The 115,343-nt window shown below is 33.3% G+C and carries 90 protein-coding genes, 15 pseudogenes and 1 riboswitch (1 of these 106 running past the window's edge); of the genes and pseudogenes, 78 read left to right on the top strand and 27 right to left on the bottom strand.

Annotated features, from left to right (window positions below; translation table 11 throughout):
* Positions 1-519 precede the first annotated feature (519 nt).
* Positions 520-2,314, bottom strand: a pseudogene (locus ABH957_RS11025) (response regulator).
* 341 nt (positions 2,315-2,655) lie between these two features.
* On the opposite strand from ABH957_RS11025, the pseudogene ABH957_RS11030 reads away from it, so the two are divergent.
* Positions 2,656-3,888: pseudogene (locus tag ABH957_RS11030) on the top strand (serine hydrolase domain-containing protein); the annotation flags it as partial.
* A 275-nt stretch (positions 3,889-4,163) separates the two neighbouring features.
* On the opposite strand, the pseudogene ABH957_RS11035 reads toward ABH957_RS11030, so the two are convergent.
* Positions 4,164-4,466 (bottom strand): annotated as a pseudogene (locus ABH957_RS11035) (hypothetical protein); the annotation flags it as partial.
* A gap of 675 nt (positions 4,467-5,141) precedes the next feature.
* Between ABH957_RS11035 and ABH957_RS11040 the strand changes: the two are divergent.
* From ABH957_RS11040 to ABH957_RS11065, 6 genes and pseudogenes are all read left to right on the top strand, one after another.
* Positions 5,142-7,178 (top strand): alpha-helical endospore appendage domain-containing protein, encoded by a 2,037-nt coding sequence (locus ABH957_RS11040; protein WP_404453893.1) that lies wholly within the window; start codon positions 5,142-5,144, stop codon positions 7,176-7,178.
* A gap of 63 nt (positions 7,179-7,241) precedes the next feature.
* Positions 7,242-8,906: an alpha-helical endospore appendage domain-containing protein gene (locus ABH957_RS11045; protein ID WP_002068932.1), complete on the top strand. Its 1,665-nt coding sequence runs from the start codon at positions 7,242-7,244 to the stop codon at positions 8,904-8,906.
* A 44-nt stretch (positions 8,907-8,950) separates the two neighbouring features.
* Positions 8,951-9,676 carry a DUF11 domain-containing protein gene (locus ABH957_RS11050; protein WP_404511202.1) on the top strand — a complete coding sequence of 242 codons (726 nt, stop codon included), beginning with the start codon at positions 8,951-8,953 and terminating at the stop codon, positions 9,674-9,676.
* A gap of 103 nt (positions 9,677-9,779) precedes the next feature.
* The gene (locus ABH957_RS11055; protein ID WP_404490956.1) at positions 9,780-10,433 is read left to right on the top strand and encodes a DUF11 domain-containing protein; all 654 of its coding nucleotides are present in this window, start codon (positions 9,780-9,782) and stop codon (positions 10,431-10,433) included.
* 36 nt (positions 10,434-10,469) lie between these two features.
* Entirely contained in the window at positions 10,470-12,950 is a 2,481-nt protein-coding gene (locus ABH957_RS11060) for an RICIN domain-containing protein (protein WP_404511204.1), read from the top strand.
* A gap of 158 nt (positions 12,951-13,108) precedes the next feature.
* Positions 13,109-13,249: pseudogene (locus ABH957_RS11065) on the top strand (ABC transporter ATP-binding protein); the annotation flags it as partial.
* Positions 13,250-13,836: 587 nt separating this feature from the next.
* Here ABH957_RS11065 and glsA read toward each other — a convergent pair.
* Both glsA and brnQ read right to left on the bottom strand, forming a co-directional pair.
* Positions 13,837-14,766: a glutaminase A gene (gene glsA, locus ABH957_RS11070; RefSeq protein WP_078214540.1), complete on the bottom strand. Its 930-nt coding sequence runs from the start codon at positions 14,764-14,766 to the stop codon at positions 13,837-13,839.
* Between the two features lie 550 nt (positions 14,767-15,316).
* Positions 15,317-16,642, bottom strand: a complete 1,326-nt coding sequence (gene brnQ / locus ABH957_RS11075) for a branched-chain amino acid transport system II carrier protein (RefSeq protein WP_404511206.1) — start codon at positions 16,640-16,642, stop codon at positions 15,317-15,319.
* Positions 16,643-17,533: 891 nt separating this feature from the next.
* On the opposite strand from brnQ, the gene ABH957_RS11080 reads away from it, so the two are divergent.
* The 5 genes and pseudogenes from ABH957_RS11080 (at position 17,534) to mgtA (ending at position 26,404) form a co-directional block, all read left to right on the top strand.
* A complete protein-coding gene (locus ABH957_RS11080) occupies positions 17,534-19,438 on the top strand; it encodes an S-layer homology domain-containing protein (protein WP_404453885.1) in 1,905 nt (634 codons plus the stop codon).
* A 563-nt stretch (positions 19,439-20,001) separates the two neighbouring features.
* A riboswitch (M-box (ykoK) riboswitch) is annotated at positions 20,002-20,178 on the top strand.
* 211 nt (positions 20,179-20,389) lie between these two features.
* Positions 20,390-21,718: a magnesium transporter gene (gene mgtE, locus ABH957_RS11085; protein ID WP_002185814.1), complete on the top strand. Its 1,329-nt coding sequence runs from the start codon at positions 20,390-20,392 to the stop codon at positions 21,716-21,718.
* Between the two features lie 89 nt (positions 21,719-21,807).
* A pseudogene (locus ABH957_RS11090) lies at positions 21,808-22,920 on the top strand (FtsW/RodA/SpoVE family cell cycle protein).
* Positions 22,921-22,942: 22 nt separating this feature from the next.
* The gene (locus tag ABH957_RS11095; protein WP_033729449.1) at positions 22,943-23,482 is read left to right on the top strand and encodes an undecaprenyl-diphosphatase; all 540 of its coding nucleotides are present in this window, start codon (positions 22,943-22,945) and stop codon (positions 23,480-23,482) included.
* Between the two features lie 228 nt (positions 23,483-23,710).
* Positions 23,711-26,404 (top strand): magnesium-translocating P-type ATPase, encoded by a 2,694-nt coding sequence (gene mgtA, locus ABH957_RS11100; protein WP_404511208.1) that lies wholly within the window; start codon positions 23,711-23,713, stop codon positions 26,402-26,404.
* Positions 26,405-27,040: 636 nt separating this feature from the next.
* On the opposite strand, the gene ABH957_RS11105 is transcribed toward mgtA, so the two are convergent.
* The 5 genes from ABH957_RS11105 to ABH957_RS11125 form a co-directional block, all read right to left on the bottom strand.
* Positions 27,041-28,168, bottom strand: a complete 1,128-nt coding sequence (locus ABH957_RS11105; RefSeq protein ID WP_002185803.1) for a Ger(x)C family spore germination protein — start codon at positions 28,166-28,168, stop codon at positions 27,041-27,043.
* Positions 28,165-29,268: a GerAB/ArcD/ProY family transporter gene (locus ABH957_RS11110; protein ID WP_033729443.1), complete on the bottom strand. Its 1,104-nt coding sequence runs from the start codon at positions 29,266-29,268 to the stop codon at positions 28,165-28,167. Before ABH957_RS11110 ends, ABH957_RS11105 begins: the two co-directional genes overlap by 4 nt.
* A complete protein-coding gene (locus ABH957_RS11115; protein ID WP_404511210.1) occupies positions 29,255-30,763 on the bottom strand; it encodes a spore germination protein in 1,509 nt (502 codons plus the stop codon). Before ABH957_RS11115 ends, ABH957_RS11110 begins: the two co-directional genes overlap by 14 nt.
* A gap of 850 nt (positions 30,764-31,613) precedes the next feature.
* On the bottom strand, positions 31,614-32,657 hold the full coding sequence (locus ABH957_RS11120) for a Fic family protein (protein WP_016091364.1): 1,044 nt from the start codon (positions 32,655-32,657) through the stop codon (positions 31,614-31,616).
* A gap of 1,689 nt (positions 32,658-34,346) precedes the next feature.
* A complete protein-coding gene (locus ABH957_RS11125) occupies positions 34,347-34,670 on the bottom strand; it encodes a hypothetical protein (RefSeq protein ID WP_404511362.1) in 324 nt (107 codons plus the stop codon).
* Between the two features lie 471 nt (positions 34,671-35,141).
* Here ABH957_RS11125 and ABH957_RS11130 point away from each other — a divergent pair.
* Positions 35,142-35,633: pseudogene (locus ABH957_RS11130) on the top strand (fibronectin type III domain-containing protein); the annotation flags it as partial.
* Positions 35,634-35,786: 153 nt separating this feature from the next.
* On the opposite strand, the gene ABH957_RS11135 reads toward ABH957_RS11130, so the two are convergent.
* Together ABH957_RS11135 and ABH957_RS11140 are read right to left on the bottom strand one after the other, a co-directional pair.
* Positions 35,787-37,202, bottom strand: coding sequence for a phosphatidylinositol-specific phospholipase C (locus ABH957_RS11135; RefSeq protein ID WP_404511212.1), 1,416 nt, complete (start codon positions 37,200-37,202; stop codon positions 35,787-35,789).
* A gap of 421 nt (positions 37,203-37,623) precedes the next feature.
* On the bottom strand, positions 37,624-38,193 hold the full coding sequence (locus ABH957_RS11140; protein ID WP_404448910.1) for a methyltransferase: 570 nt from the start codon (positions 38,191-38,193) through the stop codon (positions 37,624-37,626).
* A gap of 599 nt (positions 38,194-38,792) precedes the next feature.
* Between ABH957_RS11140 and ABH957_RS11145 the strand changes: the two genes are divergently transcribed.
* The 13 genes from ABH957_RS11145 (at position 38,793) to ABH957_RS11205 (ending at position 51,897) form a co-directional block, all read left to right on the top strand.
* Entirely contained in the window at positions 38,793-39,635 is an 843-nt protein-coding gene (locus tag ABH957_RS11145; protein ID WP_404448912.1) for a metallophosphoesterase, read from the top strand.
* Between the two features lie 216 nt (positions 39,636-39,851).
* Positions 39,852-40,103, top strand: coding sequence for a hypothetical protein (locus ABH957_RS11150; RefSeq protein ID WP_002017002.1), 252 nt, complete (start codon positions 39,852-39,854; stop codon positions 40,101-40,103).
* A 184-nt stretch (positions 40,104-40,287) separates the two neighbouring features.
* Positions 40,288-41,013 (top strand): ABC transporter ATP-binding protein, encoded by a 726-nt coding sequence (locus ABH957_RS11155; protein ID WP_404511214.1) that lies wholly within the window; start codon positions 40,288-40,290, stop codon positions 41,011-41,013.
* Entirely contained in the window at positions 41,010-42,029 is a 1,020-nt protein-coding gene (locus ABH957_RS11160) for an ABC transporter permease (RefSeq protein ID WP_113936472.1), read from the top strand. The genes ABH957_RS11155 and ABH957_RS11160 overlap by 4 nt, the downstream gene beginning before the upstream one ends.
* Positions 42,030-42,053: 24 nt before the next feature.
* Positions 42,054-42,707: a TetR/AcrR family transcriptional regulator gene (locus ABH957_RS11165; RefSeq protein ID WP_404448918.1), complete on the top strand. Its 654-nt coding sequence runs from the start codon at positions 42,054-42,056 to the stop codon at positions 42,705-42,707.
* Positions 42,708-42,711: 4 nt separating this feature from the next.
* Positions 42,712-43,680, top strand: a complete 969-nt coding sequence (locus ABH957_RS11170) for a YbgA family protein (RefSeq protein ID WP_404448920.1) — start codon at positions 42,712-42,714, stop codon at positions 43,678-43,680.
* Positions 43,681-43,896: 216 nt separating this feature from the next.
* A complete protein-coding gene (locus ABH957_RS11175) occupies positions 43,897-45,042 on the top strand; it encodes an acyl-CoA dehydrogenase (RefSeq protein WP_002032227.1) in 1,146 nt (381 codons plus the stop codon).
* 15 nt (positions 45,043-45,057) lie between these two features.
* The gene (locus ABH957_RS11180; protein WP_404448922.1) at positions 45,058-46,395 is read left to right on the top strand and encodes an acetyl-CoA carboxylase biotin carboxylase subunit; all 1,338 of its coding nucleotides are present in this window, start codon (positions 45,058-45,060) and stop codon (positions 46,393-46,395) included.
* Positions 46,396-46,421: 26 nt separating this feature from the next.
* Entirely contained in the window at positions 46,422-46,637 is a 216-nt protein-coding gene (locus tag ABH957_RS11185) for an acetyl-CoA carboxylase biotin carboxyl carrier protein subunit (protein ID WP_001985297.1), read from the top strand.
* 21 nt (positions 46,638-46,658) lie between these two features.
* Positions 46,659-47,570 (top strand): hydroxymethylglutaryl-CoA lyase, encoded by a 912-nt coding sequence (mvaB, locus tag ABH957_RS11190; protein ID WP_002017011.1) that lies wholly within the window; start codon positions 46,659-46,661, stop codon positions 47,568-47,570.
* Between the two features lie 4 nt (positions 47,571-47,574).
* Entirely contained in the window at positions 47,575-48,363 is a 789-nt protein-coding gene (locus tag ABH957_RS11195; RefSeq protein ID WP_113936467.1) for an enoyl-CoA hydratase, read from the top strand.
* 2 nt (positions 48,364-48,365) lie between these two features.
* Positions 48,366-49,907, top strand: coding sequence for an acyl-CoA carboxylase subunit beta (locus ABH957_RS11200; RefSeq protein ID WP_404453868.1), 1,542 nt, complete (start codon positions 48,366-48,368; stop codon positions 49,905-49,907).
* 49 nt (positions 49,908-49,956) lie between these two features.
* The gene (locus ABH957_RS11205) at positions 49,957-51,897 is read left to right on the top strand and encodes an AMP-binding protein (protein WP_404453865.1); all 1,941 of its coding nucleotides are present in this window, start codon (positions 49,957-49,959) and stop codon (positions 51,895-51,897) included.
* 441 nt (positions 51,898-52,338) lie between these two features.
* Here the strand turns inward: ABH957_RS11205 and ABH957_RS11210 are convergent, their stop codons facing one another.
* On the bottom strand, positions 52,339-52,536 hold the full coding sequence (locus ABH957_RS11210; RefSeq protein ID WP_061690213.1) for a hypothetical protein: 198 nt from the start codon (positions 52,534-52,536) through the stop codon (positions 52,339-52,341).
* Between the two features lie 431 nt (positions 52,537-52,967).
* On the opposite strand from ABH957_RS11210, the gene ABH957_RS11215 reads away from it, so the two are divergent.
* Positions 52,968-53,183 (top strand): hypothetical protein, encoded by a 216-nt coding sequence (locus ABH957_RS11215; RefSeq protein ID WP_000237377.1) that lies wholly within the window; start codon positions 52,968-52,970, stop codon positions 53,181-53,183.
* A gap of 45 nt (positions 53,184-53,228) precedes the next feature.
* Positions 53,229-53,477, top strand: a complete 249-nt coding sequence (locus ABH957_RS11220) for a hypothetical protein (protein WP_404511364.1) — start codon at positions 53,229-53,231, stop codon at positions 53,475-53,477.
* 17 nt (positions 53,478-53,494) lie between these two features.
* On the opposite strand, the pseudogene ABH957_RS11225 reads toward ABH957_RS11220, so the two are convergent.
* Positions 53,495-53,551, bottom strand: a pseudogene (locus tag ABH957_RS11225) (exosporium leader peptide-containing protein); the annotation flags it as partial.
* Between the two features lie 197 nt (positions 53,552-53,748).
* The gene (locus tag ABH957_RS11230) at positions 53,749-54,117 is read right to left on the bottom strand and encodes an FtsB family cell division protein (RefSeq protein ID WP_404453859.1); all 369 of its coding nucleotides are present in this window, start codon (positions 54,115-54,117) and stop codon (positions 53,749-53,751) included.
* Positions 54,118-54,446: 329 nt separating this feature from the next.
* Here ABH957_RS11230 and ABH957_RS11235 point away from each other — a divergent pair, with 329 nt between their 5' ends.
* From ABH957_RS11235 to ABH957_RS11260, 7 genes and pseudogenes are all read left to right on the top strand, one after another.
* Entirely contained in the window at positions 54,447-54,617 is a 171-nt protein-coding gene (locus ABH957_RS11235; RefSeq protein ID WP_016101959.1) for a hypothetical protein, read from the top strand.
* Positions 54,618-55,189: 572 nt separating this feature from the next.
* The gene (locus ABH957_RS11240; RefSeq protein ID WP_088009004.1) at positions 55,190-55,546 is read left to right on the top strand and encodes a hypothetical protein; all 357 of its coding nucleotides are present in this window, start codon (positions 55,190-55,192) and stop codon (positions 55,544-55,546) included.
* Positions 55,547-55,650: 104 nt separating this feature from the next.
* Positions 55,651-56,184 carry a GNAT family N-acetyltransferase gene (locus tag ABH957_RS11245; RefSeq protein WP_404511216.1) on the top strand — a complete coding sequence of 178 codons (534 nt, stop codon included), beginning with the start codon at positions 55,651-55,653 and terminating at the stop codon, positions 56,182-56,184.
* Positions 56,185-56,217: 33 nt separating this feature from the next.
* Positions 56,218-56,316 (top strand): annotated as a pseudogene (locus ABH957_RS29455) (replication-relaxation family protein); the annotation flags it as partial.
* A 465-nt stretch (positions 56,317-56,781) separates the two neighbouring features.
* Positions 56,782-57,099 carry a heterocycloanthracin/sonorensin family bacteriocin gene (locus ABH957_RS11250; protein ID WP_404511218.1) on the top strand — a complete coding sequence of 106 codons (318 nt, stop codon included), beginning with the start codon at positions 56,782-56,784 and terminating at the stop codon, positions 57,097-57,099.
* Between the two features lie 214 nt (positions 57,100-57,313).
* Positions 57,314-57,514: pseudogene (locus ABH957_RS11255) on the top strand (nucleoside/nucleotide kinase family protein); the annotation flags it as partial.
* 12 nt (positions 57,515-57,526) lie between these two features.
* Positions 57,527-57,945 (top strand): annotated as a pseudogene (locus ABH957_RS11260) (DinB family protein); the annotation flags it as partial.
* 58 nt (positions 57,946-58,003) lie between these two features.
* On the opposite strand, the gene ABH957_RS11265 reads toward ABH957_RS11260, so the two are convergent.
* From ABH957_RS11265 to ABH957_RS11275, 3 genes are all read right to left on the bottom strand, one after another.
* The gene (locus tag ABH957_RS11265; protein ID WP_404453852.1) at positions 58,004-59,020 is read right to left on the bottom strand and encodes a D-alanyl-D-alanine carboxypeptidase family protein; all 1,017 of its coding nucleotides are present in this window, start codon (positions 59,018-59,020) and stop codon (positions 58,004-58,006) included.
* 181 nt (positions 59,021-59,201) lie between these two features.
* Positions 59,202-60,359 (bottom strand): sensor histidine kinase, encoded by a 1,158-nt coding sequence (locus ABH957_RS11270; protein ID WP_201031041.1) that lies wholly within the window; start codon positions 60,357-60,359, stop codon positions 59,202-59,204.
* Complete coding sequence (locus ABH957_RS11275) at positions 60,349-61,044, bottom strand: response regulator transcription factor (protein WP_033713793.1); 696 nt, start codon at positions 61,042-61,044, stop codon at positions 60,349-60,351. The genes ABH957_RS11270 and ABH957_RS11275 overlap by 11 nt, the downstream gene beginning before the upstream one ends.
* A gap of 193 nt (positions 61,045-61,237) precedes the next feature.
* On the opposite strand from ABH957_RS11275, the gene yqeK reads away from it, so the two are divergent.
* From yqeK to ABH957_RS11340, 13 genes and pseudogenes are all read left to right on the top strand, one after another.
* Positions 61,238-61,846 carry a bis(5'-nucleosyl)-tetraphosphatase (symmetrical) YqeK gene (gene yqeK, locus ABH957_RS11280; protein WP_193653887.1) on the top strand — a complete coding sequence of 203 codons (609 nt, stop codon included), beginning with the start codon at positions 61,238-61,240 and terminating at the stop codon, positions 61,844-61,846.
* 13 nt (positions 61,847-61,859) lie between these two features.
* Positions 61,860-62,534 (top strand): DUF3885 domain-containing protein, encoded by a 675-nt coding sequence (locus tag ABH957_RS11285; RefSeq protein WP_404453849.1) that lies wholly within the window; start codon positions 61,860-61,862, stop codon positions 62,532-62,534.
* A gap of 24 nt (positions 62,535-62,558) precedes the next feature.
* The gene (gene mtnN / locus ABH957_RS11290) at positions 62,559-63,269 is read left to right on the top strand and encodes a 5'-methylthioadenosine/S-adenosylhomocysteine nucleosidase (RefSeq protein ID WP_404490947.1); all 711 of its coding nucleotides are present in this window, start codon (positions 62,559-62,561) and stop codon (positions 63,267-63,269) included.
* Positions 63,270-63,285: 16 nt separating this feature from the next.
* Entirely contained in the window at positions 63,286-63,921 is a 636-nt protein-coding gene (locus ABH957_RS11295; RefSeq protein ID WP_002085427.1) for an SDR family oxidoreductase, read from the top strand.
* Between the two features lie 14 nt (positions 63,922-63,935).
* Positions 63,936-64,676, top strand: coding sequence for a class I SAM-dependent methyltransferase (locus ABH957_RS11300; RefSeq protein WP_404449827.1), 741 nt, complete (start codon positions 63,936-63,938; stop codon positions 64,674-64,676).
* Between the two features lie 27 nt (positions 64,677-64,703).
* Complete coding sequence (locus ABH957_RS11305; protein ID WP_404453844.1) at positions 64,704-65,552, top strand: GNAT family N-acetyltransferase; 849 nt, start codon at positions 64,704-64,706, stop codon at positions 65,550-65,552.
* Positions 65,553-65,744: 192 nt separating this feature from the next.
* Positions 65,745-66,308, top strand: a complete 564-nt coding sequence (locus ABH957_RS11310) for a class I SAM-dependent methyltransferase (RefSeq protein ID WP_033728073.1) — start codon at positions 65,745-65,747, stop codon at positions 66,306-66,308.
* 441 nt (positions 66,309-66,749) lie between these two features.
* Entirely contained in the window at positions 66,750-67,229 is a 480-nt protein-coding gene (locus tag ABH957_RS11315) for an SRPBCC family protein (RefSeq protein ID WP_404511220.1), read from the top strand.
* A 79-nt stretch (positions 67,230-67,308) separates the two neighbouring features.
* Positions 67,309-70,479, top strand: coding sequence for an ATP-binding cassette domain-containing protein (locus ABH957_RS11320; RefSeq protein WP_404511222.1), 3,171 nt, complete (start codon positions 67,309-67,311; stop codon positions 70,477-70,479).
* 454 nt (positions 70,480-70,933) lie between these two features.
* Positions 70,934-71,275: a PadR family transcriptional regulator gene (locus ABH957_RS11325; RefSeq protein ID WP_002085418.1), complete on the top strand. Its 342-nt coding sequence runs from the start codon at positions 70,934-70,936 to the stop codon at positions 71,273-71,275.
* Positions 71,272-71,787: a DUF1129 domain-containing protein gene (locus tag ABH957_RS11330; RefSeq protein ID WP_404511224.1), complete on the top strand. Its 516-nt coding sequence runs from the start codon at positions 71,272-71,274 to the stop codon at positions 71,785-71,787. The genes ABH957_RS11325 and ABH957_RS11330 overlap by 4 nt, the downstream gene beginning before the upstream one ends.
* Position 71,788: 1 nt before the next feature.
* Positions 71,789-73,249, top strand: a pseudogene (locus ABH957_RS11335) (serine hydrolase domain-containing protein).
* A gap of 125 nt (positions 73,250-73,374) precedes the next feature.
* Positions 73,375-74,187: a MerR family transcriptional regulator gene (locus ABH957_RS11340; RefSeq protein WP_404511226.1), complete on the top strand. Its 813-nt coding sequence runs from the start codon at positions 73,375-73,377 to the stop codon at positions 74,185-74,187.
* A 139-nt stretch (positions 74,188-74,326) separates the two neighbouring features.
* On the opposite strand, the gene ABH957_RS11345 is transcribed toward ABH957_RS11340, so the two are convergent.
* Positions 74,327-75,043, bottom strand: a complete 717-nt coding sequence (locus ABH957_RS11345; RefSeq protein WP_404453824.1) for an SDR family oxidoreductase — start codon at positions 75,041-75,043, stop codon at positions 74,327-74,329.
* A gap of 190 nt (positions 75,044-75,233) precedes the next feature.
* Here ABH957_RS11345 and ABH957_RS11350 point away from each other — a divergent pair, with 190 nt between their 5' ends.
* The 9 genes and pseudogenes from ABH957_RS11350 to ABH957_RS11390 all read left to right on the top strand — a co-directional run bounded on the left by ABH957_RS11350 (position 75,234) and on the right by ABH957_RS11390 (position 82,443).
* Positions 75,234-75,572 carry a winged helix-turn-helix transcriptional regulator gene (locus tag ABH957_RS11350; RefSeq protein ID WP_001047225.1) on the top strand — a complete coding sequence of 113 codons (339 nt, stop codon included), beginning with the start codon at positions 75,234-75,236 and terminating at the stop codon, positions 75,570-75,572.
* Positions 75,573-75,809: 237 nt separating this feature from the next.
* Positions 75,810-76,673 (top strand): serine/threonine protein kinase, encoded by an 864-nt coding sequence (locus ABH957_RS11355; RefSeq protein WP_404449841.1) that lies wholly within the window; start codon positions 75,810-75,812, stop codon positions 76,671-76,673.
* Between the two features lie 69 nt (positions 76,674-76,742).
* A complete protein-coding gene (locus ABH957_RS11360; RefSeq protein ID WP_404453821.1) occupies positions 76,743-77,495 on the top strand; it encodes a class I SAM-dependent methyltransferase in 753 nt (250 codons plus the stop codon).
* A 69-nt stretch (positions 77,496-77,564) separates the two neighbouring features.
* Positions 77,565-77,666 (top strand): annotated as a pseudogene (locus ABH957_RS11365) (alpha/beta hydrolase); the annotation flags it as partial.
* Between the two features lie 117 nt (positions 77,667-77,783).
* Positions 77,784-78,578, top strand: a complete 795-nt coding sequence (locus tag ABH957_RS11370) for a VOC family protein (protein WP_404449843.1) — start codon at positions 77,784-77,786, stop codon at positions 78,576-78,578.
* A gap of 116 nt (positions 78,579-78,694) precedes the next feature.
* Positions 78,695-79,402, top strand: a complete 708-nt coding sequence (locus ABH957_RS11375) for a phosphotransferase family protein (RefSeq protein WP_404453815.1) — start codon at positions 78,695-78,697, stop codon at positions 79,400-79,402.
* Positions 79,403-79,560: 158 nt separating this feature from the next.
* Positions 79,561-80,157, top strand: a complete 597-nt coding sequence (locus ABH957_RS11380) for a TetR/AcrR family transcriptional regulator (protein WP_016091395.1) — start codon at positions 79,561-79,563, stop codon at positions 80,155-80,157.
* 204 nt (positions 80,158-80,361) lie between these two features.
* Positions 80,362-81,741, top strand: a complete 1,380-nt coding sequence (gene lpdA, locus ABH957_RS11385) for a dihydrolipoyl dehydrogenase (RefSeq protein ID WP_404511228.1) — start codon at positions 80,362-80,364, stop codon at positions 81,739-81,741.
* 246 nt (positions 81,742-81,987) lie between these two features.
* A complete protein-coding gene (locus tag ABH957_RS11390; protein ID WP_404511230.1) occupies positions 81,988-82,443 on the top strand; it encodes a cupin domain-containing protein in 456 nt (151 codons plus the stop codon).
* Between the two features lie 114 nt (positions 82,444-82,557).
* On the opposite strand, the gene ABH957_RS11395 is transcribed toward ABH957_RS11390, so the two are convergent.
* A complete protein-coding gene (locus tag ABH957_RS11395; RefSeq protein WP_404511232.1) occupies positions 82,558-83,535 on the bottom strand; it encodes a phosphotransferase enzyme family protein in 978 nt (325 codons plus the stop codon).
* 330 nt (positions 83,536-83,865) lie between these two features.
* Here ABH957_RS11395 and ABH957_RS11400 point away from each other — a divergent pair, with 330 nt between their 5' ends.
* A complete protein-coding gene (locus ABH957_RS11400) occupies positions 83,866-84,942 on the top strand; it encodes a helix-turn-helix domain-containing protein (protein WP_404449852.1) in 1,077 nt (358 codons plus the stop codon).
* A 70-nt stretch (positions 84,943-85,012) separates the two neighbouring features.
* Here the strand turns inward: ABH957_RS11400 and ABH957_RS11405 are convergent, their stop codons facing one another.
* Entirely contained in the window at positions 85,013-86,704 is a 1,692-nt protein-coding gene (locus tag ABH957_RS11405) for a M3 family oligoendopeptidase (RefSeq protein ID WP_404511234.1), read from the bottom strand.
* Positions 86,705-86,721: 17 nt separating this feature from the next.
* Positions 86,722-87,660, bottom strand: coding sequence for a DMT family transporter (locus ABH957_RS11410; RefSeq protein ID WP_404447855.1), 939 nt, complete (start codon positions 87,658-87,660; stop codon positions 86,722-86,724).
* 124 nt (positions 87,661-87,784) lie between these two features.
* Between ABH957_RS11410 and ABH957_RS11415 the strand changes: the two genes are divergently transcribed.
* Positions 87,785-89,155, top strand: a complete 1,371-nt coding sequence (locus ABH957_RS11415; RefSeq protein WP_159146702.1) for an aminotransferase-like domain-containing protein — start codon at positions 87,785-87,787, stop codon at positions 89,153-89,155.
* 345 nt (positions 89,156-89,500) lie between these two features.
* Positions 89,501-90,379 carry an SDR family oxidoreductase gene (locus ABH957_RS11420; protein WP_404447851.1) on the top strand — a complete coding sequence of 293 codons (879 nt, stop codon included), beginning with the start codon at positions 89,501-89,503 and terminating at the stop codon, positions 90,377-90,379.
* 82 nt (positions 90,380-90,461) lie between these two features.
* Here the strand turns inward: ABH957_RS11420 and ABH957_RS11425 are convergent, their stop codons facing one another.
* Positions 90,462-91,115 carry a CPBP family intramembrane glutamic endopeptidase gene (locus tag ABH957_RS11425; protein ID WP_033729412.1) on the bottom strand — a complete coding sequence of 218 codons (654 nt, stop codon included), beginning with the start codon at positions 91,113-91,115 and terminating at the stop codon, positions 90,462-90,464.
* Positions 91,116-91,513: 398 nt separating this feature from the next.
* Between ABH957_RS11425 and ABH957_RS11430 the strand changes: the two genes are divergently transcribed.
* Positions 91,514-91,717, top strand: coding sequence for a hypothetical protein (locus ABH957_RS11430; protein ID WP_000290880.1), 204 nt, complete (start codon positions 91,514-91,516; stop codon positions 91,715-91,717).
* Positions 91,718-91,752: 35 nt separating this feature from the next.
* Here the strand turns inward: ABH957_RS11430 and ABH957_RS11435 are convergent.
* A pseudogene (locus ABH957_RS11435) lies at positions 91,753-91,994 on the bottom strand (hypothetical protein).
* A gap of 127 nt (positions 91,995-92,121) precedes the next feature.
* Between ABH957_RS11435 and ABH957_RS11440 the strand changes: the two are divergent.
* The 4 genes and pseudogenes from ABH957_RS11440 to ABH957_RS11455 all read left to right on the top strand — a co-directional run bounded on the left by ABH957_RS11440 (position 92,122) and on the right by ABH957_RS11455 (position 94,232).
* Positions 92,122-92,394, top strand: a pseudogene (locus ABH957_RS11440) (hypothetical protein).
* Positions 92,378-92,875 (top strand): DUF421 domain-containing protein, encoded by a 498-nt coding sequence (locus ABH957_RS11445; RefSeq protein WP_002189697.1) that lies wholly within the window; start codon positions 92,378-92,380, stop codon positions 92,873-92,875. The pseudogene ABH957_RS11440 and the gene ABH957_RS11445 overlap by 17 nt, the downstream one beginning before the upstream one ends.
* Before the next feature lie 242 nt (positions 92,876-93,117).
* Entirely contained in the window at positions 93,118-93,651 is a 534-nt protein-coding gene (locus tag ABH957_RS11450) for a TetR/AcrR family transcriptional regulator (protein WP_404447844.1), read from the top strand.
* A gap of 158 nt (positions 93,652-93,809) precedes the next feature.
* Entirely contained in the window at positions 93,810-94,232 is a 423-nt protein-coding gene (locus ABH957_RS11455; RefSeq protein ID WP_404511236.1) for a DUF3995 domain-containing protein, read from the top strand.
* A 340-nt stretch (positions 94,233-94,572) separates the two neighbouring features.
* Here the strand turns inward: ABH957_RS11455 and pdxR are convergent, their stop codons facing one another.
* On the bottom strand, positions 94,573-96,012 hold the full coding sequence (pdxR, locus tag ABH957_RS11460) for a MocR-like pyridoxine biosynthesis transcription factor PdxR (protein ID WP_404453802.1): 1,440 nt from the start codon (positions 96,010-96,012) through the stop codon (positions 94,573-94,575).
* A gap of 148 nt (positions 96,013-96,160) precedes the next feature.
* Here pdxR and ABH957_RS11465 point away from each other — a divergent pair, with 148 nt between their 5' ends.
* From ABH957_RS11465 to ABH957_RS11480, 4 genes are all read left to right on the top strand, one after another.
* The gene (locus ABH957_RS11465) at positions 96,161-97,078 is read left to right on the top strand and encodes a DMT family transporter (protein ID WP_404511238.1); all 918 of its coding nucleotides are present in this window, start codon (positions 96,161-96,163) and stop codon (positions 97,076-97,078) included.
* Between the two features lie 217 nt (positions 97,079-97,295).
* Positions 97,296-98,459, top strand: a complete 1,164-nt coding sequence (locus tag ABH957_RS11470; protein ID WP_404511240.1) for an FAD-dependent oxidoreductase — start codon at positions 97,296-97,298, stop codon at positions 98,457-98,459.
* Between the two features lie 24 nt (positions 98,460-98,483).
* The gene (locus tag ABH957_RS11475) at positions 98,484-99,149 is read left to right on the top strand and encodes a TetR/AcrR family transcriptional regulator (RefSeq protein ID WP_003189440.1); all 666 of its coding nucleotides are present in this window, start codon (positions 98,484-98,486) and stop codon (positions 99,147-99,149) included.
* Between the two features lie 162 nt (positions 99,150-99,311).
* A complete protein-coding gene (locus ABH957_RS11480; RefSeq protein ID WP_404511242.1) occupies positions 99,312-99,542 on the top strand; it encodes a hypothetical protein in 231 nt (76 codons plus the stop codon).
* A 97-nt stretch (positions 99,543-99,639) separates the two neighbouring features.
* On the opposite strand, the gene secY is transcribed toward ABH957_RS11480, so the two are convergent.
* Positions 99,640-100,944 (bottom strand): preprotein translocase subunit SecY, encoded by a 1,305-nt coding sequence (gene secY, locus ABH957_RS11485; protein WP_002069884.1) that lies wholly within the window; start codon positions 100,942-100,944, stop codon positions 99,640-99,642.
* A gap of 299 nt (positions 100,945-101,243) precedes the next feature.
* On the opposite strand from secY, the gene ABH957_RS11490 reads away from it, so the two are divergent.
* The 8 genes and pseudogenes from ABH957_RS11490 to ABH957_RS11525 all read left to right on the top strand — a co-directional run.
* Positions 101,244-101,396, top strand: coding sequence for a hypothetical protein (locus ABH957_RS11490; RefSeq protein WP_181777901.1), 153 nt, complete (start codon positions 101,244-101,246; stop codon positions 101,394-101,396).
* 84 nt (positions 101,397-101,480) lie between these two features.
* Positions 101,481-101,996, top strand: a complete 516-nt coding sequence (locus ABH957_RS11495) for a DinB family protein (protein WP_001091627.1) — start codon at positions 101,481-101,483, stop codon at positions 101,994-101,996.
* Positions 101,997-102,552: 556 nt separating this feature from the next.
* Entirely contained in the window at positions 102,553-104,499 is a 1,947-nt protein-coding gene (locus tag ABH957_RS11500) for a bifunctional metallophosphatase/5'-nucleotidase (RefSeq protein WP_404511244.1), read from the top strand.
* Between the two features lie 685 nt (positions 104,500-105,184).
* Positions 105,185-106,888: a M4 family metallopeptidase gene (locus ABH957_RS11505; RefSeq protein ID WP_404490939.1), complete on the top strand. Its 1,704-nt coding sequence runs from the start codon at positions 105,185-105,187 to the stop codon at positions 106,886-106,888.
* Between the two features lie 487 nt (positions 106,889-107,375).
* Positions 107,376-109,946: a type I pullulanase gene (pulA, locus tag ABH957_RS11510; protein ID WP_404511246.1), complete on the top strand. Its 2,571-nt coding sequence runs from the start codon at positions 107,376-107,378 to the stop codon at positions 109,944-109,946.
* Positions 109,947-110,164: 218 nt separating this feature from the next.
* Positions 110,165-110,332, top strand: a complete 168-nt coding sequence (locus ABH957_RS11515) for a type 2 periplasmic-binding domain-containing protein (RefSeq protein WP_002013299.1) — start codon at positions 110,165-110,167, stop codon at positions 110,330-110,332.
* A 207-nt stretch (positions 110,333-110,539) separates the two neighbouring features.
* Entirely contained in the window at positions 110,540-111,139 is a 600-nt protein-coding gene (locus tag ABH957_RS11520) for an undecaprenyl-diphosphatase (protein WP_016104947.1), read from the top strand.
* Positions 111,097-111,630 (top strand): annotated as a pseudogene (locus tag ABH957_RS11525) (MBL fold metallo-hydrolase); the annotation flags it as partial. The gene ABH957_RS11520 and the pseudogene ABH957_RS11525, both read left to right, overlap by 43 nt.
* Before the next feature lie 208 nt (positions 111,631-111,838).
* On the opposite strand, the gene ABH957_RS11530 reads toward ABH957_RS11525, so the two are convergent.
* Together ABH957_RS11530 and ABH957_RS11535 are read right to left on the bottom strand one after the other, a co-directional pair.
* Positions 111,839-112,840, bottom strand: coding sequence for an alpha/beta hydrolase (locus ABH957_RS11530; protein WP_404511248.1), 1,002 nt, complete (start codon positions 112,838-112,840; stop codon positions 111,839-111,841).
* 394 nt (positions 112,841-113,234) lie between these two features.
* On the bottom strand, positions 113,235-113,696 hold the full coding sequence (locus tag ABH957_RS11535; protein ID WP_404511250.1) for a GNAT family N-acetyltransferase: 462 nt from the start codon (positions 113,694-113,696) through the stop codon (positions 113,235-113,237).
* Positions 113,697-114,209: 513 nt separating this feature from the next.
* Here ABH957_RS11535 and ABH957_RS11540 point away from each other — a divergent pair.
* Positions 114,210-115,343, top strand: partial view of an ABC transporter permease gene (locus ABH957_RS11540; RefSeq protein WP_002085363.1) — the 5' portion only. Its footprint extends 297 nt past the window's final position; only the first 1,134 of its 1,431 coding nucleotides appear in the window; the start codon lies at positions 114,210-114,212; its stop codon lies off the right edge, out of view.

Consider the following 115,343-nt stretch of genomic DNA (forward strand, 5'->3'; position numbering starts at 1 on the left):
CAAATCTTTAAAGCACCTACATATAGACTTTCGAAAAAAAGAAACAATCTCGCTTATCATTGACGTTACATGAGCTTAGCTTGATAGCGATGGGGTACCGCCACATGCCCATCAACTTAAGAATTTTATAACGCCCCAAAAACAAAAAAATTGTACATTTTCACCTAAAGATGCCAATTTTCTCGTTTTAGAGTATTTGTTTTTTTGGGGGTTGATGGGCATGGGGGATAACAACGATTCGTTCTTTTTCGGACCACTTGTAAAAAACTTTGAAAGGTATGATAAAACAATGACTTTAAGGTAATTAAATTTGAAGTTTTCAAGAAGATTTTCTTTAAATGTATTCCGTCCACTTATTTTCCAGCAATATTTACAGGTGTTCTGTAAACAAATTTTGTTAAATTCATTCCAAAAGTTAACGGAACTCTAATTCTGTTACTTAAAATAATGAGTGGCCCAAAAAATAGTAATCGTTGCCGTGCCCCGAATACGGAAAAATGATTATATCTTGAGTACCATCTACACAATATTTTCCTTTCGGGCCCTTTTTATTGCTTCTTCGCGGTTGTTGACGCTGAGCTTCGAGTAGAGAGTCGAGCAATAATTGCGGATCGTTCCCTCCGATAAAAATAATTTGGCGGCGATTGACTTATAACGCAGTCCACCTGACAGATGTTCCAGAATCTCCATTTCACGTTTCGTAAGCCCGTACGGGAAGTTTTCCTGACTTGAACCGATCTTCTCCAATTGCTCGCGTTGACTTTTCATCTCTTCGAAAATTCGCGTAGCGACCGATTGATCGATCCAGATTCCTCCGTTATAAATTAGTTTCAAGGCTTCCTTCATCTCTCGCGGATGAATCGACTTCAGCATGTAGCCCTCCGCCCCGTGCTCCAATGCAGTTGCTGCCTGCAAGGAATCCTCAAACGTTGTCATGAACACAACCTTCATATCAGGCCATCGTTGTTTCATCTCAAGTAAAGTTTCAATCCCGCTCATTCCCTGCATACTAATATCCATTAGCACGATATCCGGTTGGGACCGCTCACAATGTTCTAATGCTTCGCCACCGTCCCTGGCTGTACCAACTACGTTAAAATCAGTATGCTGATCCAAAATTTGCTTCAAACTGTCGGTAATGATCACCTGGTCGTTAACGAGCAGCAGGCGGATTGTATCATGTGCAGGCTCTGTCTGCAACGGAATATTACATATGACGAAAGTTCCTTGTTCTGGCTCGGAATGCACGGACACCGTGCCGTGAAATAGCTTAAGTCGTTCCTTCATCCCATTAAGTTCAAATCCAAATTGGATTTCTTCCATTCCGATGCCGTTATCTTCGATCTGTAACCTGAGCTGCTGACTCTCGAAATACAACTGAACGGATATCAAGCTCGCCGAACCGTGCCGAACCGCGTTGTTCAGAGACTCTTGAAGGCAACGATATAGACAAAAGTTTATTTTTTGCATAACGAGAGTCTCGCTGCCGATCACACGGAATTTGACCATTATACCTGTTGACTTCATAAAATCTTCGGTAAATTGCCGTAGAGATTCACTTAACGAATGGTTCAATGGAGTATGAGAGAGCTGATACAGATGTTTTCGGATATCAACCAGACTGTGTTGGGCGATTCCGACAAGCGAATCGATCCTCTCTATCTGTGAATTCGGTACGGACGATCGCAGCGATTCGACGCCGACGATGAGTGAGGTAAGCGTATGGCCAATCGTGTCATGCAGCTCATGTGACAGCCGGCTGCGCTCCTCCATCAGCGTAAGTTCCTCAATCCGCTCAATATGCTGCTCCAGCAATAGCTTTTGCTCATGAATAATTAGGGCTTGCTTATGGGACTGAATTAATATATTAAACGTGAAGCCGATGGCGAATCCAAAACCGTTGCTAACGATAAATTCATACGGGAGACGACCAGCGATCCAACCGTTCAATGCCGGCAATATGATTCCACAGAGGATACCTGTCCATACATAGGTTCTTCGATTGCTGGCCAAGCCGATATTCATCACAAGTAAAACGAAAGACCAAAGTAACTCCGGTGCTGTATAGGCTAAATAAAGATGAAACCCCCCCCGCTGCCATGACGTCGACTGCAAGATACCAATCTGCATTTCTACACCAGGCGATTAATGGAACGAGATAAACGACGAAAGCAAAAGAAAATAAGACCCAAAAAGACGCATCGATTAATGACGGTTTGATAAAACTAGCGCTTATGATAATGACCATCCAAAGCGTTCGTATGGCCACAAATATCCAATCATACCAGAACCATTTTTTCATTATAGAGAACACGGATTATGCACACCTACTTGTATTTTTGAAAGTTAATTCTGAATAAATCAAATCTATCATGCACCATAAACTTCTGATCCGTCAAGCGGAAGAGAGGGTAAACAGTTAGAATTTACTGTAACAAGCACGTCACATGAGATATTTGACAGTTTGTCATATGGTATATGTGACAAGTCCAATTCCGAGTGTCAACAAAAGTTTGGCGGTTTCATCACTATCCGATTTAACAATTTTGGGGATAAGGTGAGGATGTAAAGCAACACAACATTCCAAAATAATAGGAGCGATACGTCATGAAATTACTCAAGATTCAAAAAGGAGCTGTACTTGCATTAACAGCTATATCGGCGAGTACACTGGTATTTTCTGCTTATGGGTCTGTAAACCCGGTACAGACTGAAGGCGCGGTACAAGTGAAGACAGAGAAGGAAAAGAAAAGCAAGCATCGGGATGAAGTCAAACGCGTCATTGATGAGGTGGTAACCATCAAAGGAGTCCCAAGTGTCATAGCTGGCGGGTTACAGAACGGGAAACGCTGGTCTTACGCTACAGGTACAGCCAGTTATGAAGTACCACACCCGGTGGAGTCCAATTTTTCATTCCGTATTGGAAGTATTTCAAAGACTTTCACAGCGTCCGTTGTATTACAGTTGGCTGACGAGAAAAAATTGAATCTGGATGATTCGGTTGAAAAATGGCTGCCAGGTGTCATAAAAGGTGAAGGGTATGATGGCAACAAAATTACGATCCGTCAGTTATTGAATCTGGATGATTCGGTTGAAAAATAGCTGCCAGGTGTCATAAAAGGTGAAGGGTATGATGGCAACAAAATTACGATCCGTCAGTTATTGAATCATACAAGTGGGCTTGCTAGCTATACAGATTTGGATTTCCGAGATATTACTTTGCCTCAAAATCCATACCGTTACTATTCCGTCGATGAGCTTATCGACCTTGGACTTTCAAAGCCACCTGTATTTGCACCAGGGAAGGGCTGGAATTATTCCAATATGAATACTGTACTAGCCGGTCAAATTATTCAAAAGGTAACAGGAGAAACGTATGCGGAGCAGATCAGGAAACGGTTTATCATACCGCTTGGAATGAAAGGGACATTTGTGATGGGAAATAGTCACGAAATTCCGGGTAAGCATGCCACAGGATATAATATGGATAGATCGGGTCATTTGTATGATTTAACAGAAATGAATCAATCATGGGTAAATGCGGCGGGAGATATAGTCTCAACAGTTAATGATTTGACTACCTTCTTCAGTGCGTTGTTGGGCGGGAAGCTTCTGACTCAAGAGATGATGGACCAGATGCACACAACAGTAGATGGACCTTTTGGTAAAGTCGGACTAGGGATTTATGAATTTAAAACAGCGGATGGGCAATCTTACTGGGGGCATGCCGGAGGTACTTTCGGATATGAATCGAGAGCCGTCGGATCTCTAGACGGGAAGCATATTCTGGTAACGTGTATCAACTCGGTAGGTCCACAAGTAGCGCCAGCTCACGATAAAATAATCAATAAGGAATTTAGCCATTACGCAAGTCTAAACAGACAGTGAATTATATATGTTTGACCTGCTTGGAAAACGAAAACATACCGATCTATACATGGTTACGGGTGCCGGATCATATCTATCACTCCTCATGGGATTTATACACAAAAGGACCGTCAAGATGTTTTCCTAGCGGTTTTTCTTATGAGATGGATGTATATTGTATTCATAGAAGTTAACATAAAGTCCTATTATGGGTAGAAAGAAAACGGTGGATCCCTACTTTCACAAGGGAACCTCCTTTTTTTGTTCTACGGATCTATGCATTTTTTTATACATTCCTATCCTGGCGCGGTTTTAGGGTTCTTGTTTGTTACTGGATTAGCCGAAAAACTGTATAAAACCTTGCATGCTCTTAGCATGGTTTTTTTCCGAAATGCTGGCGGTAGCCAAGCGCTAAATAATCTGCGAATCAGCACAATTTCTCCTAAATGGTAGGAGTTGTGAGATGCAATATTGCGTAGCACACCGCCCGGGGTTTCACCAGGCCATTCCTCCAATGTTTTGTCCAATTGAACAGTTTGGGCAATCGTGCATGCCTGTTCAATCCCCTAAAGAAAATACTGAATAATCTGTTTCCACTTGAATAGGTTTTGCTTTTCCATACTAATCACGTCCTTTTTTAGAGTACTAGTATCAGTATGTCCAAGTTTCAGAGATTAGTTACATAAGTCATATAGTTTTTGCACCAGAACCATAAAAGTAAGTCTATGACCTATTTTTACACGTATCTCGGCTGTTCCCTATAAGAGGCCAAGTAAATAGAAGACAAAAAAGCGACCAATTTCAATTAGTTGCTTTTTTGTCTGTATTGTTCCACCAATCCCTATTCTTCAATTCGATTGGATCAGTGTAAAATATTCCTATTTTATCATCAGTATGTTTTGTTTCAACCTTCAAACGATAAATGCTAGGAGTTACAATCTGTCCAAATATCAAAATCTTTATAATTGTTAACTGAAAAATTTGAATGATATCATTTTTTTATTATTAGCCTAATAGAGATGTGGTGGTATTCCTATTAAATGATTTTCACAGCAGAACTGGATTTGAAATATATTTACCTGAAAAATCAGATAAATAATGATAAATAGAAAGAACATTTAATTATAGATATAGTTTTTCAGTGAGTGAAATATAATTCGTGTTATCAAATATTTACATAGGAGGCAATTATATGAATTAAAATCCCCCCTTAAGTTTTATTAAAAAATAAAATAATAGTTATTATTCTAGTTGTTATAGAAAGGACGAAGAGAATGTCAATAGTTCAGCGTTATACAACGACTACAAATGGTGCGATGACGTTTACAGGTAATACGCTAGGATTTGGTTCGAATAATCCTAGCTATAATGACATTGGAGCATTCATTACGTTGGATCTTACCCAACAAGTCCCAAGTTATCCAATAGGTAGTACATTGAATTGGAAATTGAATGCTTCTCAAGCATTTCTGAAATTTCCTGTAGCTAGTGAAGTGCTGTATGCAGAGTTGATTTGGGGAGGTACCTCAAAATTTAATGCAGTGGATGTTACAGGAGATATTAACGTTCCCATTTCCTTAACTAACCCACAAGGTTCAATACAAACAATATCTCCTGATGCTACAACGGCCCAAGTAGTAGTGCATGAAAATCACACATTTTATATTCGTACAGCTGATGTTACTAAACTAATAAAGGCGAGTGGGGCAGGTTCTTATACTGTAAGTGGGGTACCAGCCACAATCCAACGGCCAAGTAAAAGTAATGCAGCAGGATGGACGCTTGCTGTTATATATAAAAATCCTTCTTTACCTTCACGAAATATGAACTTATATGTTGGTGTGGCATCTGTTGAAAGAGGGAATGTAGTGGATCAAAAAATTAAAGGTTTTGGGACACCTGAATCCAAACCGTTTCAGGCAAGAGCTTTATTGAATGCTATCGAAGGCGATAGTTTCATTTCTAAGGACCAATTTTTATTTGGTCCATCCCCAGGCCAATTACAAGCCATTTCTGGACCGAATAACTTAGTGGATAACTTTTTCGCTTCACAGATTAATGATGATGGTGGAAATTTAGATACTAGTGGGACAGCGGGAAATAGTAATGTAACCCCAGGGCAAAAACAGTCTACACAGCGCTATGGCTGGGATATTACGAATGTGGATATTTCAAACGCCATGGAAATCTCACAAACTGAAGCGATTGCTCGGTTCAAAACAGATATGGATGGATTCATCCTTTCTGGATTAGGGATTCAAATTGATGTGAATAGTCCGGAACTTAAGATAGACAAACAAGTGGATAAAGATATAGCAATAGTCGGAGACGAGTTAACTTACACAATTTTAGTAGAAAATAGTGGACTAGTAGAAGCACAGAATTCCATTTTTAAAGATATTCTTCCAGATGAGTTAGAATTTGTGCAGAACAGCTTAACTATCGATGGGCAAGCCAAACCCGGAGAAAATCCAGCTAAAGGAGTCAATATCGGATCTGTAAGCATAGAAGGACCAGTCGAGATCATATTTAAAGTGAAAGTGATTGCAGTCCCTACAGATGGAAAGGTGACTAATACGGGTGAGCTGGATTACGAGTTCCAAAGTGCAGCGGGTTTACCTCTCACATCAGGATCTAGTAGCTCAAATGAAGTAAATACTATCATTAAGCATGTACAAGTCGATCTCGTGAAAAGTGAAGATCGTTCGGTTTACGATAAAAGGGGAGGTATTATCACCTACACGCTCGATATTACCAATAATGGAGATACTTCAGTAAATGCACTTTTTATTAAAGATGTCATACCTACAGGAACGGTACTCGTTCCAGGGAGTTTAAAAGTAAATGGTGCACCGGTGCTTGATGATTTAACAACAGGAATTCCTCTTGGTACATTAATTCCTGACCAAACAGCTGTGATTACATTTCAAGTAGCGTTACAAAGTCCGTTGCCAGTGAAAGTAGATAACCAAGCAGAGGCAATTTATCAATTTCAGCTGAAACCAGGTAGCAATGTGCGTGAGGAAGTAGTAACAAGTAACCTAATTACGGCGTGGTTGGAGACCGATTGTCAAAAAGCACAAAATCAGATTTTTGAATCAGTAGCACAACAAGAGCTCGGTTTGATGAAAATCCTTCAAGCAGAAAGTGTAAAGGTACAAGAAGCGGTAAAGGCATTTGAAGAAGAAAGAATCTCTGCCCAAGAACTTGCTAGGATTAATCAGAGTGTCGAAAAAGTAGTCCAAAAAGCTACACAGTTGGAGAAATTATTAAAAGATAAATTAGAAATTGCTAAGCAGATTTGTTGTTAGTAGATTAATGAGAAAGAAGCACAAGAATTTATAGCTTTATTTAGATTGAAAAGGGGGAAGAATATGCCATTTATTCATCGTTTCACCCAAACAACCAATGGTGCGATTACATTTACAGGAAATACATTAGGTTATGCAGATGGAAGTACAGATATCGGGGCTTTTTTGACAACAGATAGTTCTAAACAAGTGTCAGGCTATCCAGCTGGAAGTACAATGAACTGGCAAGAAAATTCCTCTTTGGCTATGCTGAGAATCCCTGCAGACAGTGAAATATTGTATGCCGAGTTGATCTGGGGTGGATCGACTAAAGATCAATATACTGATGTTCGTTCAGCTATCAATACTTCGATTACTTTTACCACCCCAGCTGCTACTGTATCCATCGCACCAGATGCCTTCACTGCACGAGAAGAGTCCGTCTTTGGCGGTCAAGTTTTCTATGTTCGCTCTGCGAATGTAACTGAATTTGTACAAAAAGGTGGAGCTGGAACTTATATAGTAGGTGGTATTCCCGGAACGGTAAGAGATTGTACTTTTTTTCTAGCTTCTACCAATACAGTGGGATGGACGTTGGCTGTCGCTTATAAACATCCATTACTTAAAATTCGAAATATGAATATTTATGTTGGGTCTCAAGTGATTTCTATGTCTAATCCTCCAGTGGATGAGTTGATTTATAATTTTAAAACCCCAGAAGGTGGGGATATCCAGGGACGTGTCATGCTTACGGCACTGGAAGGAAACTCTAATCTTCCTGGCGATCGCTTTGAATTTGGTCCCAATCGTTCGTCGCTTTCGGTGATATCTGGGCCGAATAATCCTGGAAATAATTTTTTTGCGTCGCAGATTAACGATGATCTAGGAAATTTAGATACTAGTGGAACTGCTGGAACGCTCAATAAGCCTCTTGGATCAGACGGATTTGGCGTACGATCGGGTTGGGATATCACGAATGTAGATATTTCTCACACGTTGCATCATAGTCAAACCGAGGCAATCGCCCGTATTGCGACGGCGCAAGATACCTATTTGGTGAGTGGATATGGAGTACAGATTGACGCCAATAGCCCAATCGTAAAAATGAATAAGTCGGGGGATAAAAAACAAGCTGTAGTAGGTGAAATAGTAACTTACACTTTGGAAGTAAAAAATGATGGCTATGTAGATGCGACTAATGTGATTTTTCAGGACTACTTAGATCCAGAACTTGAATATTTACCAGATAGTTTACGAATCAGAGGTGCGGCATGGCCAGGACAAGATATTGCTAAGGGTGTGAACATTGGTACTTTGGCTGTAGGAGAAACAGTCCTCATCACGTATCAAGCGAAAATCATGAAAGAGCCTGATGATAAAGTGGTGCATAATCAAGCATCGATGATCTTTGATTTTCAGAGTAGACCAGATTTACCTATTTCGACAGCGACGAGTATTAGTAACAAACCTGGGATTGAAGTGATTGAGCCACCTACCTGTGAAGAAGGGAAAAATCAGATTATCCAAACGATTGCTGAGGCGGAACAAAGCATTGCTAGGATTATGCGGGCAGAAGCAGAAAAAATTGAAGTAGCTGCTCGTGCGTTTGGAGATAAGAAAATAGGAGTCCAAGATCTCATCGCTGTCAATGAAAGTGTGGAGGATATGTTAGACAGCCTAATCGTACTAGAATCAGTGCTTAAAGATAAACTCGCTGTTACCCAAGAAATTTGTGATTTTTGCTCATAACATCCATATATAATTTGATTCGATGATGGAAAGGGTGATGAAATATGTCTCAAAGTCGGGGGTATGTAAATATGAAAACTGAGGCGAATAGATTAATGGAGGATAGTCTGAAGATGGAAATAAATAAAAAAGTAAACAAAAATGAGGCAAAAGTAAAAGATATTTTGACTTATACCGTTCTTGTAACAAATATGGATCCGGTTGACGCACAAAACACTCTTTTGAAAGATATCCTTCCAAAAGAGTTGAAGTTTGTTCCAGGTAGTGTTTTTGTGGATGGTGTGCCTCAACCTAGTGTGAATGTAAATAATGGGATTAAGCTAGGAATGGTAGGAACAGGAGAACTGATTGAAGTGACATTTCAAGCGAAAGTAATCAATATTCCTCCAGATGAGCTAGTGAAAAATAAAGCCACCTTAAATTATGAATTTGAAAGTGCTTCTGGATCGCCTATCAAAAAAGGAGAAGCAGCCAGTAATATAACAGAGACAAAAGTGATTGTGCGTCCTCCTACTAACTGTGAGAACAATCAAAGTACCATTGAATTTTCAATTAAACAGGAAGAGAAGGCCATTCAGGAGTTACTGGATGCAGAAGCAGAAAAAATAAAGATGGCAAATCAAGCCTTTAATAGTGGCAGGATTACAAAAAATGAACAGAATTTGATTATTCAGAGTGAAAATAGTGTTTCTCAAACATTATCTACATTGAAACAAGAACTACAGAACAAGAGAAATACGATTCAGGATTTATGTAGTGGTTGTAAGTAGAGAAGAAGAGGATGTCTTACTTTTCCTCAGATGCTTTTGAAAAATAGGGAATCTGATTCATCACTAATAAGGTATGAATTACAGAAAAGAAAGGGAGAGGCACATGTCTAATTTTCCGAAAGTGAGTATAGAAAAGGAAGTAGACAAAATTGATGCGGTGGTAGGAGATATTCTAACATATACGTTTACCATTTCCAATGATAGTCTAATTGATGTTACTAATTGTCATTTTAAGGATTTTCTATCAGAAGAGGTGCAGTTTGTCCCGAATAGTGTGGAAATTGACGGTGAATCAAAACCTGGTGAAGATCCAACGAAAACGATTGTACTTGATAGACTATCCATTGAAGGGCCTATCATCATTACATTTAAAGTTGAAGTGATTAAACCCCATTCTAGTGGAGTGATTAGGAATAAAGCTTACATGGGCTCTCAGTATTCAGGTGGTTATGTAGATGCGGTCAGTAACGAAGTACAAACCAATGTGCCAGCAGGACGAACAACCTGTGAATGGTCACGTGACTTAATCATTCATTCCATCGCACAAGAGGAAAAAGGCCTAGCCACGATTCTTTACATGGAAGGCGAAAAGATTCAAGCAGCAATTAATTCATTCCGAGGTGGCCAGATTAAAGTGACGGATTTGCTAGCAATTAACAAGAGTGCAAAGGAAGCAGTTCAGCAAATTGCTAATCTGGAAAAAGAGTTGAAGAAAAAGTTAGATCAAGTTAAAGACCTATGTTGTGGTTGTAAGTAGGGATAGGAATAGATAAATAGAGAAAGGGTGAGAATCATGGCGTTTATTCAGCGATATTCAACCACGACTAACGGGGCGGTTACTTTTACTGGCAACACACTGGGTCTAAGTAATATAAATATCAGTTATACAGATATTGGTGCATTTATCACATTAGATTTGTCTAAGCAGGTACCAGGATATCCTGCAGGTACCACACTAGATTGGAAAGAAAATGCTTCTGCTGCACAGCTTCGCTTACCAACGGGAAGCATAGTATTATATGCAGAGCTAATTTGGGGTGGATCAACAAAAACGAGTACCGAGGATGTGACGAGTGAAATAAATCGGGCCATAACGTTAATCTCACCAAAAGGGAGCACCCTCATTACGCCAGATCCGACTACGAGTCAGCAAGTAGCTCAGGCGAACCAAATATTTTATGTTCGCTCTGCCAATGTTACTAGTTTTATAGATGCAGGTGGGGCTGGTAATTATACTGTCAGTGGTGTACCAGCGACAGTACAAAGATATAAAGGGAACAACGTGGGGGGATGGACTTTATCTGTGGTTTATAAAGATCCTACACTGCCTCTTCGAAATATGAACATTCATGTCGGAACTGCATCGATTGAGAAAACGGGATCAGTAAGCCAGAAAATTTCTGGCTTCTCTACGCCTGAACTTGGTGATGTCAAAGCAAGATTGTTGCTAACCGCAATGGAAGGAGATTCAAAGATTCCAGGAGATCAGTTACTTTTTGGAAAAGATGCCTCTTCTTTAAAGCCCATTTCAGGTCCCAATAATCCGATTGACAACTTCTTTGCTTCACAAATTAATGATGATGCAGGGAATCTAGATACGAGTGGTACCTATGGGAATGTAAATGTCATACCAGGAAGTGCCGGACCAGCAGTTCGTTATAATTGGGATATTACCAATGTGGACGCTTCTACAGCTATGGAGAATTCACAAACGGAGGCATTAGTTCAACTGACTTCGAAATCAGATGGTTATATAGTGACAGGTCTGGGTGTCCAAATTGATGTGAATAGTCCAGAAATCAAAATTAATAAAGAAGTAGATAAAGAAGCAGCTATCGTGGGTGAAATCCTTACTTACACTCTATTAATTGAAAACAGTGGAATGACCGAAGCACAAAAAACTATTTTAAAAGACACTCTTCCACCAGAATTAAAGTTTGTTGAAGACAGCTTACAGATCGATGGCGTTCCTATACCTGGTGGAGATCCGACAAAAGGAGTAGACATTGGTTCCATATCTATCGAAGGCCCGACGGAAGTTACCTTTCAAACCTTAGTATTAAAAGTGCCACCAGACAATAGAGCGGTGAATAAAGCTACTGTCGTGTATGATTTCCAAAGTGCCCCAGGCTTACCGGTCTCTTCAGGTACAGCAGATAGTAATGAAGCCATTACGGTCATTCGAAAAGTAGAGGTAGAGGTAGTGAAACGGCAAGACATGTCAGTTTATGTCAAGGCAGGTAACATTATAACCTATACCATTGAAGTTGCTAATACAGGTGATACACAACTGACCGATGTCGTAATTGAGGATCAAATTCCAAATGGAACGAAGTTGGTTCCAGGCAGTTTACAGATAGATGGGCGCCCTCTCTCAGGCAATATAGAAAGTGGCGTGAATATTGGTACGGTAGAGCCCGGGACGACGACAAGAGTCACCTTCCAAGTGTTGATTGATAACCCAGTGCCTAAGAAAGTGACAAACAAAGCAAAAGTTGATTATAAATATAAGCTTATTCCTGATGGACAAATTTATCGTAAAGTAGAAATGACGAATGAAGTGACAGCTATTCACGAAAGCAATTGTAAAGAAGCACAGAAGAAAATCGTGACAGGTATTGGAGAAGCTGAGTTAGCGGCTGCAGGAGTAATCGTAGCAGAAAAATTAAAAATACAAGATGCAATTCGGGCCTTCAACGAAGGGAAGCAGAGTGCAGAAGAATTACTCAATGAGAATGAACAGTTGACCCACAAACTAACAAAAACAATTTTAGACGAAAAATTGCAACAAGATACATTGCAAAAAGCAAAAATACTTTGTTGCGATGGTATTGAAGGGATTGACTACAGTGGTGTCTATATCATCAAAAATAAAGGAAGTCAAAAAGTATTAGATATATCTAGCGCCTCAAAGGATAATGGTGTAAACGTCCAACAATGGGATTATAACGGCGGAGATCATCAAAAATGGGAACTAGAGAAGATGGCAGATGGGTATTATAAAATCAAAGCAGTTCATAGTGGAAAATTGCTTACTGTGTCCGGAGCTTCAAACAGTGATGGTGCGAATGTAGAACAATGGGAAGACATTGGTGGAGATCATCAAAAATGGAAAATCGAAAAAAATTCGGATGGAACGCTTAAATTGATAGCTAAGCATAGCGGCCAATTACTTGATCTGAAGAGTAGTATACAAAACAATGGTGCTAATATTCAACAATGGCCAGACAATGGTACAGATGCTCAATGTTGGGAATTGACAAAATTAAAATAATACTTTTTATAAAATAAAGTATGTGTTTCGATATAGTAGCACAAAGTAGAAGTATTTGCTTTTAATAAAAACGGTAGAATAAACTTTAAAAAGAAAAGACATGAGTCATTGAGAAGTATAGACTCATGTCTTTTTTGTGTTATGGTGTAAAAAATTATTTAATAGAAGAAATTGAAAATACATTTGATGAGGTAATCTTTTTAAAAGACGGAAATATTGTATTACATGAAAACGTAGAGGAAATTCGTTTTCATCAAGGTAAAGCAGTACATGAGTTGTTTAGGGAGGTTTTTGAGTAATGAATTCACTTTTATAGAGGTATCGTGGATTCTTTAGATGTATGAAAATAAAAACTGTTCGAAAATGTGTTAATAATGGAATGTGAAGCCAATCATCCCTAAAGTGATTCCAAAAGAAAAACTTAAGACTATTCAAATTCCAACCCTCTTATTGATGGGCGTAATGATTGGTACCATGATACCTCAAACCGGATTATATATCATTGTAATACTATTAATGATTTTGTTTACAACCACTTGGGTTACCATGAATCGACAAATTCACAGTCAACCTATAGAGTAGAATCTGCTCCCTTATTTTTGGGTGTGAGGCAAAGCATGGAGAGCAGAGTATTTCCTAAAAAAGTGCTCCTAGATAAATCTAGGAGCACTTTTTTGGATGTAGTTACTGGTTTTATTGGATGGTGAACACCAGCAGTTAGATAATAACTTATGAATGTGAACTACTCACCACTTAGCAAAGTTTGAAGAGGGAGCTTCTTAGTTCCACGACGAAAGTAACCTTTCGTCTCCCTGAGCTTTACTTCGAGGTGTTCCACCCCTAGATGTCCAACGCTAGAGGAAGGAGAATTCTTTCGGGGAATTCGTTAAAACATACTCCAGCCTTCTTGTGCGGAAAGTAGTTCTAGCATTTTAAAACCAGCTATACTATTTCCGTTAGCATCTAAAGCGGGTCCAAAAATACCAATTCCCATTTCTCCTTTTACGCATCCGAATATCCCACCGGCAACCCCACTCTTGGCGGGTATTCCGACGCGAATTGCAAATTCACCAGATTCGTTGTACATGCCGCATGTGACCATAAATGTTTTACAAATTTTTGTTATATGTTCCGGAACGATTTGTTTTTTTCTATATGGATCATATCCATCCATTGCAAAAATCAAACCAATCCGTGCTAAATCAATGCAGTTTACCTCAATTGCACATTGACGTGTGTATAAGTCCATTAACGCCTCTACATCGCCATTGATAATGTCATTTTGTTTCATATAGTAGCAAAGAGAACGATTTAAGTAAGCTGTTTCTAATTCAGAGCCGGCTACTTTTGAAGAGTAATTAATTGTAGGATTGACCGTAATATCACGCACAAAGGAAAGAATCCGTTCCATCTTCTCGTCATTACTATCCCCTGTTAATATACTTGTAATCGCTAGTGCTCCTGCGTTAATCATTGGATTGAGTGGTTTAGAAGGGTTAGCTGTTTCTAGTTTAATAATAGAATTAAATGGGTCACCAGTTGGCTCCATTCCAACTTTAGAAAATACATACTCTTCGCCACGCTCTAAAAGTGCAAGTGCAAGCGTAATTACTTTTGAAATACTTTGAAGGGTCAAAAGCGTTTGGGAGTTCCCGGCATGGATATAATCTGTTTCTTTATGATAAATTGCAATCCCTAAATCATCTGGATTTGCATTTCTTAGTTCTGGGATATAAGTAGCCAGTTTACCTTTTTTTGTATATGATTGTACTTGGTCTAGTAACTGTTCTAGGTTATTTGTTTGAATACAGTGCATAACTAATACGTCCTTTTCCTTTTTATCTTTTTCCGCCAGAAGACTTCCTCCTCAATTTGTGTGAAGGTGTGATAGCACTAGCAGATAGGTGGCAGATGAATGTCGGATGGCGTAAGTCAAAATGTTTGCTAGCATATACTTGTACAGATTGCTCTTTGAAAACTGAAGAAATGAGGTTGGTTGCAGAAAAATCGTTGCAATCGTAAAATCTTCAACGTTCCATCGTCCCACGCTTGCCGAAGTTGCGAAAACCAAGCTAAAGTAGGAAGCGTGATGAGTCAACGTACAAGACACTTCAGTTCTTACCGTAGGAACTACGGGCAGAGCCTGCTAAGATAACTGGTGGATACATCGGTGTTCGCAGGAATCCCCCACTTCAAACATCTCGTAAGAGTGTTAAGTGGGGGAGTTCAAAGAAGCTAACATAATGTTATTACCAGGAAAAATCCAATCCCGATACTATTTTCGTTTATATATTTTCTTTTTGTACACGAATCAGACGCCCCTTTAGAGTTACATTGTTCCAATGATTACAATTGCCTTAATGATTTTACGTAGTAGAACACTGTTTAGTTCTTCCTGAAATCATCAAACCAATCAAACTGCCAAGTAAGGCTATTAAAATCCATCCCATTCCTTCGTTATATAGAGGAACGTATTGCATGAAAGTAAGCAACGAGTCACTAGCAAGTTCTGCTGTTTCTAATCCTTGTACTATACTAATCAGTAATGCTCCTAAAACTGATCCAACATAGACAGCCTGCTTATCTTTTATAAATCGATCAAAAAAAGCGAGGATAATTAGCACAATTGCTACAGGATAGATAACAATTAGGATAGGTAGGGAAAGTTTAATTAGTATAGACAAACCAAGGTTTGATACTCCAAAGCTAAATAAGCAAATAATTAAAATGATTTTGTTATAAGAAATCTTTGGAAATAGTGTTGTGAAAAATCTCCCACATGCTGAAACGAGTCCTACAGATGTAGTTAAACATGCGAATAACATTGTAATTCCTAATAAGGAAAGACCATATTGCCCAAATAAATGTTGTACTAAATTTGTTAATAACACACTTCCGTTTTCAAATGTGCCAAATGTTTGAGAAGTAGCTCCAATATAAGCAAGTGATATATATATGATAGATAATCCAAGTGCGGCTATAAGCCCTGCTACTATAGTAGATTTAGCAATGGATTTTTTATTTGTAACACCTTTTTCTTTTATAGCGTTAATTACGATAATTCCAAATACGAGAGCAGCAAGGGCATCCATTGTTAAAAACCCTTCAATAAATCCTTTGAAAAAAGGAGCTTCCTGATATGAATCAGAGGGTGTTGAAATAGATCCAACTGGTGAAGAAATTGCTTTAACAATAATAATACTAATCATGATTAGTAACAGCGGGGTTAAATATTTTCCAATTCTATCTACCAATTTAGAGGGATTTAAAGATAGATAATACGTTATAGCGAAATATGCAAATGTGTATAGGAGTAATATATACCATTGATTTTGCATGGTGTTACTTAAAAAGGGGGCAACTGCCATTTCATATGAAACAGTGCCTGTACGAGGAATGGCGAAAAAAGGGCCAATTGCTAAATAAATGATAAGAGGGATAATAACACCACAGGCGGGGTGAATCCTACTAGCAAGGGTACTAACATTTCCACCAAAAAGGGAAATAGCAGCGATGGCTAGTAATGGAAGTCCAATACTACTCACAACAAATCCCGAAATCGATATCCAAATATTCGTTCCAGATGAATATCCTAATAATGGAGGGAATATCATATTACCTGCACCGAAAAATATTGCAAACAGCATAAGTCCAATAGGGATTGTTTCTTTAAACGTTAACGATTGTTTCATAGAGCACTCTCCTTTTTTGACGAAAAATGTCGAAATTTAAGTTTTTTTCATTATAACATATGAAATTAGAAAATACAGAAAAATAAAAATGAAAAAAATCCCTTATTTTACTTGAAATACTATTTGAAATAAATAAAATGATATAAATACTCAAATTTATTGTGCTGTCTTACTCTAAATATAGAAATATCTTTATACCAAAAATTATTATATTGAAATTTAAAAGAGGATGAAGGGATCAGCAGCTATTTGTATAAGCGTCTCTTGATTAATTATTATGAATTGATTTTGCTGCGAAGTGTAATTTATTTTAGTTTTTATAATGAGGTTCACCATATCAATTAAATAGACCTGGTATAAATTCAATCGTAAATAAGTCATCCTTTCCTATGATTCTACAGATAGTAGAAGCAAAGAAAAAAGAAAAGGGACATGAACAGGAACAGGCACCGATGGAACGTGCTGTTTATTGGTGTCCGTGAGAAAACAGACCTGTTTTGAATAAGTTAATTTTATTTTGAATATATAATTACTATATATAAATATTTGAATTCAAATAACGGACATAATTTCCCCATATTCACTGCATAAAATTTTGTTAAACTCTGAAATTCAAGAGGTAAATTATTCTTTATCATTGTAGTTCTTTTTTTATACGCTACTCTAAAATGCGTGTAATTATTAGAAATATGAATATGGGAAGAGGAGGGAGAACTGTTATTAAAGATAATTTCCACTTTTATTTATATACAATAATACAGAAATGGTGGTTTTTAGCATGAAATTACAGAATATTGAAATTATTTTAGTTTGTAAATTTGCTAAAACTATTTTAAAAAAGGAGGGGGATTTAACACAGCGCAATCCGTGCATTGTGTGTTAAAAATTAATATGAATAAACGACTTTATAACGTCTTAGCAACGGTCATGGTACTTCAAATAGTAAACATAAACATTCCTACTACTTCGTTTGCAGATTCAGTAGAAAATGTAGTAACGGGAACTAAAATAACGTCTTCTGATATAGAAGCGATAAAGAGTATTGAAGATGATATGAGAGATGAGGATGGAAAAGGGGATAAAATAGATGAAAATGGTGAAATACAAGGAAACTTTATTGTAAATATCCAAAAACAAACTACTTTATATGATTCTCCTAATATACAATCTACTGTTACCAGTGAAATACCTAAACAAATAGCAACAGGAACAAAGAAGAAAGGTGACTGGTATTTTGTTCAAACAAGCTCGGGAGAAGGTTGGATATATAATAGTAATCAAGCCTTTATAGAAAGAAATATCTATACTTTACCAAATGATTCAAGAAAAATAGTAATTAATGAGAAAACAGAAGTTTATTCATCTCCATTTGATGAATTTAAAGAAAATGGTAGTTTAGAACCCCAAACACTAGATGCTATAGCACAGGCAGGAGATTGGTTTCAAATACAAACTGATGGTGAAATCAAATGGATAAAATCGCATTCTGTAAAATTTAAAGGGTCAAAACCTTCACTTATTAAGCAAAGAGCTACTACTAGTAATATATATGGTGTACCATTTACAGAATGGATTGTTCCAAAAGGTAACAATAATATTCGTCCTGGATATGCGATGAATGCAAAGTATATTACAATTCATGAAACAGATAATGAGAGCCCAGGGGCAGGTGCAAAAAATCACGCACAATATTTATATAACCAAGCAACAGGGAATACAGATCGTGCTGCTTCGTGGCATTTTACAGTGGATGATAAAGAGATTTATCAACATCTACCTTTAGATGAGAATGGGTGGCATGCAGGTGATGGAACGAATGGAACTGGAAATAGACAATCCATTGCAATTGAGATTGCTGTAAATAGTGATGGGAACTATGATAAAGCTGTGGATAACGCTCGTAAATTAACAGCATATTTGATGAGGGAGTTAGATATTTCTGTAGATCATGTGGTTAAACATCAAAATTGGAGCGGGAAAATTTGTCCATCAAAAATGATTAAAAGAGATGCTTGGAATGATTTCTTAGTTGGTACAAAAAACTATTATAACGCTAACAATAAAGATGATATTACCGGTGGTTGGTATGAAAAAGATATTCGTGAATTAGCATCGCAAGGGATTATGGTAGGAGATGGACAAGGTTCATATTGGCCGGATCGTCTTGTTACTCGAGCAGAATTTGCAACATTTATTACTAGAGCCTTAAAATTGCCTGAGGGCACTTCAAAATTTACTGATCTTAATACGGCACACCCCTCATTAATAGATGGGATTAATCGTGCAGCAGCAGCTGGAATCATTAGTGGTAGGGGAGATAATATTTTTGCTCCAAATGACACAATTAAGCGTGATGAAGTGGTCATTATGATTGATCGAGCGTTACAGTATAAAAATATTATTGGAAAGCTAGTAGACTTGCCTTTTACTGATCAGAACTTAGCGTATGATAAACAGGCTGTACAACGTGTTTATGGACTAGGGATTGTAAAAGGAAATGAAAAAAACGAATTTATGCCCAAAGGTACAGCCACTCGCGGAGAAGCTGCTGCCTTTCTGAATAGAATGCTACATGTATTAAATAATGATAACAATAATTCAATAGGTGTTGTTACCATAACTGGTTCTGGTGTAAATCTGCGCAAGGGACCTGGGACGACTTATGAAGTAATTCGTAAACTAAATAAAAATGAATCATATTCTGTATATAAGGAACAAAATGGATGGTTAAGTATTGGTGATAATCAATGGTTATTTTATGACCCTAGTTATATCTTTTTTAATAAAAATAAATAAATACTAGAAAAATCGTGTAAAACAGAAAGCATTTTTGTTAGCAAGAATGCTTTCTACTTTTTTATATTTAAATTTCAAATATTTCGAGAGATTTATATAAGGAAATCTATAAATCATTTCATTTGTATAAATCTTGTTTGAAATAAAATACAGTGAACCACTCGCCATTTAGCAATGCTTGAAGTGGAAGCTTCTCAGTTCCACGAAGAAAGCAATCATTCATCTCCGACCTACCGTTGGGCTAGCGCCCTTCACACGCTTGAGGAAGGAGCATTCTTTCGGATAATACGTTAAATATTTTATTTTTACACCATTCTTCAATTATAAAGCGTCAGGACACGTGTAATAATAAAAAAAATTAATTTAATAGTTTATAGTTTAGAAAATTTAGCGCATAAATTGTAAAGTTCGTTGTATAAATATAAATCAGTATACAGCTGTTTATATCTATGAGTTGGGAATGGTATGATATCAAAAAATGAAGAAATAAGTTTTATTATTACTTGACAAGCTCAAAAATAGTGGATATGCTTTAACACGAAACGAATAAAAAATTTAAAATATTTATAACCTGTTAGGTGAGGCTCCTATACAAACACAGGCTATTGCCCAAAAATATCGAAAGATGCCAATGGGTAGAACAGGAATTGTCGGATTAAGGCTCTTCTTAAGATAGCTAAGTGATGAAAGATTCATCCTTTACGTTGTATAGTGCCAAAACTCAACTAGGGGGAATGAGCTTTATTTAGCTATGTCTTTTTTAAATCAACCTCCTTTAGTTGAATCACTAGGGGAGGTTTTTTATATGCAAAATTTTATTTGTAATAAATCTCTTATAAAAGGGGGGAAAACTAATGATTGATGATATTGATCCCATATTTATTAAGAAATTTGTTTTCCCAGAAGTGGGAAAATGATAACAAGTGCCATTGTCCTTAAGGAGGAATTACGATGAAAAAATGTTTGCAACAATTATTAAAGACACAAGACATACACTTAGTGCGAGAGCTTATAAAAAATCAATCCTATGATATTGCAATGGAAATGAAAGATTTTCATCATAAAGATCAGATATCTTTAATGAAATATTTTCCTACTGAAAAAGGTGCGAAAATTCTTAGTTACCTTACTCCAGAGGAGCAATATAATATTTGTACCAATTTGCCTTTGGATAAAGGTGAAGAGCTATTAGCAAGGCAATCTATCGATGACCTTGTTGATGTAATTCTTTCAATTCATGCACTTCAGGCTAAAAAGCTGATACAACTTATGTCTGAAGAATCTCAACAAAGAATTAGAAGTCTGCTGGTTTTTCAATCTGGAACAGCGGGCAGTCTGATGACAATTGACTATATTGCCGCCAGGGAAAATTGGAAAGTGAAAGATACGCTGTCGCATATTAGAAAAATTGGGGCAGGGGTAGAATCAATTTCGTATATTTATGTTCTTGATACGCGTGGTCAGCTTAATGGAATTGTTTCTATTCGTGAATTATTGCTAGCTTCAGATGATAAGACTTTATCATCAATAATGGCATCAGATGTCATTTCAGTTTCAGTGGATCTAGACCAACAGGAAGCTGTACAAAAGCTAATGGATTATGATTTATCTGCTATACCTGTAACAACGATGGATAATCGGATGATAGGTATCATAACCTTTGATGATGCAATGGATGTTTTCGAAGAAGAAGCAACTGAAGATATTCAAAAATTAGGAGGGAGCACCCCATTAGATAAGCCATATTTCGAAACCTCTATTTGGCAAATATACCGTAAACGTATAGGTTGGTTATTACTTCTGTTTGTAGCGGAAGCATATACTGGTTCTGTACTTCGACATTATGAAGAAACTTTGACTCATGTAGTAGCACTGGCTTTCTTTATTCCATTGTTAATTGGAACTGGTGGAAATACAGGTACACAGGTCGTAACTACATTGGTTCGTGCTGTAGCTCTAAATGAGGTGAAATTTAAAGATATATTTCGTGTTATGAAAAAAGAAGCATTAGTAGGTATTTTACTTGGGCTTACATTAGCCGTGGCGGCATTAATTCGTGCGTACACTTTAGGCGTAGGTACAGAAGTCGCACAAGTTGTAGCTATAACTGGATTATTCATTGTTATTTGGTCGTCTATTGTTTCATCTGTATTACCCTTGATTCTAAATAAGTTAAAGTTGGATCCAGCTGTTATTTCAGGTCCGTTCATTACGACATTAGTCGATGGGACGGGGTTAATTCTGTACTTTACCATTGCAAAAATGTTATTAGGCTTATAAAAAATTTATACTAAGTTTTTATACCTAGTTTCGTTCCCGTAAAGTTTGTAGACAAGATTCTTGGAAGCATGGAGAAAGAGAGAATAGAAATGAAAAAAATATTCAAGTTACTGGATTATCCGTTGGTGTTTTCGCTTATCGTTACAATTATATTTGGAATTTTGATGATGTATAGTGCTAGCTCAATTGTTGCAGTAAAAAATTATGGTTATAGTGGTGATTTCTTTTTTCGCTCTCAATTAAATAAACTTTTTTAGGAGTAATAGGGTTAATAATTTGTATAGGACTACCTTTACATATATGGAAAAAACGCATCGTTTCCGTGTGTATTGTAATTGTAAGTATTGTATTACTATTTTTAGTTTTATGGAAAGGGAAAGTTGTTAATAATGCACAATCTTGGATATTTGGAATACAGCCTGCAGAATTTATTAAACTGGGTGTGATTATTGTACTAGCAGTTTTTTTTTCAAAGCGTCAAGAGGTGCAAAAATCATATTGGTAAGGCAGTGGTAAAGTTATTTTGTTTTTAATGTTTACGTTCTTTTTGACATACAAACAACCCAATCTAGGATCTGCATTATTAATTTCAGGAATAGGGGTAAGTATGTTTATATGTTTTGGAATAAACATTTCTATTTTAATGAAATGGATAACTGTTACTTCAATTGTTTGGGTACCGACTTTATACTTTCTTTTTAGGTTTGGTTTATCTGATGTTCAAATGGCACGTATTACAACGGTGTTCAATCCATTTCTTGATGCAAAAGGGGATGGTTACCAACTTGTAAATTCATTTATTGCCATAGGATCTGGTGTAGTTAGTGGACGTGGGTATGGAAATAGTATTCAACAGGAAGGTTTTTTACCTGAGCCTCATACTGATTTTATTATGTCAATTGTATCTGAGGAGCTTGGAATTATAGGGGTACTAATCATATTAACTGGTTTATTAACTATAGTACTTCGCTCTTTTAAGATTGCTCAAGAGTGTAAAAGTCAATTTGGAGGTCTAATATCAATAGGAATCGGGAGTATGATAGGTCTTCAATCCATTGTTAATTTAGGAGGTGTCACGGGAATGTTCTCTCTTACAGGCACCCCACCTTCCATTTATTGGTTATGGTGGAAGTTCTTTAATGGCTAATTTAATAGTAATGGGACTTTTAATAAATATCTCAATTTTCAATAAAAAAAGATAATATATTTGCTTATGGAGGAGAAATGTTAAATTTAATAAACAATCTAGATTATAATGGATTTCGGTATATAAATGAGCATGTGAAAGGAAATGTATACATCGATTATTTAATGATCTTTTTTGCTGAATATGCTCAGTATATGTTCATACTATTATTTATGATTCTTTGGTTAAATAAAAAATATAAAAATAGAACCTGTGTAATTCAAGCTATTATAGCATGCTGTTTTGCTTTTGTGTTGAATAGAATTATTGGATTGTTTTTTTATAGAGAACGACCATTTGTTTCTCAGTTGAATATAAAACAACTTGTTGAGCATAGCGCTAATGCCTCTTTTCCTAGTGATCATGCTACAAGTGCCTTCGCAATAGCTATAACTTTATGCTTATATGAAAAACGTTTAGGGAAAGCATTTTTATTGTTAGCTTTTTTAATTGCTTTTTCAAGGGTCTGGGTAGGAGTACATTATCCGCTGGATGTATTAATAGGAGCTGTTTTAGGATTTTTATGGGCCTTCATAATCCATTATATAGTTAAAACTAACTTCAAAAATAATAAATAAAGCATCTACACTATTATACTTGCGACAGACCACATTATATTCAAAATTTTTGCTGCTAATAAGAGGAAACCTATAAATAAAAATTACTTTTTACGGTGAGAATAATACTATTTAAGTGCGATTGCACTTCTAAATTTGATTAAAAATTCAGGGTGATTATAAAAATATAGCTTTAAAATTATATTTTGAAAAAACAGGGGGATTTTATTTAATGGGTAGGAGGTTAAGTTGTTGCGATCTAATAAAAAAAAATCTTTTTATAATCAGGAAGTACTAGGAAAAAATTATAAAATGCTAAGTGAAATTGCAAAAAGTGATGTTGAGTCGACGTTAGCTTTTTTTAAAACATCGTCTCATGGACTTTCTCAGGAAGAAGCTACTAAGCGGCTTGAAGTATATGGGGAAAATAAAGTGATTTATCAAAAAAGAATAAAATGGTATATAACATTATTTAATTCTTTTAGAAGTCCGTTTATTTCTCTTCTAATCATATTAGGGATGTTATCTTTTCTTACTAATGATATAAAGGGTACTATTATTGTAGGGATTATGGTGGCTGTAAGTGTGTTAATTCGGTTCATACAAGAAATTCGTTCTCAGAAGTCTATAGAAAAATTAAAAAATCTTGTATATGGAAAGGTAACTGCTCTCAGGGGGGGAGATGTTTTATATAAGGAAAATAAGAGGGCGGTATTAGAAGAAAGTGGAAAGGTACAAGTTGCTCTTGAGAATCTTGTACCAGGGGATATTATAGAATTATCTGCCGGGAATATTGTACCTGCAGATGTACGAATCATCTCATCGGAAAATTTACTTGTAAATCAATCATCACTAACAGGGGAAGCATTACCCATTGTTAAAACAAATCAGTATTTCCATATGTACAAAAAACGTGAAATTAGAAAAATCCAAAATTTGATCGAATTGGAAAATCTCTGTTTTATGGGAACTCATATTATAAGTGGTACCGCAAAAGCAATAGTTGTGGGTACTGGAACAGATACTTACTTTGGTTCAATAGCAAAGAATCAGTTTAAACTGAACAAGAAATCTGATTCTAGATTCGATAAAGGGGTAAGCAAAGTTAGCTGGCTATTAATTAAATTTATGATTATCATGACACCTATTGTTATGATAATACATGGATTTATAAATGGGAATTGGTATGAGGCATTTTTATTCGCTTTAGCTGTAGCGATTGGACTTACTCCAGAGATGCTTCCAATGATTGTGACCGCTAATTTGGCTAAAGGTTCTATTAATATGAGTAAAAAGAAGGTACTTGTAAAACAACTATCTTCTATCCATAATCTTGGAGCTATGGATATTCTCTGTACCGATAAAACAGGCACATTGACAGAAGATAAAATGGACCTGGTATGCCATACAGATACTAATGGAGAGAAGTCGGATGAGGTTTTGAAATTAGCGTATTTAAATGGCTACTTTCATACAGCATATAAAAATGAAATTGATCTATCGGTTATGCGTTATGTAAGAGATAGTAGTGAATATGATATATCTCAATACTCAAAAATAGATGAATGCCCATTTGATTTTAATCGAAGACGAGTTTCAGTTGTTGTAGAAACAAATGCTAACGAACGAATAATACTATGTAAAGGTGCTGTTAGAGAAGTTATATCAATTTGTAGTTATATAAAAGAAAATAATAAGATAATTCCTATTACAGATGAAATCCAACGTAAAAATAAACACTTAATTGAACTCTGGCAGGAACGGGGGATGCGTGTTGTTGCAGTTGCATATAAGCAGTTAAAGAGTGATAAAGTGGGGAGTTACTCTATTGATGATGAATCAGATATGATACTTGTTGGATATGTTGGTTTTTCAAATCCACCCAAACAATCGGCTATGGCTGCACTTCATACTCTACAAAAGAAAGGGGTACAAGTGAAAATTTTAACTGGTGATAATGAGTCCGTGACAAGAAATGTATGTAGGAAAATGGGCTTGTATATAGGAGAACCAGTACTGGGTTATGAAATTGATAGTCTTCCTGATAAAGCATTAGTAAAACTTGCAAGTAAAACAAGTGTGTTCGCAAAATTAAATCCTAGTCAAAAATTTCGTATTATTAAGGCACTTCAAATGAATGGCCATACAGTTGGATTTATGGGGGATGGAATTAACGATGTGTTTGCTTTAAAACAGTCTGACGTTGGTGTATCTATCCATACAGCAGATGATATCGTTAAAGAGTGTTCAGATATTATACTTATAGAAAAGAATTTACATGTATTAGAAGATGCTATTGTGGAAGGGCGGACAACGTTTGGAAATATACTGAAGTATATTAAGATGACAGCAAGTTCAAATTTTGGAAATGTATTAAGTTTATTAATTGCTAGTGCATTTCTTCCTTTTCTTCCAATGCTACCAATTCAAATATTATGTCAAAACTTACTATATAATCTATCCCAACTTTCAATTCCGTGGGATAAAGTAGACAATGAATTTTTAGTAAAACCAAGAAGTTGGGATACAAAAGATTTATTTCGTTTTATTATTTTTATTGGGCCGGTAAGTAGTGTTTTTGATATAATCATTTTTATCGTAATGTGGAATATATTTGGTGCAAATATTCCTGAAATGCAATCCTTATTTCAAACGGGTTGGTTCGTAGTAGGGTTACTAACACAATTATTAATTGTGCATATGATTCGTACTCAACATATTCCTTTTCTACAAAGTACGGCTGCTAGACCTGTTTTGATACTTACAGGTTTAGTTATGATTATAGGGATTTCCCTTCCATTTACCAGGTTAAGTACCCAAATTGGCTTAACTCCACTTCCGTTGTATTATTTCCCGTGGTTATTTGGAATTTTAACAATATATGCTCTAGTTACTGAAATTATAAAGAAAATATACATCAGGAAGTTTAATCGATGGCTGTGAACTACTCGCCACTTAGCAAAGCTTGAAGTGGGAGCTTCTCAGTTCCACGATGAAAGCAACCTTTCGTCTCCCTGAGCGTTACTTCGGGGTGTTCCATCCCTAGATCCAACGCTTGGACGCTCTTTTGGTACGGTTGATATTTTACGCAGGAACCGAATGGCTTGGTTTTCGCACTCTATCTTCTTCCTGCAACCTCATATATCAAGTTATCAAAGAACTTCATATAGCTAGTTTATCAAAAGCTTTTGGCTATGCCAAACCGAAATTCCTCTCCCACCTACCGTTGGGCTACGCCCTTCACACGCTTGAGGAAGGAGAATTATTTCGGGGAATTCGTTAAAACTAAAACATTTTGTTGAAGTTCATTGTACGTTGAAAAGGCGGAGTCTCTTTGGAGACTTCGCCTTTTCGGTATATCATGAATTACAGGAATTACTAGTAGCCTCATAATATTTCCTCATATATTCATGCCTCTGTTTATCTCTTGAGAAACTTTGCACCAGAACCATATATACCCTAGAAACACATGTTTCCCTACAGGAAAGGTGAATTCATCTTCCACTTAACTTATTGGTGCTATGCACCTTCACACAAATTGAGGGGGAAGGTTTCTTGGCTAAAAATAATCTAGATAGTTTAATTTCTAATTGTTCCTGTATCTTTTATTTTAACGTGTGTATTCACACGTATTTTAGCTTTTGAAAAAGCGCGCAACCAATCTTCTTTTACCTTTTTCCATTCTTTATATTGAAAAGCTCTAGCGTGTAATGATAAACCAATTGGATCAATTTTATTTCTCTGCATATCCTGTAACATGCCTTGTAATTTTTTATTGAACTCTTCCTGGATTTCATGTTCCAATCTACCTATATTCTTATTACCATGTAAACGAGTTTTAGTTAAGTTTCCGTTGGTTTTTTCAATTAAGGATACATTCATACTTACATCTATATTAAAAATAAATTTACCTTTTTGGAAATCAACACTAATTTTTCTCTTTGCATTTTGTACGAAAACAGACGCATTTGGCTTTTTATCAGATTTTTTTGGAGAAAGAACAAGGTGTAGTATCATCCGACCTGTATTTTTTGACTTATTAATAAGGTTGAAAAACTTCACATCGGTTTTAGGAATCTTCGTTAAGTACTTTCCTTGATGATTTAAAAATGCAATTCCTACCGTATCAATTTCATTATTTGTTTTCTTGATAATGGGAACAGTTTGCGTCATTCCCTGTTCATTTTTTTCTCTCATTAATTGTTGAATTGTAGAAGAGACGGATTGATTATTTTGAATTGAAGACTCGATTACACCATTTATATAAGATGGAAGTGATGGCTTATCAGGCCTATTAACTTTAAACATATCTTCTGCCGGTCCATCAACAAGCACTACTTTAGCATTAATGGTAGCGTAAGGATCACGGTAAGAGGAATCGAGCGCCTGTATCCAATTTTCTTCTTGTGCTAATTTATCCCCAATTAAAATAACTTCAGCTTTGGATGATGTCACATACCCTGTTAATTTCGTATCCATTTTGCTAAATCCATCATATATGGTTGACGCCTGAACCCAATGCTCTACAGTACTGCTTTGCTGTTTATGATGAAAGAGTGGTATGCTTGTGCCCACTTTTATGTTTCCATTAGAAGTACTATCTAAGCCGATTAAAAGGATTAAAGAAACTTTTTCAAGAGGAATTCTCTGACCACAACCAATTAAACATACACAACAGATTACAATCCATATCCATTTTCGAATCAAAGCTGTTTCCTCCTAGTAAACCAAGTAAAAACAATGCTGTAAGCGAAAAAGAAGATTGGTAATAGAATAAAGAAAAGGATATTTAAGATATCCATAAGAGAATATATAAATAAATATTGATCCACATCGGGATTTAGAAAAACGAATAAGCCGACTATTAAAAGCATAAAACCAACCAGCACCCAATTGCGAACGGTTTTTTGAAATAAAATGGTCACAGATTCGAAACTGAAAAATAAATACGGATATATTGTAGTGGAAAATACAATCAAATAGTAAGCGATATATAAAATTTCTAATCGTTCTATGAAAGAAAAACGAACTCCTTTTAACAGATGAAATACTGGCCAAATTACGTCTTTTATCCCCTCCGGACTAAAGTATATATAAGAAAGAATAGTCACATATAGATAGAAAAACATGGTTCCAGTATTCGCTATTAGTATTCCTTTTATGGCTTTTTGTTTTTTTTGTAAGAACGGATAAATAAAATATGCAATTTCTAAGCCCGCATAAGGAGTAATGGTTTCTTTTGTTGCCTTTACAATAGGGTATAAGCCATCTTTAAAAATAGGTAGTAGGTGTAAAGGATTGTAGTTACTCTTTAGTGAAAAAAGAAGAAATAGTGGCATCCAAGTAGTGAAGAAGAAAACAAGCATAGAATAACTAGTAAGAGCCCTTAACCCACTCAGGGCTAAAATAATAAAAGGCAATAGTAATAATATGGAGATTTGATAAGCAGGAGTGGAGGGGAATATCCACACTTTTACAATATCAGTTGCCTTTAATAAAGTATTAAAACCAGCAAAAAATAGATAAAAGGCATATAAAAGAAGAAAAATTGTTCCTAGCCATTTACCAAAGTATGCATTTAAGATCTGAGAGAAATTTTTGTTAGGATTTTTTTGTAACATTAATATAATAATTACGCCAATTATAGAAGTAATTATCCATCCCAGAATGATAGAAATCCAGCCGTCTGTACCAGCGGTAGTGGCAAGAGGGCTTGGCATAATTAGCATACCTGATGCTAGTTGCAGTGAATGAATGAAAACAATATATTCGAATGAAGTTATGTTTTGGAATTTAAGATTCCCCATGTGAACCACCTTCTTTTTTCTTTCTTTGTTTCGGCTGTCCTGTACTCGAGCGGGTGGTGATCATAGAAATTGGAAATCTTACAAAAGAATCTTTTAACTCTTGGAGACGAAATGGTGCAATTGGCAATCCATATGGTGAACCATAGGAAGTTAGTGAAACAAAATGAGCAAATAAGAGCATTAATCCACTAACAATACCTACAATTCCAAAAAAGTAGGCAAATAACATCATTGGAAAACGAATAAGCCGAATACAACTTGATAAATCATAATTAGAAACAACAAATGATGCAATGGCAGTAATAGACACGATAATAACCATAACATTACTCACAAGCCCTGCTTGAACAGCTGCTTGTCCAATTACAATACCTCCAACAATTCCAATGGTTTGTCCAATTGGTTGTGGTAGACGAATACCAGCTTCACGAAGCATTTCTAATGTGATTTCCATAATAAATGCTTCTAGTAAAGGCGAGAAAGGGACTTTAATTCTTGACGTTGCAATAGAAGTATATAGATCTAAAGGAATGATTTCAAAGTGGAATGAAACCATTGCAATATATATTGCGGGTAAAAATATAGCTATAATAAATCCTAAAAATCGTAATAAGCGAAAAGATGATGCAATCAGCCAATGTACATTATAATCATCGGGAGTCTGAAAAAATCCAATTAAATTCATTGGAACGATCATTGCACCAGGAGATCTATCAATTAACACTGCTACTTTACCATCAAGAATATGATTAGAAATAGCATCTGGGCGTTCACTTAAATAAGCCTGTGGAAAGGGAGTCCAATTTTGATCTTTTGTAAAGTTGGACAATTCTCCTACGCTCAATACTGTATCAGTTTTAATTTTACAGATTCTTGTCTCCACTTCCTGTACCACATCTTCGTTAGCTACATCGCCTAAGTAAAGTAAATATACAAAAGTAGTGGCCCGTTCTCCGATTGTCATTTTTTTAATTTTCAATTCAGTAGAAGGAATATATCGACGAATCAGACCTATGTTTTTAGTGACATTCTCAATAAACCCATCATGAGAACCTTTAATGGTAACTTCTGAAATAGGTTCCTGAATTGATCTTTCTGGCCATCCCTTTGTATTAATGAGAAGGGCTTTCTTTTCTCCTTCCATAAACAGTACACATTGTCCCTCAAGTAATCCTTCTTTAATTTCATTCCACGTATATACTATTTTGGTATGAGTAGCAATAATATTAGAATTAAATATTTGACTGTCTTCATTCACTTCTTGTAATAATGGTGTAACAACATTTCCTTTTAATGCAACACCATCTGTAAGGCCTTCAAAATAATATAGTAAAATATTCGTGTTTGTTTTTAATTGCAAAGGATGTTCAATCAAATCTGCACTAATATCAAAGATGTTATCTAATGTATTTTTAAGTTCTTTTAAGTTACTTGTTTGGATTTTTTCAATGGTTTTATCTGTCTTTGTTTCTAAGGTCTTTTCATTTAAGGACAAAATTGACACCTCTTTAATATATAACGATTAGTTGTAGTTATTATTTTTATATGTTTGAATTTTATTCACTAATTTAAACGGATTGAGATCAAGAATAACTAAAATTGAAGTACTATATTATAAATTCAATAATTGAGAGTAAAAAAGTAGATGTAATTTGTGTAGAAATCTAAGTATCAAGATAGAAGTGAAATTTGAATGATTATAATAAAAAAGAACCCTTGATAGGTTCTTTTTAATAGTTGGTAAATATGTTGTCAACAATAGATGGCGATAAAGGTAGTAATTTAGATGTCTTTATGTTACTCAGCTGAATTTTGTAGGAAGAATTATTTTTTCATACCTCAATGCTCAATAAAAAAGGACATTTCATTTATTTGGGTGTTTTAGTGTATTTGAATTTTGCACGCTAACAAATTTTGTTTAGGGACAAAATGTGAAGTTTTATTCTGAAATAACAGAAAGTTAATGCGGCAAAATTCCTATTGGTAATTTGGATAGGTATCAAATATTTCTTTGGCCTTATTTTCTTGATATGACCGTACGTTTATATGTTTCTAAGGGAAAGAAATATTTTCATTTTTATTACCATCTATTGTTTGATTAAGATGGTAACACGAAAATAAAACGTTTACAACCAGAAAATAAAGAAAAAATATTAAAATGCGACTTTTTTCGACAAATATTCCTATAAACCGTTTTGTGTTTTGTAGGAATTAGAAATAACTAAATTAGTAATAATAGCTTAATATATTAAAGTGAAATTCAATGAATAAGAGTCCAAAGGCATGAATTTAAATGATAAAGTTATAATTTTCTTTTTTGAACTGTAAGTGTTTTACAAGTATAGTTAAACTTTAATCCAACTAGCATTTCTTCCTTTTGTCACTAGCTTAATATGGCCAAACAATTGCAAGGAATTTAAAGCCTTACTGATTGTACTCTCTGCTATGTCTGGATATGTGTTACGAATACACTCCTTAGTAAAGGGTTGTTTTTGTTTAAGGATAAAATCCTGAATTCTCTCCACTTTAGTATGCTTACATATAGAATCTAGAACTGTATTATGAAGATCTTTGTACGCCTCTAATATAATAGTTAAAAACGTTTTTAACCAAAAGCTACTATTATGTTCCTCGCAGTACCAATTTACCGAAGATTTATAAATTGAATTGTAATATTCAGATTCGTTTTTCTTAATGTATTTATCCAGACATACATATTTTACAAATGTATTTCCACTCTTAATTAATAGCAATTGCATTAACATAAGTGCCAATCTGCCGTTACCCTGATTAAAAGGGACTATGCAATAAAAATTAAATATAAAACGAGCTATTAATAAAAGTGAATGATGGCCCTTACTAGAATTTAATGAGTTATATTGATCACATAATTGTTCCATTACTTGTGGAATAAGCTCATGTGGAAGAATGCGGTAACTATTTAAGTGCATTCCGTTTTCAGGAATACCTGGAATAGTAAACGGTTTTTCGCGCCATTTGGCACTGTCAGAGGTAATGTAATGTATTAATTGAAAATGTAATTCCTGTATAGTCTCTGGATTGATTAATAAATCACAGGAATTCTTATGTACAAAAGTAAGTGTTTGATAAAAACAAAAGATAGCATCTTCCGAAATATTTTGAGGTACTATATCATCTAAAATAAGTTCTTTTAATCTTTTATTAGGGACTTTTATATCTTCATAGGTAGTAGTAAAGTTTTTTATGTAATGAAGTGGTATGGTTTTTTCTAAGCTAGTAAATATATCAGGATTTTGTTCCTGATAAGCAGCTAATTTTCCTTTTAATTCACTAATTTCACTAATTATATTTAATAGTCTCCTTTTTAATTCAATATTTTTATACCTGTCATCGAAAAAATTTCTCATTTTTATTCCCCCTGTAACCCCTTAACATGCTGTTACATAAATCTTTCCATTCTAAAGATAGTTTACAACATTATTTTGAAATAACAATATATTTATTTTGATTTTGAACTTATTTTAGAATCAAAATTGTTATTTAAATTTGATTAACGAGTTAGAACTTATAATTAATCATGTTTGAATAAAGAATGAATATACACAGATAAAAAATATAGTTTGACTTAAATTCCTTTTTATGAATTTACGAGGTAAAAATATAATTTTAGAATTATTATTAGTGTAGTTTGCTGTATTATTGCTGGGAATTTACTAGAAAGTAACTAATTTTCACAAATAAAATAAAGAAATCTTAAAGAGGAATCAATAGGATCTAATTTGAATAGGCATAATCCTAACATTAAATGTGCAAATGTACAATAATTAAATGAAAAAAATATGAAAATATCGACTTTTTTCGACAAAATAAATTAAATAGAAAAACAATCTAATGTAAGAAAATTGTTGCTTTAGATGGTCTCTGCATTTCATAAATTAATATTGAAGGAATTATCAAATGATTTTTACGAGTAATAAAAGAGTAGATATATAAATTAAATTGTGACAATTATAAAGTTAGTATTCTCCATTTTCATTATTTAATTTAACAAATTTAATAATATTAAGGTGACTTTTCTATATTTAATATAAGTATTTGATGGGGTATGCTCATAAAAAGTGTCATTTTTTATATATCCATGTAGCATTTAGCGCTTGTATTGCGAAATATTTTGACATAAGTTAATTTAAATATTAGGTACAGAAACATTTTAAGGAAAAGAGTCAGTATAAAAGTAACCTGAAAAACGTTTCACCCTAAAAATGTTTTTCCTCAAGAGATTTTCAGGAGCACTAAAGTTTTTTAATTTGTTTCTGTGCCTTATTAGATAAAAATAATATAATAAGTTGTTTAGAAAAGGTGAAAAATCCCCCCATTATAAAATGAATTCATATCACTTAACGTCCGTATGTTCTAGTTAAAGTAGGAATTTAAAGAAAAGGAAAGGGCTAGCTCTAGTTATAATTAGTGCAATAAATAGGGGGCTACTCAAATTTTTTTGTTTGATTTGGTAGGAGTAATATTTACGTTTGTTGGACTAGGTGTTATTAAAGTGCATACCCTTTTTGATTCAACCGATGAGGCGCTAATCAAGGATTTAATCATCTAGAATTTAAAAAGGTTAAATGTGGAACTGAATTTTCTGCTAAATTAGTAGAAACTAAAACAATCCCCTTAAATTGAACCATTCACTACTTAACGTCCTGATAGATTGTTTGAAGTGTTAGTAGGCAAATCTAAAAATAAAAAAGGATATTCTACTCTTCTTTTATGTATATAAAACAAAGTGTAAGGTAAGTTCCAGATCCAAAGTGTTTTATTTAATATTCATTCAATCTCATGCGTACTACTTTTATTTTCTTAAGAGCATGTATTTGCGTGGATGCTCTTAAGAGAATAAAATGCCTAAAAAAATAAGTATAAGCATACATTTTAAAAATTGATATATCGTATATTATAAAAAACTCCTTGTTCTTCAAATAACGAACAATACAATGTGAATGAAACTCTCAGAAGAATTTACATATAGAATTCACCTTAACTCAAAAAAACACATTTTATGCAAAATTATATTTGCTGCTATAGAAGGGTGGGGGTTAACATGACCAAAACTTGGTGTAGGTTCGTATTCCTTGTAAAATAAGTGATTCTTTACTGTTTTCTCTAGTTTTATCTATTAATGATTCATCAGGTTTCCTTCCAGTGGAAGGGACATAAGTTGTTACTACCCTTGGAAATATATTAATAAACACCCATTCAAATTTGTCGATATTTCTATTTCCAAATTCTAATGTTTCAATTGGCTTAATTGTATTTTCTCTATCAAAAAATTTTATTATGTAAAACCTTTTTGAGAGGTCACTACTATGTTCAATAGTCCAAATTAAATTTTCCATTTTCTTGATTTGCAACAAGTCCATTTCCGAAAATCCTTTCATACATAAATATAGCGAATGTTCCTATTCTATACTATATATTTTGAAATTTAAATAGTTATCTTATACGATGGGATAAAAAGAAGTTAATACTCTAAAATTTATCTTAGAAAAGGACACACCTACGCATACATATGCTATAGGTGTGTCCTTTTTTAGTTGTTTATAAGTTTCCTACAGAGTTATTGAAGTAAAGTTTCAACAGTGTCTCCATAGTGAAGTGAGATTCATTATTTAAGATTCATTTAAACCGTATATTAAGTTCATATGAATCACATATTGGAATTTTACAATATGTGTGTAAGGCGTTTCTGGAATTATATTATTTTGAAAATATAAACTTCAATATACCAAAAAGTAAGAATATTAAACCGTAATAATTTTAGAATATACTTCTAATTAAAAGACGTGCGGAAATGCACGGATAATAAAGGAGAATTTCTTATGACAATGTATAAAAGTGAAAAACTAAAGGTTAAGACAACAAATGAAACTCCAGATAAAGAGGCTCCGACTCAACCAAAAGGATTACATAGTATGGGTACAACAGCGACAACTGTTGATTTGATGTGGAGTGCGTCTGAAGATAATGTAGGTGTTGATCATTATGTTGTATATAGAGAAAGCACTGGGGTTATGAATAAAATTGGGACAGCGGATAATACATCCTTTATGGATAAAGATTTAAAAACTAATACATCGTATAAATATGTAGTGACGGCGGTTGATTTAGCTGGAAATGAGTCTAGTAGAAGTGATGTTTTAACTGTAGCAACAAAACTAGAGGACTCTACTTATGAAAAATGGGATGCAAGAAAAGCATACAATAAAGGTGATAAAGTAGTACATGAGGGAAAAGTGTATGAAGCGATTCAAAGTTATCAAGGGAACGGCGATCCAAATTGGATTTTTGCACTATCGCTTTGGAAGCCAGTTTTAAATAAATGATAAGTGGAAAAGGGTAGTTATCACTTATTCTATGTGCAATACCGGAACAGGGGTGCAATTTTTACTCTTCATCCCAATATATACGAAATGAAATTATTAAAGAACCCCAATGGTATTCCATCAAAAAGGAATTCCATTGGGATTCTTTATTTTTTAATTTGTAATAGCGTATATTTTCACTGTAAATTTGTTAGTGGCACCAAGTGGGCTTGCAATATAATATTTAGCATTCGTATAAGCTTCAGTCCTAGATCCATGTGAAATATTTTTCCAACGAGTAGAATCTGTACCTAGGGAAACGTCAATCATTACATTGAAAGAGATAGAAGAAGGATGATCTTTTTCTGAAGGCTCAATAATCCATTTTAATTCCTTAGTACCTACAGGTAAACTATCAATTTTAAAGTTTTGACTGGATCGATTTTGTTGTCCGGATAAAGGGCTAGATTCGGATGAAATTTGCGAAATTAATATTTCTTTTTCATTCGAATGTATACCATTTAATTTAATGATACTATCAATTAAACCTGGACCAGGAAAATCAGCTGCGATAATACCAGAATGTTTAATTCCACCTTGTTGCAAGAGTTCGGTCCCAAGTGTATTCATTCCACCATAAAATACTTGACCATTTATATCACGAGGGAAATCTTCCCACGCATTAGTTGTAGCTTTTTGAATCATCTTGGGGTTACTATCAGTATTTCTGCTCTCTTTACCACTTGCAACAAACCAAGGATAAACATTATTTAATAATGCAGCAGCACCACCTGTGCCACTAAAATGGTTAAGATAGAGTTTATCATTGTTAAAATTATTATTTGCATTTTGAAGGTGGGTTCTCACCGCATTCCATTTTTCATACATTCCGTCTGGTCCGTTTTCAATTTCAAATGTATCTTGTATATTTAAGCTATCGTAATTAATACCATATTGCTGAGAGGCTGTAAAGTTTTGTAAGATTACAATTTTCCCTCGGATGTCTCCTAGAGTAGGGTTATTTCTTTTTGAAGCTGGTACAGAACTTGGATCCCAAAAATAGGAAGAATTAAGGTCTTTGTATTTATTAAGTATTTCCTCGAATGATAGTGAGCCACTTTCAGGAGTAGTTTCTTCTTTTAAGCGCATTAAAATTGTTTCTGTAGGATGATCTTTTAAAAATTGAATTGCCTCTTTTAATACATCTTCAAACATTGCTTTTTGATTTACAATCCCATGGTACATTGCAAAAGAATCTTTTACACGTTTAACACGCATATCTACATATCGAATTCCGGAATTTAATTGTTGTGGTAGACTCATAGTTTGATTTCTTGTCAAATTTTCATCAAGAAAACTTGCTCCATGTAAAGCCATTGTACCGTGAGTCCCTGGAATAGATATTTCACTCAATTTTGTTGAATCTGCTACTTTCGACATCCATGCTGGGTTTTGATAGCCTATATTGGATTCATAGGAATAACCTGGATGACTATCAGCAAAAATAGTAGATGGTGTACTTAAACTTGCTAGTGTGAAACAAGTAAGGATACTAATTTTAAAAAAATTCCTCATTTTTATTTTGTTCATTTTATCTCTCCTGACTTTTAAACAATAGATATAATAAAACAAGATGATTTTTTACTACATCTATTGTTTTCATTCTTAAAGTAATGAATTTTTGTGTTTGAAAAAATCAAAATAGGGTAGGAAGTTATTTGAGATTTTAATAGTTTGTTGTAATAAATTGTATCTAATAGTCAAACGGATTCTTAAAGAATTGAAGCATGGATAGGTAAAAAACAAACTTTCCGCTGTACTGTATACAAACAAAACAGAAGTCTTAAAAAAGACTTCTATTTTGTGACATATAATGAATGATAAGGTGGTTAACAAATCAAGATAATGTGATTGAGTGGTAAAAATCTATTTATAGCTGTTTCAGAATTTTTTATAACAAGGTTACTTATGAAAAATGGGACTCTGTTAGGCTAACAAAAATTAAGAAATTCTACTCATTAAAACTTAAACTAACTACAGTTGCGATAGATTGGGCTGCATGTTCCCAGCTTCCATCTATCACTTTTCCAATCTGTTGACCAAGTGCATTTAAATCATTTGGATTAACTGGAATCCCATTATACGCAGCAAGAATTGATAAAAGTGGAGCAGCAAATGGTGTCCAACCACCTCTATCAATATTAAATACAGGCTTATCTATTACCTTTCCATCTTGCACTGTAAACTCATAATAAAATTGATCATCTGGACGAAAACTTAAATGATGAGAAATTTGTCCCTTAACATATGTTTTACCGCCACCTAAATTTACTACTTCAATTGGTTTTACATTAAATTCATGCTCAAATACTTTTATTTTTTTGACTTCTGGACCATTTAAGGCAGCGTCAACTGCTGTTTCCAAATTATTTTGTGCAAATGGTTGAATACTCATCTGTGTCTCTTCTTGTTGGATAGGAGCCTCTTTTTCAGCAGCAAACACCGATGTACTTGGTAGTGCACCTGTAGCCAATGTAGCTGCAAGCGCAGTCGTCATAATGACTTTTCTTTTCTTCTTCATAGTTTTCTTCCTCCTTTTAAGTTATGATATATAATCTTTTAAAGACTGACACGGGCAATATTTTGTTTCATAATGCACGCAAAAAACTAGTTTAAGAATTATGTGAAAATATGTCAGAAAATTAAAGTTAATTATATATGCACTTACAATGATAGCTATCTACACATGTTTTTTCAATTTTCTAACAAATAATACAGTAATACCTTTTCATAAGGCAATTTAGTGTTTCAATTCTCTCTTTGTACGTTTTAAACAAATTAAAATCGTAGTGGTAATAATATATTTGTAATCAAATGTCGTATATACTTCGAGAAAAGTACACAATATTTTTATAAAAAACTATAGGAATTATCATGCTATAGTTATCAAACTAAGTAAGATAAATGTTAATATTATGAAGAGATTCCAGTGATCCGCTATAAAATTACTGAAAAATGAGCATGACATCATACACACATGCGATTGAAAAATTTTATAAGTGGCGTATAAAACTATAACAAATTCTACAAATCAATTAAAAAATTTCAGTTATTCTGAATGCGAAGGGCACGTAATATTTATTGTGAACTGTAGTACTGATTAAGATTTTAGGAGGAAGTATGAACAAGAAGACTAAAAGAATCATATTAATTATTGGTATATTAGTAGGCATTAGTATCTTTTTATATTTACAAAACAATTTAATAAGTATAACTGAGGTTAAAATAACCTCTAGTAAAATTCCCTCTTCTTTTAAAGGATATAAAATACTACAAATTTCAGATTTACATAATAAAAAATTTGGTGATAATCAAGACGTTTTAATTCAAAAAGTAAAAAGCATAAATCCAGATATTATTGCTATTACGGGTGATTTAATAGACAGTAAATCGTACGATGCAGAAATGAGTATGCAAGTAATACGAGAACTTGTGAAGGAATATCCGGTATATTTTGTGACAGGAAATCATGAAAAATGGTCAGGAAAATATAACAGTTTAGAAAAAAATTTAAAGAAACAGCATGTCACTGTTTTAAGAAATGAACATGTAATAATACAAAAGGGAGGACACGAAATAAACTTGTTAGGAATTGATGATCCGGAATTTAATACTGGAGATATTGATGAAGGAAGTATTGTAAAAGATGCAATTGTAAAAGCAAAAATTGAAACGCAGCCAGATAGGTATAATGTATTATTATCCCATAGGCCTGAATTTCTAGAAGAGTATGCTGAGGAGAAAGTAGATTTAGTGTTATCGGGTCATGCACATGGGGGACAAGTTCGGTTACCTTTTATCGGGGGATTAGTTGCTCCTAATCAAGGAATACTGCCCAAATATACAGCGGGTTTATATGAACAACAAAATACGTCTATGATAGTTAGTAGAGGATTAGGCAATAGTATCATTCCGCAAAGAGTTTTTAATAGACCTGAGATTGTAGTCGTGCAGTTAAATTAATCTGTATGGCTTTTTTGTTCAGGAGAATAATTTAAAGGTAGTTTTTCTTGAGTACAAGTTTCCATTACAATTTTGTTAAAATTTTTCAACGTTACATAAAGTAACAAAATTTGACCTATTGAGTTTGTTATAGTGTAAATAATCAAAAAACTTAAAAATTAGTCGAGTTAAAATAGTTATTATTAAGCAATATTAAAAATATAAAGGGGTGTACAAATGCATAAAGAATTTGAAATTGAAGAATATACGGCGATTGAGGAGCAAATTCATTATTATAGTACGTCTTTATTAGTAAGTCATCCTGAGCAAATTGTAAAGTATTTAGAAAAACGGTTGGAAAAGTATGCAGAAACGTTACAATATGCACATTTATATCCGGAAACGGTTATATTACCAATACAGCAAATAGTTATCGAATATTCTTTAGATGTTGCTAGAATTAGAAGGTATTTAAATTTAAAAACATAACAAAAATCGAATAATTTACAATGAAACAGAGTCGACTTTAAGAAAAGATATTCTAATGTCGACTCTGTTTCATTGATTTAGTAAATAACAGAAAAAATATATGTTTGAAAAGTTTGACATATAATAATTCGAGAGTAAAATAAAAGTGAGTACTCACTCATTTTAAAGAAAAGGGGGATTTTTAGTGCAGCAACCTTCAATTATTTTACGAGATGTATCAAAAAATTTTGGGAAAAAAGAAGTTTTGTATAACCTTTCGCTGCAAGTAGAAAAAGCAGAAATTTTTGGCTTGGTTGGACCTTCCGGATCAGGGAAAACAACACTCATTAAAATGATTGCAGGTATTAATGAGTCAACTACAGGGGATGTAATTGTTTTTAATACAAACATGCCTAATCTAAATGAAATGAAAAGAATTGGTTATATGGCTCAGGCTGATGCATTATACGAAGAACTATCGGCATATGAAAATGCAGATTTTATTGCAACGATGTATGGGTTAAAAGGTAAGCGTAAGAAAGAGAGAATCGTAGAAGTTTTTGAACTTGTGCAATTATCAGAGCATATGAAAAAGCAAGTACAGCATTTTTCAGGTGGAATGAAAAAACGTTTATCATTGGCGATAGCACTCCTTCATGAACCAGAAATATTAATTTTAGATGAGCCAACAGTTGGGATAGATCCTCTACTTCGAAAATCGATTTGGGAGAAGTTTTATGACCTTAAAAAGAAAGGAACAACTATTATTGTAACAACGCACATTATGGATGAAGCTGAGTTTTGCGAACGTCTAGGGCTAATTAGAGAAGGGAATTTAGTTGCGATTGGCACACCGGAGGAATTGAAAAAACAAACATCTTCTGGACGAATTGAAGATGTCTTTATGTTAGAAGGAGTGATTGAATCATGAGAGTTAATGGTGTAGTCATCCGTATCATTCGTCAATTTTTTCGAGATAAGCGTTCTTTAGCAATGATGTTTGGGGCACCAATGTTATTACTTTGGTTATTATCGCTAGTATTTACACAAAAAGACTATATACCGCATATTGCTGTAGTCGATGTACCTGCTCCTATAGTAAAAGCAATGAAAAATCAAGAAGCATCAATTTATGAATATAGTAAAGACAAAGCAATTTCGGAATTAGAAAAGCAAAAGGTAGATGCAGTAATTCATTTAGAAAATGGAAAAATGAATCTTCTATTAGAAGGCAGTGATTCATCAAAAAACCGTGCAGTACTTCAAGTATTGCAAAAGAGTACAGAGAAGAATGATGTATCAATGATGAAGCCTGAAGTGGATTATTTACATGGCTCTAAAGACATTACGATGTTCGATGGGCTTGGTCCCGTATTAATTGGTTTCTTTACATTTTTCTTTGTATTTATATTGTCCGGAGTATCTTTTGTAAGAGAACGTTTAAGTGGTACATTAGAGAGGTTATTGTCCACACCAGTGAGAAGATGGGAAATAGTTTTAGGATATATTATTGGTTTTGGAATCTTTGCATTTATACAATCTATTATAATTGTAAGTTTTTCAGTTTATATTTTAGATTTATATGTAGCTGGCTCAATATGGCTAACGCTACTTATAACATGTATGCTTTCTTTAACTGCACTAACATTAGGCACATTTTTATCGGCATACGCAAATAATGAATTTCAAATGATTCAATTTATACCGCTTGTTATCGTGCCACAAGTCTTCTTTTCTGGGTTGTTTCCAATGGAATCCATGAATACATGGTTACAAATGTTAGGTAAATTATTTCCACTCACATATGGTGCTGACGCTATGAGACAAGTAATGATTCGGAATCAAGGGTTTACAGAGATTGCATTAGATCTTACTGTATTACTACTTTTTTCACTATTATTTGCAGTAGGAAATGTATTTGCATTAAAGAAACATCGCAAAATATAATGATGATAAAAAGGAGCACAATAAATGAAGAAGGATTGGCTGGAAGAATTAGTTGCCGCAACGAATACTGATAAACGTAATGAACGTCAAATGCGTATATTAGAGGCAGCTGTTGATATGTTTGGAGAAAAAGGGTACGCCTCAACTTCAACGAGTGAAATTGCAAAGCGAGCTGGTGTAGCGGAAGGAACAATCTTCCGCTACTATAAAACGAAAAAAGATTTATTGTTTGCAGTCGTGATGCCGACCTTAACAAAGTTTGCTGCGCCATTTTTCGTACAAGCCTTTGCAAAAGAAATATTTAAAACAGAGTATGAATCGTATGAAGTGCTTTTAAGAGTAATAATTCAAAATAGATTTGAATTTGCTAAAAAGCACTTTCCAATGATAAAAATATTAATTCAAGAAGTACCATTTCAGCCGGAACTAAAAAGTGAAATACAACAATTAATAGAAACAGAACTGCTTGTACATTTTAAAAAGCTGATTGTAAAGTTTCAAGAAGAAGGGGAAATTATTGAACTTCCGCCATCTTCCGTATTACGTCTTACTTTATCAGCTGTATTAGGGTTGCTCTTAACGAGGTTTTTATTATTGCCGGAAGAGAAATGGGACGATGAAGTGGAAATTGAAAATACGATTCAATTTATATTGTATGGACTAACGCCACGGAGGTAATGTGATGCGACAATTTGCTAAACCGATAATTGTTGTAAGTAAATGTTTAGAATTTGATGCCTGTCGTTATAATGGAGAGATGGTTCCAGATTTAACAATTCGAAACTTGCAGCCATTTGTTACATTTATACCTGTATGTCCTGAAGTAGAAATTGGTTTAGGGACTCCTCGTGAAACGATACGTATTGTAGAAAAAAATGGTGCGAATATGCTTGTACAACCGTCAATACGAGAAGATGTAACTGAAAAAATGAATGAATTTTCAAATGCGTTTTTACAAACATTACCTGAAGTTGACGGTTTTATTTTGAAGAATCGTTCGCCAAGTTGCGGAACTCGTGATGTGAAAATCTATTCTGGTTTTGAAAAAGGGCCAGTAAAAGGAAAAGGAACTGGATTATTTGGCGGAGCAGTAATAAAAAAATTTTCGCATCTTCCAATTGAAGAAGAAGGTAGATTGTCGAATTTTATTATTAGAGAGCATTTCTTTACAAGATTGTTTACAATCGCGCATTACAAAATGATTAAACATACTAAAAACATAAAAGAACTCATAGCGTTTCAATCAGATTATAAGTATTTATTTATGGCATATAATCAGCTGAAACAAAAAGAATTAGGGCGTATTATTGCAAATCAAAAAAATGAAACAATTGAAGTCGTATTTGATAACTATGAGAAGATTTTATATGAATTATTTATTCGCGCGCCTCGCTATACATCGAATGTAAATGTATGTGAGCACATTTTCGGATATTTTAAAACAAAGCTAAAAAAACAAGAAAAAGATCATTTTCTAGAACTGATACAAAAATATGCAGAAAAGAAAATACCACTTAGTAGTTTGCTTACAATTTTAAAATCATGGGCCATTCGATTTGATGAAAAGTATTTATTAAGACAAACATATTTTGAGCCATACCCTGAAGGGTTAGTAGAAATTTCTGATTCGGGAAAAGGTAGAGATTATTAAACAATAAATTACATAATTCGACACAAAACCTCCTATGTTGTTGTAGAACAATGTAGGAATTTTTTTGTGCATTGGTACAGAATCTGTTTTAAAATTAAGTTATGACAGAATTATAGCAATTGTCTAACTAATATTCATGTCTTTTAAGAAGTAATGTTTGTAGTAGAAACTCGCACGCTGTCGAAACTCAATATTCGATAAGGGGTGTGTAGCGGAATGGAATTTACTCTAACTCGCGAAAAACAAATGATTAAAGAAATGGTACGTGATTTTGCTGAAAAGGAAATCGCACCGAAAGCTGTATATTATGACAAAACTGCGGAATTTCCATATGAAACATTTCAAAAAATGGGCGAACTAGGATTATTAGGTATCCCATTCCCAGAAGAGTATGGAGGTTCAGGTGGAGATACGTTATCGTACGCGTTAGCTGTTGAAGAAATTGGTCGTGCTTGTGGTGGAACAGGTTTAAGCTATGCTGCAACAATTTCATTAGGTGCTTCTCCAATTTATTATTTCGGTACAGAAGAACAAAAACAGAAATTTTTAGTTCCAATGGCGTCAGGTAAAACGTTAGGTGCTTTCGGATTAACGGAGCCAAATGCTGGATCTGATGCAGGGGGCACACAAACGAAAGCAATTTTAGATGGCGATGAATATGTTATTAGTGGTGAAAAGTGCTGGATTACAAACGCAGAGTATGCAAATACAATTATTGTAACCGCTATCAACGGTTTTGAAGACAATGGTAAAAAACGTATTTCTGCATTTATCGTACCGACTACTAGTGAAGGATTAACGATTTCAAGCCCTTACGATAAGATGGGTGTTCGTGCTTCTAATACTTGTGAAATCGTACTTGATGGTGTACGTGTACCGAAAGAAAATATTCTTGGTGATGTAAATAAAGGATTTAAACAATTCTTATATACACTTGATGGAGGACGTATTTCAATTGCAGCATTAGCAGTAGGTATTGCACAATCTGCATTTGAACGTGCATTGCAATATGCGAAGGAACGTCAACAATTTGGAAAACCGATTTCTAATTTCCAAGCGATTCAATTTAAATTGGCTGATATGGCGACTGAAGTAGAATTAGCGCGTAATTTAGTACATAAAGCAGCTTGGTTAAAAGATAACGATAAACCTTTCGGTAAAGAAGCGGCTATGGCAAAGTTGTTTGCATCTGAAGCTGCAAGTCGTATAGCAAATCATGCAGTACAAATTCATGGTGGATATGGCTATATGCGCGAATATGAAGTTGAACGATATATTCGTGATGCAAAACTTTTAGAAATTGGTGAAGGAACTTCTGAAATTCAACGTCTCGTAATTGCAAGACATTTAGGATGTAGATAAAAAGGAGGAGTCACTATGTTTCAAAAAATATTAATTGCTAATCGCGGGGAAATCGCAGTTCGCATTATGAAAACTTGTCAAAAACTTGGCATTCGTACCGTTGCTATTTATTCTGAGGCTGATGAAAATGCCCTTCATGTAAAATTGGCAAATGAAGCTTACTTAGTAGGCGGTCCACGTGTCCAAGAAAGCTATTTAAACCTTGAAAAAATTATTGAAATAGCTAAGAAGACAAATGCTGAAGCAATCCATCCGGGGTACGGATTATTATCAGAGAATCCATCTTTTCCGATTCGCTGTAAAGAAGAAGGAATCGTATTTATCGGTCCTTCAGAAGAAATCATTACTAAGATGGGAAGTAAAATTGAGTCACGTATAGCGATGCAAGCAGCAGATGTGCCAGTAGTTCCAGGAATTACTACAAATATTGAAACTGCTGAAGAAGCAATTGAAATTGCGAAACAAATTGGTTATCCATTAATGCTTAAGGCATCCGCGGGCGGCGGAGGCATTGGAATGCAGTTGATGGAAACTGAGCAAACGCTCACCAAAGCATTTGAAAGTAATAAAACAAGAGCGCAAAATTTCTTTGGTAACGGAGAAATGTATTTAGAGCGCTATATAGCAGATGCACATCATATTGAAATTCAGCTTTTAGCAGATACACATGGTAATACAGTGTATTTATGGGAACGCGAATGTTCAGTGCAGCGCCGAAATCAAAAAGTAATTGAAGAAGCACCTTCACCATTTTTAGATGAGGGTACACGAAAGGCTATGGGAGAAGTTGCTGTACAGGCTGCTAAAGCACTTGGTTATACAAATGCAGGTACAGTAGAGTTTCTTGTAGATGATCAAAAGAACTTTTATTTCTTAGAAATGAATACGAGATTACAAGTAGAACATCCAGTTACAGAAGAAATTACTGGGTTAGACTTAGTTGAACAACAATTACTTATCGCATATGGTGAGAAGCTATCATTTACACAGGATGATGTAAAACGTAGTGGTCATGCCATTGAGGCTCGTATTTATGCAGAAGATCCGAAAACATTCTTCCCATCACCTGGGAAAATTACAAATTTAACGTTACCGACAAATATACGTATTGATCACTTTTTGGAGAATCAAGTAACGATTACACCTTTCTATGATCCAATGATTGCGAAAGTAATCGCACATGGTGAAACTCGTGAAGAAGCGATTTCAAAATTAAAAATTGCTCTAGAAGAGTTAAAAGTAGAAGGTATTAAAACAAACACACCAATGTTACTGCAAGTACTCGGAGACGATGTGTTCAAAAGTGGTATTTATACAACGGGTTTCGTAACGAAACAACTTGTTAAAAAATAAGAGTTATGAATATTAAGGGGGAAAAAATGATGACGAAAGTATATGCATCGATGGCAGGAAATGTTTGGAAAATTGTTGTAGGAGTAGGAGATACAGTAGAGGAAGAGCAGGATGTCGTCATTTTGGAATCTATGAAAATGGAAATTCCAATCGTTTCAGAAGAAGCCGGAACTGTTATGAAAATTAACGTACAAGAAGGCGATTTTGTAAATGAAGGAGATGTATTACTAGAAATTGAATAGGGAGATATAGGGGGAAGCGAATTGAAACTACCTAATTTTGCTGTCATTAAAGAAGTCGGGCCACGTGATGGCTTACAGAATGAAAAAAAGATTGTTGGCACAAAAGATAAAGTAAAATGGATTCAACTACTTACAGAAGCGGGATTGTCGTACGTTGAAGTTTCCTCATTCGTTCACCCTAAATGGGTTCCTGCATTAGCAGATGCAAGTGATGTATTTTCTGAGCTAAAAAGGGATCCAAATGTTACATATGCAGCGCTTGTTCCAAATCAAAATGGTTTGGAACGAGCTTTTTTGCAAAATGTAGATGAGGTGAATGTTTTTTTATCAGCAAGTGAATCTCACAATAAAAGTAATATTAATAAATCTATTAAAGAAGCATTAGCTGTAATTGAAGATATAACAAAACAGGCAACGTTCGAAGGTAAAAAGGTAAGAGGCTATGTTTCTACTGTATTTGGATGTCCTTATGAAGGGGATATAAGTGCCACAGCAGTTGACGAAATATGTAATCAACTATTTTCATACGGCATTTATGAAGTTTCTCTCGGGGACACGATTGGTGTAGCGAATCCATTACAAGTAGAACAAGTATTAGAACATCTATTAAAGAAGTATGATGCTTCGCAGTTTGCAATGCATTTTCATAATACGTATGGAATGGCTCTGGCGAATGTAGTTAAGTCTTTAGAATATGGTATTACAACGTTTGATAGTTCTTGTGGTGGACTCGGAGGATGTCCTTATGCACCAGGAGCATCGGGTAATGTTGCTACTGATGACTTAGTGCATATGCTCCATAAGCTGGGAGTCCAAACTAATATTGATGAAGAAAAGTTATTGAGAGCTAGTCAGTTTATTCAAAGTAAGTTAAATATCCAATTACCGAGTCATGTGTATAGAGCGCTTCAACATAAAACGATAAGTAGGTGAGAAGATGCTACAATTACAAAACATTTCAGTTGACTATGTTACACCGCACGTTGTAAAGATTTCGTTAAATCGTGAAAGACAAGCAAACTCATTATCCTTGGCATTATTAGAAGAATTACAAACTATATTAACTCAAATAAACGAAGAATCAAATACGCGCGTTGTTATTTTAACAGGGGATGGCGAAAAAGCATTTTGCGCTGGTGCTGATCTAAAAGAGCGTGCCAACATGAGTGAAGAACAAGTTCGCCATGCTGTGGGTATGATTCGTTCTACTATGGAGATGGTGGAACAATTACCACAACCAGTTATTGCTGCTATTAATGGAATCGCACTTGGTGGAGGTACTGAATTAAGCTTAGCTTGTGATTTTAGAATTGCTTCTGACACTGCAAGTCTAGGTCTCACTGAAACTTCCCTTGCAATTATACCTGGGGCGGGTGGTACTCAGCGCTTACCTAGATTAATTGGAGTTGGTAGAGCGAAAGAATTAATTTATACAGGAAGACGTATTTCGGCGCAAGAAGCGAAAGAGTATGGTTTAGTAGAATTCGTAGTACCAGCTGATTTACTAGAAGAGAAAGCAATTGAAATTGCAGATCGAATTGCTAATAATGGTCCAATTGCCGTTCGATTAGCAAAAGAAGCAATTTCAAATGGTATTCAAGTAGATTTACATACCGGCTTACAAATGGAAAAACAGGCGTATGAGGGCGTAATCGATACGAAAGATAGATTAGAAGGATTACAGGCATTCAAGGAAAAACGCAAACCAATGTATAAGGGGGAGTAAATATGTTAGATCAAAAACAACAATCTAATCCATTTGAAGAACGGGTTGAAACAATTAAGCAAGGCGGGGCACCGAAATATCATGAACAAAACAAAGCAAAAGGGAAACTTTTTGTTCGAGATCGTTTAGCTCTTTTATTCGATAATGGTGAATATGTGGAAGATGCATTATTTGCAAATTGTGAACAAACTGGATTACCAGCTGATGGTGTTGTAACTGCGACTGGTAAAATACATGGTCGTACTGCGTGCGTAATGGCAAATGATTCGACTGTAAAAGCTGGATCATGGGGAGCACGTACAGTTGAAAAGATTTTACGTATTCAAGAAACGGCTGAGAAATTACGTGTACCGTTATTTTATTTAGTTGACTCTGCTGGGGCACGTATTACAGATCAAGTTGAAATGTTCCCTGGACGCCGCGGTGCAGGAAGGATCTTTTATAACCAAGTGAAATTATCTGGTAAAGTGCCACAAATTTGTTTATTATTTGGACCTTCAGCGGCTGGTGGTGCGTATATTCCAGCATTTTGTGACGTTGTTATGATGGTTGAAGGAAATGCTTCTATGTATTTAGGGTCTCCGCGTATGGCTGAAATGGTTATCGGTGAGAAGGTAACTTTAGAAGAAATGGGCGGAGCACGTATGCATTGCTCAGTATCAGGATGCGGAGATGTTTTATGTAAAACAGAAGAAGATGCAATTACGCAAGCAAGACAATATATTTCTTATTTTCCAAGTAACTATTTAGAAAAGACTCCTTTGATTACACCTCAAGAACCGAAACAGTTCGATAAAACGTTAGAAGAAATCATTCCAGAAAATCAAAATGCTCCTTTCAATATGAAAGATCTCATTAACAGAATTATTGATGAAGGTTCTTTCTTTGAAGTGAAAAAATTATTTGCTCAAGAACTAATTACAGGTTTAGCACGCATTGATGGTAAGCCAATTGGCATTATTGCAAATCAGCCGCGTATGAAGGGCGGCGTATTATTCCACGATTCAGCTGATAAAGCAGCGAAGTTTATAAATTTATGCGATGCATACCATATCCCATTATTATTCCTTGCAGATGTACCTGGATTTATGATTGGTACAAAAGTAGAACGTGCCGGAATTATTCGTCACGGTGCAAAAATGATCTCTGCAATGAGTGAAGCAACTGTACCGAAAATTTCTATCGTCGTTCGAAAAGCATATGGAGCTGGCTTATATGCAATGGCAGGTCCAGCGTTTGAACCAGATTGCTGCTTAGCATTACCGACAGCTTCTATTGCAGTAATGGGTCCAGAAGCAGCAGTCAATGCTGTATATGCAAATAAAATTGCAGCTTTACCAGAAGAAGAGCGTGCAAGCTTTATTGCTGAAAAACGAGAAGAGTATAAGAAAGATATTGATATTTACCGTTTAGCATCAGAGATGGTGATTGATGGTATTGTTCATCCAAATAATTTACGTGAAGAGTTAAAAGGACGATTCGAAATGTATATGAGTAAATATCAAGTATTCACGGATCGTAAACATCCTGTATATCCAGTTTAAAAGCCCTATTTAGGGCTTTCTTGCTCAAAAAGTCAAGGAGGGGAAAACATTGAAACAAGCAGTTTGGTTTCCAACAGAAGAATATAAAGAAAAAACGCGTTTATTTGGTTGGATGAAATCATTAGGCTATGAAGATTACGAAGCTTTTTATAATAAGTCAATTGAAGAAACAGCTTGGTTTTGGGGAGAAGCTGAGAGAGCAGTTGGCTATCAGTGGATGAAACCATATACAGAAGTGTTAGATTTAGAAAATGGTACACCGTTTGCACAGTGGTATACTGAGGGAACCTGTAACGTTGTAGAATCTGCTTTATCTCGCTGGCTTGCAGACGATAAAACGAAAACACAAGCAGCACTTATGTATGAAGGGGAAAACGGAACTTCGAAATCATTTACATATGAAGAGCTTGATAGCTGGGTAAGCCGTGTTGCCAACGGTTTGAAACATGCTGGTATTGAAAAAGGTGATCGTGTAACAATTTACATGCCAATGATTCCTGAAACAGTTGTTGCTATGTTAGCAGTAATGAAAATTGGAGCGATTATTTCACCAATATTCTCAGGTTTTGCTGCGGATGCAGTAATGACACGTGTACAAGCAGCGGGTTCAAAAATGATTATTACCGCAGATGGCTTTTCACGCCGTGGGAAAATTGTTTCATTAAAAGATGAAGTAGATAAAGCTTGTGAACATTGTCCAACTGTTGAAAAGGTGGTAATTGTTCGTCATGCAGGAAATGATTTTACACCGCATAATTATGATTTTTCATGGAGTACGTTAGAAAAAGAAAAACCATTTATACATGCTGAAGAAATGAACAGTGATGATCCATTAATGCTTATATATACATCAGGAACGACTGGTAAGCCGAAGGGGACAGTACACACACATGCTGGTTTCCCGCTAAAATCTGCATTTGATGCAGGATTTGGAATGAATATAAAACAAGGCGACCGCGTATTATGGGTAACTGATATGGGCTGGATGATGGGACCATTTTTACTATTCGGCTCTTTAATTAATGGCGCAACGATGGTTATGTACGAAGGTGTTCCAGACTTCCCAGAAGCAGATCGCTTATGGGAGACAGTTGATAAATATGAAATTACTCATCTCGGTATTTCGCCAACGTTAATCCGTGCATTAATGGCAAAAGGTGATGAGTATGTAAATAAACATTCTTTAAAGAGTTTAGAAGTATTCGCATCAACAGGAGAACCTTGGAATCCAGACCCATGGATGTGGTTATTTAATACAGTTGGTAAAGGTAAAGTACCAATTTGTAACTATTCAGGTGGAACTGAAATTTCAGGTGGGATTTTCGGGAATGTCCTAATTAAGCCAATCGCACCGATTAGTTTTAACGCATCTTTACCAGGAATGGCAGCGGTTGTACTTGATGATCGAGGTAAACCAATTCGAGATGAAGTCGGAGAATTATGTTTAGAAAAACCTTGGGTAGGTATGACGAAAAGTTTCTGGGAAGATGATGAACGTTATGTAAACACATATTGGTCACGCTTTGAAAATAAATGGGTTCATGGTGACTGGGTCATTTATGACGGTGAACAATATATCATTACAGGCCGTTCAGATGATACGTTAAACATTGCTGGAAAACGTATTGGACCTGCTGAATATGAATCTATTCTTGTGAAACATAATAATGTAATAGAAGCAGCTGCAATTGGTGTACCTGACGATGTTAAAGGTGAGGTTTGTCATTGCTTTGTAGTATTACGAGACGGTGTAATATTTACAGCAGAATTAAAGAAAGAATTAATGAGTTTAGTAAATTCTCATATCGGAAAAGCATTATGTCCAAAAGATATTCATGTTGTAGAAGATTTACCAAAAACACGTAATTCTAAAGTAATGCGACGTGTTATTAAAGCAGCTTACTTAGGAAAAGAGTTAGGCGATTTATCGTCACTAGTAAATCCTGAAGTAGTACCCTTTATTCAAGAACTACAGTCTAGCAAACTATAACATTACGAATGAGCTCTATGTAAATAGAGCTCATTTTTAATGTTCACAAAAAGATACGAGAGAAAAAGTAAATTTGAAGTTAAAAAATCTACTATTAGTGGTAAGTATGTCTGTTTGTTTTTAGTTTTTATCAAAATAGGATACTGAGACTGTCTATTCAATGGAGTGATTGAATTTTGTTAAGAATGAAAATTTAGTGAAGAAAAAGTAATGAATAAAAGGAGAAATCCCTGGGGGACAGGGATTCGATAAGGGAGATAATATTGTCGTTCAATGTCGAAATTTGGCGTATCTGACAAATTAATATTATCACGAATTTTCAGGAGATTGTGATAGTGGATGTGTCAAAAATGTGTACGTGTTTCATATAAAAATATTATTTAAATAGGAAAAGGGAAAAGAATTAAGTTCACTCGTTCTTAAGATTTTTCCCTTTTAAATTTACTGTTTGTTCGTTGTTCTATATACATCAGAAATTGGTAAATCTTCGCCATGTAAAGCTTGAGTACTGTCCTTTTTATTTGAATCATGTGCCTCCTGAGATGCTTCTTGCATTTGCTCTTGGGCTTTACTAGGAGTATTCAGCGCATCCGATGACACATAATCAAGTTGTTGACTTAATAGATTTTTCTTATCCATGTTATGTAGCTCCTTTTTGAACTTAGATATAAAAACGATGTTTTTTTAAATAGTTACGTGGGTATTATGTATCTTTGAATGGAATTATATACACAAACTATATTGAGAATTTAACTAATAATAAAAAGTACTTGTGATGACAAGCTTAAGAAATATAAAGATCATTAGTCCTTAATAAAAGCGTTATTTTAGTAGGGTGTAGATTAAATAGGACCTGTTGTATGGAACAAGTCCTTTCAAAAATGACAACAGATAATGAATGGGGGTTACTTGAACATTTCTATTAGTGGTAACTAGATCCCATTCGTTGGATGCTACGAAATTTCATTTGAAAGGAACATCCCAATGATAAGATGAGCACTGTAAATCTGTGCTCATCTTATCAGAAATTGCTTAGTCCTTAAAAATAAAACCGTTACGGACAATTCACAATGGTAATAGTGACGTTTGCCATTGTTCCAGGAGAATCAAGAAGTGAAGCAGTAACGGTTACTGTTCCAGGCCCATTAGCGGCTAGAAATACAGCGGTAAAGTTACCTGAAGCATTGGTAATGACAGCAAGAGGAACCATGAAAGCAAGAGAAGGGTTACTAAATGAAAAACTGACTACTACTCCTGGAGTAGGACTACCGTTTACTAATACTTGACCCGAAAAAAATAAAGTATTATTTCCTTGAGTGGATACACATGCTGTGGTTTCGTTAGAAGTCAAGGTAATAGATGCAGGCCCAGCAGGAAGATTAAATCCAGTTGGTCCAGTTGGTCCAGTTGGTCCAGTTGGTCCGGTTGGTCCAGTTGGTCCGGTTGGTCCGGTTGGTCCGGTTGGTCCGGTTGGTCCGGTTGGTCCAGTTGGTCCGGTTGGTCCAGTTGGTCCAGTTGGTCCAGTTGAACCGGTAGCACCAGTAGCTCCTGTAGAACCGGTGGGACCAGTAGGGAATTGAAAGGGTTGAACAGGTGGAAGTGTAGGTCCAATAGAACTCGGATTAAGTGCAGCAAAAGATAAAAACTCGTCCATTATATATCACCTCTAAAAATCGTATTACTAATAGTAAATGTAATGATAGAGCAAAGTGAAATGGACAAGTGGCTGTATTTTAATAAATTAAACAAAATAGTTATTTGATAGAAAGAGAGATTAGTATGATTACTTTAGAAATTAAATATAAAAAGGCGATTATCTTCATATCGCCTTTTGGATAATACAGTGTAATTTTATTCAGTTATTTGAAATATAGTTTCATTCGGTTTGGAAAATCCATACAGTTTCCTTGCGAATTTTAAAATTTCTTCTTCACTACCTGTTAAAACTTTAACATCATTCTTAAGGGAATGACCATCCTTCTTTACAGAAGATAATTTTTGTTGCTCCGTATTCAGCGTGATTTGTTTTTCTTTAATCATTTCTTGTTGGTTATTCAGAGAATATTGAAGGACAAAAATTATAGGTAATATAATAGCCAAAGTAGTTATAATACGGCGTCTTGTTTTTTTATTATTACCTTGTTTGGTGTTAACGTTCACTTGCTGTGAGGGTATCTTAGGATTTGATTGTTGTGATGATATTTTTGGGATGTTTCCCATTAAAATGCCTCCATTACTGATTGTAGAATTTAAACTGTTTAAAAGTATTATAAATGTTCAATGGGAATTTTAGAAGATAGTTTAATCTAGGTGAGTTTTGTAAAGTTTAAACAAAATCCTTATTTAAATAAAAGGAACCCCGATTGTCTGCGGGGCTCCTAAGGGTAATCGTCAAGTAATGACGTAATCGACTAGTTAACGATATCATGAATTTTTTGGTAAATATACTGGTAAATGCGTCCAAATTAATGAGAGCATTATTTGAAACAAAAACGCTATTTTAATAGGGAGGGGAATAATGATGATTCCATGGGACAAGCGAGTATACATTGTATCAAGGTGATCATTTTATTACAGAGGGGACAATTTTAGAGGTTAGTGAAAAGGCGAATAAATCATTATATTGGCGTTGGTGCATGTTAGCTCCAAGCTATGAAAAAGTGTGCGGTAATAGTACAAAGCGACTTCGGTTGATTCGGATAGATGATGATGAAGAATGATATAAAAATTTCATTTTGTAGAGAAATGAGGTGATTAAGGATGGGCATAGAATATGCCATGTTTGTATTAAAAAAGAGCAGAATTTGGCCAATATAAAGGTGTTGGAATTGTTCTAAAGGGGATCTACATAATTGCATATCCTGAATCCTCCAAGAAAACAGACTTTGAATTAAGGGTTCTATCTACACGTATAGCGCTCGCTATCATTGGCGCCTTGGCTTTATGGATGCTTATAGTAATCTATATAAAATAATTCTTTTCTAATAAGAAATATACTAAAATATGAGAAAATGCTGTAATAATAATTATACATTTAGTCCTACTGGAAGAACCAGTGCACATCAAACTAAAAAGGGCGTTGTTATATTGCTCTGTAGTTTGGTGTCCGCTTTTTTATTTTTTATTAACAAAATAGATTAGTGGTGTTTTTATAAATGACGCAATTTCGTTTTTAGTATATAAAAAGAAGGTTTAGTACAAGTGTTTGTTTTTTTGTTTTTATGCTTTCGTCTCGTACACTTTTAAGCTATTGGACATACTTTACTAATAGAAAGGATTAGGGGGTGAGGTTTTGGGTTCTCGATTTAATAATTGTAAAAAGAAGTGTACATGTAAACAGGATGATTGTTTGGAAATATTCGAAGAGTGTAAAAAAGAAAAGCATGAGAAATGTGATAATTCTTGTGTACAAGGAATTAGAGATGAGCTTAAGAAATTAATTAATCAAACAGTTCAAATTAATACAGAGGGACGTACTTATGTAGGTACTGTTTTGTCTGTAAGTTGTGATGTTGTTAAGCTTGCAGCTATTCCTGGATCTGTTGGAGTAATTATCTCCATTTGCAAAATTGAAGCAATTTTCCCTCCTGTTACAACGGTTACCGCTGAGTTTGATTTTAATGGTGTTGACGTAGCAAACAAAGCATAATTATGCTGTTTTTTGTAAAGCCATTCTTATGAATGGCTTTATTTTAATTTCGTATAAAAGGAGAATATATTCTTTATATAGAAATAGGTTTGAGGCTATAAAGAGTGATGTACGAAAGGAGAATGAGAGTGATTAAATTAGTGCCCTTTAAAAAATCTGATTTCAAACAATTAATAAATTGGATTAATTCCGAAGAATTTTTAATACAATGGTCGGGAAATGCATTCACATATCCTTTAAATGAACAGCAATTAGAGAAATATACAGAAAGTGCAAATACACTCTCTTTCACAGTAACAGATGAAGAGACTGAAGAAGTTATTGGTCATATTTCACTTGGGCAAATAGAAAATATAAATAAGTCTGCAAGGGTTGGAAAAGTGTTAGTTGGCGATACGAAAATGAGAGGACGTTCTATAGGGAAACATATGATGAAAGGAGTACTTCATATTGCTTTTGAAGAATTAAAACTACATAGAGTTACTCTGGGTGTTTTTGATTTTAATTCGTCCGCCATTTCATGTTATGAAAAAATAGGATTTGTAAAAGAAGGTTTATTAAGAGAATCAAAAAAAGTAGGAGAAACGTATTGGAATTTATGGGAAATGAGTATGTTAGAATATGAATGGAAACAATAAAGAGTATAAATATTTTTTAAGATGTCAATCGTTCCTTTTTTTACGATTACAAAATACAGAGAAAAGAAACTGGAGGACTTAGCAGCAAAGTACGATGTATTTATGAAGGTGTATGTAATAGAAGCAATATAAAAAGTACTAACACCTATACGGAATAGATATAAAATATCGCTGATATGCCATTCATAAAAATAGACTTTTTTTAGCAGAAATCACTAATTATAAATACTTATAAAATTAGCTCTGATATAGCAGATATTGAAGCGAAGAAAAATAAAGATGGGAGTGCATATTGGAAATACGAAGATGACCAAACAAAATTATGGAATATACGACTATAGAACTAGAAAATGATGACATAAATCTAAATGATATTGTTTAAATTCATATTTTATAATTTCCATTTATAAAAATGAGCCCATAGTAAAAATAACCTAAAAATAGGCATATGAACAAGGTGCATCATCTAGTGATGGGTCATATTTTGTTGGTGTACGTATTGAACTTAGTTTATAGTGCTATTTCTACTTAGATTTAACTAACAGAAATATAGGAAAGTATCGATGGGGTTGTAGTTTATAAACGGAGGTCATGAAGATGAATAAGTTTCAACAAGAACTACAAGCGTTAAGCCTTAATGATTATCAGTATGGAAATATTGTGTATTGGGACCAGCAAAACCAATATCCATATTACTATATTAAAGATGATGCTCGTCGCTGTGGCGGTTGCGGTCGTTGTGGCGGTTGTGGCGGTGGTCGTTGTGGCGGTGGTCGTTGTGGCGGTGGTCGTTGTGGTGGATTTCGTTGTTTTGGTTGCTTCGGTTGCTTTAGTTGTTTTGGTTGTGGTGGTTGCTCTAATTGCTCTAATTGTTTTGATGGTTTTAATGGTACTACTGTAACATTTGAATATTGATAAGAGACGAAAGGAATCCATTTTGAAAAAAGATTGATCAAAACGGATTCCTACTTTGTAAAGCATTATACAATTTTTATAAAAAAGTGCTAACAAGTTTGCAAACGAACTTGCTAACACCTATACGGAATAGACATAAAATATCGTTGATATGTCATCTTTAAAAATAGCCGTAATCAATTAAATCCAACTAATACGGAATACCTATAAAAATAATTATGATATAGACTATATTCTTGTAGATTATCCGTTTGCTTACTTAAATAGTAGCATGCGGGATTTAATTGATGTATCTATTTATGTTGACACTCCTTTAGATATTGCGATGGCTAAACGGATTATAAGGGATTTTAAAGATAAATCAATTATTGAACTGCATAAAGATTTGAATCATTATATAACACATGCGAGAAAGCTTATGTAGAGGCAAGTAAGAGATGATTGGTTTAAATGTTGTGAACAACTTACAGAGGAAGAATTGCTTCGCAAACGTGTTGGGAGTATTTTAGAAACACTTTTCCATATTGTAGACGTTGAGTATAGCTGGATTAGTGCGCTTCAAGAAAAAGAGGATAACGAACCACAGTTTAAAGATTATCAATCAAAAAAGTGAAAGCGTTATCTGATTTATATAGACGAGAATTAGAAAGCTTTTTGCAGTTATGGTCTGGCGACTTCGAATCAAAAATATTGAAAGCTTCATGGACAGATAAAACATATAAATACGGTGAAGTTTTAAGGCATGTAATTGTACATGAAATTCATCATATTGGTCAGATATCTATATGGGCAAGAGAATTAAATCTTCAGCCCGTTTCAGCGAATTTAATTGGAAGAGGATTGTAGATTTAGAAACCGACTTGCAGTGTAAACGCAAGTCGGTTTTTATATATAAGAAGATTTCTTAATTAAAATCCTCGGCTTTTTTTTGACGTATATATATAAACATTAAGATTGTAATGATGAAAAAGATCATAATCGTTTGTATGATTAAATTTTTAAACTGAAACAATATTGTCCAAGATGTAACAGCATCTTTAAAAGCTTGGAGTGCAGAGTACGAGGAAGGATCAAAACCGTACTGAAGTAACTTTTTTGTTTCAATAAAAGTACTGTTTTCATCACCGGCGTCTAATATTACTGAAATAAGTCTAGTATCTCCTCGTGTGGCTGTACTGACAAAACTATAATTACCATTAGTTGAAAAACTAGTTTGTAAGCCGTCAACACCTTGGAGTTTAATGTTTTTATTAAGGGAATATATCATTTTATTTGTATTGAAAACTTTTGAATCTTTGAAGGTAAATTGGTAAGAGGTTAGTTTCGTAACATTCAATACATCTGGAAAGTCTTTTACTAATTGTGTTGCTAGTTTAGCGACGTCTATCGATGTTGTAGTTGATTGTTTATTCGTATCGTTATTAATTCCAGTAGCATTTAGAAACGGGGATGGTTGTGATAACTTTAGTTGTTTTGCTTTGTCATTCATTAAAAGTGTAAAGTTATCTTCGTTTCCAGCAATGTGTTCTGCAAGGGCAAGTGCGGAACGATTATTCCCTGTCAAAAACAATGCATGAAGTAAATCACGAACCGTCGTTTTATCTTTCGAAGTTACTTGTATAGGACTCGTTTCTGCTCGGAAAACTTCGTTACTTATTTTTACTAATTCATCTAACTGTATTTTTCCTTCATTCAGTTGTTCCAGTGCGATATACTCCGTCATTAATTTAGATAAAGTAGCTGATTGTATAGGAGCTTCTTCATTTTTTTTATAAACAATCTCACCAGAATTAGTATCTATTAAAATAGCTGATTTAGCTTGAATAATTGGACCATTTACATAAAGATAAAAATATAAAACGATAAGTGCAGTAATAAGAAAAGATAATAATAAAACTGTTATTTTTTTTAAGAATTGCATTAGCGATCCTCCTACTATTACATCAATAATAGTATTGTAAAAAGGAATGCTTAATTAGGAAGAAAGAAAAGGTAAAGAATTTCTAAAGAATTTTAAGGAATTCTTTAATTTTGGATATTGATGGAATATAAAAGGTTCAATTTCTTATATGATAAAAAATTGAACCTATAAATATGTGGTATTAAGCTTTATAAGGGAGTAATTTTACAGTGAAAGTTGTTTTTTTATCATCGCTATATACTTCAATTGTTCCTTTATGCAATTCAACAATACTTTTTGCAATTGCTAATCCGAGCCCAGATCCACCAGTGTTTGTTGAACGTGATTTTTCAACACGATAAAAACGTTCAAAAATATGAGGTAAATCAGTACTAGGGATAGGTTGTCCGTAATTTGTTATATCAATTGTAATCATGTTATTGCTTTCGTAAGCGGTAATATCAATATGATCTCCATCATTTCCATAAGTAATAGCGTTTATGATTAGATTTTCAAACACACGTACTAATTTATCCCCATCAGCTAGTACCATTAGCTTTTGAGATGGGAAAGAAGGGCGACATTCAATATTAGCTTCTTGAAGCTGTATCCGAAATTGGACAGTTAATTGTCCAAGCAATTCTACAATATCAATAGGAACAGAATATAAACTTAACTCTTTATTTTGAACGCGTGTATATTCAAACAAGTCATTCATTAATGCATTAAGACGAGTTACTTTATCGTAAATGACTTGAATATAGTATCGTAATTCTACTTCATCTCTATAATTATCATGATGGATTAAATTTACGTATCCAACTATAGATGTAAGAGGGGTTCGTAAGTCATGTGATACATTTGTAATAAGTTCGCTTTTTGCTTGTTCTGCCTGTCTTTCTTCATCAATCGAAACTTTTAATTGCTCAATAATTTGATTGACCCCAGTTGCCAGTTCTTCTAAATAATTATGGTGTACGATGGAAACTTTATGATTAAAGTTTCCACTTGCAATATACCGAATCTCTTCAATCATTTTTTTTATACAAGTTTCATAGTAAACCTTTCTTTCATGACGATAAAAAATGTATAAATAGGATGAGAAAATAGAAAATAAAAACAAATAAGATACAATCATCATCCATAAAGACTCTTTTAATCCAATATATTTTTCATGGCCAAAAATTCTAATGAATTCTTTTCCTAGTTCGCTTAGAGTGAGTGAACTCTCAATTACACTCGTTACGAGGCGAAATATAATTAATTCGGTAATTGGTGTAAGAGTGATAGCTAATAAAAGCCAAAAAATAAGCTTCCACTTTGGTATATCTTTTAATATATCAAATGCTTCATTTCTCAATTTTATATCCTACTCCCCAAACCGTATGAATTAGTTTTTCACCATTCATTACGGTTTCAAGTTTATCACGTAAATTACTAATATGGACCATAACCGTTTTATTAGAACCATAACCGTCTTCATTCCAAACTCGTTCGAATATCTCTTCAGAGCTAAATACTCTTCCAGTATTACTCGCTAGTAAATATAAAATATCAAATTCGATAGAGGTGAGCTTAATATATTCACCATTTACTTTAACCGTATGATTATGTTTATGAATTTCAACTGTACGAATGCGAATAATACCATCTTCATTCTTTGGTGTGGCAGCGTTTTGGAAAGATGATCTACGTAACAATGCTTTCACTCTAGCAACTAATTCTAGTGGATTAAACGGTTTAATCATATAATCATCTGCACCGGTCATAAGTCCTAATATTTTATCCATATCTTCAGCTTTTGCACTAAGCATAAGGATAGGTACAGTATTATTTTCACGCACTTCTTGACAAACTTCTAATCCATTTCGTTTTGGCATCATAATATCCAAAAGCATAAGATCAACTTCATATGTACATATCATTTGTAATGCTTCATCACCATCATAAGCTTTATAAATGTTATAACCTTCATTTCGCAAATAAACAGCGAGTAATTCTACAATATCTTTATCATCATCAATAATTAATATGTTTTTATTCATCATATAGTTCCTTTCCTTGCGAATCATCAATATTACTATAATATCAAACATTTATGTATTTTGTAGTAATGTTTCTACATTAAATTTCACATAACGTATTAAAAAGGAATTAATACAATTATAACGAATACAAAATAAGAAGGAGATTTAAATTTCACATTATATTGAAAGTTAGTTATAAGGGGGACTTGCTATGTTATATAATGATATATATTCATTTACTCCAACTGGAAAAATAGAAAATGATATTAAAGCTTTTCTATTAAAATACAATAAAGAATTTACATATAAACATTCAATTCGTGTGGCAAATGAGGCAAGAAAAATTGCGGGAATATTTTATGAAGATGAAGAAAAAGCAGCGATTGCAGGATGTTTACATGATATTAGTGCAATCTTTCCGAACGAGGAGCGGATTGCAGTTGCTGAAAAATTTGGAATAGAAATATTACAAGAAGAAAGAGAATTTCCAATGATTATTCATCAAAAATTATCGAGAGTAATTGCAAAAGAGGTATTTAAAGTAGAAGATAAAGAAGTTTTAAATGCTATCTGTTGCCACACTACTTTGCGTAAACATGCTACAAAGATGGATTTAGTACTATTTGTTGCTGATAAATTAGAATGGGATCAAATAGGGACACCTCCATATTTAATAAATGTAAAAAAAGCTTTAGGAAACTCTTTAGAACATGCTGCTTTTGTATATATTTCATATTTGTGGGAAAGAAAAGATACATTAAAAGTCATACACCCGTGGTTAGAAGAAGCATATTGGTATTTAAAAGAAATTGTAGAGTAGAAAGGGTATAAAAATGCAATTAAAAGAATATATGAATCAAAGATTCCCAGGAGTTACATTAGTACCGTCCATATACTTTCAGTGGGAAAATCATCTTCATTTTGATTTTGGGAAAGATAAATATCAATTCAAAGAAGATGGTAACACGTATAATATGGAATATTTCACACAACTATATAGGTATAATAAAAGTCTATTTAAAGATATATTTTCTAAAGAAGATACCGTCTTTTTAGTCACAAATGTTTATCGATTTAAACAGGAAAATATAAAAAATGCGCAGAAAATAAATGTATACAATAGGTTTATTAAAAAGAGGGATTTAAAGTTTCATATAAGACAAGAAACATTCCCTTTTCTATTTGAAGATGAAGAAGCTGACTTATATTGTACATATCAATTTTCTTTACAATGTTTTGCAGAAGATATTAAATATGAACCGCTTATTGAAGCTGTTAATCATGAAGATTTCCCTGACCTACGTCCACGTCTAGGGCGAAAAAAAGAAATTTCATATCCAGATGTATTTTTTATAAATGTAACAAAGGATATTATCATGTTTATTTATGAAGATAGAGGATGTGAAGTAATTTCGAAGAATAAAGAAAAGATACGGGATTTATATGAGAAGTATAAAGAGTGGATACCAGAATATGAACGAGAGAGTATAGATGAGTTATTTACATGAAAATAGGAGGAAGTGAAGTGTGTAATGAAAAGGATGGCAATTGTATCTGCATGGGAACCAGAGCTTACGTATTTGCATCAACATTATCCAAGTGAGCGTGTAGAAAAAATAGCAGCTTGGGAATTTCATTTTCATTCTATTAATGAATTAGAAGTTATTTCAGTTGTAACTGGTGTCGGTAAAGTAAGTTGTGCTAGTTGTGTACAACTATTAATAAGTGAATTCCAGCCAGACCAGTTATTTATGACAGGGATTTGCGGGAGTTTATCAGATAAGGTGAAAAATGGGCACATCGTTGTAGCTCTTAATACTTTACAGCATGATGTTACAGCGGCTGGTTCAGGAGAAGATAGTTTTAATCTATATGATGGTAGAACAGCACCTATTGAAACAACTAAATCACTCGTAAAACGAATGAAGAAATTGCGTTCGTATGACCCGGTCCATTTTGGTACATTTCTATCTGGAGATCAACGTATTCGAAGTTCAGAAATGAGGTATTTACTTCATACTGTATACGGTGCTTTAGCCGTTGATCAAGAAGTGGCAGCATTTTCTTATGTATGTCGTGTAAATAACAAACCATTTCTATGTTTAAAAGCTGCCTCAGATCAAGCGAATGACAAAACGAAAGAAGAACAAAAGGTTTTTAAAATGTTAGCATGTGAACGAGCATGTGAGCATTTAATTACTTTTTTACGTGTTTATGAGATTACTGTAGTTAACAATGTATAGTAAGAGGAGTATAGTGATGAAAGCTACAAATAAAATAGCGATTCTTGGTGCGAATGGAAAAGTCGGAAAATACCTCGTAAATCAAGCGTTAGAAAAGGGCTATCAAGTACGAATATTAACGAGAAATTCTAAAAATATGACGATAACTAATGAAAATATAGAGACTATCAGTGGGGATGCCCGCAATTTTTCAGTCATACAGGAATTACTTCAAGGGTGTAAAGCTGTGATTAATGCGGTGGGTCAGCCGAAAAATGAACCTTATATTTTTAGTACAGTTACGAAGCATATTTTAAAAGTAATGAAGGAATATGAAATGAAGCGCTATATTCTTATTTCTGGAGGCTCCTTAAATGTAAAAGGAGATCAGAAGGGAATTGCAAATAAAATAGGGGCTAATTTGTTTCGATTATTTCTTCCAAAGATGATGCAGGATAAATATAAAGAATTGCAAATTATACAAAGTAGTGAAGTAGATTGGACAATTGTTAGATTACCCTTTGTTATAGAAGGAAATGGTACTGGTGATATTAAAGAGAGTTTAGTAGATATGCCAGGAATCAAAATTCAAAATGGGGATATTGCACCGTTTGTTATAAAACAAATAAATAGTGAGACATATGTAGGGAAATGTCCACTCATTTCAAATTAAGAGGTGAATTATAATTGCATACGTATTATGGAGAACTTTGTACAAAGATATATGAAAGTGATAAATCAATTGCAGCCGGAAAAGAATTGGATTTTTATCTTTCTTTTGCAAAAGATAAAAATATACATGTGTTAGAACCAATGTGCGGAAATGGTAGAATGTTAATTCCTTTTATGCAAAATGGTGTGAATATAGAGGGATTCGATATTTCGAAAGATATGCTTAAAGTTTGTAAAGATAAAGCAGAAAAATTAAATTTAAAACCGGTTGTGTCACAAGGGAAAATAGAAGAATACTATAGTGATAAAAAATATGATCTTATTATGATCCCTATAGGTTCATTTTCACTTTTACCAAATAATTTAGTAGACATTAGTCTTCAAAATATGAAAAATAACTTAAAGGAAAATGGAAAATTACTTCTTACAGTTGTACAAGGTGGAAGTGAGACAGAACAAATTTTAGATTGGATAGAGACAAATAGAAAAGAAATTAACAATGAATTAATTGTTGAGTATAGAAAAGTTTCATATGATAAGGTGCAAAAACTTCTAAATATTATACTGAAATACGAAATCATTCATGATGAGAAAATAAAAGAAACTGAGATTATGGATTTTCCTATAAGACTATATGATTTAAAAGAATTTGAAAATATACTTATTACTAATGGGTTTAGTCAAATTGTTGTTCATGAAATAAAAGATGGATATGGTGAAGGTAATTCATTTCATGTATTTGAATGCAGTTTATAACGAGTCAAAGCGGGGGATTATACTTATATGATTCAATACAAAAGATGTAGTGAAGTAAGTATAGATTTGGTATATGAAGCTTTTAAGGACGGATTTTCAGATTATATTATTAAAATGGATGTTTCAAAAGAAGACTTTATAAAAAGGTTTTTTGGACCAGAAGGGAATTCACTGGAACACTCTTTTATTGCGTTAGACGGTGACAAATCTGTTGGTGTAATACTTGGTGGTATTAAGGTGTATGAAAGTATAAAAACAATGCGCTGCGGAACATTAGCTGTTCATCCAGAGTTTCGAGGCATTGGTGTAAGTCAAAATTTATTTGAGTTACATAAAGAAGAAGCGACACAAAATAAATGTAAGCAGCTTTTTCTTGAAGTTATTGTAGGAAACGATCGGGCGATTCATTTTTATAACAAATTAGGTTATGAAAAAGTATATGATCTTTCTTATTATAATTTAAATGATTTAACTAAAATAATGAATAAAGGTAATAAAAATATTGAAGTAAAACAATTAGAATTTCCAACATTTAAAGTTGAAATTCAGAAATGGCTAAACTTCCATATAAATTGGCAAAATGATATTGATTATATCGAAAAAACAAATCATACATTTTACGGTGCATATGTTGATAGTGATATAAAAGGTTCTGTATGTGTAAATGAACAAGGAAAAATTAGTTTTATTTTCATAGACAAAGACTATAGAAATATTGGTGTTGGGACAAAATTATTACAGGTAGCAAGTGAAGAATTAAAGTTATCAAGTTTATCAATTGGGTTTCCAAACAACAATTTACTGGAAGGGTTTTTAAAGAAATCTGGATTTGAAAAGAATTCTTTAGCACAATATGAAATGTATTTATTGCTATAAAAAGCGGAAGGAATTATTCTTTTCGCTTTTTATTTTGTACTATAAACGTTTTTGCTGTATGTGGGAGGATAAGTAAAAACAACAGAAGTTTTGTTATCTATCTTATTGAACTAACTGGCACTTTAGTTGAAGAAGGAAAAAATATAGTAAACATAGAATATATTAATACATTAAAAGATTTATGAGGTGAAAGTGATGGCAATTAAGCAAGACGAAATTAAAGTAGTAGTCGGAGCTGGAGTATTTAATAATAATCCAGGTTGGGTTCAAACGCAAGAAGATGAACTTAATTTACTAGACAATACCACTTGGGAAGAAAGATTTGAATACAATTCCATTTCAGCTATTTTAGCAGAGCATGTATGGGAACATCTTACTTTTGAAGAAGGTGTAAAAGCAGCTGAAATTTGTTATAAATTTTTAAAGCCATCAGGTCATATTCGGTGCGGAGTACCTGATGCATTTTTCCGAGATGAAACCTACCAAAATATAGTTCAAATAGGCGGCCCTGGCCCGAAAGACCACCCAGCTGCAAGCCATAAAATCGTACATAATTATAAAACATTAACGAAAATGTTTGAAATTGCTGGATTTGAGGTAGTTTTACTTGAATATTGTGATGAAAATGGTCAATTTTATTACACAGAATGGGATGCGAATGACGGCGTTATTTTCCGCTCGAAAAGGTATGATTCTAGAAATAGAGGCGATAAACTTGGTTTTCCATCGCTAATTGTTGACGCGATTAAAAGGTAAGTCATTCACCTAAAATAGGTGTTAGTTCTATTCGTTCATGAGTCGCAAATGCGGCTTTTTTTATTTGTTTTGTAAACCTACATTTAGCAAGGAATTAGACATACATAATAAGTGATTTTGAACATTACATAACTTGATTTGAATACTATATTAGCTCTTATTAACACCATTTATCTTAAAGGAAATTGCTTTTAAATATTTAATGGAAATATTATATAAAATAAATAAATCAACGTTTTCTCATGTTGAATTTTTTTGTGGAAATGTTGAGGTACGCCTATTGTAATAAACATATGGAGAGAATATATAATAAATCAATGTTCAAATTACCATTCACACATTAAATTAATATTTCATTGCCATAGAGATTTCTTTTATACATAAATTCGTGTAAAATAAAATAAGAACATACATTCTGTACACGAGTAGGAGGCAATAAATATGTTGGCTGAAATAGAGAAACAAACTGACGGCTATATTGTGAAATTTGAACGCCAATTTTCTTATACAATAGAAGAAGTTTGGTCTGTTTTAACTGAAAACAGCAAGCTTAAAAAATGGATGTCTAATTTACAGATTGAAAATCTTAAAACAGGTGGAATTATAAAGTTCGACATGATGGATGGTTCATTTTTAAATATTGATATTTTAGATTGCCAACTAAATTCAGTACTTGAATTCACATGGGATAAAGATCGTGTCCGATTTGAAATACATAAAGAGGAAAATGGTTCTCTTTTACTACTTAAAGAATACATTCATGAATTAACTGATCATACACCAAAAGATATAGCTGGTTGGCATATTTGTCTTGACCTTTTTTCTTCAGTTTTAGAAGAGGAAGAGAAGGAATTTTCTAAAAACGGATGGCAACAATGGTTCGAAAAATACAAGGATAAGATTCAAGAAGTGAGAGGATAATTGTATAATAGGCAATATTCATTATGTAATTATTATATTGTAAAAATGATTTTATGGAAAAATAAGAATAGAGGTTAATATGAAAGTAAATCAATTAATTGCTAATAACATAAATAAACTTGATACTGTTATTCCATTTAATAAATCACTTGGTATTGCTGGTTTATCTGGATCTGGAAAAACAACTCTTTGTCAAACAATTGGTGAAGAATCAAAGAAGCGTCTAGTTTCCTTATTGCCAAAGGCTGAATATCAATATTTATTTCCTAATATTATGGAAACTAATTTTAGTGCCATTAAGATGGAGGAAATACCTTTAGTACTTTTTTTAGGAAAATCATCAATTTCTTCCAATCCGCGTTCGACGATTGGTACTCATACAGGTGTTTTTAAAGAGATTCGTGAAAAACTAGCGGAAGAATTTAATCTTTCTCCTGAAGTCTTTTCATTTAATAATCAATTAGGTTGGTGTGCTGGCTGTAAAGGGCGTGGTACTACTAAAAATATTGAGTGTAAAAAATGTAAGGGGAAACGTTATAGTGAAGAAGTTGAAAAACGTACTATTGAGTTATTTGCTAAATCACATACAATTTCGGATATTAACGATTTAAGTGTTGAATCTATTCTTTCATTAGCAGAAGAATTAAATATTAGTGAAGCAAAACAACATATATTGCAAAATATTATCAATATGAACATTGGTTATTTAACATTAAATCGAATTATGGGTACGTTGTCAGGTGGAGAATTAACACGACTTTACTTAGCTGAATTCATGGCAGTTAGTGAAAATACTGTAATTATTATTGATGAGATTTCAGTTGGACTTGATAATGAAACATTATTACAAATATTAGAAGAAATCAAGCAATTAGGGTGTGAAAATCAAATCTGGCTCATTGATCATTCAGATACAGTACTGGATACAACAGATGAGCAATTGTTCTTCGGACCTGGTAGCGGAAAATATGGTGGACAAATCGTGAAAGAATCACCAAGACCAAAACCAATACTATCGGAACGAAATTACGAAATGCCAACAGAATATTATACATTTCATGAATTATATTGCCGAAATATCCAAATGACTGAGTTTCAGATTCCTAAAAATAGACTTGTAACTGTTACAGGAGAGTCTGGATGCGGGAAATCTACACTTGTCAATGAGTGTTTAGCTACAGATTTCTTGAAACGATATCCAAAAGATAAACTAGTTATGGTAGGGCAAGACCGAAACCAATCGATTACAAGTCGATCAACTGTAGCAACTTTCCTAGATGTTAAAAAGAAACTGACAAAGTATAGTGAAGAAATTGATGATATTTTTGAGCGCTCAATTGAGGATATTATTGATGAAATTCCAAATGAAGATATTGCGTATAAACGCTTGAGCCTACTAATCAAATTAGGACTGGGATATTTAACATTAGAACGAAAAACACAAACATTATCAACGGGTGAGTTTCAATGTGTTCATTTAGTTTCTGAGTTATTTGCAAAAACAAGAAATCCACATACATTGTTTATTTTTGATGAGCCCTCAAAAGGTTTATCGCAAAATATTTTAAATCAATTTATAGATAGTGTTAGAGGGATATTGCAAGATGAATCAGTCTCTATCATAATGATTGAGCATAACAGTTACATGCTAGAAAGCTCTGATTATATTGTCGATTTTGGAAAAAGACAGGTTGAATCTATAGAGCATCTTGATGTAGTAAGTCATGAGGATTATTATCGTCAAAAAAGAAGTGTGAATAATGCTGAACAAATACACATTTCTTCAACGCTTAAGCGTAAAGAAGGAGTTCACTATTTAAAAGAAAATCATATTAACTATTTTAAAAATGCTGAAAACGTTTATAAGGGTGGTATTTTAAAAAGCTTATCATCAATGGCACGATTAATTTATGGTGAATATGAATCTGATACAATGGCACCTGTTGTTGCTATTGATCTCGAAAGACATTTGTATAGTCAATATAGTTTCTTATATGAAATTGGTGGATTGATCAATCATATTGTAGCTGTTCATCCGACTAATAAAGATACGAGAAGTTTCGATTTCTATTCTCAGGATAATCATTGCCGATCTTGTTCTGGACGTCTTCAAATTGAAGTTTTTGATAAAGAAATTACAATTCAAGATAAAAACGTTCCATTTTGGGATGGTCTATTCGATCCGGAAGTCATGAAAGTATTAACATTTTATCAATATGAAAAAATAGAATTTCTATTTGAAGAAATTAAAAATGAGCTTGGTCATGATTTGACGAAAAGCTATAATGATATGTCTGAGGAAGAGAAACATACATTTTGGTACGGCTATTTTGATAAGTCCTTTTATGATAAGAAAGGAAAGACACGTAGAACATGGGTAGGATTTAATACGATTATTGGCGGGTATATTGTTATTTCAAAAGCAGCTATTAAAGAAGATATTAAGACTTCTAAAGAAATGATGACATGTCCAATTTGTAAGGGGACTTTATTAAATCACCATAAACCACTTAATTTTGGAGATACAGATATTCGTGAAATTATTAATCAGCCGCTTAACGAAGTATTAAAAATTGTAGGAGATTTGCCTGTACTCGTCAAATTGAAATCTATCGTAGGTGACGATATGATTATGACAGAAGATGTTTCTTTATTACCTAGAAATATACAAGTCGCACTGAAAATGTTTGAATTAGAACAAGCAAGCTTTTCAAATTATGAAATGGTGTTACAAAATGTTTTACCATTCTGGGACAAAATAAAAGGAAATATAGAATCCATTTGCTTCAACAATCAAGTAACTATTTGTGATTTTCCTAATGTTCATGAAACAAGAGAAACCATTATAGATAAGTATTTCACAAATGGTAAATATAAAAAACTAACATATGTATACGAAGCATTTGGTTACAAAAAATTAGTTACCCAAATTAATAAAATTAAAAAAAGCAACCCGTGTCCATTCTGTAACGGAAAGAAAGTTATAACCGAAGATAATCTACATGATGGCGTGTTTAAATTAACAATTCCATGTATAACTTGTAATGCAAGTGGTATTAACGATGAAGGACTTAAAGAAATCGTTGATGGAATAGATGTGCAAACATGGTTAACCGGAAAAGTTAGTGATGTTGTGGATGAAAGCTTACGAACTGAGGATGTTGCAGACATTCTAATATTTAATCGAATTCATGAGTTGAATAAGCGAGAAATGATGGCAGTTTATGAATGTCTTGAGAAAAATAATTAAATTAAGAAGAATAAAAAATAGTGTTTAGTTAGGGATTAAAAACTCATTTGCAATAATCTGCAAATGAGTTTTTATGTTGAAGAAGAGTTTCTTTAAACGTGTTAAGGTAGATAGATAATAGAGCAAGAAAAATCTATTTGTAATACCAATATAAATTATTCTTAAATTTTAAACTGAAAGGTATTACAGGTTAGCATTTATGTTTAAGTTTTGTTAGTCTTTCTAAGATGTAAATACATTTATCTGTGAGAGTTAGTTTTAAATCGTTAATTATGATCATTTATTATATAATTATTGACGTATAAAAATGTTTTTTGGGGATAATAATTTAGGTTATTTGGATAATAACAAAAAGAATATGCTACTTTTTTAGTGATTGTATAATTATTAGAATTTTTAAATTTAACAGAAATATATACTTGAATGAAGTATATATTTCTGTTAAATTTATCCTATGGATAGAACAAGTTTAATTAAAGGGAATTTAGAAATGTGTGTATTGTCTATTTTGTCTACAAAGAAAAGTTATGGTTATGAAATTATGAAAGAACTCGAAGTACATAATTTAAAATTGAAAGGAGTAGGAAGTATTTATCCCATTTTAACTAAACTGAAAAATCAAGAGTGGGTTAATACTTATCAAGAGGTGACGGATAGTGGTAAAGTTAGGATTTATTACGAAATTAATGAAAATGGAAAATTACGTCTTGAGAAGAAAGTTAATGAATGGTTAGAGTTGCAATCTGATATTAAAATATTATTAAAGAGTGGATTGAAAGGAGACCTTCTGAAATGAGGAATGAATTAAACGGTAAAGAAACGCAATTTTTAACTGACGTACTTAAGGAATTAGAGCAATACGATATAAGTTTAGAAGAAAGGGAAAATATTAAACAACAAATTTTAGAGCATATCCAAGAATGTCGTGAACATGGTGAGGAAAGTATAAATGACCTAGGAACGCCTCAATTATTTGTTCAAGACTTTTTGGAGATAAATGAAATTGATCTGCGAGTGAAAATGAAACAACTTCAAAATATAAATAAAAAATCTAATACATTAATCATAATTGGCATATTCGTCGCATTTATTACATACCTCATTTCACAAACTACACTTTCAATATTTTTAACTGAATCCCTTAATCCAACCAACAGTGAAAATAACTTTAATTTTAATCTTTTATATCGAATAGCAGAAAATCAATGGTGGAACTCTATATTAATAATGATTAGTTTAATGGTTTCTTTATTAATATCTATAATTTTAGTAATTTATAAAAAAAGAAAGTTATCCGAAGTACATTAAGATGAAGATATCGAAATATAAATTGTTTCTAATTTGTATAGTTTGTAATGTATTAATGTTATGTATTGCACATTCAAAAGTTTACGCTCAGCAAAATATTAGAGTTACTTTAGATATTTATATTGAAAAATTTTTAAAGGAACATAAAATTCCAGGAGCTTCAGTAGCTATTGTACATAATAGAGATGTATTTTACACAAAATTATGGGGGGTTACTGGAGAATCTGAAAAAAAGATAACTAGTAAAACACCATTTGCAATTGGATCAATAAGTAAATCTTTAACTGGTCTAGCTATAGTGAAGTTAATAGAAAATAAAAAAATAAATTTAGAGGATTCAGTCCAACAACATCTTCCTTGGTTTAAAGTAAAAGATAATCAATCGGCCTCAAATATAACAATCCAACATCTACTAACACATTCAAGTGGAATGAGTACCTATGAAGGTTTAGCATTATCAGATAAGTAATCAAAGACTACTACGGCTATAAAAGAAAATGTAATGAAACTGTCGAATGTAACATTAACTGCTCCCCCAGGACAAAAATATCAATATAGTAATGCAAATTATCTCGTTCTTGGTGCACTTATTGAGGAAGTTTCAAAAGAGACATACTCTACTTATATGGAGAAGCAAATTTTTCAGCCATTAAGAATGAATGGGGCAGCAGCAAATAGTGAAGATTCTTATAAAAAGGGTTATTTAACAGGTTATCAATCATGGTTTGGAATACCAAGAAAAAGTACGGTGTCGTATGATAATGGTGGGACACCATATGGATATATTACAGCAAATCTAGAAGATATGATTCAATTCATTAAGTTTTTGAATCACCAAGAGCATACACAATTTTTAAATAAAGATAGTATGGATCTTTATTTATCTCCATTATATAAAATAGATTCAGCGAAATATTATGGTTTTGGACTGAGGACAACAAATATAAATGGAAACGAAAAGATGGTTTGGCATTCAGGCTCAACTCCTGATTCACATGCAGAGATATTTATTTTAAATGAAACTGGCTGGGGTGTTGTGATTTTAACGAATAAAAATCATGTTTTAGAAGAAGCATCACTACCAGAATTTAAAAAAGGGATTATTAATATTTTGAATGGTGAAGAACCGGTTGATATACCAAAAAATATACCAATAGTTCAAATTGTTATGTCAATATTAATATTCGCACTTTTCATTACAGCAATTATGTTAATAATAAAGTATAAACGTAAGAAAATTTGTAAAAAAATGACCTGGCTTTTTCTAGGGAGTTTATTTCTAATATTATCTATTACTTTAATTCCACTTCTTATTTATAGTACAAATTCACCGTGGCAGACGATTAAAACGTTTTCTGCAGATGTAGCGTTGCTCATTAGTATTATAGTTACTTTATTGAATGTAAATGGATTAATATCAATATATATTGCGTTGAAAAGTGAATTGGTAAATAAGTCGTAAGAGTTTTTAATTATATAAATATATTAAATAATTGTTTAAACTGTTATAAATAGTTGACTCTCACACAATGTCATTGTTTAAGCTTAAGTTGAGCTTCGAATAATTGTAATAAATAGGAGGAACTAATGTTCAAAATAGGAGATTTTTCAAAACTATCTTCCATTAGTATACGTATGTTGAGACATTACGATAAAGTGGAATTATTACAACCAGTAAAAGTCGATGAGCAAAGTGGTTATCGATTTTATTCAGCAGCCCAATTAAAGAAAGTAAATCAAATTCAAGTGTTAAAAGATATGGGATTTAATATTGCCACTATTAAAGAATTAGTAGAGAGTGAAAATATTGAAGTAATAAAGTCACAATTTGAAAATCGTAGTGCTCAAGTAAAGGAAGAAATGGACGATCTCAAAAAACAATTACGTCTCCTCGAAGACTCAATGAAAACGATGAGAGAGGATGTTATTGAAATGAACTATCATGTTTCATTAAAAGAAATTCCAGAAAGAAATGTAGCAAGTGTTAGAAAGGTTATTCCATCGTATAATTGCGAAGGGGATTTATGGAGTATATTGATGCAAGAAATTAATGTTAAAAATATTAGTATAGCTAATCCGATTTATAGTATTGCTACATTCCATGATCAAGAATATAAGGAAAATGATGTGGATGTAGAAATACAGATAAATATTTTAGGGGAGCATGAAAATACAAAAGATGTTAATTTCAAAAAGATAGATCCATCCTATGTAGCTTCAATAACAGTTAACGGAAGTTATGAACAAATGACAGCTGTAAATGAGGCGGCAGCAAAATGGATCGAAACGGAAGGTTATGAATTAGCTGGACCGATGTTTAATATTTATCACGTTAGTCCAGCGATGGAATCAGATCCTAATAAGTGGGTTACAGAGGTTTGTTATCGGATAAACAAATAAACAATAAAGTAAAAAAGGCATCGTATATGCCTTTTTTACTTTATTTCCATCTGAAAATATTTAGCACAAAGGACTAGTTGATTAACCATAATAGCCTCCTTAATACTAGTTAATCTAAGGAGGCATGAATTGTTATAAATTAATGATATGTGTATCCTCCATCAGGAAATAATACATTACCTGTAGTAAAACCATTTTGCATTAAATACAGGACAGTATGTGCAATTTCATCATTATACCCAGGTCTCTGTACAAGAGAAAGAGATTTATAATCTTCATAAGCAGCTAGTCTTTTCTCATTTTGTTCATTCTCTCTTCGTATCGTTCCAGGAGAAACAACATTAACTCTAATAGGAGCTAATTCAACAGCTAAAGCTTTCCCTAAGCTTTCAATAGCACCATTACAAGCGCCATAAGCAGGTGCACCTTTAAGTGGTCTTTGACTAAATGCACCGGACATTAACACGATAGATCCAGATTTTGAAAGAAAAGGAATCGCATATTTTACGGCGTAATATTGTGGCCAAAACTTTCCGATAAAGCTGCTTTCAGCAATTTCCTCTGTAGCGGTTATTGGTCCAAGTGTGTAAGAGGCTCCCGGTGTGAATAAATGATCAAAATTCCCAACTGTCTTGAAAAAATCTTGTAATTGGTTTTTATTTTGATTATCCAATACATAAGTTTGAAGATGGTTGTTATTTATTATTTCTCGAGCAGCCTTTAGTTTTTCTTCCGAGCGCCCTGCAATAATAACATGTGCACCTTGTCCGATTGCTTGTTTTACTGTTGCTAATCCAATACCAGAGCTTCCACCAATGATAACGATATGTTTATCTTTTAATGCAGTAATAGACATGATTAAACATCTCCCTTAATATAAGATTTAAAATAAGTTGTGTTAATTTTATTATTCGTTAAAAAATGACTATTGAAAAGTACGCACTTTATATGTACTTAGTCGCTAATTTCGTACTAATCGCTTGTTATATGGATAATATAAAGAATTATTCATTATAATTTATGATTTGAGGGGAGTGGTGAGGAAAATGAATTTAGAGGAACCGAAATTAAAAGGGGTAATAGCAACATTACAAATAATCGGAGGTAAATGGAAACCACTCATTTTATTTATATTATTAACAGATGGAACGAAACGGTTTGGTGAATTAAAGCGATTAATACCAGACATTTCTCAAGGAACATTAGCGAAGCAGCTTCGTGAATTAGAGCACGATCAACTAATAAAACGCGAAATTTATCAAGAAATACCACCTAAAGTGGAATATAGCTTAACTGAGCATGGAAAAACAGTTAGTATTGTTTTGGATAGTATGTGTGGTTGGGGGAGAGGACATTTAGAATATATCGATAAAAACAAACTATAATATTATTATGTAAACTGCTTGTGCGCATGGTATATATTTTTCTTATAATTTGTATTTTATAATATATAATAGAAAGTAAGAACATTGTGGTAGTTATTGAATGAAATTAAGGGTCGATATTGGAAAGGAGTGATGTTTTATGAATAAACAGAAGAAAACAAAGTATGAGGTAAAAATAATTTGAGTATGCGTATCATACCTCTATAAACTACGTTCGCTCAAAGCTAGGAGCAGCGCATGATAAATATTACAATAGGAAAAAATCAATACCCAATAACATTAGCTGAGGATCATAATTTTGATTGGTTAAAGGGTGTAGAAATATTTACTGTTTTTGATCAACAAGATTCAGGAAATATTAGTTTTGGTATTATTGAAAATGGACATCGTTACTTTTTGAAGTATGCCGGTGCTCGTAATTTAGAATATAAAGGTAATGTAGAGGACGCAATCCAACGACTAATGAAAGCAAAAGAAGTGTATGAACAAATTAAACATCCTTTACTAGTTCCATATATTAATTCCATTCAAATGCAAAATGGATTTTGTTTAAGGTTTCATTGGATTGATGGGGAATGCATGCACAATCATTGGGACTTTACACCGTTTGAAAAGCACCACGCACCAAATTCACCGTTTGTAAAGCTTAGAAAATTATGCGTGACGGAGAGACTTAACATATTGACACAAATTTTTGAGTTTGCAGCATATGTGGAGTCACTAGGATATGTCATGGTTGATTTTTATGACGGTAGTATTTTATATAATTTCGAGCAATCAAAACTGACGATTTGTGATATTGATTTTTTTCAAAAAGCACCTGTATTTAATGAAATTGGGGAGAATTTCTGGGGAGCAGGTCGTTTCAAAGCATCGGAAGAATATGAACTGCATGCACAAATTACAAGCGAAACGAATGTGTATGTACTAGCTGGAATTGCTTTCGCTTTTATCGGCGGAAAAAATGATAAAAGCTATGAAAAATGGGAAAGCATACAAGAATTATATAATATATGTAAAAAAGCGCTACATAAAGAAAAAAATAAAAGGTATCGCACTGTTCAAGCGTTTCATGAAGCTTGGCTTGCATATATAGAATAAATAATGGATGGCTCATTTTTATTAGACAGCTAAGGAATATAAAAGCATCAACAAAGGGGAAAACATAAAATGAACGAATTAGAGTACAAAAACTTTTATGATAAAGTAGGCAGATTAAATGGATGGGATTTTAGTAAAATAAAATGTGAAACTGTAGGAGATTCATGGGACTTTTATGGCGAGGTAAAAGAAAGATGCAAGTCATCACATATTTTACTTGATGTTGGTACAGGTGGAGGAGAAAATGTACTTAACATAGCATCTTCAGCTGCATCACTGATTGGAATAGATAATTCTAATGGAATGATCAAAACAGCACATTTTAATTTGAATAAAGCAGGTGTACAAAACGTTGAATTTCTCCAAATGGATTCTGAAGTTTTAACGTTTCCGCATGCTCATTTTGATATTGCTTCAAGTTGTCATGCGCCGTTTGTAGCATCTGAATTGGCAAAAGTAATGAAAAAAGGTGCTTTTTTCTTAACACAACAAGTTAGCGAATATGATAAATTAAATCTTAAAGAAGCATTTGGTAGAGGGCAATGCTTAGGTGAAAGAGATGGTACGTTAAAAGATAAGTATATGGGTGAACTTATTAGTGCAGGATTTGAACTCGTGCAAGTATGTGAATATGATGTAACCGATTATTACAGTACTCCTGAGGATCTCATTTTTTTATTAAAACATACGCCTATTATTCCTAGATTTGGAGAAAAAGAAGAGGACTTTAATATTTTACAAAAGTTCATTGACGCTAATAGTTCCGAAAAAGGTATTCGTACGAATTCAAAAAGGTTTATGATTATTGCTGTTAAATCATAGTGTATTTTAACGTAAAAGCTGATTTTCTTTAAAAGAAAATCAGCTTTTTTTGTGGAAAAGAATGCAGGGAAAACTGGCAGTATAGTAAAAGTAATTCCTGATACTACACATTTGTTACACTGGGATAAACCAGAAGTTGTTATAGCGGAAATAAAAAGTAATTGGAGCTAACATATTCATACTAAAGTTGTAGTTTTCACATGAAAAATCCACCCTTCGGTTTGATTTTATCTATTTATAAGTGTAATACAATAAGAATAGATAGTAAGAAACAAGGGGGAATGTAGTGTGATTACACATATATCAGATATAAAACTACAAACGGTTTCCATAGAAGGGGTAAAACAAGTTTATAAAGACATATTATCTTTTCCAATAAAAAAAGAAACCGAATCATATATTCAATTTGAAGTAACACCGTATACAACAATTAGTTTTCAAGAAGTATATGAACCAATTGCACCTGCGCATTTCGCTTTTGAGATCCCATATTCAAAGTTTCATGAAACGGCAAAATGGCTTAAAGAGTCTGGATTACTCATTGTGAAATGGAAAGATGGTCATACAATTGGTGAGGAGAATGGTCTATTCAATTTATACTTTAAAGATGGTGATGGAAATCTTCTCGAAATTATTGCACATAGTTATGTTAAAGAAGATGTATTAGTCCCGCATTCACCGTTAAACATTTTATACGTAAGGGAAATTGGTCTTCCGGTTAAAAGTGTACCTGTATTTACGGAATGGTTGAAATCAAATCTAGACATGAAAACGAAGGAAGATGGGGATATTTTCAACTTTGTTATAGGTGGCACTGCATATATCATCGCAACCTGGTGGCAGCGACCTTGGATTCCCATTGCGATGAAAGCTTTACCACCGAAAGTACATGTTTCATTCGGAACACCGGATCATGCGTTTTTACAACAAATCCAAAATAATTTTAAGAAAAATAGTGTTCCATTTGAAAGTAAACAAAATGAAATATCATTTATTCAACAAGGGTATTCATTTTCTGTTTTGCATACACCAGAGTTTCATTCCGATATTCCTAGAAAATTAAACTTACCACTTTCTATATAATTATAGGTAGGGGTAAGTTTTTTTAATTTTCATGAAGAAGGGTATCAGTATAATTACACTGAATTTATAGAGGACTATAAGGCGTTATTCTAATTTACTGTAAGGAGAGAAATGAATTGAATCTAGGAAATCCGATAGCCAAAGGAAATACGGCTGAAATTTATCTTTGTGATAATAAAGTTGTGAAATTGTTTAAAGAATACCTCCCTAATACAGAATCTCTATACGAAGCACGAAAACAAAAGTATGCATATTCATGTGGTTTACACGTTCCTAAAGTATTTGAAGTTACAGAGATACAAGGTAGACAAGCTATTATTATGGAATATGTAGAAGGGGAAAGTGTTGGTGAGCTTTTGCTTAATAATTTGAGTAAAGCGGAGCATTATATAAGTATATGTGTTAGTGAACAACAAAAAATTCATGCTATATCTGTGAGCTCGGATGAAATAGAACCGATGGAAGAAAGGCTTTATCGTCAAATTAACTCCGTACATGATCTGGATGAAAAACAAAAGGGAAATATATTAAAAAAGTTAGATTCAATCACATTTGAACCTAGAGTATGTCATGGTGATTTTCATCCGTTTAATTTAATTATGAGTAATGGTGATGTGAATATTATAGATTGGGTTGATGCTAGTTCAGGTGATATTCGTGCAGATGTGTTTCGGACATACTTATTGTATTCACAGAATTCAGTGGAATTAGCTGAAATGTATTTACATATATATTGCAAAAAAACAGGTCTATTAAGAGATGAAATTTTCCAGTGGGCTCCTATAATTAGTGCAGCTAGACTGGCAGAGACTAAACCTCTGTAAATAAAAGATGTTTTTCATGTATTTATTCTGATTCTTGTAAGGATGGTGTATCATTTGTTTTTTACTCATTGATATTCCCTGTTATTTTTTTCTTGCTAATTCTTTTCGGTTTGTCATATACTTAAAAGAGACCAAACGTTTTCTTTTAGGAGGACACAATGCGTAAAGGTGAATTAACAAAAAGAATGATTCTTGATCGTTCCTCTGCTCTGTTTAATGTAAAGGGCTATAGTGGTTCTTCAATTTCTGATATTATGCGAGAGACTGGGCTAGAGAAGGGCGGTATTTATCGTCACTTTAAAAATAAAGATGACTTGGCTGTTCAAGCCTTTCAGCATGCAACTTCACAAATGGGAGTGCGTTATGTCGAAGAGATAAAAAAAGCATCCAATACGTTGGATAAGTTAAAAACTTTTATTTCAGTTTTTACATCTCTCATTCATAATGATCCTCTTCCTGGAGGGTGTCCAATCATGAACGTAACGTTAGAAGCAGATGATTCCCATCCTCTCATGGCAGAACAAGCACAGATAGCGATGAATCAATTACTTGGAATAATTGAAAAGATTATTACGTATGGAATTGAGCAAGGAGAGTTAAAATCAGATACTCAAGCAAAACAGATTGCTATCATCTGGATTTCTTCTCTTGAAGGAGCACTTGCCTTGTCACGCTTATACCAAGATACAGTTTATATTGATACAGTATCGTCACGACTTTTAGATGAATTGGAAAAACAAATTACGGCCAACTAAGCCGTAATTTTTATCGCAAAAAAGAGACTGTTCGGTTTCTTTTTTTGAGGGGGTGATCACTTAATAGAAATTCCATGATGGAACTATGAAAAAACGGATGAGAGAAGAATGGTACTAATACAAAATAGTAAATTGAAAAATGTGTAGAATATGAACGATTTCGGCCTACCTGTTTCTAATTTTTGGAGGAGTGTGAAAAAGGATATGAGAGAAATAGAAACAATCGTAATTGGCTCTGGACCTGGAGGATATGTTGCTGCAATAAGAGCTTCACAATTAGGGAAACAAGTGGCAATTATAGAAAGAGAGAATCTTGGTGGCGTATGTGCTAACGTCGGCTGCATTCCATCTAAGGCACTTATTTCTGTAGGTCATCGTTTTGAGGAAACAAAGCATTCAGAAAATATGGGGATTTTTTCTTCTGGTGTAAATGTGGACTTCGCAAAAGTACAAAAATTTAAAAACAACGTTGTAAAGAAATTAGTAGGTGGTGTAGAAGGGTTATTAAAAAGCAATAAAGTAGAAGTGATAAAAGGTGAAGCTTATTTCATGGATGCTAACACTATACGAGTAACCAATAAAGATGCAACTCAAACATATACATTTAAAAATGCAATTATAGCTACTGGATCACGCCCAGTTGAAATTCCAACATTTAAATTTACAAAACGTGTGATTAACTCTACAGGTGCACTTAGTTTAACTGAAGTTCCAAGTAAATTGGTTGTAATCGGTGGTGGTTACATTGGTACTGAATTGGGCTCTGCTTACGCTTCCCTCGGTTCTATAGTAACAATTATTGAAGGAGGTAAAGATATTTTAACTGGCTTCGATAAACAAATGACTCAAATTGTGAAAGAAGACCTTATAAACAAAGGTGTTACAGTAATAGTAGATGCATCCGCTAAAGGTGTAGAAGAAGTTGAAAATGGTGTAATTGTTACCTACGAAATTGGTGGTGAAGAAAAGAAAGTTGACGCTGATTACGTATTAGTAACGGTTGGCCGTCGTCCTAATACTGAAAATATGGGTTTTGAAAAAATCGGTATGGAGTTTTCTGACCGCGGTTTATTAAAAGTTGATCAACAATGCCGTACTAACCTTCCGAACATTTTTGCTATAGGAGATATCATTGCTGGTCCACAGCTTGCACATAAAGCATTTTACGAAGGGAAAGTAGCTGCCGAAGCTATCTCTGGTGAACTATCATTTGTTGATTACTTGGTAATTCCAGCAGTTTGTTTCACAAATCCTGAATTAGCTACAGTTGGTTATGCTGAAGAGCGAGCAAAGGCAGAAGGCATGGAAGTAAAAGTGATTCAATCCCCATTTTTAGCAAACGGTCGTGCACTTGTATCAAATGAAGGAAAAGGGTTCTTGAGGCTATTGGTGCGTAAAGAAGATGGTGTATTAGTAGGTGCTCAAATCGTGGGAAATGGTGCATCAGAAATAATTGCCGAAATGGGTTTAGCAATTGAATCAGGCATGACAGTTGAGGATATTGCATTAACACCACATGCTCAACTAACTTTAAGTGAGATTGTGATGGAAGCTGCTGAGGCCATAATTTACAATTTTAAATAAATATTAATTAATAAAAATTGGATTGCTTCATTTTTTAGAAATTCTAAATAAAATAAATGTAGAGATAAATAAATATGTAAAAAACAATCTTTACTAATAAACTTCTTAATAACATATTATGGCTAATTGAGCCGTTTTTTTACCGCAAAAAAGAGACTATTCGGTTTCTTTTTGTGAGAGGATTTATTCATTTATTAGAGAATAAAAAGTGAAATTATGGAAAATAAATATGAGAGGAGAATACAAATGAGTCAATTTGTTAATTCAACAATGGAAGGTAAAAATTTTAGTGCTGTTCAAGTAGGAAAGTGGGAGAATCTGCTTCAATATAAAAATGGAAATCCATTTAAAGCTCCTGGAAAGGTATTTCTTAAAGATGACTTACAATGTACAGGGATGGAAGCTTCACTAAATGTTTTCCCTCCAGGCATTTCAATGCCCTTTTATCATAAGCATAGAGAAAATGAAGAGCTGTATATCTTCGTCAAAGGACAAGGGGAATTCAAGATTGATGATGAAATCCTTGAAATCAAAGAGGGTACTGTCATAAGGGTGGCACAAGAGGGGGAAAGAATTTGGCGTAACAATTCAAGTGAACCTCTTTATTTTATTTGTATTCAAGCTAGGGCAAATACTTTGGAAGAAAGTAATATCGAGGATGGTATTAAGCTAGATAAATCCGTTGAATGGATTGAAAAATAGGTGCCACTGTACGATTAAATATCGTTTCGCTCCTTGTATTTTGTCTTTTGAAGAAAACTTATCTATAGAAAAGTACACCCAATTGTTAAACTGAATGTAACAATTGGTTGTACTTCATAGGAAACCAACTGTGTTTAAAGAATGGCTTTTTTCAATCTTTATTCTATAAAGGTTCATTATCCGTACTTGCTCCTCAGTTAACTCTTCTTTATTCCAATACATATGCATTAAACTATATTCGAATATCTCCTTTAATTTAATAAACAATGGAAGCTGCTCTATCATTTCTTTAGGTAGATCATTTTCCTCCTGGTATCCGTCGATTATTGCTTTTGTAATAGAATTCTCATAGTCGACTATGTTGCCATTCCCAACGAAAGAATATTCTATCGCGCTATAGACTGGAATAGCTAAATCGAATATGTAAAAATGTTTTTCACAGTCTTGAAAATCAATCATTGTTAAATTTAAATCATTGTCCACTAATATGTTTTCTAACCATAAATCTCCATGAATTAAGCCGTAATTTGAAGTGGACTTTGGCAGCACCTTTATAGAAGTTAAAACGTCAGATGCAATTTCTCTTATAGTAGTTTCTTCTTTTGGGATATAGTTAAGAAAATTATACTCTTCATTTTCATACCAATCGTTTATATGATTTACCGGTTGAACTCTTTCAAAGTCTTTAGATATACGATGTAATTTTCCAATTTGTTGACCGAGCTTTTTAAATACATTAGAATTCCATTCGTTTCTTGGTAAATGTATACCAGGAGCAGCTTTATATAATACAGCAAAAACTTCTTTGTCTAAGGTTATTTTCTCTACTAAATTCGCCTTTAAAGAAGGTATTATTGGAGGGACTCCTAAGCCCTTTTGATATAAAAAGTTCGTATATGTAACTTCTTCTAATTGCTCTTCATATGTTTTATAGTTTGTAATTCTAACGAAGTAAGTACCTTGTGCTGTGAGACATTGATACATTTCATTTGTTATTGGTGTCATTTCAATAAAATCCAATGGATATAGTTTATTAATTAGTTTAAGTATCTCTTTTTCTATATTATTCATTTTAACTTCCTTTCCAAACATAAATTTTCCACTCACAACACTACTAGTTCCTTAACTTACAAATTTCGTGTTTTATTTGGTAGAATCCTTTAAAAAAGATTTATCCCGTAAAAACCCGATTAGTATGGGATAATAATCAGTGGGGAGGAAGAAACTCCCCACTGATTAAAGTTTCACTTTATTGGAAAGTTAAGTAAATGTATGACAAAATAAGATAGCTGAAAAAATATGAAATGAGTAATTACATATGATATTTAAAGGTTCTAGAGAGTGGTTAATGTTATAAACCACAAGAAATATCAAAAGAAAGAAGTGGATACTTCTTATAATTTTTAGTGAGGAGGGGGATAAATGAATGAACATATACAGCTAATGATTGAATGGATTGAGGGCAATTTAAAAAAGAAGTTTTCATTAGATAAATTATCTAATTATATGGGATATTCTCCTTACTTCTGTTCGTTTAAATTTCATCAAGTAACAGGGATAAGTATTAGACGATATATTCTTCTTAGAAGATTGTATTTATCAACGGAAGATTTGACGAATGATAGAAAGATAATTGATATCGCATTTGATTACGATTACTCTTCGCAAGAGGCTTATAGTAGAGCATTTAAAACTGTTTTTGGTATAACCCCAGGAAAATTCCAACTTAACAAAATACCGGTTCAATCATTTATTAAACTCTCAATCAATGATGGCAAGGAGTGGGATAGAATGAATTTTTCTAGAAAAATTGAAGTTGATCAGTTACGAAATGCGAAGAGTGAGCTGTTTGATAAAGATGTACTAAATATATTAAATGGTCAATTTATGTATGAAGAATTTAAAAGTGAAAAACTAATGGGGGAGTCTGATTACGCTCCATTTAATGAAGCTATGTGTGTAAATACGACTACTGCACAGATTTTTGATGATGAGTTTATTAAAACAAGGGCAGAAGGACACCAAGGTACTGTAGAAAATTATACGAAAAAGGTTATTCATCCTTTAGAGAATCTTTTTAAGAAAGAGTATAAATGTATTGTTTTATGGTTCGGTGAAGATATGTTTTGCCAAATGAATCTACTTACAGTACTTTCTTACCTTGAACAGTCTGGTTATAAGGGAAAAGTATACTTAAATAGCTTCAGAGAGGATGAATTTAAAGTTAGTCAAATTGGACTTGAATTAGGGAACTATTTTTCTGTTTACAATGAAGTTCTAGTAAATCATAAAAAGCCATCTCATGAGGTACTACCTGTAATGTATCAGGCGATAGATTTATATTTAGAAATGCTAAAAGAAAATAATGTAGTAGTAAAGTATATCTCCAAAAATAAAGATTTACCAACACAAGAGTTATTAAAAAGGTTATTTAATCTTTTTCCAACAATAGGATATGGGGACCTACAATATATAGAGCTTATTAATAAAGCGAGATGAAAATTGAAACTAATTAGAAGAGAATACAGTAAAAAAGATGCGCCTATACTTTTAGGTGCATTTTTTTTACTTATATTTGTTCAAGTAAATTTAATTCTTCTTCTACAAATGCCATTAAATCTTTAATTGTTTTTCCAGAAAAATCAAAGTGAATGCCGGCTGCCTCATACACTTCTTTAATAGTCTTTGTACTACCTAAAGACAATGCTTTTTTATAATTTTGTAGTGCTTGTTTAGGATTCTCTTTATATTGTTTATACATTTGCAGTGCACCGAGCTGTGCAATCGCATATTCGATATAATAGAATGGTACTTCATAAATATGTAGTACAGGTAACCAGCCATTTGCAAACCAGTTTTCATAACCATCAATATTTACTACACTAGATTGATAAGTTTTCTGAAGCTCTAAGTACTTTTCATTTCTTTCCTCAAAAGTATGATTTGGGTTTTCGTAAAGCCAGTGTTGGAATTGATCAACTATTAGCATACCTGGAAGATAAGTAATAATATCTTTAAAGAAGTTAACTTTTGCTTGTTTCAAATCTTTTTTATCTTTATAGAATGCATCCCAATATTTTATCGAGAATAATTCCATTGTCATACTAGCTAATTCAGCTGTCTCAGCGGGGATTTCTATATATTGTCGTATCTTTAGTTGCTTTATGCATTCATTATGAATGCTATGGCCCATTTCATGAATGAAAGTAAGGATGTCATCTTGTGTATAGTTAAGGTTCATAAAAATAAAAGATAATTGAGAAGCCGGTAAGTACTCACAAAAACCACCAGCTGCTTTTCCTTTACGACTTCTTAAATCTAAGCAATTATGTTTATGCATTCGGTTTAGTAGTGCTGAAAATTCAATATCTAGCTTATTGAAGATGTGAGTGCTTTTTTCAATTAACTCTTTTTCATTTTGAATAGGTTTTAACACTTTTTGATTGGGAGCTACAGCTGCTACATCCCATGGACGAAGGATATCCACTTGAAGTTCAGCTTTTTTCTCATTTAATATTTTATCTGTAAGTGGCACAACATATTGTCGTATCGATTCAGCCAGTTCATAGCAATCATCAGCCGTATAATCAAAACGTTCATATTTTTTAAACATATAATCACGATAATTATCTAATTGAATGTTTTTTGCCTTTTGGTGACGGATTGCAATTAATTCATTTAAAATATGTTGTAAATTATTTTCAACAGATAAGAATTTTTCAGAAATGAGCGTTTTTGCTTTTTTTCGTATATCACGATTCGGATTTTGTAAGTAAGACTGTAGTTCAGTAATTGTTTTTTCTTCGCCATCCCATAGTGCAGTCAAACTGCCTGTAATTTCGAAGTACTCGGTTACTAATTTGTCTTCTTTTACTTCTAAATCAATGTTTTTTTCACAAAATAATGTTTGCGCATTTTTTATTTTTTTATCTAGTAAGCTATAAGTTTTTGGATCAAGTTGCATTCGAAATGGTGACTCTAAATATTTATTATCAAATGAATTTTGATAACGTTTCAAAAGAGGCCTTACATATTGTTGATCATATTCAAACGTATCTTTTATTTCTTTGTTATCTGTATTACATTGAAAGTCAATATAGTGTGATCTTAATTGTTCTTCGATTTCCCATATTAATTTCGACTGTATTTTCAGCCGATTTTCTAAATCTTCTCCTGAAGAAATGGGTTTACTTAATAAAGTAGACAATTCGTTTTCTAGCTCATGTATATTACGGATATCGATCGTATTAGAGTTCTGCATTATTTACCCCTCACTTTTTATTTACTCAAGGAGGTATTCTTCTTTTTCGCTATGATTCCTTTTTTGCCTAGAAAATTTGTGCCTATTACTCCAAGAACAATCATAAGTGTACCGACAATATGATAGTAGGAAATTTGCTCCTGTAAGAATACAACGCCTGCGATAATGGTAATAAGTGTAGATAAGTTGCTAAAAACACTTATTTTCGCTGCTTCAATATAAGATAATGAATAGTTTAATAACAATGCTGTTAGTAAGGAAGATAATAATCCTAAATATAAAATGGAGATAAGGAATGTTCCATTCGTAAATGGCTTAAAGTATACAGTTATTGTACCTTTGTTCATATGGTCAATGATTGCGATGAAATTAAAACTAATAAAACCGATTGCTGTCATTGTGTATGTTAAATCCATTAGCTTGAATTTCTTTGTCATTTTTCGAGCTAATACATTATAGCAAGCAGATGATAATGCCGATAATAAAATGAGGATAACACCGATGAAGCTCGTTTCATGAGCCCCTATACCATTCATAACAAATATATAAATGACACCTATGACAGAAATACATACTGATGTTTTTTGCCATGTATTCGTATATTCTTTTAAAAAATAGGAAGCTAGTATCATCGTAAATATAGGGATCGCTGCTTGTATAATTCCAGCTTCAGATGAACTTGTATATACTAAGCCAAATGCTTGGAAAGCAAAGAACAATGCTGGATAAAATATTGCGAGTGGTAAAAGTGCAAGTATGTTTTTGAGTGAAATATTTAACTTTACAAAACCGAAAATAACCGGAATGGTTGCTGCTATGAAGGCAACTGTAAAACGGTGAGCCAGAGTATCAAGAGGACTCGTAATGGTTAGTGCTAGTTTCACAAACATAAATGAAAATCCAATAATAAATGAATAGAGTAATGCTGATATATATGCTTTTGTTGTATTTTTCATAATTTCACCTCATAGTAGTTGATTTCTTACTGGCCAGTATACGTACATAGTAATCCTTCTGATCTAGTGCTACAATGTGAACAAATACAAACTGTACCGGTACAAAAAAATAGGAGGTGTAAGGATGTATAAGTATTTACATGTTTTGAACGACTTAGAAAGTATGATTCAAAATGGTGAGATAAAAGAAGGAAAGAAATTACCGTCTATACGGTCGCTTGTTACACAATATGAATGTAATAAGGCGACTGTAATACGAGCGCTGCATGAATTGGAAAAGCGTCATATTATTTATTCTGTACCTCAAAGTGGATACTACGTTGTTAAGAAATCTGGAAGTTACGTAGAAAGTATCGAGATTATTGATTTCGCTTCTTCGGCCCCAGATCCAGATGTTTTTCCATACTTAGATTTTCAGCATTGCATTAATAAAGCGATTGATACCTATAAGAATGATTTGTTTATATACGGAACACCGAAAGGGTTACCATCTTTAATATCGGTTGTGCAAAAACAGTTAGCAAACTATCAAGTTTTCACAAAGGAAGATAATATATTTATAACGTCAGGTGTGCAGCAGGCGCTTGCTATATTAACTTCAATACCATTTCCGAATGAAAACGAAACGATACTAATTGAGCAGCCAAGTTATCATTTATATATTGAATATGTAGAAATAAATAAGATCCCTGTGATCGGAATAAAGCGTACGCATGAAGGGATAGATTTAAATGAACTAGAGCGGATATTTAGCACAGAAAAAATTAAATTCTTTTATACAACTCCAAGATTTCATCATCCACTTGGAACTTCGTATTCTAAAAAAGAGAGAGAAAAGATTATTAAACTTGCGAAGAAATATAATGTATTTATAGTGGAAGACGACTATTTAGCAGATTTAGAAACTGATTCAAAAGTAGATACGTTTTACAGCCAAGATAATTGTAATCATGTTATATATTTAAAAAGTTATTCGAAGATCATCTTTCCTGGTTTGCGAGTCGGTGTTGCAGTCATCCCGCAATCCATTACAGATGCCTTTTATAAGTATAAAAAGATTTTAGATATCGATAGTCCTATGATTTCGCAAGCTGCTTTAGAAATTTACATAAAGAGCGGAATGTTTGATCGGCATAAACATAAAATAAAAGCATCTTACTACAATAGGTCAAAAAAACTAGCGGCAGTAGTAGAAGGTGTTCAAAATGAAAATCCACATTTGTTTACTTATAGAACAGTTGATCCAATCGGGATACATACTTGTTTACAGTTGAACAGAAATATAGTCACGGACACATTTATTAAAAATTTAAGCAAGAGTCAAATAAGCATAGATTCTATTGATAAAAATTATTTAAGTAACTTTCATAAAGAGAGATTGTTAAAGTTAAACGTATCAAATGTAAAAGAAGACAAGATTGAAGAAGGGATTCGCAAAGTAAGTGAGGAAATAAAGCGAATGAACCGTGTAGATTTTCAGTTCAAAAAAGAATAGTGCTTATGAAGGGTCTTGTTGTGTACAGAAAAATAATGGCTTTATGTATGTGTTGCTGTAGTCATTGGAGTGATTACAATTACTATATATAATAAGAAAAGTAAAGAATGTATAACAGTTGCAATTCATACGAAGGCTGTTATTGTCGATCATAACAACATTCCTATATCAAATGTGAAGCTCATTTAAAGATAAGGAAGTCTCTATATCAAATATGCAAGGTGAGTTTCAGTTTTATAATGGTGTTTGTGGTGTAATTACGTTAAAATTTATTACTCCACATGGAGAAATCTATATAAAAAATATGATAATAAGAGTGTGCCAAAAATAATTAAGGAGAATGATATGAAACCATTACAAGGTAAAGTAGCAGTTGTGGCCGGAGCAACACGAGGCGCCGGAAGAGGTATTGCGATGATGCTTGGTGAAGCCGGTGCAACTGTATATGTAACAGGAAGAAGTACAAAAGGGAATTTATCCTGTATGGGAAGAACTGAAACGATTGAAGAAACGGCAGAGCTTGTTACAAAGCAAGGCGGAAAAGGAATCGCAGTTCGTGTTGATCATACGGTAGAAGAAGATATTAAAGTATTATTTACAAAGATTCAAGACGAACAAAATGGACAGCTTGATATTTTAGTAAACGATGTTTGGGGCGGCGATCCTTTAACGGAATGGGAGAAACCTTTCTGGGAACACAACCTACATAACGGACTACTTATGCAACAAAGAGCTGTTCATTCTCATATAATGACAAGCCATTACGGTGTACCATTAATGGTGAAAAATAAAATGGGACTTGTTATTGAAATTACAGATGGAGTCGATTATCAATATCGAGGTAATTTGTACTATAGTTTAGCAAAAGTCTCAACAATTCATTTAGCAGAAGCTATGGCGAAAGATTTAGAACAACACAATATTACAGCTGTCGCAGTTAGTCCAGGATTCCTTCGTTCAGAAGCGATGTTAGATATATTTGGTGTAACAGAGGAGAATTGGCGAGAAGGAGCTAAACAAGACCCTCATTTTATCGCATCAGAAACTCCTTTCTTTGTTGGAAGAGCAGTAGCAGCTTTAGCAAGTGATCCAAATGTTCATGAAAAAACGGGACGAGCGTTAAGTTCATGGGAATTAGGAAGAGAGTATGGATTTACAGATATGGATGGAAGACGCCCAGATTGGGGGAAATATTTTGAGGAGAATGTTTTGAATCAAAATTAATGTTTTTAGAGCACTCAATAGCTGAGTGCTCTTGTTCTTTATACAATACGCAAATAATAAAGTCCTTTTAAAAATAAAATGGTTATTTAAAAAGCATTGGTACAAATGAAATACAGTCAAAAATAAAGTGACAAATCCAACTTACCCAAATACTTTTTGAATTTTTCCATATATAATTTAGTGCTAATCTAATTGGGATTATAGTTATTAATAACTGCATTGGCACAAAACCATAAGCTGGAATATGCCACAAAGCGAACAACAAACTACATATTAATGATGCCGTGCCAAATTTTAATCCTAATTTTTGTAATGCGATAATTATATTAGTGCAAATCAACTCTTCACCCATTAACATAAAGGGTACACGGAATAAAATCATAGAAATACTTATTACTTCAGCAACGGAATTTTTAGTTGCAGGTTCAAAAATGTAACTGAATATTAAGTTGGAAGCCATACCTACGATAATTGTTAAAGGCAAACCCCAAAGTAATGTCTTGAAATTAAAATGTTTAAATTGCTCTAATGATATTTTTCCTAAAAAATAGTATCCTATAATTCCACATAATACAAGATTCCATAAAGCTTCAAAAATCATCCTCAATACTTCAGGTATATTATCTCCTAACACTGCGAAAAGTTGATATACAATCCCGGAAATAATTAATAATCCCAAAGCCAAAAGGGATTTCGAATCAATTTTCTTCTCTGTTTCTATAATCTTTGTTTCCACAACTACCCCTTCTTTCTTATTATTTCATTGATTACGAATATATAATAGCACATTGTTCTCCAAAATAATGGTAATTGAGACGATCATAATAATTTTATTTTTCCAAATCAGTAAGTCCAAGATTAGGAGATTCCTTGCAAGAATCATTTAGACCAAAACCTATTATTAATGTCGTGATTGAAATAAAGCAATTATTAAACAAAAATAATAATCGCCCATCAAATTTATGAGTAGGCGATTAATGTATTTCTAAGAACAAAATTAAACAACTTTATTATCTGTACACATATATCGCATAAAACATTTTTTAACTTCATTAAATATATAGGGAATCATTACCAAAAAAATGATATCTTTAAAGTATAGTCTATATTTTGTATAGGAGGGTGATGGAGTCTATGGCGGTACGTATAGTCGATGATTTACAACAATTCTCTTTATTACTTATGTTTTTGAGTACATTAATATTTTACAGATACTTAAAGAAGATTAAACGAGAGAGAAAACTGACTTCTTTCGAATGGACAATGTATTTTGTCACTCAATTCGCGACTTCTATTTGGGCAATTACTTATTTTATTAAATTCTTGTCTGAATCGTAAGTTACATTAAACCATTTTAGTTTACTGGGTTATTGTTATCTATTAGGGATATAAATATAGTCCGTATCTAAGTCAATGACGACATCGGTCTTAATGGCTTCTTGTAATGACTTTGGAATGTTTTCAAAATGATAACGTACACAAAATAAATTTATAAGCTCCTCATTAGATAACTCTTCATTTTTTACGTTAAAATACATTTTTTTAACTTACTGATAGAACAGTTATGACCAATAACATACTCATTAATTCCATATCCATCAAATTCAATTATCATGTTATCACTATTGGTTGCTAGCCAACATTATAGCTTTAATTTTGGATGAATCTTTCATATTGATTATTATACATAGCTTATATATGTCTCGTCTCAATTATGATATTCAAAATAAGAAGAAACACATATGGAAATTTTTGTGGCAGGTGCAACAGCACGTTCTTTAATACCAATGCTAATAAAAGAAGGTCATACTGTGTATGCAATGATTCGTAACGAATCACAAGTAGAAGCAATGAAGGAAGTTGATGCTTTACCATTACTAGCTGGGAGAGAGGTGCTTCAAAGAATAAGGCACGTAAAGTGAATGGATACTTTAAAATATCATAAAAATCCTTTAATGGGAATACTAGTAACATTCACTATTAAAGGATTGGGCTGTAATGAATATACTTTTTGAAAGCATTATTTTAATCCTCACTGGAATCATTGTTTTAAAATTGACAGGTAGTAAATCTGTTAGCCAAATGACGAGAGCTGAAATTATTATTGTGGTTTCTATAGGACGTATTATTGTAGAACCTATATTAAGTAGGAAAGTAGGCCCATCTATTTTTGCTGCGTTTATTTTTGCGGGTGTTTTACTTATTATTCATTTTTTTGAATTGAAATCACGAAAAGTAGAAAAGTTTCTAAATGGAACTAGCATTATTGTTATAGAAAACGGAGAAATCTTAAAAAAGAATTTATTACGCGCGAAAATGTCAGAACAACAATTATTTATGCATCTGAGAGAAAAAGGCATACATGAAATCAAGAATTTACAACAAGCAACTGTAGAAACGAATGGACGGATTGGGTACCAACTAACTACCAAGGCACAACCAGTTACTTTGGAAATGCTAGAAAAGCTTCTAGAGCAATGTAATCTGAAAAAATAGTTTTAGACTAAAAAGCGCTTCTTGTACATAAAGGCACTTTTCGCAAACGTGTAAAAGTCCCTTCAGTAATCCTGAAGGGACTTTCGTGTTATCTAATTTATCGAGGGTGATGACGATCAATATTACGATTAACAACAACGTTAAAGTTCATAAAAATAAACAGAATGAATAATTGACAAAAAATGAGAATAGTAGTAATCTAACGTAAAACATACGCTAGCGTATTTTATTGGAGAGATAATATGCAATTAACGAGAGAAGACTGGATAAAAGTAGGATTACAACAATTAGCTAATGAAGGTATACATAAAGTTCGCATTGAAGCACTTGCTCGATTGCTAAAAATAAGCAAAGGAAGCTTCTATCACTATTTTCGTGACCATCAAGAGCTTTTAGATTCTATGCTCGACTTTTGGGAAGTACATGCAACAAAGCTGATTGTTCAAAGTATGGAGCAACAGGATGCCTCTTTAGAACAGCTATTACAGATTAGTTTTAATCGAGATAAAAAAATTGAGAATGGTATTTATGCTTGGGCTAAATATGATCCTGTTGTGGCAGCACGTTTAGTAGATATAGAAGAACAAAGAATTTCTTGTGTTGCAAAATTGTATCAAAAAATGGGCGTAGACGAAACTGAATCAATTGATCGAGCGAGACTTGCCTATTTAACGTATGTAGGATGGATGACAAGGTTTGAAGCAAATCCTAATTTTGATATTGATAAAATGGTTGAGCTTTTAACTTCTTTCAGCGGGTGTCCAAACATCCATTGAAAAAAGTAAAGCCTCCGGACGCAATTATGCTGAGGCATAATTGATTATTCGATAATAAATGTCCCTAGTATGGTTATAAAACCTGAAGGGACAAAATTTCCACTATAACATACGGTAGTGTATGTTATCTTTGAAGTTACGAAATTGGGGGCGAATAAATGAAATCACTATTAATAGTAGTGGCTGTGGGGCTTCTGTGGTTTATCAGTTTTTTGCATATTTATTGGGCTTTTGGAGGTCGATGGGGGTCTGCTGCTGTTATCCCAGTAAAAGAGGGAGAACATAAGCCTGCTTTTACTCCGAGAATATGGGGAACATTATTCGTAGCCATTCTTATTCTATTAGCTAGTGTCATTATTGTTGTTCAAGTAGGTTATTTGCAGGGGTTCGAAGCAAATAGTTTATCTAAAATCGGAAGTATTGTCTGTGCTTTAGTTTTCATTATTAGGGCAATTGGTGATTTTAAGTTTGTTGGATTTTTTAAAAAAATTAAACATTCTCAGTTTGCTAGATATGACACTTGGTTCTATAGTCCATTATGTTTATTCTTTGGTTTTGTCTATATCATGTTGTTGTTTTAATAAGTATAATGAATTCCCTATAAAATAAATTTTATGCAGGAAGAAAACACCTCTTATTGAACAAGTAGTAATAAAAAGAAGTTTGAGCATAGCAATAGAGCAATACGGGTTCTGGTGACAGCGAAGTCCGCTATGATTAGTCATTTGTGTTTAAAAAGAGGATAGATAGGGCGAATTTATTCAAGCTCTTCTATCCTTTTAATTTTTATAAATATAATGTATGACATTAGATAAGAATTCACTATTAATAATAGGTTCAGCTTATATCTTGACTTTTAATAAAATTTTAAAGTGTTGGTTTTTTATTGTGTGAATAAGAGGTTATTTGTTGTTTTGGAGTTTAAATGAATGATTTAAACTTAGCAATTGTATCATGTAATCTTTCTAATCCAATCAACATATCTTTATCATTTAACATTGAATAACTAATTCTCAAATGATTATATTGAGTTTCATGGCTTAACAAACAAGCTGTTCCAGGTAAAAAAGAAACATCAACTTCATTCGCTTTTTGTAATAATGTAAAAGGATCGACTGACTGAGGGAGTGTAACCCATAAGTTAAATCCTCCATTAGGTATTTCAAATTCTAATTCTTTTAATGGAGATAATATATCAATTGTTAAATCGCGTCTAATTTGTAAAGCAGTCCGTAATTTTTCTAAATGATTTTTCATTCGTTCCGCTCGTAAAAAAGGAAGTAGTGCTTTCTGCGTTAATAAAGGGCTACCAATATCCATCGAAGCCTTCACAGCGTATAACCATTCAAAGATATGTCCTTCAGCTGCAAGTGCCGCGATGCGAAGACCTGGTGCTAACGTTTTACTAAATCCTTTTAAATATATAACATGACCATTTGTATCAAAGCTTTTTATTGGAGGGGGAATTTTAAAATCCTCAAAATAAATTTCTCCGAAAGAATCATCCTCAATAATGAAGAAGTTATATAGCTCTGCTAGTTCTACAAGTTCCATTCTTCTTTTTTTACTCATTACTGTGCCCGTTGGATTCTGAAAAGTAGGATTCACATATAACAAAACAGGATTCTTTCTTTGACAAATATCATCGATTAAATCTGAGCGAATGCCGTTGTTATCAAGACTAACAGGGATAATTTGAACTCCTTTATTAACAAATACATCAAGCGCCGCCCCATAACACGGACTTTCTACTAACACTATGTCTCCAGGCTTTAATAATGTTTGGGCGATTAAATCGATTCCTTGCTGGGCACCACTTGTAATTAATAATTGAGATGGATCTGTAACTAATTGTTGGTGTTCTTTTAAGTAGTTTGTTATTTCCACTCTAAGTTCTTTATCGCCTTGAACAGGTCCGTAAGTTGCTAGTATCATTTGATCTTTATTAAGTAATTTGTGCATTTCATCTGAAAGAAACGGATTTGGTAATAAACGCGGATAAAGGACCGCCTGTGAAAAATCGAAATATTTACGGTGTTGGTTCATCACATATTGAGAACGCATAACATTAATGGATTTCGTTTGTTGCCATTGATATGGAATTGGTTTGAACTCTTTATTCACACGTTTATGTATATAGGCACCTTTTCCTTGTTCAATTCGTATATAACCTTTCGTTTCTAACTGTTTATAAGCTTTACGAACAGTTAATAAACTAATTTGCAAATCATCGGCCATAGAACGTAAAGAAGGGAGGTAATCGCCATGTGAAAGCATCCCGCTTTGAATTCTCTCAACAATTTGCATATATATTTGTTGGTAATATGGTATGTTGGATTCTTTACGCAGTACTATCTTCATAGAATCACCTGTTTTTCTTTTTAATTTAATTAAAGCGAAAAACATCCTGACAATCAACTATATTTTTATTCAACTGTTATATGCGTGGATACACTGTTATACACCATATCCTCTATACTCATTTCAAGAGTAAAAAGGAGGAAGGAAAATGGTCATTTTAAATTATATTTTAGTATGTATTATTTTTGGAACGACATTTTTAACGATAAAAATTGGAATAGAAGCGGGGGCACTACCATTATTTTCAGCTGGAATTCGTTTCTTTTTGGCGGGCCTTATTCTCATTATTATTTTTAAATTAAAGCGAAAGGATATTATGCCTTACTTATTATCGAAACGTATTATATATGCTGGTTTTTGTTTAACATTTATGACATTCGCGACCCTTTACTGGGCTGAACAATATATTTCTTCTGGATTAGCTGCAGTTCTATCTGCAACAGCCCCAATGATGATTTTGCTATTACAATCAAAGAGAAATAAAACAAAATTGCAAAAAGAACAACTTGTTGCTTTAGTTATAGCACTTACAGGAGTTTTGTTTATATCTTTACCTGGCATGCATCAAGAACTTACTTTCATATGGAGTATTGCATGCCTTGTTATATTAGTAGGAGAGTTGTTTTATGGAATAGGTTCTATTCGTTCTAAAGAGATACTTTCAGATTTACCTAACGTATCACCATTTCTTATTAACGGCATTCAAATGTTTTATGGAGGAGTTTTGCTATTAATTGTATCTGTTGTAATGGAACAGCCGAATTTAGCTGTATTAACATCTTGGAATGTACAATGGCCAATTTTATATCTTATATTTGTAGGATCTATCGGTGGACACGGTTTATATTACTGGCTTTTATCAAAAACAAATCCAGTATTTCCATCGACTTGGTTGTATGTATCTCCGTTAATTGCTGTTATTGTAGGTTATTTTGTATTAGGAGAACCATTAAATCCTGCAATGGGAATTGGTGCTTGTTTAATCTTGATTGGTGTATTTTTAGCAAATCGTTCTACGCTGGGCGTTTATTTTAAGCAAGGGAAGTTATTGAAGAAAGAAATGTAAATAATACAAATGGAATCATTGGACTATTAAGTTAATAAAAGTTTATTACTTTATCAACTTAAAAAGCATGTTACTACTGACTTGTAACATGCTTTTTATTTTTACACATTAAGTTTAACATAATTTGCTTAGTAATTAACGAACGGTGCACTTTACGAACAGTGTACGTTGTGTTATAAATAAAACAAGTAATTCAATAAAATATAAGGTGTGATAAATGATGGAAAGAAAAAATAAAGGAGAAAAACGTATTGCAATTATAGGTGCTGGACCAGGAGGTTTAACATTAGCTCGTATATTACAGAAACATGGTTTAAAATGTGTCGTATATGAAAGAGAAACATCACCATGGATTCGGCAACAAGGAGGTTCATTAGATATTCATCATGATTCCGGACAAGAGGCGCTTAAAGAAGCAGGATTGTTAGAACAATTTAATGAACTTGCTAGATATGAGGGAGAAGATTTTCGTTTATGTGATAAGAACGGGAAAATATATTTAGATGAAGTAGCGGATCCTAATTGCGGAGATCGTCCAGAAATTGATCGAGGCACTTTACGTGAGTTACTTTTAAATTCTGTTGATCCGCAATGTATACATTGGGGCTATAACTTAACAAAAGCCATTCCTGTAGAAAATGGTATACATGAACTTCATTTTGAAAATGGACATGTAGACACTGTTGATTTAGTGGTAGCAGCAGATGGTGCCTTCTCTCGAATTCGTCCACTTGTCACAAATTCTATACCGCAATATACTGGTATTAGCATGGTAGAATTGAATTTGAAAAATGTAACGAAAAATCATCCTCAGATGGCGAAATTTAATCGACGTGGCAAAGTATTTGCACTTGCGGAGCATAAAGGAATTCTTGCGCAATTAAATGGAGATGACAGTATTCGCGTGTATTTAAGTTTTAGAACAGATAAAAAATGGCTTGATAATTGTGGAATTCCATTTAAAAATTTAGAAGAAGCAAAACATCAACTTCTACAATATTTCGAAGACTGGGATGAAACACTTAAAAATTATATTAGATGTGCAGATGGTGCGATTTTTCCTAGACGAATTTATATGTTACCTGTTGGACTAACTTGGAAAAGTAAGCCTGGTGTTACTTTAATTGGTGATGCTGCACATTTAATGTCTCCATTTGCTGGAGAAGGTGTGAATCTAGCGATGCGTGATGCGGCAGAACTTGCATTATCTATTGTAAAACATGATAATTTGAACGAGGCAATTGAAAATTACGAAGAAAAAATGTACGATTATTCTTCTCAATCCGCTGAAGTGTCAAATGATAATCTTGAGATTTGTTTCTCGGAGGATGCTACTATGAAAATGTATAATCTTATGAATAAACTTCATGAGCAACAATAAAAATATATTTACTAAAGGAGAACTATGGAAGAGCAAACGAATACAATTACTAGTCGTCGTTCACGACCAGCAAAAGAACCGTTAAGTAAGGAAATCATTGTTAAGACTGCTTATGACCTATTAGAGTCTGAAGGTATTTCTGGCCTTAGTATGCGTAAAATTGCAAAAGTATTAGATACAGGTCCGTCTTCTTTATATGTATACGTAAAAAATGCTGATGAATTAAGAGCGTATGTATTAGATTATGGTCTAGGGAAAATTGAAATAACAGATGAGAAAAATGAACCATGGAAAAAAGAACTATTTACACTTGTACATTCATATTTTCGAATTTTATTCGACTCTTCTGGAATGGCAGAATTAGCTTTAATGACAATTCCAATTGGGCCAAATTCTTTAGCCCTTACTGAACAGATTTTGCGTCAATTACATGAAGGTGGAGTTAATGCAAGAGCATCAGCATGGGGAGTAGATATTTTACTGTTATATGCTGCTTCGGTCGCATATGAACAAACAGCTCGCAAAGAAAAAGGTACCACTCTTGACCCAATTCGTGCTTCGTATGAGGCTTTAGATACAGCAAGGTATCCAATGATTGTAAGTCTAAAAGAAGATATGTTATCTGGTGGAGAAGAACGATTCCGCTGGGGATTAGAAGTTGTTTTGCAAGGTATTTTACATACGCAATAATATAATTAGTTTAAAACAGAGAGCTAGTTGAGCGGCACTCTGTTTTTTTTGAAAGAAAAATATGATACCTGTGTCTACAAACTACATTGTTAATGAATTTCAATATCTCTTTTTATACGATAGTAATAGACAACTTACACAATATAACCAGAAGTTAAAGAATTGGTTGGAATCCCTATATATCAAAGGATAGATTTATTTTTAGGTGAAATTGATTATTTAGAAGCTAAAGTTTTTGGAATAAAAGGTGACAAAAGAATTGTTAGAAAGCAAGTAATAACATTAAAAAATTTTGTACCAGACTATTTAATTATAGATAAATTCATGCTGAGACTTTTTATAACCACCGAGGGATATATTGAAGGTGAGAGAAAGGAGCTACTTTTATGGTAATAAAATAAAGATAAAAATATGAAGCGAGAAAATGAGGGTTTTATTTTTATAGAATAAAAAACACACTAGGTCTTTATATCCTAGTGTGTTTTTGTAATTAATTCACTTTTTTTATAAAACCTTTATAATGACGCTTCACAAGTTGACTTTCTAACGTCTTCATCGTTTCTAATGCAACACCTACGATGATTAGTAAACTTGTACCACCGATTTGAGCAGATGGTGGTAATGTAGCGATTTTTGTAAATACAAGTGGTAATATTGAAATTGCTCCTAAGAAAATCGCACCGATAAATGTTAAACGGTATAAAATTTTTGTTACATACTGTTCTGTAGATTTTCCTGGGCGAATACCCGGGACATATCCGTTTTGCTTTTTCAAATTCTCAGCCATTTGTTCAGGATTTACTTGAATAAACGCGTAGAAATATGTGAAGGCAACGATAAGACCCACATATAGTGTCATTCCAAATGGATGTGCAAAATCAAGATTCGCAATTATCCATTTAGATACGCTTGAATCAGGGAAGAGCTGCGCAATTGTACGCGGCGTCATTAAAAAGGCTGAAGCAAAGATAACAGGAATTACACCTGCACTATTTACTTTAAGAGGTAAATGAGTATTTTTTGCCCCTTGATATTGATTGTTTCCTGAAACAGCTTTTGCATATTGAATCGGTATTTTTCGAACAGCTTGTTGAATGTAAATAACACCAACAACTATCGCTAAAATTACGAGTCCAATTAAAACCATTTTTATTATGTGCATAAATAACTGATCGCCTGCGTTTTGGAATTGTTGCAAATAAATTTGATTAGCGACATTCGGAATCGCCGCAACAAGTCCTGCGAAGATAATCATTGAGATTCCATTACCAACGCCATTAGCGGTAATTTGTTCACCTAACCAAAGTAAAAATGCAGTACCAGCAGTTAAAACTGTCGCAATAAATAAGTATGTAGTCCAGCTTTGATCTGTAATTAATTGTCCACCTGCTATATTATTAAAACCATAAGACATCCCAATGGATTGTATAAATGCGAGAATGATTGTAAAGTATCGAGTAAATTGAGCTGATTTCTTACGGCCCATTTCTCCTTGCTTTGCCCATTCTGTAAATTTAGGTACAACGTCCATTTGTAGTAATTGTACAATGATAGAAGCTGTAATATATGGTGTGATACCTACAGCAAAGATTGAGAAGTGTTGCAGTGCTCCTCCGCCAAATACGTTTAGCATACCTAAAACGTTGGCTTGATCTTGTACTTTTAATACCTCTGCGTTAGTATGAGGAACTGGAATAAACGTGCCAATTCGAAAAACAATTAGCATCGCTAGTGTAAAAAGAATTTTGTTTCTTATCTCAGCTACTCTCATGAAATTTGAAATCGTACGAAACATTATGTCGCCTCCTATATTTTTATCAGTTCAAAACTGATTATTATATCCCGATGAAGTAACCACAAACCTCCTTCCGCATTAAATTCATTTGACAAATGGAATTTTATACATTTTGTAGTTTTCACGGATATAAAAATATAAGGTGTTATACAAGCGATTTATTGACTTTTCGTAATCATTCAATACCCATAATATAACTAATAAATTAACAAATGTACATACATAAGCATTAAAAATGAATGAATAGGATGATTTTTTACATATATTTAATGCTAGATTGATAATTAGGAACGTTTTATGTGGTTATATTGAAGGGATTCCGTGGAAAGTATTATGATGTAGCTGTAGCGCATAATAACCCCAAGGAAATCTTCAAGGATGTTGAGAGAACTCATACGTTTCAGCATGAATTAGAGAACCTACTAAAGAAAGAAAAGATTGGATTGGAATAATAGTGAAGGAAAATCTTTTTTCCATAGAGAATATTTCTAGCGTAGGAATCTAAGTATGTAGGTTCTAATGAAAGGAGAATTCACATGAATACATTTGTAAATGACAAGTTTTATGAAACTAGAAATCAATTATTTGAGGAAATTACTTTGTTAAGTGATGCTCAATTTAATAGGAAACCAGATAAGGATAAATGGAGTATAGCACAAGTTTGTCATCACTTAGTTTTATTAGATGAGAGAGTTATAACAGTTATTTCATCGGGATTAAAAAAGATGGATAGTATCTTAAATGAGCGTAAAGAAATTCACACTATTTTATTAGATAGATCGATAAAATTTATAGCCCCAGAAATGATTGAACCAAGTATAGAACCATTTGAAGTGCAGCAAATGGTTGATTTGTTAAACGACTCTAGAAAAGAATTGATGCGTTTCCTGAGTACAATAGAAGATGAATCTATATTAGCGAAAAAATCAGTGACGCATCCAGCTCTTGGAGAATTACTTCTTGATCAGTGGATAGAACTGATCTATTTGCATGAACAGCGTCATATAGAACAAATTAAAGAGATAAAATTGCTTTGTGGAGTTGAAAAGTAAAAATCATTATCTATTTATTGAGCGATTTGGGATAGCATCAAGGATTCGAGTGATAAAATACAAGTCCTGATTAAAATTATGATGAATTTAGTTGAAAGCAACCAATAAGCAGAAAAAAATACGAAACTAGCAGATTTTACTCCTGAAGAGGAAACGAACATTTGAAAAAAATCTGAATCCGATTTGCTGTATAAGTGTAACCCCGTCTTAAATGAAGAGCGGGGTTATTATTTTTGGAATTGATCTCAGTATTTTCATATAGAAGGAAAAAATTAGAAATAAAATCCGAAAATGAGTTGTATGTCCAAAATTTTGAAAGTACGTATACATCTACCGTGGGTTTAGCGCTCTTCACACGTTGGAGGAAGAAGTATTTTATTAGAAAACGATAAAATACTATTCTGTTAGGGGATATATGCATTTTATTCTCTATATTTTCACAGCAAAACCACCTCCAAAATTATCTTTTGTAGTTGAATTTCTCTGAATAATAAGTTACATTTTTAAAGTTCAAGCAACTTTATGACAGTACAAAAAGGGGAGAAATATTGATATTATGCAAAAAACGAAATGGAAGAACTATGTATGCTATTTTATTATTCTTATGCTTCTTGTAACAGCAGTAACAGTCAAACCAGCTATTTCTAAGGCTGAGGAATCTAATGTTAATATTACATTGTTAGGTACTGCAGATATTCATGGTAGATTTATGCCTTGGGATTATGCGCTTGATGGAGCAAATATGAGTGGAAGTTTGACGCAGCTTTATACGGTTATAAAGAAGGTACGTCAAGAAAATCCAAATACCATATTAGTAGATGCCGGGGATACAATTCAAGGAAACTCAGTAGAATTATTCAACGATAAGCCACAATCGCCAATGATGGTAGCAATGAATACAATGGGATATGACGCCTGGGCATTTGGAAATCATGAATTCAACTTTGGATTAGATACATTGAAAAAAGTTAGTGAGCAATACAAGGGAAAGACGTTAGCAGGAAATATTTATAAGGAAAATGGAGAGCGTTTTCTTCCTGCATATACGATTGTTGAAAAAGGTAGAATTAAAGTCGGGATTATTGGTATGAATACACCAATGATTAGTGATTTTGAAAAAGGGACAAATCATTTGGATGGTTTAGTAGTGAAAAATCCAGTAGAAGAGACAAAAAAGGCTATTAAAGAATTAGAAGATAAAGTAGATGTAATGGTAGGGGTTATGCATATGGGACTAGAAAATGAGAATGGAATCCCAGGTACTGGTGTTCAAGATATTGCGAATGCTTGTCCGGAACTAAGCGCTATTTTTGCGGCTCATATGCATAAACTTGTAAAAAAAGAAGTTGTAAATGGCGTAATTATTACAGAACCAGATAAATACGGAACGCATATTTCACGTATTGACCTTACTTTTACAAAGCAAGATGGGAAGCTTGTTTTAAAAGATAAAACAGCTACCGCTATACCTGTAAAAAATGCTGATGGAACTACAGTATTATCTGATTCTACACTTGAAGAAACACTAACACCTTTTCATGAGTATGCGAGAGGAGATGCAAATGTTGTAGTCGCTCAATTAAAGGGTAGAAACCTTGTTCCTGAAAATGAAATAAAGGGTATTCCAAGTGTGCAGATTCAAGAGACACCTTTATCAGATTTCTTTCATGAAGTCATGCTCCATTACAGCAAGGCGGATGTAGTAGCCCATCAAATTGATAATGATTATGCCCGTTTGGATATAGGTCCTATAAAGAAGAAAGATATTGCTTATAATTATCAATATGCTTTGGGAGAAATTACAGTATATAAGATAACTGGAAAAGATTTAAAAGACTATATGGAATGGGCAGCAGGATATTTTAACTCATCTCGTGCCGGAGATGTAACAGTTAGCTTTGATAAAAACCGTCGTGCATCTAAATACAGTACGAACGATTTCTTTGGAGGTGTAAAATACGAAATTGACTTAACAAAACCATATGGTAGTAGAATTACAAATTTACGCTCTATTCGTACAAATAAACCAATCAAAATGAGCGATGTTATGACGCTAGGAATGAATGCGTATAGAATGGAGGCTCTTCAGGCAAAAGGGGGAGCTTTAGAGGGACGTAAATTTGAACAAACTTGGTCATCTAAACAAGAGAATGCATTCGGAGAAACAGGTGGAACCATTCGTAACCTTGCTATTACATATTTAAAAGAGGTAAAGAACGGTGTATACACGCCAAAAGTTATGCATAATTGGAAAATTACTGGTGTAGATACACATTCTTCAGAGCATAAGGCTGTAGTTGATCTTGTAAATAAAGGGATTTTAGAAATCCCAAAAACAGAAGATGGAAAATATACAAATATAGCATCTATAAATACTAAAGATTCAATTACAAAAGAAGAGATTGTAGCACTCTCACAAAAAGCTAATATTAATCCAAATCAGTTTAATCATGTAAAAAGAAAAGGTGAATTTTACAAAAAACTTAGTAGGATAATTAAATAAATATAAAAAGATGGCTCTCGTGCAAAAAACTATTCAACTTGGACATACCATTATCCTAAAAAAGTTTGTGATCGGTATGGAAATATAGAGAATCATCGGTAAAAAATCCCCTGAATCGCTTTAAAAATTCAGGGGATTTTTCATTTGAATAATTATTGTTTTATTTCTCACTATGTATATTTATAATATGCTTTAAAAGAACATACCTTAAGTTAATAACATGCAATAGATACGTCCTTTTCTATATTTAAATGGGGAGAAAAATTTATCTTTAAAAGATATTTTTGACAAGATAAAAAAGCCTGAAACTCATATAAGACTTCAGCAGTCTCAAAACGTTCCAATCCATGCAGCTATAGACATAAATAACAAAATTATATTGAAAAATCTAACTTGCATATGCGTTGCCTCACTAAAGTATTTATCTACTATTCTTAAAATAGTAAAGAGTGGTTTTTTATGTTGTTAATAAGATATAAGTGTACTTTGATTAGAATGAATATAGATAATTAATAACTAACCAATTGGATGAGCACCTAAAAGGGCTCATTTTTTATTTTATCGACCACATTTATGTAATTTTGCATAATATTACATAAATTTTGTATTTTCTCTTTTTTTCGACATAAATAGACAGTATACTTTGTACAAGCTTTCTATTTCAAAAATTATAAGAGGTGAAAAAATGAAAAACACAAAGACATTAACTAAATTAGCATTAACAACAGGATTAGCTTTAACAGCTGTGGCACCATACGGAATAGGCCATGCAGAGGAAACAGATCAACTACAAGTTCAAATTCAAGAGGACTCATTCCGTTCAGGTGAACTTACACAACCGTCACAAAAAACACCAGAGAATGTAGTAAAAGATGCTCTTAAGGAGAAAGCTGAACAAGCTCTTTCTCCAAATCAAGTCAATGGAGAAACAGGAGTAGATTATAAAGTTCTTCAAAAACGTGGTTCGTATGATGGAACAACACTTGTGCGTATGCAGCAAACATACGAAGGAAAAGAAGTATATGGCCATCAATTAACTGCACACGTAGATAATAAGGGTGTTATTAAAAGTGTTTCAGGCGATAGCGCGCAAAATTTAAAACAAGAAGAATTGAAAAAGCCTATTAATCTATCAAAAGATGGAGCGAAACAATATATTTATACGAAGTACGGGAACGATATCAAGTTTATTTCTGAGCCAGAAGTTAAGGAAGTTATTTTTGTTGATGAAAATAATGGACAAGCTAGCAATGCATACCAAGTTACCTTTGAAGCGGCAACACCAAACTATGTTTCCGGAACTTATTTAGTAAATGCACAAAATGGTGATATGTTAAAAAATATGGTACAAGAATCTAACTTAAAAGCAAGTGAAAAACTAGTTGGAGCTTTAAAGGAAAGTAAAAAAAGTAGTCTTACATCATTAACTGGAACAGGAAAAGATGATTTAGGTATATCTCGTTCATTTGGTATTTCTAAACAAAGTAATGGCAAATATGCACTTGCTGATTATACAAGAGGGCAAGGAATTGAAACATATGATGTGAATTACAGAGATATTACTAAAGAAGAAAGCTATTATCCTGGTACACTAGCAACCAGCACTTCAACAACATTTAACGATTCAAAAGCAGTAAGTGCTCATTACTTAGCAACAAAGGTATTTGATTTTTATAAAGATAAATATAAGCGTAATAGTTTTGATAATAAGGGACAAAAGGTAGTTTCAGTTGTACATGCTTGGGATTCTGAAGATACGAACGATCCGAAAAATTGGCAAAATGCATTAAGTGCTAATAATGGAAGTATGCTTGTATATGGCGATCCTATTGTCAAGGCATATGACGTAGCTGGACATGAATTTACACATGCTGTTACTTCTAGCGAATCTAATCTTGAATATTACGGTGAATCTGGTGCGATTAATGAGGCGCTATCTGATATTATGGGAACATCTATTGAGAAATACGTAAATAATGGAAGCTTTAACTGGACAATGGGCGAACAAACTGGATCTGTTTTCCGTGATATGGAAAACCCAGCTTCTGTTCCATCTTCACTTGGAGTACCGTATCCAGATGATTACAGTGAATTTAACGATTTTAATGGATGGGATCAAGGTGGCGTTCATTTTAATTCAAGTATTATTAATAAAGTTGCGTATCTCATTGCAAAAGGCGGAACTCATAACGGAGTAACTGTTAAAGGAATTGGTGAAGATAAAATGTTTGATATTTTCTATTATGCAAATACAGATGAATTAAACATGACATCTAATTTCAAAGAATTGAAATCAGCATGTATTCGAGTGGCAACTAATAAATATGGGGCGAATACAGCTGAAGTTCAAGCAGTGCAAAAAGCATTTGATGCAGCAAAAATTAAGTAAGTTAGAAATAAAGTTTTCATTCATATATTAATACATTATGAAAAAACAGCTAATATCATTTTAAGGGTATTAGCTGTTTTTTTGCAACGTAGCAAGGTATTAGTGAAAATAAAATTACTAAGCAATAATCAGGCATCTATCTTCAATAAGTTACGACAAATATATAAGATTTCAAGGATATAAAAACAGAAAATTAATAATATATTGACCTCTTAATAGTAAGTGCTATAAAATGAAAGCGATAACAAACGATTGCTTTAAAATGATTTCCCTGATCTTTTAGTATTTACAACTATATAAAGGCGAAAAAAATCTATTTTTTTAAGCATTAATGCAAACGTTTTCGTATCAAAAGATCATTGAAATACATACGTGAAAATAGTCAATATGGGGGTGAAGTAAAAGGGATTTCTACATTAATTTAAGCAGTGTAATTTAGTATGAGCATAATAAATAGCTCGTACTATATAAAGAAAGGGTGTATGTGGTGCAAATGACAAAAAGATTAATTAACAAATCATTTTTATTACTTGCCATAATCGTTATGTTATCATCTGTTTTCTCCTTTCAGAGTGTGAAGGCAGTTTCAAATTCGAAAACAACTGAAGTTATCATTCATTACAAAGAGAAATCTGGAAATACAAAAGACTGGAATCTTTGGGTATGGGGAGAAAATGCAAACGGTAAATCTTATGAATTTACTGGTGAAGATGAATTTGGAAAATACGCTAAGATAAAAATAGATGGTGACTATAATCGTGTAGGATTTATAGTTCGTACCAATGAATGGGAAAAAGATGGAGGTGATCACTGGGTTGAAAATATAAGGGATGGTCGTGCTGAAGTATGGATCCTTTCGGGTGATGAAAAAGTATATAACTCTAAGCCTTCTTCGGATCTCTCAATTCAAAAAGCTACTATTGATAGTTTTAATGAAATTACTGTAACGACTAATGTTCCGTTTAATAGTAAGGAACAGAAAATTGAAATTGAAGGCGTTAAAATTAAGGGAATTAGTCCTTATGATAAAAATAGTGGAGATAATACTAATAAGGTTAAAATAATTACGGAACAGAAAATTAATTTAAAACAAACATACAAAGTTAAAATAGCAAACTTAGCTGATGCGAATACTGAAATCGGTAAAGTCATTCGTAGCGAGGAATTTGATAATTTATTTTATTATGGTGGTAATGATTTAGGGAATATATATACTCCGCAACATACAAAGTTCCGTTTATGGGCTCCTACTGCGAGTGAAGCGAAGTTAGTTACATATAAAAAATGGAGCGATAAAATAGGTACTGAAATAAACATGAAACAAGGTGAAAAGGGAACTTGGAAAGCAGAACTTAAAGGGAACCAAAAAGGTCTTTTTTATACGTATAAGGTGAAAATTGGGGATAAGTGGACTGAAGCGGTTGATCCGTATGTGCGTGCTGCTTCTGTAAATGGAGATAAAGGTGCAGTTGTTGATTTAGAAGAAACAAATCCGAAAAAATGGAAAGCAAACAAAAAACCGAAATTTAAAAATCCGGAAGATGCTATTATTTATGAATTGCATGTACGCGATCTTTCCATCCAACCTGAAAGTGGTATTAAGCAAAAAGGAAAATATTTAGGTGTAACAGAAAAAGGAACAAAAGGGCCTGAAGGTGTAAAAACAGGACTTGATCATATGAAAGATCTTGGTGTTACTCACGTTCAGTTTTTACCGATATTTGATTATGCTTCAGTAAATGAAGAGAATTTAAATGAACCACAATATAACTGGGGATATGACCCGAAAAATTTCAACGTCCCAGAGGGCTCCTATTCTACAAATCCTTTTGAGCCAACTGTTCGAATAACTGAATTAAAGCAAATGATTCAAACATTGCATGATAATAATCTTCGTGTAGTGATGGACGTAGTATATAACCATATGTATAATGCCGCTGAATCTAATTTTCATAAGTTAGTTCCTGGTTATTATTATCGTTACAATGAAGATGGAACATTTGCAAATGGAACTGGAGTAGGGAATGATACCGCTTCAGAACGAAAGATGATGAGAAAATTTATGGTAGATTCCGTCACATACTGGGCAAAAGAATACAATTTAGATGGGTTCCGTTTTGATTTAATGGGTATTCATGATTATGAAACGATGAATGAGATACGTAAAGCTGTTAATCAAATTGATCCTTCTATTATTCTGCATGGAGAAGGCTGGGATTTAAATACACCTCTAGCAGCTGAATTAAAAGCAAATCAAAAAAACGCGGAGAAAATGAAAGGGATTGCTCATTTTAACGATAATATACGTGATGGATTGAAAGGGAGTGTATTTGAGGAGAAAGAAAATGGCTTTGTAAATGGAAAGGAAAACATGGAAGACCGTATTAAAAAAGGCGTTACAGCCGGTATTGACTATGATACAAATTCGTCTACTTATCAAGATCCGGAGCAGGTGCTAACTTATGTGGAAGCACATGACAATCATACTTTATGGGATAAACTTGAGTTGACTAATTCAGGTGACAGTGAAGAAATGCGAAAACAAATGCATAAATTATCTTCTTCTATTTTATTAACATCACAAGGTATTCCATTCTTACATGCAGGACAAGAGTTTATGCGCACAAAATATGGTGATCATAATAGTTACAAATCTCCTGATTCTATTAACCAGATGGATTGGTTACGCCGTGCAGCATTTAATAATGAAGTAGAGTATATGAAGGGCTTAATAGATTTACGAAAAAAATACCCAGCTTTTCGTATGACTTCTGCAGAGCAAATTAAAAAGTATGTAGCTTTTATCGATGTTCCCAAAAATGTTGTAGCTTATACAATAGATAGAAAGGGAAGTGGGAATAAAAGCGAATACTTTATGGTGGCTCACAATGCAAATAGGGAAGCCGTTGACATAACACTTCCATCGAAAGGTCCATGGAAAGTGCTAGTAAACGAGAATCAGGCGGGAAGTAAAACACTTTACGTTGTCCATGACAATAAAATTAAAGTTCCTGCATTAAGTTCACTAGTTTTAAAAACAGAGAAACCGATTAAATAAATGCAAAAAGCGGAGTGAAGGTTGCTTTCACTTCGCTTTTAAAGTTAAAGAAATATAATTTCACATACTGTAATTTTATTATAATTTAATAACAACAATAAACAAAAGGAGAAGAACTTATCAAGGTTCTTCTCCTTTTTAATCTGTAATTAAAGTATCCATAGTTGCAGGTATAGGTAGTGTAAATGAACTTTTCTTATTTAATTAACAGAGGATAGGTGTCTGCAAATAAATTATATCAATCAGAAGTTGTTTACAAAGAAATATGCGATTCTAAAATTGTTGCGGAACTAGCCGTTGCATACCGAAAGACCGATATAAACCCAGAGTTACAAGAGTTTTTAAAAATAGCGAAAGGCAAGACGATGAATCCATTTACAAAATGACGAGAAAATGACAAAACTGTAAGAAAGCACGAATGTTTGTAAGAGAGTTCGATGTTTTCCTTTTTCTTTTTTTATTATAGTGAAAAAGAAGAAAGCGATGTCATAAGAGGTTGATATTTTTAGATGAGTACAATAATCAAAACTATTCATGTAATGAAAGTATATGGCAATCAGTTAAACACCTTACTTTAAAGGAGGGATTTGAAAATGTCTTTTTCTCAATTCAATATTGATATTTTTCGAGCAATTAATGATTTAGGTAAACAATATTCATTTCTAAACTCAGCCATGGTATTTTTGGCAGAATATATGGTATATATTTTTGGTTTAATTATTATAGCTTATTGGTTTACCGGGTCCAGAAAAAGTAGGATGATGGTTATTCAAGCGATGGCTGCTTTTATGATTGCAGAGGTGATTGGAAAAATAGCAGGGGAATTTCATTTGAATTATCAACCGTTTGCAGTATTGCCTGATATTAATAAACTTGTTGACCATGCTGTAGATAATTCGTTTCCTAGTGACCATACGATTCTCTTTTTTTCGATTTGTTTTTCATTTTGGCTTGTTCGTAAAAAGACTGGATGGTTATGGCTTATACTTGCATTTTGTGTAGCGATTTCTCGTATTTGGGTAGGGGTTCATTATCCTTTTGATGTTGCAATAGGGGCTTTAATAGGATGTGTTGCAGCGTTATTTTCGTATTGGTTAGTACCGAAATTTTCTTTTATCAAGCAATTGCTTACTCTATATGAAAGAGTAGAGAAACATGTTTTACCATCCAAAAACAAATCAAAGGGATTTTGAGTATAGCCCTTTCTCATCCTCATTATTATTCTACACAAGTTGAATGGATCGATACATTCAATGCACCTATTTACATCCACGAAGGCGAAAAAGAATGGGTAGTACGTCCAAGTAACAAAAAAATTTTTTGGTCTGTCGAGTCTTTTGAATTAACAAATGGCATTGCTTTAAATCGTATTGGAGGTCATTTTAAAGGAGGAACTGTTTTACACTGAAAAGGTGGAAATCATAATAAAGGTATTTTGCTAACAGGTGATATCATTCAAGTGATTGCCGACTGTCAGTGGGTTAGTTTCATGTACAGTTATCCAAATCTGATTCTACTTCCTGCTAGTAAAGTAAGAGAGATGATGGATAAAGTAAAAGGGCTACCATTCAACTGTATTTATAATGCTTTTCATCGAGTCGTGTCAAAGCATGCGGACCTTGCTGTTCAGAAGTCAGCAGATCGATACATAAAAGCACTGCAGGAAACACTTTTTAATACATGAGATGTTTCAATATTATCTGTAGACATCTTTAAGAAATTAAAATAAATAGAGAAGTTTAGAGCATGTTATTATCATTTTTTAAAACATGCTCTTTGTATTTAAAGTAACACCAACATTACTGACACGTACAAGTTATCAACAAACTTTATGTTGAAATAATCTTAGCGTACGAATGTTGGTACTACCCCCTACTTAGTAATCTCACAATTTAAGGCATGTCATTGGGGAAGATTTGGGAGTTCAATCGATTCTGAATAAAATTGATAGTATCAATTGCAATTTTTTTACGTTTAAGGACAATCCCGGCATGCCCACATGTATAAATATATCGCGTAGGTCTTTCCCAGGATTCCCACAAATAGTTCGTATCCTCAGAATGCACATAAAGATCATGCTTGCCTGAAATTAATAAAATATTTTCTTTTTTTACTTTTGGTAATGCTTGACTCGGTTCAGTGATTTTCCAATAAGCTATTAAATCATCATACGTAACACCATGATGTTCCAAGTCTTCTCTAATAAATTTACCTGGATTTGTCTTCCAAATTGAATAAGAGAGTCGATTCGCGTAGAAAATGGATGCTAACACATCAATTTCTGGTTCAACAAGAGATGTTAAGTTAGTAATAACTCCACCTAAACTGATTCCTATTAAAATCAAGGGACCATTTTTATTTGCTTTAATCCATTTGATCAAAGTTCGTAAATCAGCTACCGCTTGTTTAGTTGCTTCTACAGTTCGTTCAACATTGGCACTTACCATGTACTCTCCACTATATAGGGATTGGTTCGGTTTTCTGTCAAAATGATATGGTAAAGTGAAATAATACATATTCCACTTCAAGTTGGTCATATGGTCGTGGAATATTTTTTTTACACGTTCGTTAGAATCCATTCTCCAACCATGAACAAAGATGACATGAGGTGCATCTTCATTTTTATGTAAAAATAATTCCCCAGTGACAGAATCGTTGCGTGAATCACCAGATTGAACCGAGCTTTTATATTTGAATTGTCCAACCATGTATTCCTTTTCTTGTTTTAAATGCTTAATGTTAAAATGAATATGAGATGGTTTTACTTTATAAAAAAATTCTATGTCCTTTATATATAGTGAGGTGTTAGAAAGAGAAGTATACTGAAACTTTACACTTCTTTTTTTGTGCAAATCATACAAGGCGTATCGATCAATGAGTTTTGAAAAAATCAAATTAACCTCCTCCAAAATACATATCGTCTAAAAGATGGACAAAATTTATGCTGTAAATTAATTGTGAAATATTCTCTTTTCCTAATAGTAGATGCTTGAATTATAAAACAGGTGGGGAATTTGTATATTATATTATAAAGCTATCAATAAAATAAAACTATAAATATCTTTTACAAAAACCTAAAAAGCAAGTTAATATTCTCATTCATAAAAGAGAACATTAACTTGCTTATTTTCGTATCAAAAGGTACACCTTTTGAAGTGACGTAATTTATATGAAAGACAATGTGTCAATTTGTATATTTAATACAGTGATAGTTACCATAATTTTCGAAGCCTATAGTTAATTAACCTTACAATATACGTCTTTTTGGTATATGAATAGCTATATTCATTAGAGAAAGAGTTTTAATCCTTCATGAGAATCTTTAAAACCTAATTTCTTATAAAAGTGTAAAGCTTCTTGTCGTTCTTTATCTGTTGTTAACTGTACTAAATGACATCCCCGTAATTTAGCACGTTGAATAGCCCATTTAATAAGTTTACTTCCTATACCTTTACCACGTTTTGATGAGGCTGTCCGTACACCCTCAATTGTAGCTCTCCCCCCCCCTTGACGTACAATGTAAGGCGTAAATGTAATTTGTTGAATACCGACAATCTCCATCCCATCACACGCTACAATCAACTCGTTATTTGGATCACAATCAATAGCATGAAATGCTCTTATATAACTATCAGGGAGTGGTGTTTCATAGCGCTCTCTTTTATTTCCTAAAACATCATCAGCAAGCATTTTTACAATTTCATCTAAATCATCTGCCGTTGCAATCCTAAATGTTATAGTTTCTGTCACTATCAAAAAACCTCCTTAATGTATGCACTTGTTACTTTTATTTTACTTGTTTAAATACAAAAGGTTAAATTATAAAATATTATGAGTCTCTATAACTTTTTCTTATAGATAGCATAAAAGCCTAACTTATAAAATTATAAGTTAGGCTTTTTAACACAATATTATTATTAGAGAATCCGACCAACTTCAATAAACCTCCATATTCTTTAATGAATTTTCATATTTAACAAGCACACATATAACCATCCAAATAGGGTGGTTTTTATTTGTTGTATAGAAATTACGTAATAAGCATGGATTTGTATGCTCTCATTCAATGCTATCTAAAGCCATAACTTCCTTGCCAATATTCAAAAACGATTACGTTTTTGAATATGTGTTCCGGTCTTTCTTGACCAGGTCAATGAATAACTACACATAAACTCCTTATATCTCTAGATAAACTACCGATTAGCTCCATATAGACTCTAGATAACCTATATAAAATACAAGTTATCAAGGAGGTAAGAAAAAATGAACTTTATGAAACGAGCAATTCTCAGTATGAAAAAAAGAGTAGGAACATCATTAATTTTGATGGCAGTTTTCCTAATTGTTACAAATTTAGTGTTGGCAGGATTCACAATCCAAAATGCATCAAAAAAAGCTGCTGATGCAGCAAGAAAAAAACTCGGTGCAGATGTTACTTTAAGTCTTGATTTTGACAAATTAGGTCAACAAGCTAGGGAAACTGGAGAGATGCCTAATCCACCGAAGCTTAATACAAAAGAAGCAGATCAATTAGCGAAGTCAAAGTATGTAAAAGACTATAATTACATAACTAGCACTCTCGGAATTTCTGACGGACTTAAACTAGTAGGGGCTTCAGAAGGAGAAGAAGAAGGAAAAGGTAAGGCGGGAATGGCGGCTGTACGAGGCGGTTCAGGCTCCGGTACAGAAATAGATATGAATTCTTCTTTTATGATTGAGGGAGTTCGCAAAACTGCATTACAAGAAAGCTTTAAGAATGGAAAAAGTAAAATCATTGATGGGAAACCAATTACAGAACAGATGAAAGATCAGAATGTAGCTTTAATGGAAAAACGATTAGCGGAATTAAACAACTTGAAAGTAGGAGACAAAGTTAAAGTGCAATCAGGGGATAAGAAGGAAACCCTGGAGGTTGAAATTATCGGTATTTATGAAACGAATGAGCAAGCAATGGGGCAACAAGCTCCTCCTATAATGGATCCAGCTAATAAACTATATATGCCGCATTCAACTATGAAAAAATTAGAAATAGATCAAGGTATAAGTAGCATTCAAGTCGTGTATTTCTTGAAAGATCCACAAAACATTGAAGCATTTAAAGAAGAAGCAAAAAAATCTGATATTGATTTTAATTATTATAAATTAGATGCACATGATTCGTTGTACAAACAAATGATTGGGCCTATCGAAAATATCTCATCTACTTCTCAAATGATTATTTATATTGTATCAATTGCAGGTGCGATTATTTTAGGGTTAATCATTATGTTATCGATTAAAGCACGTCGTAAGGAAATGGGGATTCTATTGTCCATTGGAGAGAAAAAGTGGAAACTGATGGCGCAGTTCGTAGTAGAAGTAGTATGTATCGCTATTTTAGCATTTGGATTATCCATA

The sequence above is a fragment of the Bacillus sp. RC242 genome, from assembly GCF_044908245.1.
Classification (GTDB): Bacteria; Bacillota; Bacilli; order Bacillales; family Bacillaceae_G; genus Bacillus_A; species Bacillus_A mycoides.

Bases quoted from the DNA above. Each gene is read 5' to 3' on its own strand.
- ABH957_RS11040 (WP_404453893.1), top strand. From the start codon at position 5,142: ATGTCAATAGTTCAGCGTTATACAACGACTACAAATGGTGCGATGACG.
- ABH957_RS11355 (WP_404449841.1), top strand. From the start codon at position 75,810: ATGATAAATATTACAATAGGAAAAAATCAATACCCAATAACATTAGCT.
- ABH957_RS11170 (WP_404448920.1), top strand. From the start codon at position 42,712: ATGCGACAATTTGCTAAACCGATAATTGTTGTAAGTAAATGTTTAGAA.
- ABH957_RS11465 (WP_404511238.1), top strand. From the start codon at position 96,161: ATGGTCATTTTAAATTATATTTTAGTATGTATTATTTTTGGAACGACA.
- yqeK (WP_193653887.1), top strand. From the start codon at position 61,238: ATGTTATATAATGATATATATTCATTTACTCCAACTGGAAAAATAGAA.
- ABH957_RS11500 (WP_404511244.1), top strand. From the start codon at position 102,553: ATGCAAAAAACGAAATGGAAGAACTATGTATGCTATTTTATTATTCTT.
- ABH957_RS11520 (WP_016104947.1), top strand. From the start codon at position 110,540: ATGTCTTTTTCTCAATTCAATATTGATATTTTTCGAGCAATTAATGAT.
- ABH957_RS11395 (WP_404511232.1), bottom strand. From the start codon at position 83,535: ATGTTTGGAAAGGAAGTTAAAATGAATAATATAGAAAAAGAGATACTT.
- ABH957_RS11160 (WP_113936472.1), top strand. From the start codon at position 41,010: ATGAGAGTTAATGGTGTAGTCATCCGTATCATTCGTCAATTTTTTCGA.
- brnQ (WP_404511206.1), bottom strand. From the start codon at position 16,642: ATGAAACAATCGTTAACGTTTAAAGAAACAATCCCTATTGGACTTATG.
- ABH957_RS11450 (WP_404447844.1), top strand. From the start codon at position 93,118: ATGCAATTAACGAGAGAAGACTGGATAAAAGTAGGATTACAACAATTA.
- ABH957_RS11315 (WP_404511220.1), top strand. From the start codon at position 66,750: ATGTTGGCTGAAATAGAGAAACAAACTGACGGCTATATTGTGAAATTT.
- ABH957_RS11405 (WP_404511234.1), bottom strand. From the start codon at position 86,704: ATGCAGAACTCTAATACGATCGATATCCGTAATATACATGAGCTAGAA.
- ABH957_RS11400 (WP_404449852.1), top strand. From the start codon at position 83,866: ATGAATGAACATATACAGCTAATGATTGAATGGATTGAGGGCAATTTA.
- ABH957_RS11055 (WP_404490956.1), top strand. From the start codon at position 9,780: ATGTCTAATTTTCCGAAAGTGAGTATAGAAAAGGAAGTAGACAAAATT.
- ABH957_RS11050 (WP_404511202.1), top strand. From the start codon at position 8,951: ATGTCTCAAAGTCGGGGGTATGTAAATATGAAAACTGAGGCGAATAGA.
- ABH957_RS11275 (WP_033713793.1), bottom strand. From the start codon at position 61,044: ATGAATAAAAACATATTAATTATTGATGATGATAAAGATATTGTAGAA.
- ABH957_RS11505 (WP_404490939.1), top strand. From the start codon at position 105,185: ATGAAAAACACAAAGACATTAACTAAATTAGCATTAACAACAGGATTA.
- ABH957_RS11330 (WP_404511224.1), top strand. From the start codon at position 71,272: ATGAGGAATGAATTAAACGGTAAAGAAACGCAATTTTTAACTGACGTA.
- ABH957_RS11210 (WP_061690213.1), bottom strand. From the start codon at position 52,536: ATGGATAAGAAAAATCTATTAAGTCAACAACTTGATTATGTGTCATCG.
- ABH957_RS11285 (WP_404453849.1), top strand. From the start codon at position 61,860: ATGCAATTAAAAGAATATATGAATCAAAGATTCCCAGGAGTTACATTA.
- ABH957_RS11475 (WP_003189440.1), top strand. From the start codon at position 98,484: ATGGAAGAGCAAACGAATACAATTACTAGTCGTCGTTCACGACCAGCA.
- ABH957_RS11110 (WP_033729443.1), bottom strand. From the start codon at position 29,268: ATGGGGAATCTTAAATTCCAAAACATAACTTCATTCGAATATATTGTT.
- ABH957_RS11495 (WP_001091627.1), top strand. From the start codon at position 101,481: ATGAATACATTTGTAAATGACAAGTTTTATGAAACTAGAAATCAATTA.
- ABH957_RS11295 (WP_002085427.1), top strand. From the start codon at position 63,286: ATGAAAGCTACAAATAAAATAGCGATTCTTGGTGCGAATGGAAAAGTC.
- ABH957_RS11380 (WP_016091395.1), top strand. From the start codon at position 79,561: ATGCGTAAAGGTGAATTAACAAAAAGAATGATTCTTGATCGTTCCTCT.
- ABH957_RS11415 (WP_159146702.1), top strand. From the start codon at position 87,785: ATGTATAAGTATTTACATGTTTTGAACGACTTAGAAAGTATGATTCAA.
- pdxR (WP_404453802.1), bottom strand. From the start codon at position 96,012: ATGAAGATAGTACTGCGTAAAGAATCCAACATACCATATTACCAACAA.
- ABH957_RS11185 (WP_001985297.1), top strand. From the start codon at position 46,422: ATGATGACGAAAGTATATGCATCGATGGCAGGAAATGTTTGGAAAATT.
- ABH957_RS11060 (WP_404511204.1), top strand. From the start codon at position 10,470: ATGGCGTTTATTCAGCGATATTCAACCACGACTAACGGGGCGGTTACT.
- ABH957_RS11045 (WP_002068932.1), top strand. From the start codon at position 7,242: ATGCCATTTATTCATCGTTTCACCCAAACAACCAATGGTGCGATTACA.
- ABH957_RS11410 (WP_404447855.1), bottom strand. From the start codon at position 87,660: ATGAAAAATACAACAAAAGCATATATATCAGCATTACTCTATTCATTT.
- ABH957_RS11455 (WP_404511236.1), top strand. From the start codon at position 93,810: ATGAAATCACTATTAATAGTAGTGGCTGTGGGGCTTCTGTGGTTTATC.
- ABH957_RS11390 (WP_404511230.1), top strand. From the start codon at position 81,988: ATGAGTCAATTTGTTAATTCAACAATGGAAGGTAAAAATTTTAGTGCT.
- ABH957_RS11120 (WP_016091364.1), bottom strand. From the start codon at position 32,657: ATGAGAAATTTTTTCGATGACAGGTATAAAAATATTGAATTAAAAAGG.
- ABH957_RS11250 (WP_404511218.1), top strand. From the start codon at position 56,782: ATGAATAAGTTTCAACAAGAACTACAAGCGTTAAGCCTTAATGATTAT.
- ABH957_RS11305 (WP_404453844.1), top strand. From the start codon at position 64,704: ATGATTCAATACAAAAGATGTAGTGAAGTAAGTATAGATTTGGTATAT.
- ABH957_RS11325 (WP_002085418.1), top strand. From the start codon at position 70,934: ATGGATAGAACAAGTTTAATTAAAGGGAATTTAGAAATGTGTGTATTG.
- ABH957_RS11340 (WP_404511226.1), top strand. From the start codon at position 73,375: ATGTTCAAAATAGGAGATTTTTCAAAACTATCTTCCATTAGTATACGT.
- ABH957_RS11445 (WP_002189697.1), top strand. From the start codon at position 92,378: ATGAATATACTTTTTGAAAGCATTATTTTAATCCTCACTGGAATCATT.
- mtnN (WP_404490947.1), top strand. From the start codon at position 62,559: ATGAAAAGGATGGCAATTGTATCTGCATGGGAACCAGAGCTTACGTAT.
- ABH957_RS11320 (WP_404511222.1), top strand. From the start codon at position 67,309: ATGAAAGTAAATCAATTAATTGCTAATAACATAAATAAACTTGATACT.
- ABH957_RS11265 (WP_404453852.1), bottom strand. From the start codon at position 59,020: ATGCAATTCTTAAAAAAAATAACAGTTTTATTATTATCTTTTCTTATT.
- ABH957_RS11420 (WP_404447851.1), top strand. From the start codon at position 89,501: ATGAAACCATTACAAGGTAAAGTAGCAGTTGTGGCCGGAGCAACACGA.
- mgtE (WP_002185814.1), top strand. From the start codon at position 20,390: ATGAAAAAATGTTTGCAACAATTATTAAAGACACAAGACATACACTTA.
- secY (WP_002069884.1), bottom strand. From the start codon at position 100,944: ATGTTTCGTACGATTTCAAATTTCATGAGAGTAGCTGAGATAAGAAAC.
- ABH957_RS11360 (WP_404453821.1), top strand. From the start codon at position 76,743: ATGAACGAATTAGAGTACAAAAACTTTTATGATAAAGTAGGCAGATTA.
- ABH957_RS11140 (WP_404448910.1), bottom strand. From the start codon at position 38,193: ATGAAGAAGAAAAGAAAAGTCATTATGACGACTGCGCTTGCAGCTACA.
- ABH957_RS11230 (WP_404453859.1), bottom strand. From the start codon at position 54,117: ATGGGAAACATCCCAAAAATATCATCACAACAATCAAATCCTAAGATA.
- ABH957_RS11135 (WP_404511212.1), bottom strand. From the start codon at position 37,202: ATGAACAAAATAAAAATGAGGAATTTTTTTAAAATTAGTATCCTTACT.
- ABH957_RS11200 (WP_404453868.1), top strand. From the start codon at position 48,366: ATGTTAGATCAAAAACAACAATCTAATCCATTTGAAGAACGGGTTGAA.
- ABH957_RS11345 (WP_404453824.1), bottom strand. From the start codon at position 75,043: ATGTCTATTACTGCATTAAAAGATAAACATATCGTTATCATTGGTGGA.
- ABH957_RS11430 (WP_000290880.1), top strand. From the start codon at position 91,514: ATGGCGGTACGTATAGTCGATGATTTACAACAATTCTCTTTATTACTT.
- ABH957_RS11165 (WP_404448918.1), top strand. From the start codon at position 42,054: ATGAAGAAGGATTGGCTGGAAGAATTAGTTGCCGCAACGAATACTGAT.
- ABH957_RS11350 (WP_001047225.1), top strand. From the start codon at position 75,234: ATGAATTTAGAGGAACCGAAATTAAAAGGGGTAATAGCAACATTACAA.
- ABH957_RS11470 (WP_404511240.1), top strand. From the start codon at position 97,296: ATGATGGAAAGAAAAAATAAAGGAGAAAAACGTATTGCAATTATAGGT.
- lpdA (WP_404511228.1), top strand. From the start codon at position 80,362: ATGAGAGAAATAGAAACAATCGTAATTGGCTCTGGACCTGGAGGATAT.
- ABH957_RS11215 (WP_000237377.1), top strand. From the start codon at position 52,968: ATGGTAATAGTGACGTTTGCCATTGTTCCAGGAGAATCAAGAAGTGAA.
- ABH957_RS11145 (WP_404448912.1), top strand. From the start codon at position 38,793: ATGAACAAGAAGACTAAAAGAATCATATTAATTATTGGTATATTAGTA.
- ABH957_RS11080 (WP_404453885.1), top strand. From the start codon at position 17,534: ATGAATAAACGACTTTATAACGTCTTAGCAACGGTCATGGTACTTCAA.
- glsA (WP_078214540.1), bottom strand. From the start codon at position 14,766: ATGCACTGTATTCAAACAAATAACCTAGAACAGTTACTAGACCAAGTA.
- ABH957_RS11125 (WP_404511362.1), bottom strand. From the start codon at position 34,670: ATGGACTTGTTGCAAATCAAGAAAATGGAAAATTTAATTTGGACTATT.
- ABH957_RS11095 (WP_033729449.1), top strand. From the start codon at position 22,943: ATGTTAAATTTAATAAACAATCTAGATTATAATGGATTTCGGTATATA.
- ABH957_RS11150 (WP_002017002.1), top strand. From the start codon at position 39,852: ATGCATAAAGAATTTGAAATTGAAGAATATACGGCGATTGAGGAGCAA.
- ABH957_RS11175 (WP_002032227.1), top strand. From the start codon at position 43,897: ATGGAATTTACTCTAACTCGCGAAAAACAAATGATTAAAGAAATGGTA.
- ABH957_RS11180 (WP_404448922.1), top strand. From the start codon at position 45,058: ATGTTTCAAAAAATATTAATTGCTAATCGCGGGGAAATCGCAGTTCGC.
- ABH957_RS11195 (WP_113936467.1), top strand. From the start codon at position 47,575: ATGCTACAATTACAAAACATTTCAGTTGACTATGTTACACCGCACGTT.